The 115,343-nt window shown below is 73.0% G+C and carries 96 protein-coding genes and 3 tRNA genes (2 of these 99 running past the window's edge); 67 read left to right on the plus strand and 32 right to left on the minus strand.

Annotated elements, in window-relative coordinates:
- Window position 1, minus strand: partial view of a DUF4097 family beta strand repeat-containing protein gene (locus EI169_RS01050; RefSeq protein ID WP_125130185.1) — a 1-nt sliver only. It extends 851 nt beyond the left edge of the window; a 1-nt sliver of its 852-nt coding sequence is all that appears in the window; its start codon straddles the left edge of the window (only 1 of its three bases is visible, at window position 1); its stop codon lies beyond the left edge, outside the window.
- A gap of 68 nt (window positions 2–69) precedes the next feature.
- Here EI169_RS01050 and EI169_RS01055 point away from each other — a divergent pair, with 68 nt between their 5' ends.
- Complete coding sequence (locus EI169_RS01055) at window positions 70–705, plus strand: TipAS antibiotic-recognition domain-containing protein (protein ID WP_125130187.1); 636 nt, start codon at window positions 70–72, stop codon at window positions 703–705.
- A gap of 129 nt (window positions 706–834) precedes the next feature.
- Here the strand turns inward: EI169_RS01055 and EI169_RS16480 are convergent, their stop codons facing one another.
- A complete protein-coding gene (locus tag EI169_RS16480; RefSeq protein ID WP_164515398.1) occupies window positions 835–999 on the minus strand; it encodes a hypothetical protein in 165 nt (54 codons plus the stop codon).
- 225 nt (window positions 1,000–1,224) lie between these two features.
- On the opposite strand from EI169_RS16480, the gene EI169_RS01060 reads away from it, so the two are divergent.
- The 5 genes from EI169_RS01060 to EI169_RS01080 all read left to right on the plus strand — a co-directional run bounded on the left by EI169_RS01060 (window position 1,225) and on the right by EI169_RS01080 (window position 6,543).
- Window positions 1,225–1,491, plus strand: a complete 267-nt coding sequence (locus EI169_RS01060) for a Rho termination factor N-terminal domain-containing protein (protein WP_125130188.1) — start codon at window positions 1,225–1,227, stop codon at window positions 1,489–1,491.
- Between the two features lie 2 nt (window positions 1,492–1,493).
- Window positions 1,494–2,459 carry a DNA topoisomerase IB gene (locus EI169_RS01065; RefSeq protein WP_125130190.1) on the plus strand — a complete coding sequence of 322 codons (966 nt, stop codon included), beginning with the start codon at window positions 1,494–1,496 and terminating at the stop codon, window positions 2,457–2,459.
- Between the two features lie 36 nt (window positions 2,460–2,495).
- Window positions 2,496–2,870 (plus strand): CrcB family protein, encoded by a 375-nt coding sequence (locus EI169_RS01070; RefSeq protein ID WP_125130193.1) that lies wholly within the window; start codon window positions 2,496–2,498, stop codon window positions 2,868–2,870.
- Complete coding sequence (locus EI169_RS01075) at window positions 2,867–3,238, plus strand: CrcB family protein (RefSeq protein WP_125130195.1); 372 nt, start codon at window positions 2,867–2,869, stop codon at window positions 3,236–3,238. The genes EI169_RS01070 and EI169_RS01075 overlap by 4 nt, the downstream gene beginning before the upstream one ends.
- 98 nt (window positions 3,239–3,336) lie before the next feature.
- Entirely contained in the window at window positions 3,337–6,543 is a 3,207-nt protein-coding gene (locus EI169_RS01080; RefSeq protein ID WP_125130197.1) for an efflux RND transporter permease subunit, read from the plus strand.
- 989 nt (window positions 6,544–7,532) lie between these two features.
- Here the strand turns inward: EI169_RS01080 and EI169_RS01085 are convergent.
- The gene (locus EI169_RS01085) at window positions 7,533–8,447 is read right to left on the minus strand and encodes an aldose 1-epimerase family protein (protein WP_240640521.1); all 915 of its coding nucleotides are present in this window, start codon (window positions 8,445–8,447) and stop codon (window positions 7,533–7,535) included.
- A 235-nt stretch (window positions 8,448–8,682) separates the two neighbouring features.
- Here EI169_RS01085 and EI169_RS01090 point away from each other — a divergent pair, with 235 nt between their 5' ends.
- Window positions 8,683–10,719, plus strand: coding sequence for a DEAD/DEAH box helicase (locus EI169_RS01090; protein ID WP_125130201.1), 2,037 nt, complete (start codon window positions 8,683–8,685; stop codon window positions 10,717–10,719).
- An 87-nt stretch (window positions 10,720–10,806) separates the two neighbouring features.
- Here the strand turns inward: EI169_RS01090 and EI169_RS01095 are convergent, their stop codons facing one another.
- Entirely contained in the window at window positions 10,807–11,919 is a 1,113-nt protein-coding gene (locus tag EI169_RS01095) for an Rv2578c family radical SAM protein (protein WP_125130203.1), read from the minus strand.
- Window positions 11,920–12,026: 107 nt separating this feature from the next.
- On the opposite strand from EI169_RS01095, the gene EI169_RS01100 reads away from it, so the two are divergent.
- Both EI169_RS01100 and EI169_RS01105 read left to right on the plus strand, forming a co-directional pair.
- On the plus strand, window positions 12,027–13,076 hold the full coding sequence (locus EI169_RS01100) for a M15 family metallopeptidase (protein WP_240640522.1): 1,050 nt from the start codon (window positions 12,027–12,029) through the stop codon (window positions 13,074–13,076).
- Window positions 13,077–13,240: 164 nt separating this feature from the next.
- The gene (locus tag EI169_RS01105; protein ID WP_125130207.1) at window positions 13,241–14,404 is read left to right on the plus strand and encodes an acyl-CoA dehydrogenase family protein; all 1,164 of its coding nucleotides are present in this window, start codon (window positions 13,241–13,243) and stop codon (window positions 14,402–14,404) included.
- 76 nt (window positions 14,405–14,480) lie between these two features.
- On the opposite strand, the gene EI169_RS01110 is transcribed toward EI169_RS01105, so the two are convergent.
- From EI169_RS01110 to EI169_RS01125, 4 genes are all read right to left on the minus strand, one after another.
- Entirely contained in the window at window positions 14,481–15,719 is a 1,239-nt protein-coding gene (locus EI169_RS01110; RefSeq protein ID WP_125130209.1) for an LCP family protein, read from the minus strand.
- Window positions 15,720–15,806: 87 nt separating this feature from the next.
- The gene (locus tag EI169_RS01115) at window positions 15,807–16,583 is read right to left on the minus strand and encodes an energy-coupling factor transporter transmembrane component T (RefSeq protein ID WP_125130211.1); all 777 of its coding nucleotides are present in this window, start codon (window positions 16,581–16,583) and stop codon (window positions 15,807–15,809) included.
- On the minus strand, window positions 16,580–18,310 hold the full coding sequence (locus EI169_RS01120; RefSeq protein WP_125130213.1) for an ABC transporter ATP-binding protein: 1,731 nt from the start codon (window positions 18,308–18,310) through the stop codon (window positions 16,580–16,582). The genes EI169_RS01115 and EI169_RS01120 overlap by 4 nt, the downstream gene beginning before the upstream one ends.
- A gap of 35 nt (window positions 18,311–18,345) precedes the next feature.
- Complete coding sequence (locus EI169_RS01125; RefSeq protein ID WP_125130215.1) at window positions 18,346–18,900, minus strand: ECF transporter S component; 555 nt, start codon at window positions 18,898–18,900, stop codon at window positions 18,346–18,348.
- Window positions 18,901–19,070: 170 nt separating this feature from the next.
- On the opposite strand from EI169_RS01125, the gene EI169_RS01130 reads away from it, so the two are divergent.
- Complete coding sequence (locus tag EI169_RS01130) at window positions 19,071–22,646, plus strand: S8 family serine peptidase (protein ID WP_164515399.1); 3,576 nt, start codon at window positions 19,071–19,073, stop codon at window positions 22,644–22,646.
- 59 nt (window positions 22,647–22,705) lie between these two features.
- On the opposite strand, the gene EI169_RS01135 is transcribed toward EI169_RS01130, so the two are convergent.
- The gene (locus tag EI169_RS01135) at window positions 22,706–23,713 is read right to left on the minus strand and encodes a pirin family protein (protein ID WP_125130219.1); all 1,008 of its coding nucleotides are present in this window, start codon (window positions 23,711–23,713) and stop codon (window positions 22,706–22,708) included.
- Window positions 23,713–24,024 carry a GNAT family N-acetyltransferase gene (locus EI169_RS01140; RefSeq protein ID WP_125130221.1) on the minus strand — a complete coding sequence of 104 codons (312 nt, stop codon included), beginning with the start codon at window positions 24,022–24,024 and terminating at the stop codon, window positions 23,713–23,715. The genes EI169_RS01135 and EI169_RS01140 overlap by 1 nt, the downstream gene beginning before the upstream one ends.
- Before the next feature lie 95 nt (window positions 24,025–24,119).
- Here EI169_RS01140 and recQ point away from each other — a divergent pair, with 95 nt between their 5' ends.
- From recQ to EI169_RS01165, 5 genes are all read left to right on the plus strand, one after another.
- Window positions 24,120–26,120 carry a DNA helicase RecQ gene (gene recQ, locus EI169_RS01145; protein ID WP_240640523.1) on the plus strand — a complete coding sequence of 667 codons (2,001 nt, stop codon included), beginning with the start codon at window positions 24,120–24,122 and terminating at the stop codon, window positions 26,118–26,120.
- 124 nt (window positions 26,121–26,244) lie between these two features.
- Complete coding sequence (locus tag EI169_RS01150; protein ID WP_125130223.1) at window positions 26,245–26,541, plus strand: hypothetical protein; 297 nt, start codon at window positions 26,245–26,247, stop codon at window positions 26,539–26,541.
- Window positions 26,538–28,163: a hypothetical protein gene (locus EI169_RS01155; protein ID WP_125130225.1), complete on the plus strand. Its 1,626-nt coding sequence runs from the start codon at window positions 26,538–26,540 to the stop codon at window positions 28,161–28,163. The genes EI169_RS01150 and EI169_RS01155 overlap by 4 nt, the downstream gene beginning before the upstream one ends.
- A 3-nt stretch (window positions 28,164–28,166) precedes the next feature.
- Complete coding sequence (locus tag EI169_RS01160; RefSeq protein ID WP_125130227.1) at window positions 28,167–28,628, plus strand: hypothetical protein; 462 nt, start codon at window positions 28,167–28,169, stop codon at window positions 28,626–28,628.
- A complete protein-coding gene (locus EI169_RS01165; RefSeq protein WP_240640525.1) occupies window positions 28,625–29,278 on the plus strand; it encodes a hypothetical protein in 654 nt (217 codons plus the stop codon). Before EI169_RS01160 ends, EI169_RS01165 begins: the two co-directional genes overlap by 4 nt.
- A 73-nt stretch (window positions 29,279–29,351) precedes the next feature.
- Here the strand turns inward: EI169_RS01165 and EI169_RS01170 are convergent, their stop codons facing one another.
- Window positions 29,352–29,834 carry a DUF2000 domain-containing protein gene (locus EI169_RS01170; protein WP_125130229.1) on the minus strand — a complete coding sequence of 161 codons (483 nt, stop codon included), beginning with the start codon at window positions 29,832–29,834 and terminating at the stop codon, window positions 29,352–29,354.
- A gap of 49 nt (window positions 29,835–29,883) precedes the next feature.
- Between EI169_RS01170 and EI169_RS01175 the strand changes: the two genes are divergently transcribed.
- A complete protein-coding gene (locus tag EI169_RS01175) occupies window positions 29,884–30,660 on the plus strand; it encodes an AraC family transcriptional regulator (RefSeq protein ID WP_205783986.1) in 777 nt (258 codons plus the stop codon).
- 150 nt (window positions 30,661–30,810) lie between these two features.
- Complete coding sequence (locus EI169_RS01180; protein WP_125130231.1) at window positions 30,811–32,910, plus strand: acyl-CoA dehydrogenase; 2,100 nt, start codon at window positions 30,811–30,813, stop codon at window positions 32,908–32,910.
- A 28-nt stretch (window positions 32,911–32,938) separates the two neighbouring features.
- On the opposite strand, the gene EI169_RS01185 is transcribed toward EI169_RS01180, so the two are convergent.
- On the minus strand, window positions 32,939–33,139 hold the full coding sequence (locus tag EI169_RS01185) for a hypothetical protein (RefSeq protein WP_125130233.1): 201 nt from the start codon (window positions 33,137–33,139) through the stop codon (window positions 32,939–32,941).
- A 75-nt stretch (window positions 33,140–33,214) separates the two neighbouring features.
- Between EI169_RS01185 and EI169_RS01190 the strand changes: the two genes are divergently transcribed.
- From EI169_RS01190 to EI169_RS01275, 18 genes are all read left to right on the plus strand, one after another.
- Window positions 33,215–33,805 (plus strand): DNA-3-methyladenine glycosylase I, encoded by a 591-nt coding sequence (locus EI169_RS01190; protein WP_125130235.1) that lies wholly within the window; start codon window positions 33,215–33,217, stop codon window positions 33,803–33,805.
- A gap of 233 nt (window positions 33,806–34,038) precedes the next feature.
- Window positions 34,039–35,634: a DEAD/DEAH box helicase gene (locus tag EI169_RS01195; RefSeq protein WP_125130237.1), complete on the plus strand. Its 1,596-nt coding sequence runs from the start codon at window positions 34,039–34,041 to the stop codon at window positions 35,632–35,634.
- Window positions 35,635–35,816: 182 nt separating this feature from the next.
- Window positions 35,817–36,365 carry a helix-turn-helix domain-containing protein gene (locus EI169_RS01200; RefSeq protein WP_125130239.1) on the plus strand — a complete coding sequence of 183 codons (549 nt, stop codon included), beginning with the start codon at window positions 35,817–35,819 and terminating at the stop codon, window positions 36,363–36,365.
- Window positions 36,366–36,377: 12 nt separating this feature from the next.
- A complete protein-coding gene (locus EI169_RS01205) occupies window positions 36,378–38,621 on the plus strand; it encodes an LLM class flavin-dependent oxidoreductase (RefSeq protein WP_125130242.1) in 2,244 nt (747 codons plus the stop codon).
- An 84-nt stretch (window positions 38,622–38,705) separates the two neighbouring features.
- Entirely contained in the window at window positions 38,706–41,051 is a 2,346-nt protein-coding gene (locus tag EI169_RS01210; protein ID WP_125130244.1) for an excinuclease ABC subunit UvrA, read from the plus strand.
- 83 nt (window positions 41,052–41,134) lie between these two features.
- Window positions 41,135–41,761, plus strand: coding sequence for a hypothetical protein (locus EI169_RS01215; protein ID WP_125130246.1), 627 nt, complete (start codon window positions 41,135–41,137; stop codon window positions 41,759–41,761).
- 60 nt (window positions 41,762–41,821) lie between these two features.
- The gene (locus tag EI169_RS01220; RefSeq protein ID WP_125130248.1) at window positions 41,822–44,326 is read left to right on the plus strand and encodes an acyltransferase family protein; all 2,505 of its coding nucleotides are present in this window, start codon (window positions 41,822–41,824) and stop codon (window positions 44,324–44,326) included.
- Between the two features lie 141 nt (window positions 44,327–44,467).
- Window positions 44,468–50,533, plus strand: coding sequence for an Ig-like domain-containing protein (locus EI169_RS01225; protein ID WP_125130250.1), 6,066 nt, complete (start codon window positions 44,468–44,470; stop codon window positions 50,531–50,533).
- A gap of 36 nt (window positions 50,534–50,569) precedes the next feature.
- On the plus strand, window positions 50,570–51,541 hold the full coding sequence (locus tag EI169_RS01230; protein ID WP_125130252.1) for a MoxR family ATPase: 972 nt from the start codon (window positions 50,570–50,572) through the stop codon (window positions 51,539–51,541).
- Window positions 51,541–52,917 carry a DUF58 domain-containing protein gene (locus tag EI169_RS01235; RefSeq protein WP_125130254.1) on the plus strand — a complete coding sequence of 459 codons (1,377 nt, stop codon included), beginning with the start codon at window positions 51,541–51,543 and terminating at the stop codon, window positions 52,915–52,917. The genes EI169_RS01230 and EI169_RS01235 overlap by 1 nt, the downstream gene beginning before the upstream one ends.
- 23 nt (window positions 52,918–52,940) lie before the next feature.
- Window positions 52,941–55,481, plus strand: coding sequence for a transglutaminase domain-containing protein (locus tag EI169_RS01240; RefSeq protein ID WP_240640527.1), 2,541 nt, complete (start codon window positions 52,941–52,943; stop codon window positions 55,479–55,481).
- A complete protein-coding gene (locus EI169_RS01245) occupies window positions 55,478–55,801 on the plus strand; it encodes an FHA domain-containing protein (RefSeq protein WP_125130256.1) in 324 nt (107 codons plus the stop codon). Before EI169_RS01240 ends, EI169_RS01245 begins: the two co-directional genes overlap by 4 nt.
- Complete coding sequence (locus EI169_RS01250) at window positions 55,798–56,658, plus strand: protein phosphatase 2C domain-containing protein (protein ID WP_125130258.1); 861 nt, start codon at window positions 55,798–55,800, stop codon at window positions 56,656–56,658. The genes EI169_RS01245 and EI169_RS01250 overlap by 4 nt, the downstream gene beginning before the upstream one ends.
- Before the next feature lie 12 nt (window positions 56,659–56,670).
- Window positions 56,671–57,951: an FHA domain-containing protein gene (locus tag EI169_RS01255; RefSeq protein ID WP_125130260.1), complete on the plus strand. Its 1,281-nt coding sequence runs from the start codon at window positions 56,671–56,673 to the stop codon at window positions 57,949–57,951.
- On the plus strand, window positions 57,948–59,660 hold the full coding sequence (locus EI169_RS01260) for a serine/threonine-protein kinase (RefSeq protein WP_125130262.1): 1,713 nt from the start codon (window positions 57,948–57,950) through the stop codon (window positions 59,658–59,660). Before EI169_RS01255 ends, EI169_RS01260 begins: the two co-directional genes overlap by 4 nt.
- A 408-nt stretch (window positions 59,661–60,068) precedes the next feature.
- The gene (locus EI169_RS01265) at window positions 60,069–61,532 is read left to right on the plus strand and encodes a histidine kinase (RefSeq protein ID WP_240640528.1); all 1,464 of its coding nucleotides are present in this window, start codon (window positions 60,069–60,071) and stop codon (window positions 61,530–61,532) included.
- Entirely contained in the window at window positions 61,520–62,200 is a 681-nt protein-coding gene (locus tag EI169_RS01270) for a response regulator transcription factor (protein WP_125130264.1), read from the plus strand. The genes EI169_RS01265 and EI169_RS01270 overlap by 13 nt, the downstream gene beginning before the upstream one ends.
- On the plus strand, window positions 62,197–63,045 hold the full coding sequence (locus EI169_RS01275) for a hypothetical protein (protein WP_125130266.1): 849 nt from the start codon (window positions 62,197–62,199) through the stop codon (window positions 63,043–63,045). The genes EI169_RS01270 and EI169_RS01275 overlap by 4 nt, the downstream gene beginning before the upstream one ends.
- Before the next feature lie 81 nt (window positions 63,046–63,126).
- Here the strand turns inward: EI169_RS01275 and EI169_RS01280 are convergent, their stop codons facing one another.
- Window positions 63,127–63,603 (minus strand): dehydrogenase, encoded by a 477-nt coding sequence (locus tag EI169_RS01280; RefSeq protein ID WP_125130268.1) that lies wholly within the window; start codon window positions 63,601–63,603, stop codon window positions 63,127–63,129.
- Between the two features lie 37 nt (window positions 63,604–63,640).
- Window positions 63,641–65,395 carry a sodium:proton antiporter gene (locus EI169_RS01285; RefSeq protein WP_240640529.1) on the minus strand — a complete coding sequence of 585 codons (1,755 nt, stop codon included), beginning with the start codon at window positions 65,393–65,395 and terminating at the stop codon, window positions 63,641–63,643.
- 55 nt (window positions 65,396–65,450) lie between these two features.
- Here EI169_RS01285 and EI169_RS01290 point away from each other — a divergent pair, with 55 nt between their 5' ends.
- Window positions 65,451–66,320, plus strand: a complete 870-nt coding sequence (locus EI169_RS01290; RefSeq protein ID WP_125130272.1) for a neutral zinc metallopeptidase — start codon at window positions 65,451–65,453, stop codon at window positions 66,318–66,320.
- A gap of 5 nt (window positions 66,321–66,325) precedes the next feature.
- Window positions 66,326–67,291 (plus strand): prolyl aminopeptidase, encoded by a 966-nt coding sequence (pip, locus tag EI169_RS01295; RefSeq protein ID WP_125133269.1) that lies wholly within the window; start codon window positions 66,326–66,328, stop codon window positions 67,289–67,291.
- Window positions 67,292–67,387: 96 nt separating this feature from the next.
- Here pip and EI169_RS01300 read toward each other — a convergent pair whose 3' ends face one another.
- The 5 genes from EI169_RS01300 to EI169_RS01320 all read right to left on the minus strand — a co-directional run bounded on the left by EI169_RS01300 (window position 67,388) and on the right by EI169_RS01320 (window position 73,172).
- Window positions 67,388–69,040 carry an aldehyde dehydrogenase family protein gene (locus tag EI169_RS01300; protein WP_125130274.1) on the minus strand — a complete coding sequence of 551 codons (1,653 nt, stop codon included), beginning with the start codon at window positions 69,038–69,040 and terminating at the stop codon, window positions 67,388–67,390.
- 77 nt (window positions 69,041–69,117) lie between these two features.
- Window positions 69,118–70,341 carry an aminotransferase class V-fold PLP-dependent enzyme gene (locus tag EI169_RS01305; RefSeq protein ID WP_125130276.1) on the minus strand — a complete coding sequence of 408 codons (1,224 nt, stop codon included), beginning with the start codon at window positions 70,339–70,341 and terminating at the stop codon, window positions 69,118–69,120.
- A gap of 87 nt (window positions 70,342–70,428) precedes the next feature.
- Window positions 70,429–70,680, minus strand: coding sequence for a glutaredoxin domain-containing protein (locus EI169_RS01310; protein ID WP_125130278.1), 252 nt, complete (start codon window positions 70,678–70,680; stop codon window positions 70,429–70,431).
- A gap of 46 nt (window positions 70,681–70,726) precedes the next feature.
- Window positions 70,727–71,857, minus strand: coding sequence for a glycosyltransferase family 2 protein (locus EI169_RS01315; RefSeq protein ID WP_125130280.1), 1,131 nt, complete (start codon window positions 71,855–71,857; stop codon window positions 70,727–70,729).
- A 148-nt stretch (window positions 71,858–72,005) separates the two neighbouring features.
- Window positions 72,006–73,172 (minus strand): polysaccharide deacetylase family protein, encoded by a 1,167-nt coding sequence (locus EI169_RS01320; protein WP_240640532.1) that lies wholly within the window; start codon window positions 73,170–73,172, stop codon window positions 72,006–72,008.
- A 140-nt stretch (window positions 73,173–73,312) separates the two neighbouring features.
- Here EI169_RS01320 and EI169_RS01325 point away from each other — a divergent pair, with 140 nt between their 5' ends.
- Together EI169_RS01325 and EI169_RS01330 are read left to right on the plus strand one after the other, a co-directional pair.
- The gene (locus EI169_RS01325) at window positions 73,313–73,804 is read left to right on the plus strand and encodes a DUF2975 domain-containing protein (RefSeq protein ID WP_125130283.1); all 492 of its coding nucleotides are present in this window, start codon (window positions 73,313–73,315) and stop codon (window positions 73,802–73,804) included.
- Window positions 73,804–74,061 carry a helix-turn-helix transcriptional regulator gene (locus EI169_RS01330; RefSeq protein WP_125130285.1) on the plus strand — a complete coding sequence of 86 codons (258 nt, stop codon included), beginning with the start codon at window positions 73,804–73,806 and terminating at the stop codon, window positions 74,059–74,061. The genes EI169_RS01325 and EI169_RS01330 overlap by 1 nt, the downstream gene beginning before the upstream one ends.
- On the opposite strand, the gene EI169_RS01335 is transcribed toward EI169_RS01330, so the two are convergent.
- On the minus strand, window positions 74,027–74,206 hold the full coding sequence (locus tag EI169_RS01335; RefSeq protein ID WP_125130287.1) for a hypothetical protein: 180 nt from the start codon (window positions 74,204–74,206) through the stop codon (window positions 74,027–74,029). The two genes, EI169_RS01330 and EI169_RS01335, sit on opposite strands and share 35 nt — an antisense overlap.
- Before the next feature lie 244 nt (window positions 74,207–74,450).
- Here EI169_RS01335 and ctaD point away from each other — a divergent pair, with 244 nt between their 5' ends.
- Window positions 74,451–76,163 (plus strand): cytochrome c oxidase subunit I, encoded by a 1,713-nt coding sequence (gene ctaD / locus EI169_RS01340; RefSeq protein WP_240640533.1) that lies wholly within the window; start codon window positions 74,451–74,453, stop codon window positions 76,161–76,163.
- 20 nt (window positions 76,164–76,183) lie between these two features.
- Here the strand turns inward: ctaD and EI169_RS01345 are convergent, their stop codons facing one another.
- Genes EI169_RS01345 through EI169_RS01365 form a run of 5 tightly spaced genes read right to left on the minus strand, consistent with a single transcriptional unit; the run spans window position 76,184 to window position 80,991 of the window.
- Window positions 76,184–76,999 carry an SDR family oxidoreductase gene (locus EI169_RS01345; RefSeq protein WP_125130289.1) on the minus strand — a complete coding sequence of 272 codons (816 nt, stop codon included), beginning with the start codon at window positions 76,997–76,999 and terminating at the stop codon, window positions 76,184–76,186.
- Window positions 77,000–77,013: 14 nt separating this feature from the next.
- Entirely contained in the window at window positions 77,014–78,747 is a 1,734-nt protein-coding gene (gene poxB / locus EI169_RS01350; protein WP_125130291.1) for a ubiquinone-dependent pyruvate dehydrogenase, read from the minus strand.
- Window positions 78,748–78,777: 30 nt separating this feature from the next.
- On the minus strand, window positions 78,778–79,572 hold the full coding sequence (locus EI169_RS01355; protein ID WP_125130292.1) for a family 1 encapsulin nanocompartment shell protein: 795 nt from the start codon (window positions 79,570–79,572) through the stop codon (window positions 78,778–78,780).
- A complete protein-coding gene (locus tag EI169_RS01360; RefSeq protein ID WP_125130294.1) occupies window positions 79,569–80,639 on the minus strand; it encodes a Dyp-type peroxidase in 1,071 nt (356 codons plus the stop codon). Before EI169_RS01360 ends, EI169_RS01355 begins: the two co-directional genes overlap by 4 nt.
- Window positions 80,629–80,991: a UBP-type zinc finger domain-containing protein gene (locus tag EI169_RS01365; protein WP_125130296.1), complete on the minus strand. Its 363-nt coding sequence runs from the start codon at window positions 80,989–80,991 to the stop codon at window positions 80,629–80,631. The genes EI169_RS01360 and EI169_RS01365 overlap by 11 nt, the downstream gene beginning before the upstream one ends.
- Before the next feature lie 176 nt (window positions 80,992–81,167).
- Here EI169_RS01365 and EI169_RS01370 point away from each other — a divergent pair, with 176 nt between their 5' ends.
- Together EI169_RS01370 and EI169_RS01375 are read left to right on the plus strand one after the other, a co-directional pair.
- Window positions 81,168–83,279, plus strand: a complete 2,112-nt coding sequence (locus EI169_RS01370) for an alpha/beta fold hydrolase (RefSeq protein WP_125130298.1) — start codon at window positions 81,168–81,170, stop codon at window positions 83,277–83,279.
- A gap of 30 nt (window positions 83,280–83,309) precedes the next feature.
- Complete coding sequence (locus EI169_RS01375; protein WP_125130300.1) at window positions 83,310–83,930, plus strand: hypothetical protein; 621 nt, start codon at window positions 83,310–83,312, stop codon at window positions 83,928–83,930.
- Window positions 83,931–84,440: 510 nt separating this feature from the next.
- Here EI169_RS01375 and EI169_RS01380 read toward each other — a convergent pair.
- Window positions 84,441–84,722, minus strand: a complete 282-nt coding sequence (locus EI169_RS01380) for a hypothetical protein (protein ID WP_240640534.1) — start codon at window positions 84,720–84,722, stop codon at window positions 84,441–84,443.
- Between the two features lie 79 nt (window positions 84,723–84,801).
- Here EI169_RS01380 and EI169_RS01385 point away from each other — a divergent pair, with 79 nt between their 5' ends.
- Window positions 84,802–86,619, plus strand: a complete 1,818-nt coding sequence (locus EI169_RS01385; RefSeq protein WP_125130302.1) for a hypothetical protein — start codon at window positions 84,802–84,804, stop codon at window positions 86,617–86,619.
- A 9-nt stretch (window positions 86,620–86,628) separates the two neighbouring features.
- Here EI169_RS01385 and EI169_RS01390 read toward each other — a convergent pair whose 3' ends face one another.
- On the minus strand, window positions 86,629–88,671 hold the full coding sequence (locus EI169_RS01390; protein WP_125130304.1) for a heavy metal translocating P-type ATPase: 2,043 nt from the start codon (window positions 88,669–88,671) through the stop codon (window positions 86,629–86,631).
- 171 nt (window positions 88,672–88,842) lie between these two features.
- Between EI169_RS01390 and sigJ the strand changes: the two genes are divergently transcribed.
- The 4 genes from sigJ to EI169_RS01410 all read left to right on the plus strand — a co-directional run bounded on the left by sigJ (window position 88,843) and on the right by EI169_RS01410 (window position 92,418).
- The gene (sigJ, locus tag EI169_RS01395) at window positions 88,843–89,787 is read left to right on the plus strand and encodes an RNA polymerase sigma factor SigJ (protein WP_125130306.1); all 945 of its coding nucleotides are present in this window, start codon (window positions 88,843–88,845) and stop codon (window positions 89,785–89,787) included.
- A gap of 90 nt (window positions 89,788–89,877) precedes the next feature.
- Complete coding sequence (locus tag EI169_RS01400; protein ID WP_125130308.1) at window positions 89,878–90,639, plus strand: NAD(P)H-binding protein; 762 nt, start codon at window positions 89,878–89,880, stop codon at window positions 90,637–90,639.
- 121 nt (window positions 90,640–90,760) lie between these two features.
- Window positions 90,761–91,129, plus strand: coding sequence for a YciI family protein (locus EI169_RS01405; protein WP_125130310.1), 369 nt, complete (start codon window positions 90,761–90,763; stop codon window positions 91,127–91,129).
- On the plus strand, window positions 91,126–92,418 hold the full coding sequence (locus EI169_RS01410) for a DUF6596 domain-containing protein (RefSeq protein ID WP_240640536.1): 1,293 nt from the start codon (window positions 91,126–91,128) through the stop codon (window positions 92,416–92,418). Before EI169_RS01405 ends, EI169_RS01410 begins: the two co-directional genes overlap by 4 nt.
- A 193-nt stretch (window positions 92,419–92,611) precedes the next feature.
- Here EI169_RS01410 and EI169_RS01415 read toward each other — a convergent pair.
- The 3 genes from EI169_RS01415 to EI169_RS01425 form a co-directional block, all read right to left on the minus strand.
- Window positions 92,612–92,684 (minus strand) — tRNA-Phe (locus EI169_RS01415).
- A gap of 81 nt (window positions 92,685–92,765) precedes the next feature.
- Window positions 92,766–92,839: transfer RNA gene (locus EI169_RS01420), tRNA-Asp, on the minus strand.
- A gap of 29 nt (window positions 92,840–92,868) precedes the next feature.
- A tRNA-Glu gene (locus EI169_RS01425) sits at window positions 92,869–92,941 on the minus strand.
- A gap of 216 nt (window positions 92,942–93,157) precedes the next feature.
- On the opposite strand from EI169_RS01425, the gene EI169_RS01430 reads away from it, so the two are divergent.
- Window positions 93,158–94,555, plus strand: a complete 1,398-nt coding sequence (locus tag EI169_RS01430; protein ID WP_240640538.1) for a M23 family metallopeptidase — start codon at window positions 93,158–93,160, stop codon at window positions 94,553–94,555.
- A 63-nt stretch (window positions 94,556–94,618) separates the two neighbouring features.
- Here the strand turns inward: EI169_RS01430 and EI169_RS01435 are convergent, their stop codons facing one another.
- The gene (locus EI169_RS01435; RefSeq protein WP_125130314.1) at window positions 94,619–95,152 is read right to left on the minus strand and encodes an inorganic diphosphatase; all 534 of its coding nucleotides are present in this window, start codon (window positions 95,150–95,152) and stop codon (window positions 94,619–94,621) included.
- A gap of 224 nt (window positions 95,153–95,376) precedes the next feature.
- Here EI169_RS01435 and tilS point away from each other — a divergent pair, with 224 nt between their 5' ends.
- From tilS to lysS, 13 genes are all read left to right on the plus strand, one after another.
- Window positions 95,377–96,378 (plus strand): tRNA lysidine(34) synthetase TilS, encoded by a 1,002-nt coding sequence (gene tilS / locus EI169_RS01440; RefSeq protein ID WP_125130316.1) that lies wholly within the window; start codon window positions 95,377–95,379, stop codon window positions 96,376–96,378.
- 41 nt (window positions 96,379–96,419) lie between these two features.
- Window positions 96,420–96,971 carry a hypoxanthine phosphoribosyltransferase gene (gene hpt, locus EI169_RS01445; protein WP_125130318.1) on the plus strand — a complete coding sequence of 184 codons (552 nt, stop codon included), beginning with the start codon at window positions 96,420–96,422 and terminating at the stop codon, window positions 96,969–96,971.
- Window positions 96,972–97,082: 111 nt separating this feature from the next.
- The gene (gene ftsH / locus EI169_RS01450) at window positions 97,083–99,086 is read left to right on the plus strand and encodes an ATP-dependent zinc metalloprotease FtsH (RefSeq protein WP_125130320.1); all 2,004 of its coding nucleotides are present in this window, start codon (window positions 97,083–97,085) and stop codon (window positions 99,084–99,086) included.
- A 2-nt stretch (window positions 99,087–99,088) separates the two neighbouring features.
- Entirely contained in the window at window positions 99,089–99,676 is a 588-nt protein-coding gene (folE, locus tag EI169_RS01455) for a GTP cyclohydrolase I (protein WP_125130322.1), read from the plus strand.
- Complete coding sequence (folP, locus tag EI169_RS01460) at window positions 99,673–100,476, plus strand: dihydropteroate synthase (protein WP_125130323.1); 804 nt, start codon at window positions 99,673–99,675, stop codon at window positions 100,474–100,476. The genes folE and folP overlap by 4 nt, the downstream gene beginning before the upstream one ends.
- Entirely contained in the window at window positions 100,464–100,868 is a 405-nt protein-coding gene (gene folB, locus EI169_RS01465; protein WP_240640539.1) for a dihydroneopterin aldolase, read from the plus strand. The genes folP and folB overlap by 13 nt, the downstream gene beginning before the upstream one ends.
- Entirely contained in the window at window positions 100,865–101,347 is a 483-nt protein-coding gene (folK, locus tag EI169_RS01470; RefSeq protein WP_125130326.1) for a 2-amino-4-hydroxy-6-hydroxymethyldihydropteridine diphosphokinase, read from the plus strand. The genes folB and folK overlap by 4 nt, the downstream gene beginning before the upstream one ends.
- Window positions 101,344–101,835, plus strand: coding sequence for a DUF3180 family protein (locus tag EI169_RS01475; protein ID WP_125130328.1), 492 nt, complete (start codon window positions 101,344–101,346; stop codon window positions 101,833–101,835). Before folK ends, EI169_RS01475 begins: the two co-directional genes overlap by 4 nt.
- Window positions 101,783–102,373 (plus strand): PH domain-containing protein, encoded by a 591-nt coding sequence (locus tag EI169_RS01480; RefSeq protein ID WP_125130331.1) that lies wholly within the window; start codon window positions 101,783–101,785, stop codon window positions 102,371–102,373. The genes EI169_RS01475 and EI169_RS01480 overlap by 53 nt, the downstream gene beginning before the upstream one ends.
- Complete coding sequence (locus EI169_RS01485) at window positions 102,370–103,995, plus strand: PH domain-containing protein (protein WP_240640543.1); 1,626 nt, start codon at window positions 102,370–102,372, stop codon at window positions 103,993–103,995. The genes EI169_RS01480 and EI169_RS01485 overlap by 4 nt, the downstream gene beginning before the upstream one ends.
- Complete coding sequence (locus EI169_RS01490) at window positions 103,992–104,717, plus strand: DUF2520 domain-containing protein (protein ID WP_125130333.1); 726 nt, start codon at window positions 103,992–103,994, stop codon at window positions 104,715–104,717. Before EI169_RS01485 ends, EI169_RS01490 begins: the two co-directional genes overlap by 4 nt.
- Window positions 104,714–105,571: a pantoate--beta-alanine ligase gene (locus EI169_RS01495; protein ID WP_125130335.1), complete on the plus strand. Its 858-nt coding sequence runs from the start codon at window positions 104,714–104,716 to the stop codon at window positions 105,569–105,571. The genes EI169_RS01490 and EI169_RS01495 overlap by 4 nt, the downstream gene beginning before the upstream one ends.
- Window positions 105,572–105,632: 61 nt before the next feature.
- Window positions 105,633–107,174, plus strand: coding sequence for a lysine--tRNA ligase (gene lysS / locus EI169_RS01500; protein WP_125130337.1), 1,542 nt, complete (start codon window positions 105,633–105,635; stop codon window positions 107,172–107,174).
- On the opposite strand, the gene EI169_RS01505 is transcribed toward lysS, so the two are convergent.
- A complete protein-coding gene (locus EI169_RS01505) occupies window positions 107,167–108,324 on the minus strand; it encodes a DUF4192 family protein (protein WP_125130339.1) in 1,158 nt (385 codons plus the stop codon). The two genes, lysS and EI169_RS01505, sit on opposite strands and share 8 nt — an antisense overlap.
- A gap of 117 nt (window positions 108,325–108,441) precedes the next feature.
- Between EI169_RS01505 and EI169_RS01510 the strand changes: the two genes are divergently transcribed.
- The 6 genes from EI169_RS01510 to EI169_RS01535 form a co-directional block, all read left to right on the plus strand.
- Entirely contained in the window at window positions 108,442–108,633 is a 192-nt protein-coding gene (locus EI169_RS01510) for a hypothetical protein (protein ID WP_125130341.1), read from the plus strand.
- A gap of 77 nt (window positions 108,634–108,710) precedes the next feature.
- Complete coding sequence (gene cls / locus EI169_RS01515) at window positions 108,711–110,177, plus strand: cardiolipin synthase (protein ID WP_125130343.1); 1,467 nt, start codon at window positions 108,711–108,713, stop codon at window positions 110,175–110,177.
- Between the two features lie 118 nt (window positions 110,178–110,295).
- Window positions 110,296–111,036, plus strand: a complete 741-nt coding sequence (locus tag EI169_RS01520) for a hypothetical protein (protein WP_125130345.1) — start codon at window positions 110,296–110,298, stop codon at window positions 111,034–111,036.
- Window positions 111,037–111,221: 185 nt separating this feature from the next.
- Complete coding sequence (locus tag EI169_RS01525) at window positions 111,222–112,145, plus strand: DUF559 domain-containing protein (RefSeq protein ID WP_125130347.1); 924 nt, start codon at window positions 111,222–111,224, stop codon at window positions 112,143–112,145.
- A 162-nt stretch (window positions 112,146–112,307) separates the two neighbouring features.
- Complete coding sequence (locus tag EI169_RS01530; RefSeq protein WP_125130349.1) at window positions 112,308–113,102, plus strand: alpha/beta fold hydrolase; 795 nt, start codon at window positions 112,308–112,310, stop codon at window positions 113,100–113,102.
- A 111-nt stretch (window positions 113,103–113,213) separates the two neighbouring features.
- Window positions 113,214–115,343: the 5' portion of an ATP-dependent Clp protease ATP-binding subunit gene (locus EI169_RS01535; protein ID WP_125130351.1), read on the plus strand. Its footprint extends 396 nt past the window's final position; only the first 2,130 of its 2,526 coding nucleotides appear in the window; the start codon lies at window positions 113,214–113,216; its stop codon lies off the right edge, out of view.

A 115,343-nucleotide genomic window follows, 5' to 3' on the forward strand; every position in this document is an offset into this window, starting at 1 on the left:
TGGGAATCCTCCTCAGGTTCGCGATATATCGCGTTGACACGACGGTAACACGATATATCGCGTTCCGCCATGGTCACACGGCTGCAGCGCATCCTCCTGCTGCGGGCGCTCGGGCTCGGGCTCCCCGACATCGCGCGCGTTCTGCGTCGCGACCAGGACGAGCAGGCGGCGCTGACCGCGCACCTGGACGTCCTGCGCGACGAGCGCGCGCGCCTGGACCGCCGCATCACGGCGGTGGAGACCACGATCCGCAAGAGGAAGGGAGGTGAGACACCCATGGCAGAGGAGATGTTCGACGGCTTCGATCACACGGCCTACAAGGACGAGGTGACCGAGCGCTGGGGGGCGGACGCGTACGCACGCGGTGACGCGTGGTGGCGCGGCCTGAGCGCGGCGGAGCGCGATGCGTTCCAGCGGGAATCCACGACGCTCGCACAGGCCGGGGCGACGGCGGCGGAATCCGGCGCCGACCCGGCCGGCGTGGAGGCGGCGGCGCTCGCAGAGCGTCACGTCGCGTGGCTCCGGTCGATTCCGGGTACTCCCGCGAACGTATCCGGCGGGGTCGCCGGGTACCTTCGCGGTCTCGGCGACATGTACGTCGCCGATCCGCGCTTCGGCCGGCACTACGCCACGGCCGACGGCGGCGACGCCGGCGCGCGGTTCATCCGCGACGCGCTGCACGCGTGGGCCGATGCCCGGGAGTGAGACGCCGGCAGACAGAACGGATGCCACGTCCCGTTGGGGGAGGGGACGTGGCATCCGTATGTCGCGATCAGATCGCGAGGGGCGGTGGCGACGGCGTACCCGAAACACCGGGCGCCACCCTGGGGAGGCTCAGACGCTGCGGCGTCCGCTGATCACTCTGAACAGGAACGCGATGAGGGCGATGACGGCCACGATGAGGGCCACCCACAGCAGCCAGTTCAGGGCGGCGTTCAAGCCGCCGACGATCGCCAGCACGATGGCGACGACGATGATGATGATGAGGGCGATGTTCATGGCGAGTGCTCCTTTCGCCGGAGGCCGTCGGTGTGGACCCCCGGGCGCCGCGGACGGCACCCCTCAGCATGGATTCCAGGACGGAGGCGGGTCGCGCCCTTGACGACGTGGCGGCCGCGGTGGTAGCGGCGGGGTGTCGTGCGTCGGCCGCGGTCGCGTGTCAAGCCCTCCTTCGGGCGGCCCGCGATGCTCGTAGCGTCGGGTGCACCGACGAAGGGAGCCGCCATGCCCGGTGGACGGGGTGCGAACCTGAAGGACCGCGAGCTGTACGAAGAGCTGCGCAAGGACGGTGCCAGCAAGGAGAAGGCCGCGCGCATCTCCAACGCCGCCGCGGCGCAGGGTCGGTCGACGCTCGGGCGGCGCGGCGGTCACGCCGAGGACTACGAAGACCGCACGGTGCCGGAGCTGCGTCGCCGCGCGAAGGAGCTCGGACTGCGCGGCTACTCGGGCAAGAAGAAGGCGGAGCTCATCTCGATGCTCCGCAGCCACTGACGGTGGCGCGTCTGATCCGGGTCCGCCCGTACGAGGATCCGGGCTTCCGCCGCGTCCGCGCGGGGCAGGCGTTCCGCTACGTCGATCACACCGGGAAGGCGGTCGCCGAGGGCGATGCCGAGCGCGCCCACGCGCTCGTCATCCCGCCCGCGTGGCGGGAGGTGTGGATCTCGCGCGAGCCGCGGGGCCACATCCAGGCCGTCGGCACGGACGAGGCGGGCCGGCGCCAGTACCTGTACCACGCCGACTGGTCCAAGCGCCGCGACAAGGGCAAGTTCGCGCGCGCCCTCGCGCTCGCCGAGGCCCTGCCGCGTGCGCGCGGCCGCGTGACGCAGGCCCTCCGCCGCGAGGCGCTCGACCGCGAGCGCGTGCTGGCCGTCGCGTTCCGCCTGCTCGACCAGGTGGCCCCGCGCGTCGGCACCGCCCGGTACTTCGCGACCAACGGCAGCCGCGGCCTCACGACCCTGCAGCGGCGCGATGCGGAGATCGACGGCTCGCATGTGACGCTCTCCTTCCCCGCCAAGAGCGGCAAGCGCGCGTTCCTCCAGCTCGACGACGACCTCCTGGCCGCGACGCTCGAGCAGCTGCGCACCGGCCGCCCGCGCGCACCCCTGCTCGCGTACGTCCGCGGGCGGCGGCGCGTGCCCCTCACGCCCGGCGACGTCAACGCGTACGTGCGCAGCATCACGGGCGGCTCCTTCACGGCGAAGGACTTCCGGACGCTGCGCGGCACCATCCTCGCGGCGGAGGCGCTTGCGCGCATCGGCACGGTCGACACCAAGACCGACCTCAAGCGCGCGGAGCTGCTCGCGGTGCGCGCGACGGCCGAGAAGCTCGGGAACACGCCCGCCGTCGCACGGTCGAGCTACATCGACCCGCGCGTGTTCGCCCTGTACCGGCGCGGGAAGCTGATGGACCTGGAGGGCTCGCACGACAACGCCATCCGGCGCCTCATCCTCGGCGAGTGACGTAGCGCCGGCAGCGCTCGCGGATAGGGTGAGCGGGTGTTCTCGTGGGCGCATCTCGGACTGGTGATCCTGGGCGGCGCCCTCGGCACCGCGGCGCGCGCGGGGCTGCAGCTCGCGGTCGGGGACGCGCTCGGGGGGTGGTTCGTCCCGGTCGTCAACATCGTCGGCGCCTTCGCGCTGGGCGTCGTGACGGGCCTGCTCGCCCGTCGGATGCACGCGCCGCGCGGCCGCGTGATCCGCCACTTCGTGGGCACGGGTGTCTTGGGCGGGTTCACGACGTACAGCGCCCTCGCGGTCGAGGCGGCGCACAGCCCGGTCCTCCTCGCGGTCGGGATCGCGGGGGCCGCCCTCGGCACAGCGGCCGGTGCGATCGGCCTCGCCGTCACCGCACCGCGGCGGGCCGGCGCGTGACGCCGCTGCTGTTCCTCGGCGTCGCAGCCGCCGGCGGGGCGGGCGCGGCGCTGCGGTACCTCCTCGACCTCATGCTCACGCGGTGGTGGGGGTCGCGCGTGCCGTGGGGCATCCTCGCCGTGAACCTCACGGGCGCCTTCGCCCTCGGACTCCTCTCCGCGGGCCTCGCGGATGCCACGGGGCTGTGGCTCTGGGGCACGGGCCTCCTCGGCGGCTACACCACCTTCTCGTCGGTCGCCGTCAGCACGGCTCTGCTCGCGCGCGAGCGGCGGACGCGGGCATCCGTCGCCTACGGCGTCGGCACCTTCGCCGGCACCGTCGTCGCAGCGCTCGCGGGGCTCGCGATCGGCGCCGCGCTGCTCGGCTGAGCACCCTCCCGTCACCGCCGCGGGTCGCGCGGCCGCATGGAATACTGGCACCGATACATCTCTGTATCGATCGTCCGACCTCCTCACGAAGGACACCCGTGTCGAATCTGGCCGTGCTGAGCCTGAAGAACCGGGCGCTCATCGCGCTCGTCACGATCGTCGCGGCCGTGTTCGGCGGACTCGCGCTCGTGAGCCTGAAGCAGGAGCTCATCCCCTCGATCGAGTTCCCGCAGCTCGCCGTCGTCACGCAGTACCCCGGCGCGTCTCCCGAGGTGGTCGAGAACGACGTGTCCACGCCGATCGAGACCGCGATCCAGGGGGTCCCGGGTCTCGAGTCGACCACGGCGACGAGCACCACGAACGCCTCGATCATCTCCGCGTCGTTCACGTACGGCACCGATCTGGCCACCGCCGAGCAGAAGATCACGCAGGCGATCAACCGCATCTCGTCGCAGCTGCCCGAATCGGTCGAGCCGAACGTCCTCTCGGCGAGCATCGACGACTTCCCCGTCATTCAGGTCGCCGTCACCGGGTTCTCCGACGCCGGCGCCGCCCAGGCGCAGCTCGAGGCCACGGTCATCCCGGATCTCGAGGACGTCGCGGGCGTCAACGCGGCGCAGATCGTCGGGGGCCTCGGCCAGCGCGTCACCGTGACGCCCGACCCTGCGCGGTTGGCCGAGCGCGGCTTCACGCAGCAGGCCATCACGGATGCGCTCGACCAGAACGGCGTGCTCTTCCCCGGCGGCCGGATCACCGAGGGCGCGCAGAGCCTCACGGTGCAGACCGGCGCGAAGCTCACGTCCGTCGACGACCTCGCCGCCCTGCCGCTCGTCCCCACCAGCGTCCAGCAGGCCGCCGCCGGCCCCACGACGATCGGCGACGTGGCGACCGTGGCCGAGACGCCCGATCCGGTCACGACGATCTCGCGCGTCGACGGCGAATCCGCCCTCACGATCGCGGTGACGAAGCTGCCCGCCGCCAACACGGTCGACGTCTCGCGCGGCGTGCTGGCCGCGCTCCCCGGCCTCGAGGATCAGCTGGACGGCGCCACCTTCACGGTCGTCTTCGACCAGGCGCCGTACATCCAGCAGTCGATCGAGGCGCTCGCGCAGGAGGGCCTGCTCGGCCTCGCCTTCGCGGTCGTGGTGATCCTCGTCTTCCTCCTGTCGGTGCGCTCGACGCTCGTGACGGCGATCTCCATCCCGACGAGCGTGCTCATCACGTTCGTCGGCATCCAGGCCTTCGGCTACTCGCTGAACATCCTGACGCTCGGGGCGCTCACGATCGCGATCGGCCGCGTCGTGGACGACTCGATCGTCGTCATCGAGAACATCAAGCGGCACTACGTCGGCGACGCCGACAAGCTCGCCAGCATCCGGCTGGCCGTCCGCGAGGTGGCTGCCGCGATCACCGCGTCCACGATCACGACCGTCGCCGTGTTCCTGCCGATCGCCTTCGTCGGCGATGTCACCGGTGAGCTCTTCCGCCCCTTCGCGCTCACCGTCACGATCGCGATGGCCGCGTCCCTCCTCGTCGCGCTCACGATCGTGCCCGTGCTCGCCTACTGGTTCCTGCGGCCGGGCAGGCCGGTGACGGATGCGGCGGGCCGCGCCGTCGATCCGGAATCCCCCGAGGCGCCGCCCAGCCGGCTGCAGCGGGGCTACCTGCCGGTGCTGTCGTGGACGCTGCGGCACTCGACCGTGACGCTCTTGGCGGCCGTGCTCGTCCTCGCCGGCACCCTCGCCCTCGCGCCGCTCATGAAGACGAACTTCCTCGGCGACTCGGGCCAGAACACGTTCACAATGACGCAGGACATCGGCCCGGCGGCGAGCCTGGACGCCGAAGACGCCGCCGCGCAGCGCGTGGAGGAGGTCGTCCGCGGCATCGACGGCATCGAGACGGTGCAGGTGTCCATCGGATCGAGCGGGTCGGCCCTGCGCGACGCGTTCTCGGGCGGCGGCGCCGGCATCACCTACTCGATAACGACCGACCCCGACGCCGATCAGGTTCCGCTGCGCGAGCGCGTGCAGCAGGCCGTCGCCGACCTCGACGATGCCGGGACGATCACCGTCGCCTCCTCGGGCGGCGGCTTCGGCTCGTCCGACATCGACGTCGACATCACCGCTCCCGACGGCCAGAGCCTGCAGACCGCCACCGACGCGGTCGTGGCCTCCCTGCAGGATCGCGCCGGGCTCGCCCAGGTGACGAGCAACCTGTCCGCGTCGCTGCCCTACATCGCGGTGCGGGTCGACCGGGAGGCGGCAGCGCGGCTCGGCCTCTCGGAGGTCGCCGTCGGCGGCATCGTCTCGAACACGATGCAGCCCCGCCAGGCGGGGTCGGTCGAGATCGACGGACGCGCGCTCACGGTCTACCTCGCCGCATCCGCGGTGCCCGCGACGATAGACGAGCTGAAGGCGCTCGAGATCCCCTCGGCCACCGGCCCGGTGCGGCTCGACCAGGTCGCCACCGTCGAGCAGGCGCAGGGGCCCACCTCGATCACCACAGAACGCGGCCAGCGCACCGCGACGGTGACCGTGACGCCCTCGACCGACGACCTGAACGCCGCATCGGCGACGGTGCGCGAAGCGCTCGCCGACGCCGACCTCCCGCGCGGAGCCGACGCCTCGGTCGGCGGTGTGCTCTCGCAGCAGACCGACGCGTTCTCCCAGCTCGGTCTCGCTCTGCTCGCGGCGATCCTCATCGTGTACGTCGTGATGGTCGCGACCTTCAAGTCGCTGCGTCAGCCGCTCGAGCTGCTGGTGTCGGTGCCGTTCGCCGCGACCGGCGCGATCCTGCTGCAGATCGTCACGGGGGTGCCGCTCGGGGTCGCGTCGCTCATCGGCGTGCTCATGCTGATCGGCATCGTCGTCACGAACGCGATCGTCCTGGTCGACCTCGTGAACCAGTACCGCGAGAAGGGGCTATCGGTCCACGACGCCACCGTCGCCGGCGGCGCGCGGCGTCTGCGTCCCATCCTCATGACGGCGCTCGCCACGATCTTCGCGCTGACCCCGATGGCGCTGGGCATCACCGGTCACGGCGGGTTCATCTCCCAGCCGCTGGCGATCGTCGTCATCGGCGGACTGGTGTCGTCCACCGTCCTGACGCTGCTCGTGCTGCCGACGCTGTACAACCTCGTGGAAGGGGCGCGCGAGCGTCGCGCCGCGCGGCGGGGCGAGCGGCAGGGCTCGGCGCCGGAGCCCGTGCCGGCCGGCGGCGGGGAGTCGGGGCCGGATGCGTCGCCGACGCCGGCGCCGGCGTCGGCACCGTCGCGACGCGCGCTCCGGCGCAACGGGAGGCGCTGACCGTCGACGCGGGCACGCCGTCCTGGGGCTGGGGCTCAGCCTCGCCTCCGGCAGTGACGACGGGTGCGGCGGGAGGCGTGGAGCCGCCGCGCAGCGCGAGGCATCGCGTGAAGACGCCCGACCACGCGAACATCGCGCCGAACGCGATCACCTCGAACAGTGCCAGGTTGATCGTGGCGCTGACGAAGAGCCATGCGCCGGCGAACAGGCCGACGAAGATGACGGCCGACGAGACGTGCAGGCGACGCGGCATCCGGTGCAGGAGCACCGGAGAGGTCAAGAGCAGGGCGGCGAAGCCGAGCACCATGCCGGCGGCCACCTTGTCGTGCAGGCCCTTGTCCACGTTGAGCGGCACCCAGCCGACGAGCGCGAGGTTGACGCCGATCACCGTGAGGAACAGCTGCGCGGACGTCGCCGCCCCGCGCCGTGCGCCTCGACGTCCGACGCGCACGAGGTCGCGGCGGACGAGGAGCCCGTACACGACGACGAGCGCGCCGGAGATCTTGAGGGTGTTGTTGAACAGCGCGCCGGACAGGTCGTTGAACGTGCCGAGGCGGCTGAAGTGCAGCTGCCACCACAGCGGGTCGGTCGTCGTCGCGATGGACAGCAGCACGCCTCCGCTCAGCACGATCAGCACGGCGAGGGCGACGTGCATCGTGCTCACACGCGACACGAGACGACCCGGGAAGAGGGCGCGCGAAGCAGAGAGGAACGACGGACGAGTGACGGTGAGGACGGCGCTCATTCGGGTTGACTCCACCCATGGCGAACGGGGCGTTCCCTACCGTCGAGCTCCCCTGACCCCGTGCACTCCCCGGTCGCGAACGCCGGATGGGCTAAATCGGCTCCCCAGCGCGTGACGGCATGCCGTCACGGACATGGTATCGCCCGTTCCGCATGAATGCGCACGGCCATCAGGGCTTGACTTCCAAAGTTTACGTCGTCCGGTGTGCCGAAACCCGGCTGGGCGCGGTGTCGGCGCGCCGCGATCAGCGAGAGAAGCGGAAGCCCCACGAGCCCGTGAAGCCCTCGCCGGGGGCGAGCCAGCGCAGGTCGCGACCGGAGTTGAACGCCTCGGCGGGAGCCGTCAGCGGTTCGAGGGCCAGCGCCAGCGGATAGCCCGTGTACCGGTCGGTGGTGAAGACCTGCAGCCACCCGAACGCGGCGTCCTGCCACAGCACGAGCTCGGCGCCGTCGGGCGCCCGGAGAGTGGTGTGTGCGACGCCGCTGTCGTCCCGATCCAGTCCGACGTACGCGGTGTCGAGGTCGAGGTCGCCGACGATCCGGCCGCCGCGCAGGTCGGTGGCGTCGTCGACGGGCTCCTCGCCGACGGGAAGCTTCCGCTCGTCCAGGATGAGGCGGCGATCGCCGCTGGCGGTCAGCACGAGGTCGGCGACGTCGGCGGTGCCGATCATCACGAAGGGGTGCGCACCGACCGCGACCGGCGCGTCGTCCGCGCCGACGTTTCGCACGTCGTGGCTGACCGTCACGCCGTTCTCGGTCAGCACGTACGAGACGCGGTTCTCCAAGGAGAAGGGGTAGCCCGTCTGCGGGAACACGTCGGCGCGCAAGGTCACCGCATCCGGAAGCACCGTCTCGGCGACGTACGGCGCGAACCGCAGCAGGCCGTGGCTGGCGTTGCCGAGGGCCGGCTCGGTGATCGCGAGCTGCCGCTCCACGCCGCGCTGGGTCCACCGCCCGTCGCGGATGCGATTCGGCCATGGCACGAGCACGGTGCCCGACGCGGCGGGCGCCGGGGCGTCGTCGGGATAGCGCGGGACGAGTTCGACGCCGTCCACGGTGAGGGCGCGCAGCGCCGCGCCCACCTGCGCGATCTCGGCGGACACGCCGTCGCGCTCGAGGCGGAAGCGATGGCCGGTGGGGTCGGCGGGGGAGAAGCTCACCATTTCAGGCTAGCGGGGCGGGCTCTCAGGCTCGTGCGGTAGCGTCATGAGGTCGGCTCTGGACACCGCGCGGGTGCGCGGATGGGTTTGTGAGTCCAAGGGGCCGATGGGACGACCGCGATCGCGGTCTTCGACCATCACATTCAATGGCCCCCGGCCGACGACGTTCCGGGTTCGTTCCGCCTGTACCGCAGGCGGTGCCGCTGTTGCGCGAGAACAACCCAGGAAGATCACCATGCCCAAGAACAAGAAGCCCGCCGGCGGGCGCCCCGCCAAGAACTTCGAGCCGCGATACGGCCAGAAGGCGTCGTTCCAGGACCGCAAGCGCCGCACCGACGCTCCGGGCGCCGCGCGCCCCGCCGGCCCGGGCAGCCGCAGCCCGAAGCACCGCGGGTACCGTCCCGAGGAGGCTACCGAGCCCGCCCCGAAGCGCCGCTGGACCGCGCAGGAGCGCGCCGGACGCGACGAGGCGCGCAGCATCCGCACCCGCGCCGGCGACGACCGCCCCGCCCGTCGTTCGTTCGACGACCGTCCGGCCCATTCAAACGGCGACCGTCCGGCTCGTCGGTCGTTCGACGACCGTCCGGCCCGTTCGTTCGACGACCGTCCCCGTCGGTCGTTCGACGACCGTCCGGCCCGTTCGTATGGCGAAAGCGCTGCTCGCCGGGGCGACGTGCGGGGGTTCCGGGAGGATCGTCCGGCGCGTCGTGATTCCGGGCAGTCTTTCGGGGACCGGGGTCGCCGGTTCACAGAAGACCGCCCGGCCCGCTCGTTCGACGACCGCCCGGCCCGCGGCGACCGCCCGTCGTTCCGCGACGACCGTCCGGCTCGCTCGTTCGACGACCGGCCCCGTCGCTCGTTCGACGACCGGCCCGCCCGTGCCGAGCGCCCGGCGTTCCGCGACGACCGTCCGCGCCGCTCGTTCGATGACCGTCCGCGCCGCTCCTTCGACGACCGTCCGGCGCGCGGCGAGCGCCCGAACCGCTCCGATTGGCGCGCGGACGAGAAGGCGAAGGCCTTCGAGCAGCACGTCGACGTCGTGCACGAGAAGCTGCAGGCCGAGGCGGTGCAGGCCGAGGAGGTCTCCGATGCCACGTTCGCCAGCCTCGGGCTGGGCGACAACATCGTGCGCGCCCTCGCCGACCTCGGCGCGGCGTCGCCGTTCCCGATCCAGGCCGCGACGATCGCCCCGATCCTCGAGGGTCGCGACGTCCTCGCCCGCGGCCGCACCGGCTCCGGCAAGACCATCGCGTTCGGCGCGCCCCTGGTCGAGGCGATCCTCCGCAGCCAGGCGGGCAAGAAGCGCGAGTTCGGTCGCAGCCCGCGTGCGCTCGTGCTCGCCCCCACGCGCGAGCTCGCGCTGCAGATCGACCGCACGATCCAGCCCATCGCGCGCAGCGTGGGCCTGTTCACCACGCAGGTGTACGGCGGTGTGCCGCAGGCGCGCCAGGTGGGCGCGCTGAAGAAGGGCGTCGACATCGTCATCGGCACGCCCGGGCGCATCGAAGACCTGCAGAACCAGGGCAAGCTCGACCTGTCCGAGGTGAGCATCGTCGTGCTCGACGAGGCCGACCACATGAGCGAGCTCGGCTTCCTCGAGCCGATGCAGCGGATCCTCCGCCTCGTCGCCGACGGCGCGCAGAAGCTGCTCTTCTCCGCGACGCTCGACCGCGAGGTCGCCGCGCTCGTGGACGAGTTCCTCGTCGACCCGGCCGTCTACGAGGTCGCCGGCGAAGACCAGGACTCCGGCACGATCGACCACCGCGTGCTCGTCATCGACCACCGCGACAAGGCCGAGATCCTCACGTCGCTCGTCGACCGCGACGGTAAGACGCTCGTCTTCGCCCGCACCCGCGCGTACGCCGAGATGCTCGCCGAGCAGTTCGACGAGGCGGGCATCGCCGCCGTCGCCCTCCACGGCGACCTCAACCAGGGCAAGCGCACGCGCAACCTCGAGCGGCTCACGTCGGGGCGCGTGCACGTCCTCGTCGCGACCGACGTCGCGGCCCGCGGCATCCACGTCGACGACATCGACCTCGTGATCCAGGCGGATGCGCCGGACGAGTACAAGACGTACCTGCACCGGTCGGGTCGCACCGGCCGTGCCGGTCGCTCGGGCACGGTCGTGACGCTCATCACGCGGCAGCGTCGTCGTCGTATGACGGAGATGCTCGAGCGCGCCGAGATCGATGCGCCTTTCGACGAGGCCCGCGTCGGCGACGACGTGCTCGAGGAGCTCGCCGGCCGCCAGGCCGCCGACGTCGCCTCCTGACGCCCGCCCACCGCGAGAACCCTTCCGCGGCGCGAGAACACCGGCCTTCGCCGGGCTCTCGCGCCGCGGTTGTGCTTTCGCGGACGATCAGAACAGCGTCGGCTCCGAGCCCGGCGCTACGCGCGGCCGGGTCTGGCGCACCGGTCCGAGCCCGCGCAGCGCACCGGGTTCGGGGGCGGATGCGGCGGCGTCGCGCCGATCGGCGAGGCCGGGCGCGGGCGCACCGCGGGGGTGGTCGGCTTCGTCGTAGCCGTCGAGCCGGTGCATCCGCAACAGCGGCCGCACCCGCTTGCTGAGCCACGAGCGGTAGGCCTTCGGCGCGGTCGCCGCCACGCCCGGGTACAGGCCCCGGTACGACGAGACGAGGTCGGGGCGTTCGCGCTCGAGCCACGAGAAGAACCACTGTTTCGCGCCGGGACGCAGATGCAGCGCGCCGTACACGACGCGCGCCGCCCCGGCCTCGCGGATGCGGCGCAATGCATCGTCGATCGCCGCGACCGAGTCGGTGAGGTGCGGCAGCACCGGCATGAGGAACACCGTGACGCGGAACCCGGCGTCGGCGGCCGCGCGCACGGTGTCCAGGCGCGCCTGCGCGCTCGGCGTGCCCGGCTCGAGGGCGTGCTGCAGGGCGTCGTCGAACACGGCGATCGACATCGCGAGCGACACGCGCACCGATCGCGCCGCATCCGTCAGCAGCGGCAGGTCGCGCCGCAGCAGCGTCCCCTTCGTGAGGATCGAGAACGGCGTGCCCGATTCCGTCAGGGCGCCGACGATGTCGGGCATGAGCCTGTAGCGGCCCTCGGCGCGCTGGTACGGGTCGGTGTTCGTGCCGAGCATGACCGGCTCGCGCGTCCACGAGCCACGCCGCAGCTCGCCGCGCAGCACCTCCGCGACGTTCACCTTCACCACGATCTGGCTGTCGAAATCGCGTCCCGCGTCGAGATCGAGATACTCGTGCGTCTTCCGAGCGAAGCAGTAAGCGCACGCGTGGCTGCATCCTCGATACGGGTTCACCGTCCAGTCGAAGGGCATCGCGGATGCCCCGGGCACACGGTTCAACGCCGACTTGCACAGCACCTCGTGGAACGTCATGCCCGCGAACTCGGGGGTGGTGACCGAGCGGACGAGGCCGTCCATCCGCTCCATCCCGGGCAGGGCCGCGACGTCGTCGACTCCGAGCTGCTGTCCCTGCCACCGCATACGGATAGTCGAACAGAGATTCGAATCTGTGTCAATCACCGCATGCCGTTTGTCGAAGCGCCGCCAGCGGGCGGACCCGCGGCCGGGCCGTCGGGGACAATGGCAGGGTGACGGTTCCCGATCCGCACGCTCCCCTCACCCGCCGCGCGCTGCGCGAGGCGGCGCGCGGGGTGCCCGCATCCGACGCACCCCCCGCGCGGCATGCGCGTCGGCCGCGCCTGGGCGTGCGGGCGTGGATCGCTCTCGTCGGAGCGGTCGTGCTCGTCGCCGGCGGCACCACGGCGGTGACGGCGGCGCTCACGGCGACCGAGCCGCCCGCGGCGGCCGCGCGCGTCGGCGAGACGCCGGAGGAGTCGGTCGCCGTCCAGGTGGTGCCGCTGCCGCCGGAGGGGCTGCCCACCCCAGAGATCACGGCGGATGCGGCGGCGACGACCGCGCTGTGCGACGAGCCCGCACTCGTGCAGGCGCTGCAGGCGGGCGACGACGGCGCGACCATCGCGGCGGCCGGCGGTGCCGAGGCGTTCCGGCTCGCCGTCGCGGCGGGGACCGCGCCGTGCCTGCGGCTGGACGACCCCGCTCGCGAGTGGGCGGTCGTGAACAAGCTCCGCCCCCACGCGCCGATCGACTTCAGCCCGGGCGGCACCGTGCGCCCCGCGGGCGTGCGCGCGCTCGAGGACGCGACGCTGCGACCGCAGGCCGCGGCGGCGCTCACGGCGCTCGTGCGGGCCGCCGCCGACGCCGGCGCGGGCGAGATCGCGATGGAGAGCGCCTACCGCTCGTACACGACGCAGCAGCGCACGTACTCCGGGCACGTCTCCGACCGCGGCCGCGAGGGCGCCGACCTCGTGAGCGCGCGCCCGGGGTTCAGCGAGCACCAGTCGGGTCTCGCGGTCGACGTCCTCCCGTGCGACGGCTCGTGCCGCACGATCGACGACCTCGCCGCGTCGCCGCAGGGTGCGTGGGTCGCCGAGCACGGGTGGGAGTTCGGCTGGATCGTGCGCTACGAGAGCGGGCGCACGGATGTCACCGGCTACGACCCCGAGCCGTGGCACCTCCGCTACATCGGCCCCGAGCTCGCGACGGCCTACCACGACGGCGGCTTCACGACGCTCGAGGAGTTCTTCGCCCTCCCACCCGCGCCCGCGTACGCCGGCTGACGTCCTGCGGCTCGCGAGAGCGCACGGATGCACGCTTCCGCGGCCGGTTTCCGTGCATGGGCGTGTTCTCGCGAGACCCGCTGAACGGTGGGACTCCGTATCATGGATGCTGGCACTCAGGGTCGCGCGACGCGACCGCACCACTCGAAGCGGAGGGGCACGCGATGGACCGCGACATCTACGACGAAGACCACGAGGCGTTCCGGGACGTCGTGAAGGAGTTCGTCAAGCGCTACGTGACGAACGAGGCGCGTGAGCGCTGGGACGCGGCGGGCGAGATCGACCGCGAGACGATGCTCGCCGCGGGACAGTCCGGGCTCATCGGCCTGTCGGTGCCCGACGAGTTCGGCGGCGCGGGGATGCTGCAGGACTACCGCTTCCGTACGATCGTCATGGAAGAGGTCATCCGGGCCGGCGCCGGGTCGCTCGCGGGCGCCTTCGGCATCCAGGACGACCTCGCCGTGCCCTACCTCGCGCACTTCGGCACGCCCGCGCAGCAGGAGAAGTGGCTGCCCGGCATGGCCACGGGCGAGGTGATCGGCGCCCTCGCGATGACCGAGCCGGGCGCCGGCAGCGACCTGCGCGGTGCGTCGACGACGGCGAAGAAGGTCGACGGCGGCTACCTCGTGAACGGCGCGAAGACGTTCATCTCGAGCGGCAAGACCGCCGACCTCGTCGTCACCTTCGTCAAGACCGGCGAGGGCAACCGGGCGGACGCGTTCAGCCTGCTGCTGATCGAGAACGGCATGCCGGGCTTCGACCACGGCAAGACGCTCCACAAGATGGGCTTCCACGGCCACGACACGGCGGAGCTCTCGTTCACCGACGTGTTCGTGCCCGACGAGAACCTCATCGGCGGCGAGGAGGGGCATGGGTTCGTGCAGCTCATGCGCAACCTGCCGCTCGAGCGCCTCTCCATCGGCGTGGCCGCGGCGGCGGCCGCACAGGCCGGCTTCGAGTGGACGCTCGACTACGTCAAGAGCCGCGAGGCCTTCGGCACGCCCGTGATCGACTTCCAGAACACGCGCTTCCAGCTGGCCGACGTCGCCACGACCGTCGACGTCTTGTGGGCGTATGTCGACCGCGCGATCGAGCTGTATGGGGAGGGCGAGCTGACTCCCGAGGAGGCCGCGAAGGTCAAGTTCTGGACGACCGAGCGCGAGGGCGAGGTGCTCGACGCGTGCGTGCAGCTGCACGGCGGCTACGGCTACATCACGGAGTACCCGATCGCGCGGGCGTACCTCGATGCGCGTGTGCACCGCATCTACGGCGGCACGAACGAGATCATGCGGGAGATCGTCGGCCGTCAGCTCGCCGGCCGACGCTGACCACGGCCGGTCGGCCGTCCCGGCAGGTCGCGCCGGCCGGCGCTGACGTCGGCTGCTCGCCGGCGCGGGCCGAGGCTCAGCGCGAGAGGTTGCCGCTCGAGCACGTCTCCTGCGCCGCGGTCGAGCCGGTGATGCTCGGCGGCAGCGCGACGGCGGTCGGCGCATCCGTCGGCGTCGGCTCCGCGGATGCGGGGGGCTGCTCGCCGGGCGCGGGTGTCGGCGTCACCTCGACCGTGCCGCCGTTGGACGACACGCCGCCGGTGATGTCGATCGGCTGGTTCGCGGCGAGGGCGTCCCACAGCACCTGCGCGGCCGTCTGGTTGGGGACCACGCGGTTGGGATCGCCCGGGGCGGGGAGCGTCGGGTACTGCACGAACGCGATCTGGTCGAACGGCACGTCCTTGACGGCGAGGCCGATCTGCACCGCGGTAAGCGGGTTGGTCAGGCGGTCGTTGGGTGTGATGCTGTCGAGCGCGCCCGTGGCGAGCCGGTACAGGGTCGCCGGGTTGGAGAGCACCTCGTCGCTCGCGAGCTTGCGGGCCAGGCGCGACATGTACTGCTGCTGGTTGCTCACACGGGCAAGGTCGCTCTGGTCGCCCACGCCGTAGCGGGTGCGGAGGAACTGCAGCGCGTCGATCCCCGAGACCGTGCGCGGCCCGGCCGGCCAGTCGATGCCGGTGTTGCGGTCGCGGATGCCCTTGGCGAGGCACACCTCGACGCCGCCGACGGCGTTCGTGACCTCGATGACGCCGCCGAAGGTGACGGTCGCCGCGAACGGGATGTCCTGGCCGCTCATGCGTGAGACCGCCTTGGTCGCGCACGCGAGACCGCCGATCTCGAACAGCGCGTTGATCTGCGTCGTGCCGCCGCCCCATTCGCCGCCGTTGGTGCGCGTGCACCCGGGCGCCTGGATGATGAGGTCGCGGGGGAAGGAGACGACGGTCACGCGGCGCGGCGCATCCGAGATGTGCAGCAGGATGTTGACGTCGTTGAGCTTGTTCGACGCCTCGGCGCCCTTGCAGCGGTTGCCGAACAGGTGCGCGTACTCGTCCTCGCACTCGTCGATGCCGGTGAGGAAGAGGTTGACGCCGCCTTCGATCTGCCCGATGTCCGGCGGCACGACCAGGTCGTCGTCGAGCGCGACGGCGTCGTCGACGAGGCTCGCGTTGAGGTCGTAGAGCGCGTACGTGGCGGTGCCGAGGCTCGCGACGAGCACGACCGCGAGCGCCGCGCCGAGGACCGTCGCGATCTGCCGGCCGATGCCGGGGGAGCGCAGCCGCGCGTGGCGTGCCACCGTCCTGCGTCGCCGTGCCATGCCGCCCCCTCCGCGTCGACCCCTCGCGAGTCTAGGGGTGGCGCGCGCCGGAGCCGGGGATGCGCGGGCGGCCCGCGGTGCCGTGGCTCACGCGAGGCCCCACGGCCACGTCGCCCACAGCAGCGCCGCGGACAGCGTCCAGAACCCCGCCATGAACGCGAGGTCGCGGGCGCGGAACGGCACCACGTATCGCTCCGTGCGCGTGGGGTGCGCGCCGAACGCGCGCGCGTCCATCGCGAGGGCGACCCGCTCGGCGTGCCGGATGCCCCCGGCCAGGAGCGGCACGACGGAGCCCGCGCCGCGCGCGAGCGCCGCCAGCGGGCCGGGCCGGGCGCCGCGCACGCGGTGGGCCCGGCGGATCTGCTCGAGCTCGCGACCGAAGCGCGGGACGAACCGGATGCCCGCGAGCGCGGCGTATCCGATCCGGTACGGCACGCGCGCCTGCTGTACGAGCGAGCGGACGAGGTCGGCGCCGCTCGTCGTCAGGCCCCCGATGAGCGCGAGGGAGGCGATGGCGCCGAGCCGGGTCGCGGTGGCGTACCCGACCTCGAGCGCGCCCGCGGTCAGCGCGACCCCGCCGACATCGAGCACGACCGGCGACGGCGGCAGGCGCGCCGCATCCGCCCACAGTGCGAGGGCGGACCCCAGCACGCCCACGGCGACCGGCACCGCGACCAGCAGCACGAGCGCGAGCCGGCCCGACCAGCGCGCGCCGACCGCGAGCACCGCGTAGGCGAGCGCGGCGAACAGGAGCGGTGTGGTCAGGTCGCGCACGAACACGAGCACGAGCATCGCGGGGAGGGGCGCGGCGAGCTTGGCGAGCGGATTCAGCCCGCCCAGCGCGCCGCCGCGGGCCGGGGTCATCGCGCGTCTCCCGGCAGGTCGCGCAGCCGCACCACGTCGGACAGCTCCGGATGCGACGACAGCGCGCGCAGCGCGCGGGCGAGTGGCGGCGTCCGCAGGCCCGCCGAGCGCACGCGCGCCTCGTCGGCGAGCACCGCAGCGGCGTCGCCGGCGGCGACGACGCGACCGTCGGACAGGACGATCGCGGTGTCGGCGTGCTCGGCCACGAGCTGCATGTCGTGGGTGACGACGACGATCGTCGTCCCGGCGCGTCGCAGCTCCTCGAGCAGGTCGAGGAGCTCGTCGGCGCGGGCGCGGTCCTGCCCGAACGTGGGCTCGTCGAGGACGAGCACGGGGGCGCCCGCGACGAGCGCGGTGCCCACCGAGAGGCGGCGCTTCTGGCCGCCCGACAGCGTGAACGGATGGCGGTCGGCGTGGTCTGCGAGCCCGAAGCGATCGAGCAGCTCGTCGGTGCGCGCCGCGATGTCGGCGGCGGGGAGGCGCTGCATCCGCAGGCCGTGGGCGAGCTCCTCGCGGACGCTCGTCGCGAGGAACTGGTGCTCGGGGTTCTGGAAGACGAAGCCGACCGTGCGTGCGAGGGTGCGCGGGTCGGCGCGGGAGACGTCGACACCGCCCACGTGCACGGTGCCGCGGGGCGGGCGTTGCACGCCCGCGATCGCCTGCGCGAGCGTGCTCTTGCCGGCGCCGTTGCGCCCGACGATCGCGACGAAGGCGCCGCGGGGGACGTCGAGGTCAACGTCGGAGAGCACCGTCCGCCGCATCCGGCCGCGGCCGCGCGCGACCGTCAGGCCGCGGACGCGCACGACGGCGCCGCCGGTGAGTGCGGCGGCCGTCCCGGATGCGCGGGCCGATGCGCGGACCGCCGCGCGCCCGCCGGGCGACGGGATGCGCTCGAGCGCCGCGCGCAGCTCGGCGGGGGTCAGCGGCAGCGGGTCGAGCGCGTAGCCGGCGCGGCGCAGCCGCAGGGCGGCCAGCGTCGCGGTCGGCAGCCACACGCCGAGGGCCACGAGCTCGCCGGCGCGCCGGCGGAGCACGTCGTCGACGGGGCCGGCCATGACCGTTCGGCCGCCGGCGTCCAGCACCACGATGCGATTCACGATCTCGAGCGCATCGTCGAGGTCGTGCTCGATGAGCAGCACGGAGCGCTCGCCGCCCGACACGAGCTCGGCGAGGGCGCGGTAGACCTCCGTGATGCCCTCGGGGTCGAGGTTCGCCGTCGGCTCGTCGAGCACGAGCAGCCGGGGGCCGAGGGCGAGCGCCGCGGCGATCGCCAGGCGCTGCCTCCCGCCGCCGGAGAGCGCCTCGGGGTCGTCGTCGCGGCGGTGCCACAGGTCGACGCGCCGCAGCGCCGCCTCGGCGCGCGCGAGCACCTCGGTCACCGGCAGGCGCAGGTTCTCGGGCCCGAACGCCGCCTCGTCGAGAACGGATGCGGTGACGATCTGCGCGTCCGGATCCTGGAACACGACGCCCACGCGCTGGGCGAGGCGCGGGACCGGCGTCGTCGCCGCATCCGCGCCCGCCACGTGCACCGTCCCCGACACCTCCGCCGGCAGGGTCTGCGGGATCAGCCCGTTCGCCGCGAGGGCGAGCGTGGACTTGCCCGACCCGCTCGGGCCGAGCAGCAGCACCACCTCTCCCGGGGCGACCTCGAGCGTCGCCGACGACGGCGCCGCCCGGTCGGCGCCGTCGTGCGTCACGGCGAGGGCGCGCACGTCGAGCACCGGCATCGGCGGACCGGGAGCCGGTGCGGGCTCGGTCGCGCTCACCGCCGCGCGAGGCCGCGCGCCACGCCGGTGCGGCGGAGGGCCGTGCCCACCCACAGCCCGGCCGCCGTCCACGCGACCGGCCCGAGCACCGCGATCGCGAGGTAGCTCGCCTCGACGACGGGGGCGAAGGCGTCGAGGTCGACGGCGAACCACACGGCGACGGCCACGATCGCGCCGATGATCACCGCCGAGACGAAGAACCGCCACGCCTGCCACACGCGGTAGCGGGTGACGGCGGCCACGAGCTCCTGGATGCCGCCGAACAGGACGGCGGTGCCGAGGAATCGCAGCGTCCACTGCGGCGCGATGGCGCTGGAGGCCAGAGCGGCAAGCACGTGCGCGAGCAGCGCGGCCCACGGGCCGCGCACGACCTGCTGCGCGACGATGCCCGGCAGCACGTGCGAGCCGAGCACCAGCCCGTACGCCCACGGCGCCGCGACGAGCACCACGGGCGTGAGCCACCCCGCCACGCCGCCCACGACGCCGCACGCGATGCCGACCGCGGCGCACACCATCAGCACGCGGGTCGGAAGGCGGGATGCGGCGACCACGGATTCAGCGTATCCGCGCGGCACGACGCTCGAGCCCTGCCTCTCGTCGTCGAGTAATCCACAGGTGCCAACCCAGCATGGGCTGGGAAGGTCCTGTGAGCTATGTTTGTCGAACGCGCGCCGACGTCGTCGCGCAGATCGCTCACATCACCCCCCGTTTGGAGCGCAGTATGGGTCGTTCCCTGCGAACGATCGCGGCCGTCACCCTGGCCGCGTTGTTCACCGGCACCACAGCAACCGCCAGTTTCGGCGCGGTCGTCGCGGGGGAGGTGAACAGACCCGTTCCGATCGACGTCCCCAGCGGCCAGTACATCGTGCTCCTCGAGGACGCCCCCGCCGCCACCTACGACGGCGGCAAGGCCGACCTCCGTGCGACGCAGCCGGAGAAGGGCGACAAGCTCGATGCGCGCGCGCCCGAAGTGGAGGCGTACTCGGACTACCTCGAGAAGAAGCAGAAGGACGTCGCCGCCGAGGCCGGCGTCGACCCCGCCTACTCGTACACGCTCGCGCTGAACGGGTTCAGCGCGCGCCTGACGTCCGAGCAGGCGGCGAAGCTGTCCGTCACGAAGGGCGTCGAGGCGGTCGTCCCCGACGAGATCCGCCACCCCGTCGCCGTGCCCTCCACCGAGTTCCTCGGCCTCGAGGGCGAAGGCGGCGTGTGGGAGTCGGTGGGCGGCGTGAGCGAAGCCGGCAAGGGCACCGTCGTCGGTGTCATCGACACCGGCATCGCGCCGGAGAACCCCTCGTTCGCCGGCGACCCGCTCGGCACGACCCCCGGCGACGAGCCGTACCTCGAGGGCAACACGGTCGTCTTCGACAAGGCCGACGGCACGCAGTTCCGCAGCGACCGCGTCGAGGGCGAGGACTGGACGCTCGACGACTACTCCACGAAGCTCATCGGCGCCAAGTACTTCAGCGAGGGCGCGGCGGCCAACGGCTTCGACTTCGGGCCCGACTACCTCTCGCCGCGCGACGGCGACGCGCACGGCTCGCACACCGCGAGCACGGCCGCCGGCAACAACGGCGTCGCCGCGAGCGTCGAGGGCGTCGACTTCGGGCAGATCTCCGGCGTCGCGCCGGCGGCGAAGGTCGCCGCATACAAGGCGTGCTACGTCGGACCCGACCCGCTCGTGACCACCGACGACATCTGCGCCCTGAGCGACCTGCTGAGCGCGATCAACGCGGCGGTCGCCGACGGCGTCGACGTCATCAACTACTCGATCGGCGGTGGCGCGGCCACGACCACGCTCGCCACCGAGGACCGCGCGTTCTTCAACGCCGCGGCCGCGGGCATCTTCGTCGCCGCCTCGGCGGGCAACGACGGCCCCGGCGCCGCCACGGCCGACCACGCGTCGCCGTGGTACACCACGGTCGCCGCCTCGACGATCCCGACGTACGAGGGCACCGTGCAGCTGCCCAACGGCTTCGAGGCCGCCGGCGCGTCGGTGTCTGTGCCCTTCGGCGAGACGGTCGAGGGCCCGGTCGTGTACGCGGGCGACATCGCCGCCTCCGGCGCCGACCCGGCGCAGGCCGCGCTGTGCGTGCTCGGCACGCTCGACGCGACCAAGGCGGCCGGCAAGATCGTGGTCTGCGACCGCGGTCAGAACGCCCGCGTCGAGAAGTCGCAGGCCGTGGCGGAGGCCGGCGGCATCGGCATGATCCTCGTGAACGTCACGCCGGGCTCGCTCGACAACGACTTCCACTCCGTGCCGACCGTCCACATCGCCGACACGTATCGCACGGCGCTGCTGGACTACGTCCGCACCACCGCCGACGCGACGGCGAAGCTCGTCAGCGGCAACACGACCGGCGAGGAGACCCCGACCCCCGTCGTCGCGGGCTTCTCCAGCCGCGGCCCGATGCTCGCCGACGGCAGTGACATCCTCAAGCCCGACATCACGGCACCGGGTGTGGCGATCCTCGCCGCCGCCGCGAACGCGCCGGGCGCCGCGCCGACGTTCGAGTTCCTCTCGGGCACGTCGATGTCGTCGCCGCACATCGCGGGTCTGGCCGCGCTGTACCTCGGGGAGCGCCCGAACGCGACGCCCGCCGAGATCAAGTCGGCCATGATGACGACCGCGTACGACACCAAGAACGAGGACGGCTCGACCAACACCGATCCGTTCGCGCAGGGTGCCGGCCACGTCGACCCGACGCGGTTCTTCGACCCGGGTCTGCTGTACCTGAACGGTCCCGACGACTGGGCGGCGTACCTGCAGGGCAAGGGCCTGGCCGACTTCGGCGTCGAGCCGATCGACGGCAGCGACCTGAACCTCGCGTCGATCGCGATCGGCTCGCTCTCCAAGCCGCAGACCGTCACGCGCACGGTCACCTCGACGCAGGCGGGCACGTTCACCGCATCCGTCGACGTCCCGGGCCTGGACGCGGTCGTGGAGCCCGCGAGCCTGACGTTCGGCGCGGCCGGCGAGACGAGGGACTTCTCCGTCACGTTCACCCGCACCGACGCCCCGGCCGAGGAGTGGACGACCGGATCGCTCACGTGGACCAGCGGCGACACGACCGTCCGCTCGCCCATCGCGATCCAGCCCGTGACGGCGGATGCTCCGGCCGAGGTGTCGGGCACCGGCGTCCAGGGCAGCACCGACGTGCAGTTCACGCCCGGCGTGACCGGCGACCTCGCGCTGAACCTCGGCGGCCTGTCGCCGATGTCCCTGCTCGCCGACCCGGACAACCCCGTCGAGGGCCACTCCGGCAACGAGCAGTCCGGCGCCGAGACCGACGGCATCGTCAGCTGGATCGTCGACGTCCCCGAGGGCACGCAGCTGTCGCGGTTCACGCTCGACTCGTCCGACGACGAGGGCAGCGACCTCGACCTGTCGGTGTACCGCGTGGTCAGCCCCGACGACCTCCGCTACTACGAGGTGTGGCAGTCGGCGTCCGGATCGGCGGACGAGCAGGTGACCCTGCAGAACCCGACGGCCGGCACGTATCTCGTCGAGGCGAGCGTGTACTCCTTCACGGATCCCTTCACGTGGGACATGTGGGTCGGCAACGTCTCCGCCGGCGGCGAGGGCTCGCTCACCGCGACGCCCAACCCCGTCGCGGCGCAGCAGGGCGTGCCCACGTCGTACACGCTGTCGTGGTCGGGTCTGCAGCCGCAGACGCGCTACCTCGGTCTCGCGCAGTACGGCGACTCCGCGGTGCGCACGATCCTGACGGTCGACTCCGGCCAGGCGGCTCCGGTCGCCACGACCGCGCCGTCGATCTCGGGCGACCCGCGCGTCGGCAAGAAGCTCACCGCCGACCCCGGCGTGTGGGACCCGGCCGACGTGGCGATCACGTACCAGTGGCTGCGCGACGGCCAGCCGATCCAGGGCGCGACCGACCGCAAGTACAAGGTCACGAAGGCCGATGTCGGCACGACCCTCTCGGTGCGGGTGACCGCCACCGCCGAGGGCAACCCGACCGCGGGCACCGCCGACAGCGCGGGCGTGTTCGTGAAGTTCACGTCCAAGACCAAGGTCACGATGAACCGCTACCTGGGCACGTCGTCACAGGACTACGCGGTCACCGTGACGGTCGAGCCCTCGGGTGGACCGGCGGCGACGGGTGACGTGACGGTGCGGGTGAACCAGGCCACCTACACCGCGACGCTCGTCGACGGCACCGTCACCGTGCCGCTGCCCAAGCAGTCGAAGGGCGTCAAGGTCGTGATCGTCGAGTACGCCGGCAGCGACACCGTCGCCCCGTCCCTCGGCGCGAGCGGGTTCGTGGTCTACCGCTAACCGCTCCGCGAGAACACGCGAATGCACGGTCCGGGTCATCCGGACCGTGCATTCGTGCGTTATCGCGAGGTGCGCCGGCGCGGCGTGAGCCGCACGGCCGGCAGCGGCGGGGCGGGCACGCGCTCATCGCCGTGCCCGACGACGTGCCCGAAGCGCGCCGCATCCGTCTCCCACGCCTCGCGGGCCTGCACGATCTCGTCGTGGCTGCGCCCGACGAAGTTCCACCACATGACGATGTCGGCCTCGAACGGCTCACCGCCCAGCACGAACACGCGTGCGTCGCTCTGAGCCTCGAGCTCGATGCCGTCGCGCCCGCGGCCGAGGTACAGCAGATGCCCGTCGGCGACCGGTTGCGCACCCTCCCCCTCGCGCACCGCGACGTCGCCCTCGACGCCCGCGATCGCGTACTCCCATTCCGGATGCAGCGGCAGCCGCACGCGCGTGCCAGCGGGCACGCGCACCTCGGCGCCGGCGATCGGCGTGTGCACGGTGGCCGGCGATGTCGCGCCGGCGAACTCGCCGAGCACGACCGTGGCCTCCGCGACGTCGCCCGTCACGGCGGGAAGCGGAACGACCGGGAGCCGCTCGTGCCGCTCGAACGCCGGACCGCCGTGCCGGCGGGCGTCGGGCAGCGCGACCCACAGCTGCAGTGCGTCAAGAGGGACCGGACCCTCGCCGACCGAGTACTCCGAGTGCGCGATGCCCGCGCCGCTGGTCATGAGGTTCAGCTGGCCGGGGCGCAGCACGATGTCGCTGCCGAGGGTGTCGCGGTGGCGGATCTCGCCGACGAGCGGCCACGTGACCGTCTGCAGCCCGATGTGCGGGTGCGGCTCCACGCGCATCCGCGCGTCCTGCGGGCCGAACCGATCCAGGAAGCACCACGCCCCCACCATCGGCAGCTCGCGCTGCGGCAGGCTGCGCCGCACCGACATGGCCCGCACGCCCCCGAGGGGCACGTCCCGCGCCTCGAGCAGCAGCATCCGCGGTCCGTCGTCGGAGGCGTGCCCGTCGACGGCCTCATCGGGCAGCAGGCCGCCGCCCGCCGTCGGGTCGTCGAGGCGTGTCATCACTGCTCTTCGTCGTCGTCGGGCCAGTCCACGACGAGCCCGGGCACCTCGTGCTCGCGGAGGTACTTCGCCACGAAGGGGCAGCGCGGCACGACCGTGTCGCCGCGGGAGGCGAGGTCGGTCAGCGCGCTGTTCGCGAGCACGGAGCCGAGTCCGCGGCCCCCGAAGGCGGGATCGATGACCGTATGCGGCAGGACGACGCGGCCCGGCGACACCTCGCGGAACAGCAGTCGCCCGGCGACGGTGCCGTCCACCGTGATCTCGTACTGGCGCTCCGCGTCGTTGCGCGTGACCGTGACCTCGTCCGACATGCCGTTCCCTTCGCCGTGCGTCCCTCCACCGTACGGCCGCCGCGGCGCCGGCGCACCCGCGGCCGGGTGTCGGCGGGGCGGGTTACCGTGGACGGGTGAGCACGCCCGACATCGACGACCCGTACGCCGGGCTGTCGTGGGACCCCGATGCGGATGCTCCGCCCGCGGACCCGTACGAGGACGTGCCGTGGGACCTCGATGCCGTGCCGCCCGCCGACGACCGCGCCGCCGCGGCGGCGGTCGCCACAGCCGTGCCCGCACTCGCGGCCGAGGCGCGTGACTTCACCGGCCGCGATCCCCGCGACGTGCTGCACGAGGTGTACGGGTACGACGCGTTCCGCGGCGACCAGGGCGACATCGTGTCGCACGTGGTCTCGGGCGGCGACGCGGTCGTGCTCATGCCCACCGGCGGCGGCAAGAGCGTCACGTACCAGGTGCCCGCGCTCGTGCGACCCGGCACGGGCCTGGTGGTGTCGCCCCTCATCGCGCTCATGCACGACCAGGTCGACGCGCTGGTGGCCAACGGCGTGCGCGCCGCGTACCTCAACTCGACGCAGACGCCCGACGAGCGCCGCGCGGTCGAGCAGGCCTACCTCGCCGGCACCCTCGACCTCCTCTACATCGCGCCCGAGCGCCTCAACGGCGCGCAGACGCTCGCGTTCCTCGCGAAGGGGCGCCTGAGCGTCATCGCCATCGACGAGGCCCACTGCGTGTCGCAGTGGGGTCACGACTTCCGACCCGACTACCTGGCGCTCGGCGACCTCGCCGACCGCTTCCCGGGCGTGCCGCGGATGGCCCTCACCGCCACCGCGACCCCCGCCACGGCCGCCGAGATCGTGGAGCGGCTGCGCCTGCCGGGCGCCCGGGCGTTCGTCGCGAGCTTCGACCGGCCGAACATCCAGTACCGCATCGAGCCCAAGGTCGACTCGCGCCGGCAGCTCGTGTCGTTCATCCGGTCGCAGCCCGAGGGCGCCGCGGGGATCGTCTACGCGCTCAGCCGCAAGAGCGTGGAGCAGACCGCGCAATACCTCGCGGCGCAGGGCGTCGACGCCCTGCCCTACCACGCGGGGCTCGACTCCTCCGTGCGCGCGGCCAACCAGTCCCGCTTCCTCCGCGAGGACGGCGTCGTGATGGTCGCCACGATCGCGTTCGGCATGGGCATCGACAAGCCCGACGTGCGCTTCGTCGCGCACATCGATCTGCCCAAGTCGGTCGAGGGCTACTACCAGGAGACCGGGCGCGCGGGGCGCGACGGCGATCCGGCCGTCGCGTGGATGGCCTACGGCCTGGGCGACGTCGTGCAGCAGCGGCGCATGATCGACCAGTCGCCGGGCGACCGCACGTACCGGATGCGCCTCGGCCAGCACCTCGACGCGATGCTCGCGCTGTGCGAGACGGTCGAGTGCCGACGGCAGAACCTGCTGGCGTACTTCGGCGAGCCGTCGGAGCGCTGCGGCAACTGCGACACGTGCCTGGAGTCGCCGGAGACGTGGGACGGACTGGTCGCGGCGCAGAAGCTGCTGTCGACGATCGTCCGGCTCCAGCGCGAGCGCGGCCAGGCGTACGGCGCGGGGCACCTCGTCGACATCCTGCGCGGTGCAAAGACCGACCGCATCGCTCAGCAGGGGCACGACCGGCTCGCCACGTACGGCATCGGCGCCGACCTGTCCGACCAGGACTGGCGCAGCGTCATCCGCCAGCTCCTCGCGCGCGGTCTGCTCGTCGCGCGGGGCGAATACGGCACCCTCGCCCTCACCGATGCGAGCGCGGGCGTGCTGCGCGGCGAGACCGCCGTGCCGCTGCGCCGCGACACCCTCGGCCGCGCCGGAGGCGGCGCGCGCGTGCGCAAGGCGCCCGCGACGGATGCGGTGGCCGCGGAGGATCGCGACCTCTTCGAAGCGCTGCGCGGCTGGCGCGCCGAGAAGGCGCGGGAGCAGGGGGTGCCGGCGTACATCGTGTTCGGCGACGCCACCCTCCGGGCGCTCGCCGCGGCGCGTCCGACGAGCCTCGCCGACCTCGACGGGATCACCGGCATCGGCGCGAAGAAGCGCGAGGCCTACGGTGACCGCATCCTCGCGGTGGTCGCGCAGCACTGACGCCGCTCCCGGACAGTGCCGCCACCGGAGCGCGCCACTACCGGACGGGGAGTCCTGTGGGCAACGTCTGGGCCCGATCTCCGCGCGTCGATAGGCTCGGGGCGCCGGGTGAGAGAGGGCCGCGATGACCGACGTCGATCTGGATCTGACGACGCTGACCACCGCACGCACGCGCGTGGACCGCGCGCTGCGCACCTTCGCGGAGGCGGGGAGCACCGCCGACGGGCTGGCCGAGCACACCGGCGACCGCCGTCTCGCCGGTCGCGTGCGCGACTTCGCCGGCAACTGGGACGACAACCGCGGCAAGCTCGAGGAGCAGCTCACGGCGGTGCGCGATCGGCTCCAGGCGATCGTCGACACCTACAGCGAGCTCGACGCCTCGATGGCCGCCGGCGTGGATGAGACGGGCGCGACGCCGTGAGCTCGGGCCTGAGGGCGGAGTTCGACGACCTCTTCGCGGGCCGACCCGATGAGCTGTCCGCCGGCGCGGCGGCGCTCCAGCGGACGGCCGATGCGATCGAGCGCGCCGCCGAAGGCCTGCGCGACCTCGTCGACGACCAGAGATCGCGGGCGACGGATGCGGCGCGCGACTCCGCGGTCGAGGCCGAGGCCGGGCTGCGGCGGGCCCACCGCCGGTACGACGGGGTCGCGGGGGCCCTCACGACGTTCGCGGTCGGGCTGGACGCGGTGCAGCGCGAGGCGCGGGCGACCATCGAGGAGGCGGACGCGGCGGCGGATCGCAGCGCCCGTCTCGCGGGGGAGATGTCCGATCTGCAGAACGACATCGTGCGCGCCGAGGCCACCGGTGCATCCACCACGACCCTTTCGACCGAGCTGACCGCGACGTCGAACGGCATCGCGGCGGCCGACCGCGGCGTGTCGCAGGCGCGGCAGACGCTGTGGGCCCTGCGCACGCGCCTCGGCGACGCGGTCGAGCGCGCGGTGAACGCGATCGAGACCGCGAACGAGCACGGCGCCGATTCGTGGGGCGACAACTGGAACCAGTTCTGGGGCGGCGTCGGCGACTTCTTCGAGATGCTCGGCGAGTGGGCCTCGACGGTGCCCGACGCCGTCGTGGCATCCCTCAAGGAGGCGCTGAGCGCCCTCGTCTCGACGCTGGTCGTGGCGCTCCTGCTGCTGATCGCGGCCCTCGTGCTCGGCTGGGTGGTCGCGACCGTCGGACTGCTCGGGCTCCTCGTCGTCCTGGCGGGCGTCGGCATCCTGCTGCTGGCGATGCTGATCGGCGAGGTGCTCCGCGGTCCTCGCCGCATCGACGACGACCGCACCTCGACGGCGCCCACGGGCGATCCGGAGAGGGATGCGGCGGCCGACGAGCGCGAGGCGCGCGACTACCAGGACCTGATGAAGCTGCTGAGCGATCAGGACAGCGCGAGCAGCGGCGGGGCGCACACGCAGATCGCGGTGGTCGCCGTGCGCGACGCCGACGGGAACGTGATCTCGTGGCGCGTGCAGCTGCCGAGCACGCAGCAGTGGAGCCCTTTCAACACCGGCGGTGCGCTCAACGACCTCCGAACGGATGTGATGCTGTCGATATTCCCGGGAGTCCCCACCCAGTACGAGGAGGCGGTGTGGGACGCGATGACGGAGGCCGGGGTGTTCGAGTCGGACGCGCCGATCATGTTCACCGGCTGGTCGCTCGGCGGGATGATGGCCGGTGATCTGGCCGCCGACCCGCGGGTCGCCGATCGCGTGCAGTCGGTGGTCACTGCGGGATCGGCGATCGACAAGCACTACAGCGACATCCCCGACGGGGTGCGTGTGACGCAGTTCAACAACGGCATCGACCCCGTTCACACGCTGGAGTTCGCCGGGCTCGATCCGATCGATGCGCTGCACTCGTACGACCCCGATTGGCAGACGTACCGGCCGTTGACGTGGCCCATGCACGACGCGACGATGTACGGCGCGCAGGCCGAGCACTATCTGCCCGAGCCCCGACCCGGCGACGGCATCTTCTTCGCCGAGCCGGGCGCCGGCAGCTACGAGGACGTCTACTACGCCACCTATCAGAGAGGCTCCTGACGCATGCGATTCGCGCGCTCGATCGGCTCCATCTTCGTCGCGGCGGCGGCGGTCGCCCTGCTGAGTGGCTGCGCCGCCGCCGACCCCGACGTCTCCGGGCTCCAAGCCGAGCTGAACGGCCTGCCCGGCGTCAACGGCTCGCAGGTCGTCGTGGAGCATCCCGGAGCGCCGTGGAACACGCGCATCGTCGTGAACATGTATCTCGACGACCCGTCTCAGGCGACCGTGGTCTCGGTCGTCGAGGCAGCGGCGCCGGCGCTGGCCGACGACGAGGCAGTGCGGCAGCACCCGGTCTCGATCTTCTTCGTCGACGGGCAGGTCGGCGATTTCCCGGCGGGGCCGAAGCCGTCGCGCACCATTCCGCTCTCGAACGACACGTACGCGGCGTTGGGGCTCACCCCCGCGGCGGGCAGGTCGCTCGAGCTGACTCCTGACGACCTCCGACGCCTGGCGGGCCGCGGGTGAGGCGTGCGCGCGCCGTCGGCACCGTTCGCCCCGGCGCCGAGCGTGCGGTGCCGCGGCTGTCGTTCCAGCTGCCGGGCACGTGGCTGGCTCTCGATCCGCGATCGCCCGCCGCGGCCACCGAGGTCGAGCGCGTGGTGCGCGACATCATCGGAGCGGCGGACGATGCGGCTCTCGCACGGCGCCGTCTAGGGGACAGCCTCGAGCGCGCGGTCGCCGCCGCTCGCGACGCCGATGCGCACGGGTTCTTCGCGTGCCTGGAGATCGCGCCCGGCATCCGCGTGCCGGCGAGCCTGACCGTGCACGCGCCGGCGCTCCTGCGGATGACCCCTGCCATCGGGACCTCGCCGGATGCGGTGCTCGGGGCGCTGCGGGCGAGCTTCGCCGAGCTCGGGGTCGAGGGCGTGGAGACCGCGACGAGGCTCGAGGGGCCGCGTGCGAGCATCCTGCGGCTCGAGCGTCTCGTGGCGGACGACGTGGAAGAGGGCGGGGAGAGGGCGACCGTCACCCGCCTCGAGGTCGAGTACTGGTTCGCCGTGCCCAGCTCGAAGCAGGTCGTGCTCGCCCTGTTCGTCTCGCCGCTCGGCGAACTGCGCCACGCGCTGCGCAACCTGTTCGATGCGGTCGCCCTCGCCGCGTGGTTCGGCCCCTGACGGCCTCCGTTCCCCCGCGCCGATGCACCCCGGATCGACGCACGAAGGGGCGGATCGGTGCGGCGGAGCGGGATCAGGGATGCAGCCGTGCGGGCTTGAGCATGCGGTCGACGGCGTTGCGGGGGCCGCGCACCGCGACGCCGACGAGATCGAGGTCGGCGCCGGCGACCGCGCGCACGGCCGCGCGATTGGCCGCGTCGTGGCCGGTCGAGAACAGGTCGGCGGTATAGACGGCCGGGACGATGCCCCGCTCGACCGCCTTGGCCCGGACGGTCTGCAGCACCGTCGCATCCGCGAGGTGGACGAGCACCGGCTGCCGCAGCATCGGCAGGTACGTCTGCCCATCGGCGTCCTCGTAGGGCTCGCCGACGAGCCCGGGCTCGCTCGTGGCGATGCCCGACAGCAGGAAGGCGGTGACGTTGAGCTCCTGCCACGGCGCGAGCCCCTCGCGCAGCACCACGGCCACCTTGGTGTCGAAACGCACGGTGTCGGACGGTGCGGGCTCGGAGGGCGCGGGGTCGGATGCGGCGGATGCGGCGCCGGTCGTGTCGGTCATCGTCCGAGCATCCGCCCGGCGCCCGCGCGCGGTCTTGTACGTTTCTTGCGTGGTCGATCGTGCGCACGCCGCGACGGTCGCGGTGCCGGGCATCCGAGAGGTGCTGCACGCGACGTTCCGCGACCACGCCTATCCGGCGCACACCCACGACGCGTGGACGCTCCTGCTGATCGACCGCGGCGCGGTGCGCTACGCGCTCGACCGCGGCGAGCACATCGCGGCGCCGGCGAGCCTCAGCCTGCTGCCCCCGCACATCCCGCACGACGGCCGGTCGGCGGTGACCGGCACCCCGTTCCGCAAGCGCGTGCTGTACCTCGACCCCGCGTGGCTCCCGGGTGAGCTCGCCGGAGCCGCCGCGTCCCGTCCGGCGCTGGACGCCGACGCCGTGGCCGCGGCACGGCGCGTGCACGCCGCGCTCGCCGCTCCGGGCGACGAGTTCGCCGCCGAGTCGGAGCTCGTGATGCTGCGCGGGCGCGTGCGTGCCCACCTGCGCGCGGACGCGGTCGCCGCCCGCCGCGACGATCCGCTCGCGCGCCGCCTGCGCGCGGTGCTGGACGAGCGCTATGCGGAACGGCTCATCGTGGCCGAGCTCGCGGTCGAGCTCCACGCCCACCCGAGCCACCTCATCCGCGCGTTCTCGCGCGCGTACGGGATGCCGCCGCACCGCTACGTCACGGGCCGCCGCGTCGATCTCGCCCGGCGGCTGCTCGTGGCGGGATCGCGCCCCGCGGAGGCCGCCGCATCCGCCGGGTTCCACGACCAGGCGCATCTGACGCGGCACTTCCGCGCGTTCCTCGGGACGACACCCGCCGCCTTCGTCGCCTGACCGGGTCGCACGGCGGGATGTGCGGAACGCACAACGCGCGGGGCGCACGGAGAGCCGTGGGGTTGTGCGAAGGCTCCAGCGGCTTTGGACGCGCGTTGTGGGACACCTACGGTTTCATCGACTCCTTCTGCAACGTCGAAAGGTGCTGTCATGACCGACGCCGCCGTCCGTCCCACCACGCCCGCCGCCTCGCGCCGCACCCCGGCCGGAGGAGCGCCGACCGCCCCCCACACCGCCGCCGAGGCATCCGAGGCCCGCATCGACGTGCCCGCCGTCACCGATGCCCTGCTGGGCACGTGGGGCCACATCCGCCGGCAGGCGCGCGAGATGATCAAGGACCCCGCCTTCTGGCGCGTCGACGGGCTGTCGATGGACGAGCACCGCGAGCGCGTGCTCAGCCAGCTCCACCTGCTCGTCGACAACAAGGCCGTGCACCGCGCCTTCCCGAAGCGCTTCGGCGGCGCCGAGGACAACGGCGGCAACATCGCCGGGTTCGAGGAGCTCGTGGCGGCCGACCCGAGCCTGCAGATCAAGTCGGGCGTGCAGTGGGGCCTGTTCGGGGCCGCCGTGCTGCAGCTGGGCACCGAGGAGCACCACGAGAAGTGGCTGCCGGGCATCATGAGCCTCGAGATCCCCGGCGCGTTCGCGATGACCGAGACCGGGCACGGCTCGGATGTCGCCGCCATCGGCACGACCGCGACGTACGACCCCGAGACCGAGGAGTTCGTCATCCACACGCCCTTCCGCGGCGCATGGAAGGACTACCTCGGCAACGCCGCCGTCCACGGCATCGCCGCGACCGTGTTCGCGCAGCTCATCACCAACGGCGTCAACCACGGCGTGCACTGCTTCTACGTCCCGATCCGCGACGAGAACGGCCAGTTCCTCCCCGGTGTCGGCGGCGAGGACGACGGCCTCAAGGGCGGGCTGAACGGCATCGACAACGGCCGCCTGCACTTCGACCACGTCCGCATCCCGCGCACGAACCTGCTCAACCGCTACGGCGACGTCGCCCCCGACGGCACCTACTCGAGCGACATCGCGAGCCCCGGCCGCCGCTTCTTCACGATGCTCGGCACGCTCGTGCAGGGGCGCATCTCGCTCGACGGCGCCGCCTCGTGGGCGTCGGCGCTCGCGCTGAAGATCGCGGTGACCTACGGCAACCAGCGCCGCCAGTTCGACTCCGGCAACGGCACGCCCGAAGTGGTGCTGCTGGACTACGGCAAGCACCAGCGGCGCCTGCTGACCCGCCTGTCCACGACGTACGCGCAGATCTTCGCGCACGACGAGTTCCTGCAGAAGTTCGACGGCGTCTTCGGCGGCACCGCCGACACCGACGCCGACCGCGAAGACCTCGAGACGCTCGCGGCGGCTCTGAAGCCCCTCTCGACGTGGCACGCGCTGGACACGCTCCAGGAGGCGCGCGAGGCGTGCGGCGGCAACGGCTTCCTCTTCGAGAACCGCCTCGTGGGCCTGCGTCAGGACCTCGACATCTACGTCACGTTCGAGGGCGACAACAACGTGCTCCTGCAGCTGGTGGGCAAGCGCCTGCTCGCCGACTACGCGAAGCAGTTCACGGGCAAGGACGCCAAGGCGCTCGCCGCGTTCGCGGTCGGCCAGACCGCAGGCAAGGTCTTCCACGGCGCGGGGCTGCGACAGCTCGGACAGGCCGTCGGCGACCTCGGCTCCACCGCCCGCTCGGTCGAGCGAGGGCTGCGCGCCGACCAGCAGCACGAGCTTCTCGCCGGCCGCGTGCAGCAGACGGTCGCCGACATCGCCGGGCGCCTCCGCCCCGCGAGCAAGCTGCCCCGCGAGGAGGCTGCCGCGCTGTTCAACCAGAACCAGGCCGAGCTCATCGAGGCCGCCCGCGCGCACGGCGAGCTGCTGCAGTGGGAGGCGTTCACGGATGCGGTGAACCGCACGCAGGACGCGGGCACGAAGCGCGTCCTCACGTGGCTGCGTGACCTGTTCGGCCTGCAGCTGATCGAGAAGCACCTCGCGTGGCACTTGATCAACGGGCGCCTCTCGACGCAGCGGGCGGCTGCGGTCTCGAGCTACATCGACCGGCTGTGCGCGCGGCTGCGCCCCCACGCGCAGGACCTCGTCGACGCGTTCGGCTACGAGCCGGACCACCTGCGAGCCCCGATCGCCTCGGGCGCGGAGCAGGCTCGCCAGGACGAGGCGAAGGCCTACTACGCCGAGCTCGAGGCATCCGGGAACGCCCCGATCCCCGAGAAGAAGGCGAAGTAGGCCGTCGCCGCCGCGCTGCGGCGTCGCGTCAGCCGCGGCGCAGCAGCGCGAGGCGCACGATCGCCAGCGCGAGGATCAGCACGCCGAACACGAGGAAGAGCCAGCCGTACCAGGCGGGCCCGCCCACCGCGAGGGCGACGATGCCGACGACGATCATGACGACGGCGAGGACGAGACCGATCCACAGCGACGCGCGCATGCGCTTGGGACCCAACGGCACGGTATGCATGGCTGCACGGTATCGGTCGCCGGCCGCGCGCGCGGCCGTTCGGCGCGCGACACGCCCGCGCCGTAGGGTGGGCCCGTGACGACGGATGCCGCGACCCGCGATGTGCGCGTCGGCCCCGACGGCCTCCCTCGCTGCGCGTGGGTCGGCGACGATCCGGAGTACCGCCGCTACCACGACGAGGAGTGGGGACGCCCGCTCCACGGCGACCGTGCCCTGTTCGAGAAGATGAGCCTCGAGGGGTTCCAGGCCGGGCTGTCGTGGATCACGATCCTCCGCAAGCGCCCGCGCTTCCGCGAGGTGTTCGCCGGCTTCGAGCCCGACGCGGTGGCGGCCTTCGGTCCGGAGGACGTCGAGCGCCTCCTGGCCGACCCCGGCACCATCCGCAACCGCGCCAAGATCGAGGCGACGATCGGCAACGCCGCGCTCGTCGCGGTGATGGCCGAGGGCGAGCTCGACGCCCTGCTGTGGTCGTTCGCGCCCGACCCGCCGCAGCACCGGCCGACGACGTTCGCGGACGTGCCCGCGGTGACGGCGGAGTCCACCGCGATGAGCAAGACCCTCCGTGCGCGCGGCTTCCGCTTCGTCGGGCCGACGACGATGTACGCGCTCATGCAGTCCGCCGGCATGGTGGACGACCACGTGGTCGGCTGCTGGCGCGCCGCGTGAGCCGCCGCATCCGGTGGCCGCGGCGCGTGCGCCGGCTCGACCCGGCGGCACGGTAGGCTGGAAGCACTGCGGAGCGATCCTGCTCCCTGCGTCGTCGAACGCACCGGCCCGTGCGGCCCTGACTTCCACGGCGAACGGATGCGTCACCCGACGCCTTCGCCACCTCTCTGCGGCAGCGTCCCGCTCGCCGCGACCGACCGCCGTGCGCGCGTGCGCCGGCAGGAGCTTCCCCCATGTCTCAGACCTTCGCCGATCTCGGCGTCCCCACCGCCCTCGCCGACGTGCTCGCCGCGCAGGGCAAGACCGAGCCCTTCCCGATCCAGGCCGACACGCTGCCCGACACCCTCGCCGGGCGCGACGTGCTCGGTCGCGGCAAGACCGGCTCGGGCAAGACCCTCGCCTTCTCCCTCCCCCTCGTCGCGCGGCTGGGCGCCCAGCGCTCGCCGCGCCGTGGTCGCAAGCCCCGGGCGCTCGTGCTCGCCCCCACGCGTGAGCTGGCTAACCAGATCGAGGCCGTCATCCAGCCGCTCGCCGCGGCATTCGGCCTGGTCACCACGACCGTCTACGGCGGCGTCTCGCAGAAGCGGCAGGTCGACGCCCTCACCGCGGGCGTCGACATCCTCGTCGCGTGCCCGGGGCGACTCGAGGACCTGATCGGCCAGGGCTTCGCGAGCCTCGCCGAGGTCGAGATCACGGTGCTCGACGAGGCCGACCACATGGCCGACCTCGGCTTCCTGCCCGTCGTGACGCGCCTGCTCGCCCGCACGCCCGAGGGCGGGCAGCGCCTGCTTTTCTCCGCGACGCTCGACAACGGCGTGGACAAGCTCGTGCGCCGGTTCCTGCGCAACGAGGTGCTGCACTCCGTCGACGAGGCGACCTCGCACGTCGCCGCGATGACCCACCACGTCTTCGAGGTGGCGGATGCCGACGCCAAGAAGCGACTCGTGCAGACCCTCGCGTCGGGCACGGCTCGCCGCATCCTGTTCACGCGCACGAAGCACCAGGCCAAGAAGCTCGCGAAGGCCCTGACGGCCGCGGGCATCCCCTCGGTCGACCTGCACGGCAACCTGTCGCAGCCGCAGCGCGACCGCAACCTCGCCGCGTTCGGCGACGGCTCGGCGAAGGTGCTCGTCGCGACCGACGTCGCCGCCCGCGGCGTGCACGTCGACGACGTCGCCCTCGTCGTGCACGTCGACCCGCCCGTCGAGCACAAGGCGTACCTGCACCGCTCCGGCCGCACCGCGCGCGCCGGCAGCGCGGGCGACGTCGTGACGGTCATGCTCCCCGAGCAGCGCCGCGACACGCGCGACATCCTCCGCAAGGCCGCGATCACCGTCGCCCCGACCCCGGTCACCGCGACCTCGCCCGAGGTGGCGGCGCTCGTCGGCGAGGTCGCGCCGTACGTCGCGCCCGCGCCGGTCGTCGCGCCGCAGCGCGGGGGCGGCACGTCGCAGGGGGCGAACGCGCAGCGCAAGCGCGCGGCGCGTGCCGAGTCGGGCGCCGCCCCGTCGCGTCCGGCCGGCCAGGGCCAGGGCCGTCGCCCTGGCGGCCGCGGCCGAGGCGCCGCATCCGCCGTCCAGGCCGAGGCCCAGGGCGCGCCGCAGCGCGCCGCCCACAACCCGCACGGCGCGCAGGGTGCGGGTCGTGCCGAAGGCTCCGGTCGCTCGCAGGGCGCCGGTCGTGGGCAGGGCGGCGGTCGCTCGCAGGGCGCCGGCCGCGGGCAGGGCGCCGGCCGCATGCAGGGCGCCGGTCGCACGCAGGGAGGCGCGCCGACCACCGGCATGGTCGTCGGCCGCAGCGCCCGCACGAACCGCCGCGCGCAGGGCTGAGCCCGGCCCGCGTCCGCCCGCCCCGACCGCGAGAACCCTTAGGCGGCGCGAGAGCACAGCACCACGCTGCGCTCTCGCGCCGCCGTTGTGCTTTCGCGGGCACGGAGCGGGCACGGAGCGGGCACGGGCACGGGCACGGGCGGAAACGGATGAGGTATCCGGTTCGGGAGTACGATGACGGTGTGGGTGCGATACGGGCGGATGCAGCGCGCAGCCGCGCGCGCATCCTCGAGGTGGCCCGGCGGCACGATGCCACGCGGCTGCGCCTGAACGACGTCGCCCGCGAGGCGGGGCTCGGCGTAGGCACGGTGTACCGGCACTTCCCGACGGTTCGCAGCCTCGTGGAGGCGCTCAGCATCGACTCGCTGCGCCGCCTCGGCGCCGCAGCGCACGACGCCGCCGCCGAACCCGATCCACTCGTCGCCCTCCGGCGCTTCGTCGACGACGCGCTCGCGCTGCAGCTCGCCGACCCTGGCCTGCAGGCCGTCCTCGTCGAGCTCGAGCGGGCCGACCCCGCGGTGCATACCGAGTGCAGCGCGGCGCGGGCGCAGGTCAACGCGGGTTACGCCGCGGTGCTCGCCCGGGCGCAGGCGGCCGGCGCCGTCCGCCCCAACCTCACCGCGACGCAGCTGCAGCGGCTCGTGTGCGGCGTCGAGCACGCCGTGCGCCTCGGCACGCCCGACGACCGCCCCGTGCTCCTCGACATCCTCATCGCCGGCATCCGGGCCTGAAAGGACCGCATCATGGATTACGGACACGATCTGCGCTTCGGCGCGTTCATCACGCCCACGGCGGCCGACCCGCAAGTGCCCGTGACCCTCGCCCAGATCGCCGAAGCGGCGGATCTCGACCTCGTCACGTTCCAGGACCACCCGTACCAGCCGGCCTTCCTCGACACGTGGACGCTCATGTCGTACGTCGCCGCGGCCACCGAGCGCGTGCACATCGCGCCGAACGTCCTGAACGTGCCCCTGCGTCCGCCGGCCGTGCTCGCCGGCGCCGCTGCGAGCCTCGACCTCCTCTCCGGCGGGCGCCTCGACCTCGGGCTCGGCGCCGGAGGGTTCTGGGACGCGATCGAGGCGATGGGCACGCCGAAGCTCACACCCGGGCAGGCCGTCACCGCCCTCGCGGAGGCCATCGAGATCATCCGCGGCCGCTGGGACACCAGCCAGCGCGGCGGACTGTTCACCGACGGCACCGTCCACGCCGTGCACGGGGTCAAGCGCGGCCCGCGGCCCGGGCACGAGATCCCGATCTGGCTCGGCGCCCGTCGCCCCCGCATGCTCGCCCTCATCGGCCGCTCCGCCGACGGCTGGCTGCCCTCCCTCCCGTGGCTCGAGCCCGGCGACTACGCGCGCGGCAACGCGCGGATCGACGAGGCCGCCGAGGCGGCCGGCCGCGACCCGCGTGCGATCCGCCGCCTGCTCAACGTCGGCGCCTCCCCGAAGGAGGCACGCGCGTGGGCGGAGGAGCTCGCCGGCTACACGCTCGCGGACGGAGTCTCGACCTTCATCGCGATGGCCGACGACCCGCGCGCGATCCAGCGCTTCGGCACGGAGGTCGCGCCGGCGGTGCGCGAGCTCGTCGCCCGCGAACGCGCCGCGCGCGGCACGGCCCCCGCCCCCACGCGGTCGCGCATCGCGCTGTCGCAGCGCCGCCCCGGCATCGACTACGACGCCGTGCCGTCGGGCGTTCGCGCGATCGAACCGGGCGACTTCGACTACGCCGACGTCGCGAACACCTATATGCGCGGCGGCCGCCCGGGCCTGATCCTGCAGCCGACGGATGCAGCGGGCGTCTCGCGTGCGATCGGCTTCGCGGCGCAGCATCCCGACGTCCCGCTCTCGGTGCGCAGCGGCGGACACGGCATCTCCGGGCGCAGCACGAACGACGGCGGCATCGTGATCGACCTCCGCCGGCTGAACGCGATCGAGGTGCTCGACCCCGCGCGCCGGCTCGTGCGCATCGGCGCGGGCGCGCGGTGGGCGCAGGTCGCGGCGGCGCTCGGCGAGCACGGCTGGGCGCTCAGCTCCGGCGACTACGGCGGCGTCGGCGTGGGCGGCCTCGCCACGGCGGGCGGCATCGGCTGGCTCGCACGCGAGCACGGGCTGACGATCGACCACGTGCGCGCCGTCGAGGTCGCGCTCGCCGACGGGTCCATCCGGCGCGTGGACGCCGACCACGACCCCGACCTCTTCTGGGCGATGCGCGGAGCGGGCGCGAACATGGGCATCGCGGTGTCGTTCGACTTCCAGATCGACGAGGTCGGCGAGGTCGGCTGGGCGCAGCTCGTCTTCGACGCGAGCGACACCGCCGCGTTCCTCGAGGGCTGGGGCGCCGCCGTACAAGCGGCGCCGCGCGACCTCACGAGCTTCCTGATCCTGTCGCCGGCGCGGGGCGGTCAGCCGGTCGCCGCGTACGTGATGGCGATGATCGACTCCGACGACGCCGACACGATCATCGAGCGGCTGCAGCCGTTCGCGCAGCTCGCGCCGCTCGTGCAGCAGTCGGTGCAGCTGACGACCTACCCGCAGGTGATGGCGAACGCCGATCTCGGCCCGCAGCAGGGCGCGGGCGAGCCCGTGACGCGGTCGGCGCTCATCGACGACATCACGCCCGAGCTGGCCGCGGCCGTGGCGCAGCTGCTCGCCACCGGCGCAACGCACTTCTTCTCGATCCGTGCCGTGGGCGGCGCCGTAGCCGACGTGCCCGACGATGCCACGGCATATGCGCACCGTTCGGCGAGCTTCTCGGTCGCGACCTTCGGCGCCGACGAGGCGCGGCTCGCGGCGGCTTGGGCCGACATCGCGACCCACTCGCGGGGACTCTATCTGAGCTTCGAGACGTCGCTGCGCCCCGAGCGCATCGAGGAGGCCTACCCGCCCGCGACGCTCGAGCGGCTGCGCGCGGTCAAGGCGCGTGTCGATCCGGCCGGCCTCTTCCGCGACAACTTCGCGATCGGCGCCGCCCCCGCCGTCACCGGCTGACCGCCGCTGCGCCTCTCCCGGATGCGGGCACTCGCGGATGGGGGAGAGGTCGGGCATGCTGGGGGCGAGCACGCGAGGAGCACCATGGCCGACGTCCCGAACCCCGACGCGCACGACGTCATCCGGGTCGTCGGGGCGCGGGAGAACAACCTCAAGGGCGTCTCGGTCGAGATCCCCAAGCGGCGCCTGACCGTGTTCACCGGCGTCAGTGGATCGGGCAAGTCGTCGCTCGTGTTCGGCACGATCGCGGCGGAGTCGCGCCGGCTCATCAACGACACGTATCCGACCTTCGTACAGGCGTTCATGCCGCAACTCTCCCGCCCCGACGTCGACGCGCTCGAGAACATCAGCGCCGCGATCCTCGTCGACCAGGAGCGGATGGGCGCGAACGCCCGCTCCACCGTCGGCACCGCGACCGATGTGCACGTGATGCTGCGCATCCTGTTCTCGCGTCTCGGGCAGCCGCACGTGGGGTCGCCGCAGGCCTTCTCGTTCAACGTGCCCTCGGTGCGCGGCGCGGGCGCGGTCACGCTCCAGAAGGGCGGCGCGACCGTCAAGGAGCGTCGCTCGTTCGAGATCACCGGCGGCATGTGCCCGCGCTGCGAGGGTCTGGGCGAGGTGAGCGAGATCGATCTGGCCGAGCTGGTCGACGACTCGCTCTCGCTCGAGGAGGGCGCCATCCGCGTCCCCGGGTACACCGCCGACGGCTGGATGGTGAAGGTCTATTCGGAGTCGGGGTTCTTCCCCGGCGACGTTCCGGTGCGGGAGTTCACCGAGCAGCAGCGGCAGGACTTCTTCTACAAGGAGCAGACGAAGATCAAGATCGGCAGCATGAACATGACCTACGAGGGGCTCGTGCCCAAGGTCACGAAGTCGATGCTGCAGAAGGATCGCGAGTCGATGCAGCCGCAGGCGCGTGCGTTCGTCGAGCGCGCGGTCAAGTTCCAAGCGTGCCCCGACTGCGGCGGCACACGCCTCAACGAGGGCGCCCGCTCGTCGAAGATCGGCGGTGTGAGCATCGCGGATGCGGCGGCGATGCAGATCACCGACCTCGCCGCGTGGCTGCGCACCGTCGACGCCCCCGAGGTGGCGCCGCTCGTGAAGGGGCTCCGCGAGACGGTCGACTCGTTCGTCGACATCGGGCTCGGCTACCTCTCCCTCGACCGCGCGAGCGGCACGCTCTCCGGCGGCGAGGCGCAGCGGACGAAGATGATCAAGCACCTGCGCTCGAGCCTCACCGACATGACGTACGTCTTCGACGAGCCGACGGCGGGGCTGCATCCGCACGACATCCAGCGCATGAACCGGCTGCTGCAGCAGCTGCGCGACAAGGGCAACACCGTGCTCGTCGTCGAGCACAAGCCCGAGGTCATCGACATCGCCGACCACGTCGTCGACCTCGGCCCGGGCGCGGGGCGCGACGGCGGCACGATCCAGTTCGAGGGCGATGTCGCCGGGCTGCGGGCGTCGGGCACCCTCACCGGGCGCCATCTCGACCACCGCGCGAGGCTCAAGGAGACCGTGCGCACCGCGACCGCCTCCCTGCCGATCCGGGGCGCGACGCAGCACAACCTGCGGCACGTCGACGTCGACGTGCCGCTGGGCGTGCTGACGGTCGTGACCGGCGTCGCCGGCTCCGGCAAGTCGTCGCTCATCCACGGCAACCTTCCCGCGTTCGACGACGTGGTGGTCGTCGACCAGTCGCCCATCAAGGGCTCGCGGCGCTCGTCGCCGGCCACCTACACGGGCGTGCTCGACGCGATCCGCACCGCGTTCGCCAAGGCCAACGGCGTCAAGCCGAGCATGTTCAGCGCGAACTCCGAGGGGGCGTGCGAGGCGTGCAAAGGACTCGGCGTCATCATCACCGACCTCGGCTTCCAGTCCACCGTCGAGACCGAGTGCGAGGTGTGCGGCGGCACCGGCTTCTCCGACGCGGTGCTGGAGTACACGCTCGACGGCCGCAACATCTCCGAGGTGCTCGCGATGTCGGCGGCCGAGGCATCCGCGTTCTTCCCGAAGGGGCCGGCGCACACGACGCTCGCGCGCATGGTGGATGTAGGCCTGGGCTACCTGACGCTCGGGCAGGCGCTCAACACGCTCTCCGGCGGCGAGCGGCAGCGCTTGAAGCTCGCCATCTCGATGGCGAAGTCGGGCGCCGTGTACGTCCTCGACGAGCCGACGACCGGCCTTCACCTCGCCGACGTCGACAACCTGCTCGCGCTGCTGGACCGCCTCGTCGACGCCGGCAACAGCGTGATCGTCATCGAGCACCACCAGGCCGTGATGGCCCACGCCGACTGGATGATCGACCTCGGTCCCGGCGCCGGCCGCGACGGCGGGCGGGTCGTGTTCGAGGGGACTCCGGCCGACCTCGTGGCCGACGCATCCACCCTGACGGGCGAGCATCTCGCCCGCTACGTCGGGGGCTGACGCGGCGCGCGACACACCACGCGCGTGCCGAAACGACACGTGGTTTCTCGACACGCGCATGGTGTTTCGGCGAGGCTGAGCGGATGCGGATGCACGCGGTGGACGAGCGCGACGCGCGGTGGGAACGGGACGACGCGGCCTTCCGGCTGTACGTCTTCCGTGGCCCCGACGCGGCCACGTACACGTTCGACATCGAGGACGCGACGCTCACAGAGGCGCTCGACCACGCGCGGATGGCGTCGGAGGGCGACCGCAACCTGTGGGCACTCGCGCTCGTCTCGGACGATGACGTGCGCGGGCGCGGCCTCGTGTGGCTGTCGGGGATGGACTATCACGACGCGGCCGACACTCCCGCGCAGCGGGCCCGCCGGCGTGAGATGCAGGACCGCTACCTCGCGGCGCGATCGCGCGACGCTCTGCCCGTCGTGCTGCCCGACGGGCGGCGGCTGATCCGGATGTTCCCCGAATGGGGGGCCGGGCCGTTGTGGGAGAGCTTCACCGAGAACTACCCGCTCGACCCCGCGACCCTCGACCTGCCCGACGGCCTCGCCGACGCGCTCGTCGTGTGGAACGAGGAGTGGAACGCGCGGGCGCCCGACGAGCCGCTCCCCGATCCCGACGGCTTCCGCCGCCGCGGCGCCGCGCTCGCCGACGCGCTGGAGGAGGCGCTCGCGGGCCGGGCGGAGATCCGGCGCGAGTTCCTCGGCTGATCCGCGCCGGCCGGCCGCGTCACCGGGTGTGAAACCGCTCCCACTAGACTGAGCGCCGCCGTGACCACCGCACAGACCTCCACCGCACGCTCGACGACCCGCCGCGACATCCAGGGTCTGCGCGCGCTCGCCGTCGTCGGCGTGATCCTGTGTCACGTGCTGGGCTGGCCGACCGGCGGGTTCGCGGGCGTCGACGTGTTCTTCGTCATCTCCGGCTTCCTCATCACAGGCCTGCTGCTGCGCGAGGTGGCCGACACCGGGCGCATCTCCCTGCGCGGGTTCTACGCCCGCCGCATCCGCCGCATCCTGCCCGCAGCGGTGCTCGTGATCGCCGCCGTCGCGGTGGCGGGGTGGTTCCTCTTCAACCGCACGCGGGCCGATGCGACGCTGTGGGATGTGGCGGCCGCCCTCGGGCTCGTCGCGAACTGGCGCTTCGCCGCCGTCGGAACCGACTACTTCGCGCAGACCGACGCCGTCTCGCCGCTGCAGCACTTCTGGTCGCTGTCGGTGGAGGAGCAGTTCTACCTCATGTGGCCGGGCCTCCTGCTCCTGATGCTCGTGCTCCTCGTGCCCGCGGCCGCGCGGCGAGGTGCGCGCGTGCCCGTGGTGGTCGGCGGCATCGCGCTCGCGGTGTCGGCGGCGTCGCTCGCCGCGGCGGCCGCGCAGACGGCGTCGGAGCCGACGATCGCATACTTCTCGACCGCCACCCGCGTGTGGGAGCTCGGGGCGGGCGCGCTCCTCGCCGCCCTCGCGCCGCTGCTCGCGCGCGTGCCGCGTGTGCTCGGCGGCGCGGTGCAGTGGATCGGACTGGCCGGGATCGTCTGGGCGTTCGCATCGCTCGACGCCGACAACCCGTTCCCGTTCCCGGGGGCCCTCCTCCCGGTCGCCGCGACCGCGCTCGTCATCGCGGGCGGAGTCGCCGGAGACCCCCGGCAGCGACACCTCCTCCCGCTCTCCAACCCGGTGAGCGTCTTCATCGGCGACGCGTCCTACGCGCTGTATCTGTGGCATTTCCCGGCGCTCGTGTTCGCGGGCGTGCTCCTCCCCGCCGGCGATGCGACGACGGCGATCGTCCTCGCGGCCACCGCCGTCCTCGCGGTGTCGACCTACCTGGGCTGGGAGCAGCCGCTGCACCGCTCGCCGTGGCTGCGCCGGGTGTCGGCGAAGGGTCCGGATGCAGCACCCCACGGTGCGATCGCGGCTCCGGCCGTGCCTGATGCGGCGCCCGCGGCACGTGCGGAGCTCGTCCGGTTCGAGCCGTCGGCGCCGACCCCGCAGCGCGTCGGCGCGAGCCGCCCGGCCGGGTGGGCCCCGGGCCAGCGCTACTACCCCGGACGTTCGCCCCGCCCCGCCGCATCCGCGCCCGCCGCCTCCGCCGCATCCGCGCCCGCCGTACCCGCAGCCCGAACCGTGTCCCACAATCCGCGACCTCGCTCCGCCCATGACCGCACGACGTGGGACATGTCGCGCGAGGAGTGGGACACGGCCGCCGCCCCGAACCCGGCCGACGCCGCCACCCCAGAGGCCGCCCCGGACGCAGCCTCCGCGCCGTCGCGGTCGTGGGCGGCCTGGCGTGCGCGGTACGCCGGGCAGATGGCGCTCGCCGCCGCCACGCTCGGCATCGGCGCCGCGGCGATCGTGCTCGTGCTGCAGAGCACCTTCGGCGCGCCCGTGATGGGGCCCCTCACCCCTCCCGTCGCGGATGCCACGACCGCCCCCGCCGAAAACCCGACCGCGGCCGTGCAGGCGGCGCTCGCCGACGCCGTCTCGGCCACGAGCTGGCCGCAGCTGAGTCCGTCGCTCGACGAGGTCATCGCGGCGTCCAGCGCGCAGAACCCGGCGCACGACTGCTTCTCGCCCGACGTCGCGCTCGATGCGGGACGCTGCACATGGGGATCGTCGGCCGCGCCGCACCATCTCTATCTCGTGGGCGATTCGACGGCCATGGCCTATGCGCCGGCGTTCAAGAAGCTCGCGGAGGACAGCGGCGGGCAGTGGCGCGCCACGACGGTCGGGCTGTACGGATGCCGGTTCACCGACGTGCTCGTGCAGAACAGCGGCGCCGGCGTGATGGAGGCGTGCCCGCAGCGCAAGCAGGACGTCGGCGCACTCCTCGCAGCCGACCCCGCCGACCTCGTCGTCGTGTCCAATGCCTACACCCTGGGCCGCGGGGTCGACGGCCGGCCTCTGTCGGCGACCGACCTCGTGCAGGGTGCGCGCGCGGAGATGGCGGCCTTCGGCGTGACCGGTCGTGTCGTCTACCTCGCGCCGCCGCCGCTGGGCGGTGATCTCGGCGCGTGCTACTCGCCCGTGACGTCGCCCGCGAACTGCGTGACGGCGGTCGATCCGACGTGGCGGGAGATCGAGGTCGCGACCGAGAACGTCGCCGCCGCCGACGGCGACCACGCCCTCAGCTCGCTGCCGTTCACGTGCTGGGACGACGTGTGCCCCGCCTTCGCCGGGGGCGTGCCGCTGCGCTACGACCAGACGCATTTCACGGTCGCGTACGCCGAGCGCATCGCGCCGGTCCTGGCATGGGACCTGCGCGCCGCCGGCCTGCTGTGAGGTATCACACCGCCGTTTCCCACAGCAAGATCTGGCCCGGATTCGGACTCGCCGTCCATCCTGGTTAGGCTGTCAGCGGTTTTCCTAGCGCCCGTCCCCGGAGGACGCCGGCCTGTTTCCGCCCCGGGGAGGCATGCTCGCGTGAGGTCGTTCAGCTGGCTGCGCACACGCCGCCGGACCCTCGTGTCCGCCGGCATCGTCACCGTCTCGGCGCTCGCGGTCACGACGATGGCGATCGCGTACGAGGGCTTTCCGACGACCGAGGTCGACCTCCACGACGGCGGCGTGTGGATCACGAAGTCCTCGAGCCTGCTCGTCGGCCACTTCAACCACCAGTCCGAGGTGCTCGACGGCGGGCTGCGCTCCGGCAGCGACAAGTACGACATCCTGCAGGACGGCGGCACGGTCCTCCTCCACGACGAGACGGGCTCGACCGTTTCGACCGTCGACCCGGCGATGGTGATGCTCGGCGATGCGGCGGAGGTGCCGGCGGGCGCCAAGGTCGCGCTCGGCGGCCCCACGATGGCCGTCCTCGACCCGTCGTCGGGCGCCCTGTGGGTCGCGCCGGCGCAGGCGGCGTCGAGCTTCTCGCCCGAGGGCGCGGAGCCCACCGCCGAGCTCGGCGAGGGCGCCGATGTCGCCGTGGGCCGCGACGGCACCGTCTACGCGGTGTCGCCGGAGGAGAAGAAGCTCGTCACGGTGCCGCGCACCGTCGACGGCGAGACGGGCGAGCCCGCCGAACGCGGGATCGACGTCGCCGACGACGCCGAGCTGACCGTGACGGTCGTCGGCACCACCGCGGCCGTGCTCGATGCCGACACCGGCGTCGTCCAGACCAGCGGCGGGGTGCGCACCGAGATCCCGGATGCGACGGGCGCGGTGCTGCAGCAGCCGTCGGCCACGGGCGACGCGGTGCTCCTCGCGACGGCCGCCGATCTCGTGCGGGTTCCGCTGGACGGGTCGGCGCCGACCGAGACGTCGGCCGACGGCGAGGGGGCCCCGGCGGCGCCGGTGTTCCTGGGCGGCTGCGCGTACAGCGCCTGGTCGGGCAGCGGGGCCTTCATCCGCGACTGCTCGGGCGACTCCAACGACCTCACGGCGAAGCTCGACGACCTCGAGGCGGGCGCGCAGCTGCGGTTCCGCCAGAACCGCGACGTCGTCGTGCTCAACGACGTCATCGGCGGCGCGGCGTGGATGGCGACCGACGCGCTGCAGCGGGTCGACAACTGGGACGACATCATCCCGCCGGAGGGCGACGCCGAGGAGGACGAGGAGACCACCGAGGAGACCACCGAGACCACGCTCCCCGAGCGCACGGAGGTCAACACCCCGCCCATCGCGACCGACGACGACTTCGGTGTGCGCCCGGGTCGTACCGTGGTCCTGCCGGTGCTCGACAACGACACCGACGCCGACGGCGACGTCCTGACGATCACGCTGCCGGACGGGGATCCCGGTCTCGGACCGGTACAGGCCATCAACAACGGCTCGGCGCTGCAGATCGCGGTGCCGGAGAACGCGTCGGGCGGCGACGTCTTCCGGTACGAGGTCGACGACGGACGGGGCGGCACCGACACCGCGAGCGTGCGCCTGACGGTGCGGCCGTGGACGGGCAACGCCGCACCCACGCCGAAGCGCGTGACGACGGTCGTGGTGGAGGCGGGCAGCTCGATCACGTACAACGTGCTGCCGGACTGGATCGACCCGGACGGCGACGAGATCTTCCTCTCGGGCGTCACCCCCGCCGATGGCGACGAGGCCGACTTCACCTCCGACGGACGCATCACCTACCGGGCGATCGGCGGTACGCAGGGCCGGAAGGACGTGCCGATCATCATGTCGGACGGGTCGGACGTCACGGAGGGCATCGTGCGGTTCGACGTGCGCCCTCCCGGCTCTACGGTGCCCGTCACCAACGCCGACCACGTCGTGGTCCGCGCCGGCCAGACCGCGACGGTCGCGCCCCTCACGAACGACACGAGCTCGGGCCGCGAGACGCTGCGGCTCACGCGCGTCGACCAGCTGCCCGGCGCCGAGATCGTGCCCGACTACGCCAACAAGACCTTCACGTTCCGCTCGTCGCAGCCGGGCGTCTACTACGCGCAGTATCTCGTCGCGGCGGGGCCCAACGCGGTCCCGGGCCTCGTGCGCATCGACGTGCTGCCGGACGCCGACACCGATCTGCCGCCGGTCGCCGTGCGCGACGTGGCGCTCCTCCCGAGCGGCGGCGACGTGCTCGTGAACGTGCTCGCGAACGACAGCGACCCCTCCGGCGGCATCCTCGTCGTCCAGTCGGTCACGGTCGACCCCGCCAGCGGCATCTCGGTGGCCGTGCTCGGCCACGAGACGCTCCGCATCACCGACCAGGGCGCGCTCGACGAGCAGACGCGCCTCACCTATCGGATCTCCAACGGCCAGCAGAGCGCCGAGGGCGAGGTCGTCGTCCTGCCGGTGCCCGCTCCCGACCAGCTGCGCCCCCCCGTCGCCAACGACGACCAGGCGGTCGTGCGCGCGGGCGATGTCGTGACGATCCCCGTGCTCGAGAACGACTACCACCCCAACGACGACACGATGCACGTCGCCCCCGACCTCGTCGAGCCGCTGCCCGCGCCCGAGGACGGCCAGATCTTCGTGTCGCAGGACACGGTGCGGTTCAAGGCGGGCCCCGAGGCGAAGACCGTGTACGCGACGTACGAGGTCGTCGACTCGAGCGGCCAGAAGGACGCCGGCTACATCACGATCCAGGTGCTCCCCGTCGACGCCGACACCAACCAGGCGCCCCGGCCCAAGGACATCACCGCGCGCACGCTCAGCGGCGCGGAGGTGCGCGTGCCGATCCCGCTTGACGGCCTCGACCCCGACGGCGACTCGGTCGAGCTCATCGGCCTCGACTCGGCGCCCGAGAAGGGGCGCGTGACCGAGGTCGGGTCCAACTACCTCACCTATCAGGCGTTCGAGGGCGAGACCGGCGCGGATGCCTTCACCTACCGTATGCGCGACCGGCTCGGCGCCGAGGCAACCGCGGCGGTGCGGATCGGCATCGCGCCGACCGAGGCGGCCAACCAGGCGCCGTACGCGGTCAAGGACTCGGTCATCATGCGTCCGGGTCGCGAAGTGGCCGTGCCGGTGCTCGCGAACGACTCCGACCCCGAGGGCGACACGATCGGCCTCCTCAGCGACGGCCTGATCCTCCCCGACGTGCCGGGGCTCGACGCCCGGGTCGTCGGCGACCGCGTCGTCGTGACCTCCCCCGGCGAGCCGGTCGAGACGAGCCTGCAGTACACGATCCAGGATGCCCGCGGCGCGGAGGCGCGCGCGGTGCTCCAGGTGACCGTGGCCGAGGACGTGCCCCTGCAGCGACCGATCGCGCGCGACGACCGCGTGCGTCCGACGGACGTGCAGGAGGACAGCTACGCCGACATCGACGTGCTGAACAACGACGAGGACCCCGACGGCACGGTCGACGCGCTCGACATCGACGTCGACAGCGCGGGTGCGCGCGTCCTCGGCGACGGCGTCGTCCGCGTGCCGATCCTCGAGCAGGCGCAGCTGATCACCTACACGATCACCGACGACGACGACCTGTCGGCCTCGGCGTTCCTGTTCGTGCCGGCGCTCGGCGACCTGCCGCCCGTGCTCGACTCCGACGGCATCGAGGTCAAGAGCGGCGAGACGGTTCGCATCCCGCTCGCCGACCATGTCCGCGCCGTCGGCGGTCGCGACGTCGTGATCACCGAGGCCGCGAAGGTGTTCGCCGCGCACAACGACGGCGCCTCGCTCGTGGGCGACCAGCGCACGCTCGTCTACACGTCGGCGCAGGGCTACTTCGGTCAGGACGCCATCACGTTCGAGGTGACCGATGGCACCGGCCCCGACGATCCCGAGGGGCGCAAGGCCACGCTCGTGCTGCCGGTGACGGTGCTGCCCCCCGACAACCAGCCGCCGACCTTCGTCAACGGCCAGATGGACGTCGCGCCGGGCGAGGATGCGACCGGGCTCGACCTGCGCGCGCTCACCACCGACCCCGACGAAGGTGACCTCGACGACATGCGCTACCGGATCGACGGCAGCGTCCCGGGCGGGCTCGACGCGTCGATCGACGGTCAGACGCTGCGCGTGCGCGCCGACGCCGATGTGCGCAAGGGGACGACCGCCGAGATCGGCGTGCTCGTCGACGACGGCGAGGCCGATCCCGTCGCCGGCACCGTGACCGTGCGGATCACCGCATCCACGCGCCCGCTCCCGACCGCGAACGACGACGTCATCCCCGAGGCCGACCAGGGCAAGCAGATCTCGGTGCCCGTGCTCGCGAACGACTTCAACCCGTTCCCCGACCGGCCGCTGAAGGTCGTCGCCGCGGCCACCGAGACCGGTGACGGCCGCGCCGAGGTCAGCGGTGACCAGGTGTCGGTGACGCCGTCGGCGCGCTTCTTCGGCACGATGGTCGTGCGCTACCGCATCCAGGATGCGACCGGCGACCCCGACCGCGAGACCGAGGGCCGCATCCGGCTCACCGTGCAGGGCAAGCCGGATGCGCCGGGCACGCCGACGGTCTCGAGCGTGCAGGACCGGACCGTCGTGCTGGCGTGGACGCCGCCGCCGAACAACGGCGCCCCCATCACGGGGTACACGGTGCGCTCGACCGCGGGCTCGTACACGAAGCAGTGCGCCTCGACGACGTGCACGCTCGACGGCCTGACCAACAACGTCGAGTACAACTTCGTCGTCACGGCGACCAACCGGGTCGGCGAGTCCGACCCGTCGGCGCCGTCGGAGACCGCGCGCCCCGACGCGCGTCCCGACACCCCGGCCCCGCCGACGCTTCGATTCGGCGACAAGTCGCTCAACGTCGCGTGGACGACCCCGTCCACCCCCGGCTCGCCGGTCGAGTCGTACACACTCGAGATCTCGCCCGCGCCGCCCTCCGGGATCACGCAGAAGACCGGCGTGACCGGCAACTCGCTCGTGTGGGACGGCCTCGAGAACGGCACGGCCTATCAGGTGCGCGTGCAGGCCCACAACCGCGCGCCCGAGCCCTCGAGCTGGAGCGGCTACTCGGCGAGCGAGATCCCCGCCGGGCCCCCCGCCGCGCCCGCGGCGCCCACGACGACCCGCCTGGACCCGGTGGGCAGCCAGGCCCAGCTGCAGGTGAACTGGCAGGCGCCGAACAGCAACGGCGACGCGATCTCGGGCTACGAGCTCAAGGTGCTGCGCGGCGGTGCCGTGATCAACACGCTCTACCCGTCGGCCGGGCAGACCTCCCAGGCCGTGGTCGTCGACCCCAGCCGCGAGGACTACACGTTCACGGTGGCTGCGAAGAACAAGGCCGGCATGGGGCAGGCGAGCCCGCAGTCCGCCCCGCGTCGTGCCTTCACGCCGCCGGGAGCCCCGCAGGGCGTCAGCGCGTCGACGCCGCGCCCCGACAACTCGATCGTCGTGTCGTACCAGCCCGCGCCGACCAACGGCGCCGACCCGGGCTCGATCCGCTATGAGTACTCGCTCAACGGCGGCGGCTGGCGCAGCGACTGGGATCAGTCGCGCATCACGAACGGCATCTCCAACGGCACGTCCTACACCGTGACGCTCCGCGCGGTCACGAGCCAGGACGGCACGACCTACACCGGCCCGAATTCCAATACGAGCAACGCGGCCGTGCCGTACGGCCCCATCCGCAACCCGGGAGCCGACGCGCGCGCCAGCGGCACGCAGATCACGTTCTCGTGGTCGGCGCCCGCGCCCAACGGTCGTGCGATCACGTCGATGGAGATCCGCATCGACGGCGGCAGCTGGCAGGGCGTCGCCGCGAACGGTTCGACGACGCGCGACTACGGCTACTCGGAGAGGCACACGATCGACGTGCGGGCCACGGATGCCGCGAACCAGCAGTCGACCGCGAGCGCCGCCGCGACGACGGCGAACCCGCCGCAGCCGCGGGTCACGGTCAGCAAGGGCGGCAGTGCGCAGGGGCAGGACAACTGCTCGTCGTCGTCGTGTGCGTACCTCGTGGTGAACACGCAGGACTTCCCCGCCGGCAACTACCAGGTGTACTGCTACTCCAGCCGCGACGGCGAGTTCGCCGGCGGTCGGTCCTGGGACCTGCCGAGGAACGGTTCGACCCAGCTCGGCTGCTACTACGGCTACCCGGGCGACCAGGTGTGGGTCCGCATCCAGGGGTACGGCGAGTCCGAGAGATACACGTGGCGCTAGCCGCGACACAGCACGCACGATGAGAAGGATGACGCCATGACCATGACCCCCGACCAGGCCGCCTGGTTCGAGACGACTTTCTCGCGGCTCGTCGACAACGTCGACCGTGCGCTCATGGGCAAGCGCGACGTCGTCGGCCTCGTGCTCTCCGCCATGCTCGCGGAGGGCCACGTGCTCCTCGAGGACGCCCCCGGCACCGGCAAGACGAGCCTTGCGAAGGCGCTCGCCGCGACCGTGCAGGGCACGAGCGCGCGTATCCAGTTCACGCCCGACCTGCTGCCCTCCGACGTCACCGGCGTGACGATCTACGACCAGAACACACGCACGTTCGAGTTCCACCGCGGACCCGTGTTCGCGTCGATCCTGCTCGCCGACGAGATCAACCGGGCCTCGCCCAAGACGCAGTCGGCGCTCCTGGAGGTCATGGAGGAGTCACGCGTGACCGTCGACGGCGTCGCGCACGAGGTGGGTCGCCCCTTCCTCGTGATCGCGACGCAGAACCCGATCGAGCAGGCCGGCACCTACAAGCTGCCCGAGGCGCAGCTCGACCGCTTCCTCGTGAAGACCTCGATCGGCTACCCCGAGCTCGACGTCGCCGAGCGGATCCTCGCGGGCTCCGCCGACCGCAACCCGTCGGCCAACCTCCCCGCTCTGATCACGACCGGCGCCGTCGCCGACATGGCCGACCTCGCCGCGACCGTGCACGTCGAGCCGGCGGTGCTGCGCTACACGGCCGAACTCGCCGAGGCGACCCGCACGGATGAGGCGACCCGCCTGGGGGTGTCGGTGCGCGGTTCGCTCGCCATGGTGCGGATCGCGAAGGTGCGCGCGGCCTCGCAGGGCCGTCACTACGTCATCCCCGACGATGTGAAGGAGCTCGTCGCCCCGGTGTGGACGCACCGCCTCGTCATGGATCCCGAGGCCGAGTTCACCGGCGTCACGGCCGAGACGGTCATCGCGCGCACGATCGGCGCCGTCGCGGCACCGCAGGCGAGGTCGGCGGCCTGATGTCCGAGACGACGCTCGCCGACTCCCCCGCCGGGCCCGGCCCGGCGGGGGAGTCCGACGGGTCCGCGGCCGGCGCGATGCCGACCGGTCCCGGTGCGGCGACGGTCCGCACCGGGCACACCGGTGCGGCTGCGCACACCGTACCGCTCGGCAGCACGCGGTCGGCGCTGCGCGAGGTCGCGGCGCCCGCCGCGGCGCGCGTGTGGCGGCGGGTGCGCAGCATCCTGGTCGTCGTCCGGCCCCTCGGCTGGGTGCTCATCGCCGCGACGATCGTGCTGGGCGTGCTCGGACTCGCGCTCGGATGGCGCGAGCTCGTCGTGACGGCCACGGTGCTCGCGTTCACGGTCGCGCTGTGCGCGGTGTTCCTCATCGGACGCACCGACTACGACGTCGGCCTCGACCTCACGCGCACCCGCGTGGTCGTGGGGGAGCGCGCGGTCGGCGCGCTCACGCTCGCCAACGCCGGTTCGCGCGCGATCCTGCCGTCCCGCGTCGTGCTCCCCGTCGGTGCCGGTCGCGGCGAGTTCGCCGTCGGCCGCCTCGCTCCGGGCGCCTCGGCAGAGGAGCTCTTCGCGATCCCGACCCAGCGCCGTGCGGTGCTGCCGGTCGGCCCCGTCAGCGTCGTGCGCGGCGATCCCCTCGGCGTCTTCGAGCGCGTGCACCGGCGCGACGAGCCCGTCGACCTGTACGTGCACCCGCGCACCGTGCGCTTCGACGGCCAGTCGCTCGGCTTCCTCCGCGACCTCGAGGGCCTCCCCGCCACCGATCTCTCGCGCGACGACGTGTCCTTCCACGCGCTGCGCGAGTACCAGCCGGGCGATGACCGCCGCAACGTGCACTGGCGCTCGACCGCCCGCACGGGCACCCTGATGGTGCGTCAGTACGAGGAGACGCGCCGCTCGCACTTCGTGATCGGGCTGTCGACGCATCCGGCCGACTACGCCGAGCCCGACGAGCTCGAGCTCGCGATCTCGGCCGCCGGCTCGCTCGGCCTGCGCGCGCTGCAGGACTCGCAGCGCGTCGAGGTGCGCGTCCAGGGGGCGGAGCTCCCTTCCGCAACCGGCAAGCAGTTCCTCGACGGGCTGTCGGGCCTCGTCTTCTCCCGCCCCCGGCAGGGCGACATCGTCGACCTCGCCGGGCACGTCGCGGCGACCCTCCCGACCGCGAGCATCGTCGTGCTCGTGTGCGGCAGCGCCGTCGCGGCTGCGCGCCTGCGCGTCGCGTGCGGGCGGCTGCCGTTCGGCGCCCGCGTGCTCGCCGTCGTCGCCGACGGCACCGCGGATGCGCCGTCCCTGCGTCGCATCGCCGACGCCGACGTGCTCACCATCGGCGCGCTCGATCAGCTCCCCCCGGCCCTGCGGCGGGTGCTCGCGTGACTACACCTCGCGAGAACGCGCCCGTGCACGGTTCAAACCGGCTCGGACCGTTCACGAGCGTGCTCTCGCGACGCACCGCGCTTGATCTGGTCGCCGTGGCGGGCATGCTCGGGGTCGGGATCGCGGGCTTCGCGCCCACCTTCGGCACGCCGGCATACCTCGTCACGTCGATCGGCGGACTCGTGCTCGGGCTCGCGATCGCCGTGGTGTGCGCGTGGCGCCGGTGGGGCGTGCTCCCGATCGCCGGGCTTGTGATCGCCGCGTACTTCGCCTTCGGCACGCCGCTCGCGCTCCCCGCACGCGGCTTCCTCGCCGTCATCCCCACCTTCGACTCGCTCCGCGCGCTCGCCGTCGGCGTCATCACGTCGTGGAAGGAGCTGCTGACCACCGTCGCCCCGGTCGGCACGGGCGACAGCCACATGGTCGTGCCGTTCCTGCTGACCGTCGTGGCCGCGAGCGTCACGGCGAGTCTCGCGCTGCGGCTGCGTGCGGCCGGGTGGGCGCTGCTCCCCGCCGTCGCATTCCTGGTGGCGCAGATCGCGCTCGGGACGTCCGAGCCGGCCGCGCCGCTCGTGCAGGGCGTCGTGCTCGCCGTCATCGCCGCGGTGTGGCTCGCGATCCGCCAGGCCTGGCAGCCGGCGCCCGCCGTGCTGTCGATCGGCGAGGGCGGCGAGCCGAAGGGCATGCTCGCGCGCCGGCTCGTCACCGGCGCCGTCGTGCTCGCCGTCGCCGCGGGAGCGGGCGTGGCCACGACGGCCGCGGTCGGCACGACCGGGCCGCGCTACGTGCTGCGCGACGTCGTCATCCCGCCGTTCGACGTGCGCCAGTATCCGAGCCCGCTGCAGTCGTTCCGCAAGTACGTCCGCGACTACCCCGACGAGGCGCTCTTCACCGCCCAGGGCCTGCCCGAGGGCGCGCGCATCCGGCTGGCGACGATGGACGCCTACAACGGCACGGTCTACAACGTGGCGGAGGACGGCGCCGGCTCCTCTGGCGCCTTCTCCCCGATCCGCACCGAGATGTCGCCTGACGCCCGGGGCGACGAGGCGTCGGTCACGGTGTCGATCGCGGCCCTGCGCGGCGTGTGGCTCCCGGATGCCGGCGCCGTGAGATCGCTCGGCTTCTCCGGCGACCGCTCCGAAGATCTGCGCCGCTCCGCCTACTACAACGACGCCACCGGCACGGGCGTCGTGACCGCCGGGCTCAGCGCCGGGGACGCGTACACGATGGACACCGTGATCCCCGTGCAGCCGAGCGACGAGCGCCTCGCCGACGAGACGTTCGCGCCGCTGCGCATGCCGAAGCAGCAGGGCGTGCCGGTCGATCTCGCCGAGATCGCCTCCGACATCGTCGCCGACGCGGAGACGCCGATCGAGCAGGTGCGGGCGCTCGAGCAGACGCTGTCGCAGGACGGCTTCTTCAGCCACGGCCTCGAGGGCCAGGTGCTCTCGCGCGCCGGTCACGGCGCCGAGCGCATCCAGACCCTCCTCGGCGGAGACCAGTGGATCGGCGACGACGAGCAGTACGCCGTCGCGATGGCGCTCCTGGCCGGGCAGCTGGGCATCCCCGCCCGCGTCGTCATGGGCTTCTACCCCGACGACGATGCGCCGGAGTCGGACACCTTCACCGCGACCGGCGACACGCTGCACGCGTGGGTCGAGGTGGCGTTCTCGAAGTCGGGCTGGGTCGCGTTCGACCCGACCCCGCCCGAAGACCAGGTGCCCACCGACCAGACGACCAAGCCCAAGGCCGATCCCAAGCCGCAGGTGCTCCAGCCCCCGCCGCCCGAGCAGGCACCCGTCGACCTGCCGCCCACGGTGCCCGACGAGCGCGGCGAGGAGGATGAGGAGAACCCGCTGCCGGCCATCCTCGGCATCATCGCGCTGGTGCTCGGCGCCGTCGCGGCGTTCGTGGCGATCGTGCTCGCGCCCTTCCTCATCATCGGCGCGCTGAAGGGCGAACGACGCCGGCGCCGCCGCGAGGCCGAGCGCCCCGCCGACCGCATCAGCGGCGGCTGGGACGAGCTCGTCGACCGGGCCACCGATTTCGGCGCGCCCGTCCGCCGCGGCCGCACCCGCACCGAAGACGCCGGCGCCCTCGGCACGGCGCTCGAGGAGCCGGCCGTCACGACCCTCGCCCGTCGCGCGGACGCCGAGGTGTTCGGGCCGTCGGATCCCTCCCCGGAGGACATCGACGCCTTCTGGGCGGAGGTCGACGGCATCGTCGGGGGCATGCGGCAGCGCGCGGGTTTCTGGCGCGGCCTCGGCGCCCGCCTGAACCTGCGCTCGCTCCTGGCGGGCACGCGCTTCGCGCTGCCCGAACGGCGGACGACCCGGATGCTGCGCCCCGCCGCAGGCGACGCGCCGCGGCCCGCGCGCCTGCGCGCGGCCACCGCGGGCGCGGTCGCCGCGGTGCGCGGCCTCGTCCGCGCGCGGCGCCCGTCCGCCGCATCCGGCCACCGCGACAGCGCGCGCGGTGGCGATGCTCCTGCGACCGACGCGGCCGGCGCGCCGGGCGTCGAGCGCGCAGAGAGGGCCGGCGGACGTGAGGACGGTGCGTCGTGACCCCCGTCGTCGTGCTGACGTGGGACACCGGCGAGCAGGTCGCGGTGTACGGTCGCACCGTGTTCGGTCGTGATCCCTTCGGAGGTCCGTGCGCGACGGTGGTCGTGCGCGATGAGACGCTGTCGGTGTCGAAGACGCACTTCGAAGTCGGCGGCGATCGCGGCGGCGCGTGGGTGAGCGACCGCTGGTCGCGCAACGGCACCGTCGTGCTGCGCGGCGCCGACCGCCTTCCCGTCGCGCCCGGCGCGCGCGTGCCGCTGCGCGCGGGCGACCGCGTCGAGGTGGGCGACCGGCGTCTCACCGTGAGCGAGGCGCCGTGACCGCCGCATCCGCCGCCGCACCCGTCTCCGTCGCGTGGGGCGCCGCGACCGACGTCGGCCGCCGTCGCTCCCTCAACGAGGACTCCTACCTCGCCGCCCCGCCGCTGTTCCTCGTGGCCGACGGTATGGGCGGCCATCAAGCGGGCGAGGTCGCCAGCGCCACCGTCATCGAGGAGTTCGCGCGCCTCGCGGGACGCGCGAGCCTGAGCATCGCCGAGGTGCAGACGGCCCTGCGCGCCGCGCGTCATGCGGTCGAGACGCTCCCCGACGGCGGCGGCGCGGGTGCCGGCACGACGCTCGCGGGCGTCGCGATCGCCGACGTGGACGGCGAGGGGTACTGGCTCGCCGTCAACCTCGGCGACTCCCGCACCTACCGCCTCAGCGAGGGCGTGCTCGAGCAGATCAGCGTCGACCACTCGGTCGTGCAGGAGCTCATCGACGCCGGTCAGCTCGACGCCGCATCGGCGGCGCGCGACTCCCGCCGCAACGTCATCACGCGCGCGATCGGCGCCGGCAGCGACAGCGAGGCGGACTTCTGGATGCTCCCCGCCGAGACCGGCGACCGCGTGCTGGTGTGCTCCGACGGGCTGCCCACCGAGGTCGACGACGCCCTCATCGATACCATCCTGCGCGAGGAGCACCACCCGCAGGCGGCCGCCGAGCGCCTCGTGCGCGAAGCGGTGGCCGCCGGCGGCCGCGACAACGTCACCGTGGTCGTCGTCGACGCGCTCTCGGTGCAGACGCGCGCCGGCCGCGATCGCTTCGACACGATGCCCAGCGCCGCCGCCGCGCCCGACACCGCCGCGTTCGACGAGATCGACGGCGACACCCTGCCCCGAGCCCGGGCGCGGGCCTGAGAGAGGAATGCCATGAGCCTCGTGCGCTACGCCCCCGGGTCGTCCGTCGCCGTCGTCACGCCGCAGGGCGCCGCCCTGCTCGATGCGGCGACCCCGGCGTCGGTCGCGGAGGCCGTCTGGGAGCGCCTCGCCGACGACGGCGGCCTCGGCGGCCTCGTCGATGCGCTCGCCGCGGGCGGGCCCCCGTCGGCCGTGCCGCCGTTCGCCGTGGTGCTGGCGGAGGGCGAGGGGTGGCGCGTCGCCGTCCGCGGCGCGTTCGCGGTGACCGCCGGCGACGAGCGGATCGACGGCGCGGGCGCCTCGACGTGGACCGAGCGCACCGTGCGCGGGGCGGAGTCGGTGACACTCGCGAGCGCGGATGCGGCGCCGCATCCGCCCTCCGAGGGCCCGCGGCCGCTGCGCGACGGCATCGCCGGGGCGGCTTCGCTCGCGGTCGTGCGCGACGGCGCGTCGGCGGCGCCCGGCGCCGCGACGGCTGCCGAGCCGGCGCCGAGCCGCCCCGCGGCGGTGCCCGTCGAGCCGGTGCAGCCGCACAGCATCCGCGAGGTGCACGACCTGCCGGCCGAGCCCGCTCCCGCGCCGGCCGTCGCGGAGCCCGCCGCCCCCGCGCCGACGTCTTCGGATGCCGCAGACGCGCTCATCGACTCGGTGCCGATCGTGTCGGTGCCCGCCGCGCCCCGCCCCGTCGCGCCGGCGCCTCCCGCGGCCGTCGTCACGGGCGATCTGCCGCCCACGCAGGCGATGCCCGCGGTCGGGGCTGACGGCCGTGTGTCGGAGGGCCTCGACGCCGAGGTGGAGGCGACCGTCATCCGTGACGGCGCACCCGCCGCCCCGGCCGGCGACGCCCCCGAGGACGATGCCACGATCTCGCTCGCCGAGGCGCGCGCGATGCGCGCTTCGGGGGCGCTGCCGCCGGTCGCGCCGCCGCTGGCCCCCACCCCGCCCCCGGTCGCGGCCGGTGTGCTGCGGGTCTCGAGCGGGCAGAGCGTGCTGCTGGACCGCACCGTCATCGTCGGCCGGCGACCCCGGTCGACGCGGGCGAGCGGGGCCGATCTGCCGCACCTGGTCGCGGTCGACAGCCCGCAGCAGGACATCTCGCGCAACCACCTCGAAGTGCGCGTCGAAGGCGACACGATCCTCGCGACCGACCTGCAGACCACGAACGGCACGACGCTCCTGCGCCGGGGCGCGGAGCCGTCGCGCCTGCACCCGGGCGAGGCGACGGTCGTCGTGCCCGGCGACGTGCTCGACCTCGGCGACGGCATCACGATCGCCGTCGAGGCGGCGCCGTGAGCCGGCGCGCACCCCAGTCGCCGCCCGAGCTGCCCGGCTTCACGTACCTCGAGCTGCTCGGCTCGGGCGGGTTCGCCGACGTGTTCCTGTACGAGCAGCACCTCCCCAAGCGGCGCGTGGCCGTCAAGGTGCTGCTGACCGACCGCATGTCGAGCGGATCGGTCGCGGCGTTCACCGCCGAGGCGAACGTCATGGCGATGCTCTCAACCCATCCGGCCATCGTGACGATCCACCAGGCGGGGGTGGCCGGCGACGGCCGGCCGTACCTCGTCATGGAGTACTGCTCGAAGCCGAACCTGCAGGCCCGCTACCGGCGCGAGCCGTTCTCGGTGGCCGAGGCGCTGCGGGTGGGCGTGCAGGTCGCGGCGGCCGTGGAGACGGCGCACCGGGCGGGAGTGCTGCACCGCGACATCAAGCCCGCGAACATCCTCGTCACCGAGTACAACCGGCCGGCGCTCACCGACTTCGGCATCGCCTCCACGACGGGCGCCGGCGATGCCGGCGGGCTCTCGATCCCGTGGTCGCCGCCCGAGGCGCTCGCCGCCGTCCCGACGGGCGACCGCCGCTCCGACGTATGGTCGCTCGGTGCGACCGTGTACAGCCTCCTGGCCGGGCGCTCGCCGTTCGAGCTGTCTGGGCAGCGCAACTCCGGCGCCGAGCTGCTCGAGCGCATCGAGAAGCTGCCGTTGCCGCCCCTCGGCCGTCCCGACGCACCGCCGTCGCTGCAGCGCGTGCTCGAGCGCGCGATGGCGAAGGCGCCCGCCGACCGATACGACACCGCGCTCGCCTTCGCGCGGGCGCTGCAGAAGGTGCAGATCGAGCTCGCGCACGGCGTGACTCCGATCGACATCCTCGACGACGGCACACCCGACGGCGTCGTCGACGACGAGGACGACGGCCTCACGCGCGTGCGCGGCGTGGTGAGCATCGACCCCGAGACCGCGCCGGCCGCGGGCGCCACGCGGCCCGCCGCATCCGCGGCCGCCTCGGCGGCGGCGTGGGGCCCGACGACCGCGACCGGCGGCGGTGCTGACGCGGACGCGACCCACTTCCGCGGCCCGTCCGTGATCTCCCCCGGCCTCGACGACACGGTGGTCGCGGCCCGCCCGCCCGCGCGCGGTGCGAGCGCCGCGACGCCCGCCGCCGCGCCCGCGCCCGCGGTCGCCGCGACGCCCGCCGCCGCGCCCGCGCCCGCGGTCGCCGCGCCGCCGCTGCCACCGGTGCCCGCAGGCGTTCCCGTGCCCGGCGGGCCGGCCGCCGTGGGTCCGACCGACCCCGGCGCGACGCCGCGCGGGAGCCGACGCGCGTTGTGGCTGACGGCGGGCGCCGCCGCGTTCGTCGTCGTGATCGCGGTCATCCTGGCCCTCGCACTCCCGGCGGTCCTGGGCGGCGGAGCGACCCCGGAGCCCACGGCCGCGCCGTCCGACCAGCCCGTCGACGTGCTGCCGCAGGCGGCCCCGCGGCCGACCGACCTCGCCGGCACGGTCACCCCGGGCGGCGTCGTCTTCACGTGGACCAACCCCGATCCCGCCGACGGCGACACGTACCTGTGGGGGGTCGCGGTGCCCGGGGGCGAGCCGTCGCTGGAGAGCGTGACCGAGACCACCGTCACGGTGCCCGCCGACTCGTCGGGCCGCACGTGCATCGAGGTGCTCACGCGTCGCGCGAACGGCCAGGCGTCCCAGCCCGCGACCGCCTGCGCCCCCTGACCCCGCCACCCCTCCCCGCCCCGCCACCCGTCCCCGCCCCGCTTGCCCTTCCCCGCCCCTCCCCGCGCGCCCTCCCCACCCCTCCCCGCGCCCTTCCCCGCCCCTCCCCGCGCACGAATTCAGGCTGCGGATCGGCGCCCCTTCCGTCACGCCCCAGCAACCCCAGCACGAACTCAGGCTGCGGATCCTCCACGCCTCCCGCAGGCCGCGGCATACCGCGTCGACGGCTGGCTGTCGCCGCATCCGTGCCTGAGTACGTGTCGGGTCGTCGGCCGGAAGGCCGAGGGGGTCGACCCACGGCTGCCTGAGTTCGTGCAGGGCCAGACAACAGTCGGCTCGGGATAACCCGAAGAACGGCTCCGGATGCCTCGGGGGCGCCCGTACGGCGGCGGTCCTAGCGTGGACGACATGACCTCGCAGACCGCTGCCCCCGAACCCCCGGCGGGCGCCGCGCCCACGGCCGCCATGCCGCCCACGGCCGGCGCCGCGCCCACGGCCGCCATGCCGCCCACGGCCGGCGCCGCGCCCACGGCCGACGCCGCGCCCACGTCCGGCCCCGTGCCGCCCCCGGCCGCCGGCGCCCCCGCAGCCCCCGCACCCCCCGCACCGCCCACCCCGGCCCGTCGCGGGCGCAACGCCGCCACGGCGCCCCTGCACGTCCTCGGCGCGATCGCGCACCTCGCCGCGCTCGGGCTCGTCGGACCGATCGTGTTCGGCATCCTCTTCAGCCTCCTCGGCTTCGGCGTAGGGCTCGTCTTCGCGCTGCTCATCGGCGTGCTCGTGCTCATCGCGTTCGTCTACGCGCTGTGGGCGACAGCGTGGCTCGAGGCCGCGCGCATCGAGGGGCTCTACGGATTCGGCGTGCCGGCGCCGCGCCTGCGTCCTCAGCCGCGTCCCGGATTCGGCGGCGTGATGCTGATGTTCTGGCGCCAGGCGATAGACCCGGGCGTGTGGCGCGGCGTCGCGAACCTCGCCGTCGCGACGATCCTCGGCGTCGTGACGATCGTGCTGACGAGCCTCGTCGCCTCCGGCGCGGCGCTGACGTTCTCGCCGCTGTTCGCCGGGGCCGGGCGGGCGCGCCTGTGGGGCATCGGCCTCGATCTCCCGGGCGGGTGGGCGTTCGTCGTCGGGCCGCTCATGGTGCTCCTCGGCCTCGCCGCGATCGTCGGGCTCGCCGTGCTGCACGGCGTGCTCGCGCGCCTCATCCTCGTGCCGTCCCGGGAGGTCCAGCTCGCCGCGCAGGCGCGTCTGGCCGGCGAGCAGCGCGCGGGAGCCGTCCGGGCCGCCGATGTCGAGCGCACGCGCATCGAGCGCGACCTCCACGACGGCGTGCAGCCCCGGCTCGTGTCGGTCGGCATGACCCTCGGCCTCGCTCGTCAGAAGATCGACGACGACCCCGCCGCCGCGAAGGCGCTCATCGAGGAGGCGCACACCTCCACGAAGTCCGCGATCACCGAGCTCCGCCAGCTCGCGCGCGGCATCCACGCGTCGGTCCTCGACGACCGGGGGCTGGATGCGGCGCTGTCGGCGCTGGCCGCCCGCTCGCACGTGCCCGTGCAGCTGGACGTGCGCCTCGACGGACGCTGCGAGCGCAGCGCCGAGGCCGCGGTGTACTTCGCGATCGCCGAGTCGCTCACCAACGCCGCGAAGCACTCCCGCGCGTCGGGCGTGCGGGTCGCGGTGCGCCGCCGCGACGACGGCACGCTGTGGGCCCGCGTCGAGGACGACGGCATCGGCGGCGCCCGCATCCTCCCCGGCGGCGGCCTGGACGGCATCGCCAACCGCATCCTCGGCGCCGGCGGCACCTACCGCCTCGACAGCCCGAACGGCGGCCCCACCGCGCTGGAGGTGAGCGTCCCGTGCGCATCCTGATCTGTGAAGACAGCGTCCTGCTGCGCGAGGGGCTCGTGCGCCTCCTCGACGACGCCGGCCACACCGTCGTCGCGGCGCTCCCGGATGCGGCGGACCTCGACGCCACCGTCGCCGCCACCGCGCCCGACCTGTGCATCCTCGACGTGCGGCTGCCGCCGACGTTCACGGACGAGGGCATCCGCGCCGCCGTGCGGCTGCGGGCGCAGCATCCGGCTCTCCCGGTGCTCGTGCTCTCGCAGTACGTCGAGGAGCGGTACGCGAGCGACCTCATCTCGGGCGGCGGCGGTGCGCTCGGCTACCTGCTGAAGGACCGCGTCGCCGACGTGGCGGAGTTCCTCGAGTCGGTCGCCCGCATCGGCGAAGGGGCGACGGTGCTCGACCCGGAGGTCGTCGCGCAGCTCCTCAGCCGCCGCAGCCGCGACGAGCGGATGCAGCGCCTCACCGAGCGCGAGCGGCAGGTGCTCGCGCTCATCGCGGAGGGCAAGTCGAACCAGGCCATCGCGGCGACCCTGTTCGTCTCGGAGGCCAGCGTCGAGAAGCACATCACCGCGATCTTCCAGAAGCTCGGGCTCGAGCCCGACGAATCCGGCAACCGCCGCGTCCAGGCCGCGCTCGTCCATCTCGAGCACGGCGGCGGCAGCACCCCCCAGTCAGGAGCAGCACGATGAGCACGACCACCCCGCCGCCCGCCCCGGCGGCGACACCGCCCGCCTCCCCGGAGGCTCCCCGCCCGAATCGGTCCGCCGCCCGCGTCATCGCGATCCTCGTCGCCGCGCTCGGTGTGGCCGCGATCGTCGCGACCGTGTGGAGCGGCGCGCGCCCGACGCTCGCCGCGGCCGCCGGCCGCAGCGAGACGACCACGCAGACAGTGGGCGGGGTCGATGCGCTCGCCGTCGACATCTCGGCGGCACGGATGACGATCCGCTTCGACGACGCCGCGCGCGAGGCGACCCTCGACGTGCGGGACGTCGGCGGCGGCTCGTGGACACTCGACCGCGACGGCGACACGCTGCGCGTCACCGCGCCGCGGCTGCCGTTCGGCTCGTGGTTCGGTGGTGGCAACGGCCGCGCCGTCCTGACGCTTCCGACCGACCTCGCGGGCTCCGACGCCGACCTCGAGCTCGCGGGTGGCTCGCTGCGCGCAGACGGCGAGTTCGGCGCGGTGACGCTGCAGATGGGTGCGGGCGAGGCGACGCTCGCCGGCTCGGCCACGTCGCTGTCGGCGGACGTGAGCGCGGGCCGCGCGACGCTCGACCTCGCGGACGTGACCACCGCCGACCTGCAGCTGAGCGCCGGGGAGCTGCGCGGCGCCCTCACCGGCGAGACGCCGCAGGACGTGGGCGTCTTCGTGAGCGCCGGGTCGCTGGATCTGACCCTCCCCGACGACGCGTACGCCGTCACGTCGGACGTCTCGGCCGGCGGGTTCGACAACGGCCTGCGCACCGACGCCGCCGCATCCGCCACCGTCCGGGTGGAGGTCTCGGCGGGCAACGCCGCCCTGCGCTCCCGCTGACCCGCTGGCGTGAATCGGCGGCTGCCCTGACCGGGGTAGCCGCCGTTTCACGCAAGGGGGCGAGCGAGGTAGGCCGCGGGGTCAGCGGCCGGCGTCGTAGAGGTGCCGGCCGCCGTGGCCGAGCACCTTCACGACCACGCCGCGTCGGTGCAGATCCGCCACCGCGCGCGTCTCCTCCTCCAGCGTCGTGCCCAGGGCATGGACGTTCGCGACCACGAGCACGTCGCCGCGGCCGAGGGTGCGGAAGAAGCGCTCGAGGCGCTCCGACCAGTCCTCGAGCGTCTCGGGAGAGGGGTGGCGGAAGCCCTCGATCGGCACGCCGAAGCGCGTGAGGTCATCGCGCTGCTCGACGACCGACGGCATCCCGGGACGGGAGACGACGAGCCCGACGAGGCGGGACCCGGCGGGCCGGGCGAGCCACCAGTCGCGGTCGCGCTGCAGCTCGGTGAAGCACTTCGGGCACTCGGCGGCCGGATGCGGCAGATGCAGCGGGCTCGTGTCGACGCCTGGCGCGCGCTCGCGCACCCTCGCGTCCTCCGAGGGGATCGTCTCGGTCATCGGCAACCTCCGCCTCTCCATTGTGCCCGAGCGGAGGTCAGTCCTCGCCGTCGATGCGCAGCTCGAGACTGAGCTGGTCGGCGTCGAGCTCAGCGAGCGCGTGCCGCAGCGCCGCGGTGCTGTAGCGGCCGTCGCGCGACAGTTCGCCCAGACGCTCCCGCATGTGCGCGATGAGCACGAGCCGCAGCTCGAGGATCTCCCGCGCCCGCGCCGTCATGTCCTCGTCGGGCGGCTGGGTGAACCGCTCCCCGAGCCGTGCGACGAGCCCGTCGGAGAACTCCTCGCCGTCGCGTCGCACGACGCGGCCCTCTCGCACCGCCGACACCGCGGCGCTGCGCAGATCGTGGTCGAGCGCGTGCATCTCGGCGCGGTCGGGACCCTCGCCGCCGTCGCCGGCGAGCCCGAGCCACCGCACGAGCGGCGGCAGCGTCAGCCCCTGCAGGAGCAGGCTGAACACCGCGACGAGGAAGGCGACGAAGATGAGCAGCGGCCGCTCGACGGTGCTGTCGTCCTTGGGCAGCGTCTGGGCGGCGGCCAGGGTCACGACCCCCCGCATGCCCGCCCACACGATGACGGTGCCGTGGCGCCAGCCCAGCGGCGAGTCCCGGTAGTAGTCCAGGTCGGCGAGCGAGCGGCGGATGCGGCGCCGCATCCACGTGACGCGGCGCTCCACCCGATCGGGGTCGATCTCCCGGCCGCCGCGGCGGAAGCGCTCGGGCTGGGTCGCGATGACCTCCTCGAAGCGATCGAGGCGCTCGGTCGCCGCATCCGCCCGCTCCTGCCACCGTCCGTGGCGACGCGCGCGCCGGCCCTGCAGCCAGATGAGACCGGACACGTACACCGCGCGCACCGCCAGCACGATCCCGGGCGCCGACAGCGCGAGCCACGCGCCGTGCCACAGGCCCTGGTGCTCGGCGAGGTTCTGCTCGACGATCTTCTTCAGCTCGAGGCCGAACACGAGGAACACGCCGCCCTCGAGGATGACCTCGATCGTGCGCCAGTTGAGGTTGTCGCTCAACCGCTGCTCGGGGGTGAACCGCCGCGCGGCGCCCTGGCCGGTGACGATGCCCGCGACGACGGCGGCGACGAGGCCCGACCCGCCGAGGTGCTCCGTGGGCAGGTACGCGATGAAGGGGACCGTGAAGCTGAGGGCGGTGTTGGCGGCCGGATTCTGCACGTGCGTGCGCACGCGCAGGTTGAGCCACCCGACGATGGCGCCGAGGACGAGCGCGACACCGACGCCCCACAGGAACGCCGTCGCGGTCTGGCCGACCTCGAACCCGACGGCGACCGCGGCGACGGCCGTCCGCAGCAGCACGAGCGCGGTCGCGTCGTTGAGGAGGCTCTCGCCCTCGAGCATCGTCACGACGCGGGGGGCGATGCCCAGGCGCTTCGCGATCGAGGTGGCCACGGCGTCGGTGGGGCTGAGGATCGCACCGAGCGCGATGCCGAGCGCGAGTCCGAGGCCGGGGATGACGGCGTTGAAGAACAGTCCGAGGACGACCGCGCTCACGATCACGAGCAGGACCGACAGCCCCGCGATCGGCACGAAGTCGCGGCGGAACTCGATCGCCGGCAGCTGCACGGCGGCCGAGTACAGCAGTGGTGGGAGCACGCCCATGAGGATGACTTCGGGCGGCACCTCGAACGCCGGCACGAACGGCAGCAGGCTCACGCCCAGTCCGATCGCCATGAGCACGAGCGGCCCGGCGATGTTGAACCGCGGGGCGATGACGGTCACGAGCGCCACCACGATGACGCCCGCCACGACGATCAGCAGGGGGTCGACCACCTTCCGAGGGTAGCGGCGCACCGCGTCGGCGCGAGCGGGGCGGTACCGTGAGCCTGTGACCTTCAACGACGACGCCCGTGTGGGCGGGAACCGCGCCCGTCGCCGCGGAGCCGGCGCCGCGATCGCCGGCGGCGGCGTCGTCGGCATCGGTGCGATCGTCGTGCTGCTTCTGAACGCCTTCGGTGTCGTCGACCTGACGGGCCTCCTCGGCGCGGGCGGCGGCGGCGCGGCGCCGGAGTCGTCACCGATCGCGGGGTGCGAGACCGGGCAGGACGCCAACGAGAGCGACGACTGCCGGCTCGCGGCGGGCTCCCTCGCGCTCGACCAGTACTGGGGCGACCAGGTCGAGGGCTACCGCGGGCCGCAGCTCATCATCGTCGACGGATCGACCCCCACCGCGTGCGGCACCGCGTCCAACGCCGCCGGCCCGTTCTACTGCCCGCCCGAGGAGACGGTGTACGTCGACCCGACGTTCTTCTCCCTGCTGCGCGAGCAGTTCGGCGCCTCGGGTGGCGATCTCGCCCAGCTCTACGTCCTCGCCCACGAGTACGGCCATCACGTGCAGAACATCGCCGGCATCATGCAGCAGCACCCGGCCGACGGCACCGGCGCCGACAGCAATGGCGTGCGCACCGAGCTTCAGGCCGACTGCTTCGCCGGCGCGTGGGTCCGGGGCATGACCGAGGCCCGCGACGAGAGCGGCACGCCGTACCTGAAGGCGCCGACCCCCGCGCAGATCGCGGACGCGCTGAACGCCGCCGCATCCGTCGGCGACGACCACATCCAGCAGGAGTCCGGTGGGGTCGTGAACCCCGACACGTGGACGCACGGCTCGAGCGAGCAGCGGCAGCGCTGGTTCGACGAGGGCTACGACGGGGGACCCGACGCGTGCGACACGTTCGCGGTGCCCGGAGAGCAGCTGTGAGCGCCATCGGCCGCCTCGACGACGTGCTGTACCCGCCCATCGAGCCGTACGACACCGGCGTGCTCTTCGCCGGCGATGGCCAGCGCATCCACTACGAGCAGAGCGGCAACCCCGACGGCAAGCCCGTCGTGTACCTCCACGGCGGCCCGGGAGGCGGCACGAGCCCGTGGCAGCGCCGCTTCTTCGACCCCGAGAAGTACCGCATCATCCTGTTCGATCAGCGCGGATGCGGGCGCTCGACGCCGCACGCGAGCGACGCCGCGGCCGACCTGCGCTTCAACACGACGTGGCACCTCGTCGCCGACATGGAGCTGCTGCGCAAGAACCTCGGCATCCGGCAGTGGCAGGTGTTCGGCGGATCGTGGGGGAGCACGCTCGCACTGGCGTACGCCGAGACCCACCGCGACGCCGTCTCGGAGCTCATCCTCCGCGGCATCTTCACCCTCCGTCGGCACGAGCTCGAGTGGTTCTACGAGGGCGGCGCGTCGGCGCTCTTCCCCGACCTGTGGGAGGAGTACCTCGCGCCCATCCCCGTGCTCGAGCGCTCGCGGCTCATCGAGGCGTACCACCGCCGCTTGAGCGACCCCGATCCTGCCGTGCATGGGCCTGCCGCGCTCGCGTGGACCCGCTGGGAGGCGGCCACCGTGACGCTCGAGCCCGACGAGAAGTTCATCGGCGAGATGACCGAGGCCGCCCACGCGCTCGCGTTCGCGCGCATCGAGAACCACTACTTCGTCCACGGCGGCTGGCTGCGCGAAGGGCAGCTGATCGAGGACGCCCCGCGGCTGGCCGGCATCCCGACCGTCATCGTGCAGGGCCGCTACGACGTCTGCACGCCCATGATGACCGCGTGGGACCTGCATCGCGCGCTTCCCGAGGCGGAGTTCGTGGTCGTGCCCGACGCGGGCCACTCCGCGACCGAGCCGGGCATCGCCCGCGCGCTGCGCGCCGCCGCCGACCGCTTCGCCTGATCGCTCCGTCGCTCGCTCGCGATCGTTCGCTCGTCGTATCCGGCGGCGTGAGGGCGGGAATCGGCGCGATATACGCCGAGCGAACTGAGCGCGGCGCTAGGCGCCGAGCGCGCGGGTGAGGGTTGCGACGAGCGTCGGGATGCGGCGGCCCGCGTAGTAGCGCGTCAGGCCCTCGCTCACCGCGGCGCCCGTGCGCGACGAGACGAACCAGGGCGGCTTCGGGAGGATCGAGAAGCGCTGCCGCCGTCCCAGCGAGCGGGGGAAGGGGCGGAACGGCCCGCGCAGCACCGAGCGCTCGACGTCGTCGAGGAGCAGCGCGTTGTGCACGACGCCGATGCCGCTGCCGACGCCGGCGAGGGTGCCCCCGGGATACGCGCCCCACGACAGCGTCGGGATCGTGAACGATACGCCCGTCCACGCGTTGATCGCGATGCCGCCGTAGTGCAGGTCGGCGATCGCGCGCTCGAAGCCGTCGCCGAGCGCCCGCTCGGTGTCGGGGTCGATCAGCACGTTGGCGCCGAGGGACCCGGTGAGCCGCTCGTTCGCATGGGCGACGGCCGCGTCGAGGAACGTCTGTCCCTCGCCGGCCAGCGCGACGACGCCGAGCACGGGGGCGAAGTACTCCGTCGACTCGACGGGCGCGGCGGTCGCGGCATCCGCCGGCACCGTCACGACCGCGCGGGTGCCGTCGCCGATCCACGTCGCCTCGGGCGTGGCCTCGCGCACCCGGGCGAGCGTCGCCTCGGCGCCGGGGTACCACACGGGTCGCGCCGGCGCGGCGGCGTACGCGCGGCGCAGCTCGGACAGGAACGCGCCGCGCTGCGGCCAGTCGGCGCTCACGATGACGACTTGGCCCGCGATGCAGTTGTGCCCGCCGTTCTGCAGGCGCATCGTCGCGATGTGCTCGGCCTGGAAGCGGAGGTCGGCGGCCGTCCACCGGCCCGGCACCACGATCACGGGGGCGACGCCGCCGAGCTCGGCGGTGATCGGCACGCGCAGCTGCGGCTCCGCCGGCCGGGGCTGCTCCGTGCCCCACACGATCGCGTCGAACGTGCGGGCAGAGCCGGTGATGTGCACGTGCGAGAACTCCGGTCGCGCGACCAGCTCCGCCCCGACGGCGCCGTCGCCCGTGACGATGCGGAGGAACCCCGGCTCGATGAGCGGCGCGAGCGCGCGCTCGAACACCGGAACGAGCGCATCTTGCGTCGGGTTGAGCTTCAGCACCGACACGCGGTTGGCCGACAGCAGCTCGTACAGCACGTCGAGCACCGGGATCGCGGTGATGTTGCCGGCGCCGAGCACCAGGCCGACGCCGCCGGACTCCGTCGGGCGGCGCTGGGCGAGCCCCGCCGCCGCGCGAGCGTGGGCGCGTCCGGTCCCGGGTCGCAGCCACACCTCGCCTGTGAAGCCCGACAGCACGATGCGGTCGAGCCCCGTCGCGGGAAACACGCGAGCGCGCACGCGCCCGCCGGGCGCATCGTCGAGCCGCACGCCGTCGAGGGGGCTGGCGTCGCCGGCGAGCGTGCGCAGCGTGCGGGCGTACGCCTCGAGCGCGACGAGCGTCGCGTACGGACCGGTCAGCCACTCCTCGCCGCGCAGCGGATGCTGCGGCCCGAGGCCCTTCGCGTCGGCGGCCGTGTCGGCCCACTCCTCGGCGGCTGCGGCGACCGTGTCGTGCAGCCGGTCGAGCAGCCGCGCGCGCTGATCGAGCGTGAGCGTGGACCACAGTCGCGAACCCCGATCGAGCATGCGCCCATCCTCTCCCGCGAGAACGCTCTTGCGCACGGTTTCGGGCCGCAAGACCGTGCGTGCGCGTGTTCTCGCGATCAGCGGAGGGCGTCCGCGACCGCGCGCAGGCCGGTGAGCGTCTCGCGGAAGCTCGTCGACAGGGGCGAGAGGCCGATCCGCAGGCCGTCGGGGAAGCGGAAGTCGGGCAGCACGTCCTCGCGCCACAGCCGCGTCGTGACCTCGCGCATCGCCGGATGCGACAGCGTCACGTGACCGCCGCGGCGCTCGGGCTCGCGCGGCGTCGCGAGGCTCACGCCGAGCGGGGCGAGGAGGACATCCGACACCCGCACGGCGAACGCCGTCAGCGCCTCGGACTTCGCGCGGATCGCGGCGATCCCGGCGCGCTCGATCATGTCGAGCATGTCGCCGAGCGCGAGCATCCCCACGATCGGCGGCGTGCCGGAGAGGAACCGGCGCATCCCGGCGGCGGGCCGGTAGTCCGCGCCCATCGCGAAGACGTCGTCGGCGCTCATCCAGCCCGGGATCGGCTGATGCAGCGCCTCGTGATGCCGTGTCGCGACGTAGGCGAACGCGGGCGAGCCGGGCCCGCCGCCCAGGTACTTGTACGTGCAGCCCACCGCGATGTCGACGCCCCACGCGTCGAGCTCGGTGGGCACGACACCCGCCGAGTGGCACAGGTCCCACACCACGAGCGCGCCCGCTGCGTGCGCACGGCGCGTCAGCTCCGCCGCATCCGCGAGGTGCCCGGAGCGGTAGGCCACGTGGCTGAGCACGACGACCGCGGTCTCGGACCCGATCGCCGCCGACAGCTCGTCGGGCTCGACGCCCCCGGCGGGGTCGGGCGTCAGCCAGCGGACCGCGCCGCTGCGCTCACCGGCGATCGCCTCGACGATGTACCGGTCGGTGGGGAAGTTGTCGCGGTCGACCACGATCTCCCGCCGCGCCGGGTCGGCGGCGCGCTGCGCGTCGAACGCCGCGCGCACGAGCTTGTACAGCAGCACCGTCGTGGAGTCGCCGACGACGGTCTGCCCGGCGGCGGCGCCGAGCACACTCGCGCCCAGGCGGTCGCCGAGCGTGAAGGGCAGCTGCATCCACGATTCGTCCCACCCGCGGATGAGCCGGCCGCCCCACGCGTCGCGGACGAAATCGGACAGCGTGCCGGCGGTCGCGGCCAGCGGCCGGCCGAGCGAGTTGCCGTCGAAGTAGACCAGCTCGGTCTCGGCGCCCGCGAACAGGTCGCGGAACGACGCGAGCGGATCGGCCGCGTCGGCGTCGTGCGCCTCGCGATCCAGTTCCTTCACGCCCTCATCCTTTCGCGAGAACGCCCGTCTTCACGTTCGAGCGACCGAAAACCGTGCATCTGCGCGTTCTCGCGAGCGGCGAGGGCGTCAGATGAGGGCGAGCTCGCGCAGCTTCGCCTCGACGTCGGCGTTCGACGGCTCGACGTGGTGGGAGGCGTCGGGGTACACCACGACCGGGATGTTGGTGCGGCCCGAGATCTCGCGGGCGACATCGGCGGCGGCGGGGTCGGCCTCGAGGTCGATGTACTCGTAGGTGACGCCGAGCCCGTCGAGCTGGGCCTTCGTGCGGCGGCAGTCGCGGCACCACTCGGCGCCGAACATCTTCACGGGAGAAGTCATGCTTCCAGGCTAAGCGAGCCCGAGCGACCGGGCTCCGTGACCGGGCTCAGGCCGCGAGCTCGTCGCTCGCCGCGACGGCGGGCGCGAGCGCCGCCGCCTCGGCGCGACGCTTCTTGGGGGCGTAGACCACGAGCGCGTGGAAGACGAACCGGACGACGAACGCTGCGATCAGCGTGACGGCCGCCGCGATGACGCTCGGGATGTGCGCGCGCTCGACCAGCACCGCGATCAGCGGGATGCGCACGATCGCCTCGATGCCGTTGAACGTGAACGACTTCACGAACCGGTGCCACATGCGGCCCGAGTCCGCGCGCATGTCGGCGAAGACGAGGTACTCCAGAGCGAGGAAGTTCGCGACGATCGTGATGACGCTCGCGACGACGGCCGCCCACACGTACGGCATGTGCACCGCGACGAGCGCCCACATGATCGCGAGGTTCGCGAGGGCGCCGAGACCGCCGACGATCGCGAATGCCGACATCCGGCCGAAGCGAAGCATCGTCAGCTGCGTCAGGAACCGCATGCCCTGCGTGAACGACGCCTTCGACTCGCCCGCGAAGCGCGGCGCGAAGGCGAACGGCACCTCCGACACCCGCAGCTGCCGGCGCGCGAGGATCTCGAGGAGGATCTTGAAGCCGCGCGGCTGCAGGCTCTCCAGGTCGACCGTGGAGCGACGCAGCAGGAAGAACCCGGTCATGGGGTCGCTGCATCCGTTGAGCTTGCGCGGGAACATCGCCTTCGTGAGCAGCGTCGATGCGCGCGACACGGTCGTGCGCACGGCGTTGGCCAGCCCGTCGGACGTGCCCCCGTCGATGTAGCGCGACGCGACGACCACGTCGGTGTCGCCGCGGGCGGCTCGCGCGAGGAGCTGCGGGATGACCTCCGGCGGATGCTGCAGGTCGCCGTCCATGACGAGGCACCAGTCGTGCGACGCGGAACGGATGCCCTCGACGACCGCACCGCCGAGGCCGCCGACGGGGCGCTCGCGGTGGATGAGGCGCACCGGCGCGGCGCTGTCGACGGCGGCGGCGCGGATGATGTCGGGGGTGTCGTCGGTGGAGTCGTCGACGAAGACGACCTCGTACACCGTGCTGTCGAGGGTGTCGGCGAGGCGGCGCAGGAGCTCTCGGACGTTCGGCCCCTCGTTGAAGGTGGGGACGATCAGGGAGAGTTCCATGAAGACTCGCGATTTCCTCGATTTACCAGGCCTGCGTCAGCCTAGTGTGGCCTCCCTGTCCGTCTCCCCTCCATCACTTATGTGCGGGATGGGAGTTCATGTATCGTTCATCGGCCCGTCCGGCGGCCGTCGCCGCGGGGTCGCCCCGTCAGCCGATCGCGCTGCGCAGCGCGTCGACGCCCATGCCGTAGTTGATGCGGATGCAGGGGAGGGCGAGCTTGTCCGTCCCGATGCGCACATAGCCCTGTTCGATCGTGCGGGCGAGCTCGAAGCCGGCCTGCGCCACGCCCTGCTTCGCGGTGTCGTTGTAATGCCCGAAGGGGTAGGCGATGACCTCTTTCGCGCCGCGGATCTGCGCGGAGGTCTCCAGGTCGGCTGCAATCTGATCGGCCGTCCAGTTGACCATGCGGCCCTTGCCGTTCGCGCCCGCTTCGTGCATGTCCTGCGTGTGCGAGCGCTGCAGCACGTACGGGTTGGGGGAGGGCTCCGTCCGCCACTTCGTGATCACGAACGACGTCGTCATGAGGCCCTTGCCGTGCACGATGGGCGCGGCCAGCTCGAGCCATGTCGAGTCGGCGTCGTCGTCGGTGATGATCACGGAGTGCTTCGGCAGGAACAGGGCGCCGTCGATGAACGCGCTCAGCTCGTCCCACGTGGGCAGGTAGAAGCCGTTGTCCTTGATGTAGGTCATGTGCGCGTCGAAGTCGCCGATGAACGCGTAGTTCAGCCGGAGCGAGTTGCTCTCGCCCTCGGGCTTCGTCGTGAACTGGTGGTACATGAGGATCGGGATGCCGGCGTCCTCGGCGGCGTTCTCGGCCGGCGTCTTCCACGCGGCGTGCAGCGTGACGCGCCGGTCGACGCACTCGGCTAGCCGCGCGCCGTTGACGCGCCCCGGGATCGCGTAGACCGCCGCATCCGCCGCGGTCGCGTACCACCCGGCGAAGACGCGGCCGTCGGCGCGCGGGATCGGCAGGCCCGTGTAGAGCACCCCCTGCGTCTGCAGCTGCGGAGGCAGCGCGATGCCCTCGCCCGTGAACGACACCGCGCACGCGTTCGGGTCGGCGGTGGTCGCGAGGAGCTGCTCCTCGGGGGTCAGCGGCGTCGGAGAAGGGGTCGAGGGGCTCGGGCTGGGGCTCGGGCCCGAATCGGCGGACGTGACGGCGGGGGTGCGTGCGCCCGTGAGCGCGAGCGTGACGACGGTCGCGCCCACGGCCGCGACCACGGCCGCCGCGGCGACCGTGAGCGCGAGAGCGCGTCGGCGTCGGGTGCGCGCGCGCGCGTGCGCGCGACGGTGCGCGGCCGGTGTCCTGCTCACGTGCTCCCCCTGCAAGCGGCGCCCCCGCACCGCTCCGGGAAGCATAGCGGCGGCGTCGATCGCGGCCCCGTCTCAATCCTGCGATGTTGGCGAATCTATCGATTTACAATAGATTCCTCTCGAAACAAAGGAGATCACTCGTGCGATCCGTCACCATCACCGCGCTGCGCGTGGTCATCGCCCTGTCGTTGGCCGGCGCGATCGCCGTGCAGGCGGTCCTCCTCCCGCTGCTGTGGAACGACCTGGCGGATGCGGGCGTCGCCGTCGCCCTGCGGGTCACGGTCATCGCGATGGCCGCCGTCGGCGTCCTGTCGCTGCAGGTCTTCGCGGTGTGCGTGTGGCGTCTCCTCGGTCTCGTGCGCCGCGGGGCGGTGTTCACGCCCCGCGCCTTCCGCGACGTCGACGCCATCATCGGGGCGATCTCGGTGGCAGCGGCGCTCGTGTTCGGGTTCGCCGTGCTTCTCGCGCCCGGCGATGCGGCCCCCGGCATCGTCGGCCTCATCTGCGGCCTGGCGCTCGTCCTGGCCGGCATCGCTCTCCTGGTCGTCGTGCTGCGGATGCTGCTGCGTCAGGCCATCGCGCGGGAGGACGAGGCGCGAACGCTGCGCGCCGAGCTGGGCGAGGTGATCTGATGCCGATCGTCGTCGACATCGACGTCATGCTCGCGCGCCGCAAGATGAGCGTCGGAGCGCTCGCCGACGCCGTCGGCATCACCCCGGCCAATCTCGCCGTGCTCAAGAACGGCCGGGCGAAGGCCGTCCGCTTCACGACGCTCGAGGCGCTCTGCTCCGTGCTCGAGTGCCAGCCCGGCGACCTGCTCCGCTGGGAGCCCGTGGTCGACGACAAGCGGGAGGTCAGCGCTCTCGCCGAGGCTTCAGCCAGTCGCTGAGCCGTGTCCCGCGCCGCGGCGCGGCCTGCTGCGGCGCCCCGACGGTGTGGGTCGACGGCACGATGCCGTTGCCGAACGCGGCTCCGATCGCGCTCGCCCACACCGCGGCGTTCTCACGACCGCGGTCGTCCTCGATGCCTGCCATGTCCCCTCCTCCGGTGCCGTGCCCCCAGGCATAGAGGATGCTGCGCGCCGGTCGCGCACGGGTTGACGCCGCTCGCGAATCGTGCAGCGCGGGGTATACCGGTGAGCCCGAGGGTGTGCAACCCCGTGTCTGCGACCACGCAGCGCTTCCTACCGTTCGGCGGTCGGTGAGCGCCGATGTCCTGGAAGCGAGCGAGGTCAGCATGCCCGACGATCCGTCCCCGACAGCCACGGGGGATCGAACCATGCCCGCTCGCCAGGCGGAGCTGTTCTCACGCACGCGCACGGCGGCGAAGGGGAACATCGTCGTGTCCTGGATCACCTCGACCGACCACAAGACGATCGGGTTCATGTACATCATCGCGGCGATGATCTTCTTCCTCTTCGGAGGGGTGCTGGCCCTGATCATCCGGGCCGAGCTCTTCCAGCCGGGCATGCAGATCGTGCCGACGAAGGAGCAGTACAACCAGCTCTTCACGATGCACGGCACGATCATGCTGCTCATGTTCGCGACGCCGTTGTTCGCCGGTTTCGCCAACGCGATCATGCCGCTGCAGATCGGCGCGCCCGACGTGGCGTTTCCGCGCTTGAACGCGCTGTCGTTCTGGCTGTTCCTGTTCGGCTCGACCATCGTCGTGGCGGGATATCTCCTCCCCCAGGGGCCGGCGGGCTTCGGCTGGACGGCCTATCAGCCGCTGTCCAATGCCACCTTCAGTCCGGGCGTGGGCGGCAGCTTCTGGTTCCTCGGCCTCGGCATGAGCGGTTTCGGCACGATCCTCGGCGCCGTCAACTTCATCACCACGATCCTCACGATGCGCGCGCCCGGCATGACGATGTGGCGCATGTCCATCTTCACGTGGAACACCCTGATCACGAGCATCCTGGTCCTGCTGGCGTTCCCGGTGCTCGCGGCGGCGCTCTTCGCGGCGGCCTCGGACCGCGTGCTCGGCTCGCACATCTACGACCCCGAGCACGGCGGCGTGCTGCTGTGGCAGCACCTGTTCTGGTTCTTCGGCCACCCCGAGGTGTACATCATCGCGCTGCCGTTCTTCGGCATCGTGTCGGAGGTCTTCCCGGTCTTCAGCCGCAAGCCGATCTTCGGCTACAAGACGCTCGTGTACGCCACGATCGCGATCGCCGCGCTGTCGGTAGCCGTGTGGGCGCACCACATGTTCGCGACGGGCGCCGTCCTGCTGCCCTTCTTCTCCCTCCTGACCGTGCTCATCGCCGTGCCGACGGGCGTGAAGATCTTCAACTGGATCGGCACGATGTGGCGCGGCTCGGTGACCTTCGAGCCGCCCGTGGTGTTCGCGCTCGGCTTCCTCATCACCTTCGTCTTCGGCGGGCTCACCGGGGTCATCCTCGCCTCGCCGCCTCTGGATTTCCAGGTTCATGACACGTACTTCGTGGTCGCGCATTTCCATTACGTCGTCTTCGGCACGGTCGTGTTCGCGATGTTCGCCGGGTTCTACTTCTGGTGGCCCAAGTGGACCGGGAGGATGCTGAGCAGCGGGCTGGCGCACACCCACTTCTGGATGCTCTTCATCGGGTTCCACGTGACCTTCCTCATCCAGCACTGGCTGGGCGTCGAGGGGATGCCTCGCCGATACGCCGACTATTCCGACATGGACGGATTCACGTGGCAGAACCAGGTCTCCACGGTGGGTGCGATGATCCTCGGCGCCTCGATGATCCCGTTCCTGCTGAACGTATGGATCACGGCTCGGCGCGGGCCGCGGATCACCGTGGACGACCCGTGGGGCTACGGCGCCTCCCTCGAGTGGGCGACGTCGTGCCCGCCGCCGCGGCACAACTTCACGTCCATCCCGCGCATCCGCAGTGAGCGGCCCGCGTTCGACCGGCACCACCCGGAGGCGGGCTTGCCCGTGGGCGTGGGGCCGGCGAAGGATGCGCCCGAGACCCCGATCGTCGACGCGTCGGACGGGAATAAGAAGTAGGAGCCGTCCGGCGCCGCTCCTCAGGGGAGGATGGCGTCGACGTAGCCGCCGTCCACGCGCACCGCGCCGCCGGTCGTCGCCGATGCGAGGGGCGACGCGAGGTACGCGACCATGTTCGCGATCTCCTCCGGCTGGATGAGGCGGCCCAGGAGCGACTGCGGCCGAGCCGTGCGCATGAACTCCCGCTGCGCCTCGTCCCACGGCAGGCTCTCGTCCACCATCTGGTAGACGAAGCGCTCGGCCCCCTCGGTGTGCGTCGGCCCGGCGATGACCGCGTTGACCGTGACGCCCGTGCCCGCCGCGGTCTTCGCGAAGCCGCGGGACACCGCCAGGAGCGCGGTCTTGGACATGCCGTAGTGGATCATCTCGGCCGGGATGACGACGGCAGAGTCGCTCGCGATGTTGAGCACGCGGCCCCATCCGCGCGCGGCCATGCCGGGAAGCACGAGACGCGTGAGGCGGGTCGCGGCGAGCACGTTGAGCTCGAAGAAGCGCCGCCATTCGTCGTCGTCGATCTCGAGGGCCGGGCGCGCGTCGAAGATCGCCGCGTTGTTGACGAGCACGTCGATCTCGCCGGCGCCGGCCACGAGCGCCTCGGCGCCCTCCGCGGTGCCGATGTCGGCCGCCACCGCGCGCACGGGGCGCCCCGTCTCCTCGCTCAGCGCGCGGGCCGCCGCATCCGTCTTCGCCGCGTCGCGGCCGTTGACGACGACGGCGGCGCCGGCTTCGACCAGGCGGCGCGCGATCGCCCGGCCGATGCCCTGCGTCGAGCCGGTGACCACGGCGGTGCGGCCGGCGAGGTCGATCGCGAGGCCGGAAGGGCGGGCGTCGGACATGGGATCTCCTTCGCTCACGAGAACAGACGCCGGAACACGTTCGTGTCGGCGAGGTCGAGCAGCTCGTCGCCGCGCCCGGACATGACCGTGCGCAGCGCGTACAGCGCGAAGCCCTTCGCCTGCTCGAGCGTGATCGACGGCGGGATGCTGAGCTCCTGGCGCGCGACGACGACATCCAGCAGCACGGGGCCGGGCGCCGCGAGGGCCCGCTCGATCGCCGGCTTCACGTCGGCTCCGCGCTCGACGCGGATGCCGGTGATGCCGACCGACTCGGCGACCGCCGCGAAGTCGGGGTTCACGAGGTCGGTGCCGAAGTTCACGATGCCGGCGGCCTTCATCTCCACCTCGACGAAGTTCAGCGACGAGTTGTTGTAGACCACGATCGTGACGGGCAGGTCGTTCTGCCGGATCGACAGCAGGTCGCCCATGAGCATCGCGAGGCCGCCGTCGCCGGCGAGCGCGATGACCTGTCGGTCGCGGTCGACGGCCTTGGCCCCGAGGGCGTGGGGGAGGGCGTTGGCCATCGAGCCGTGCGAGAACGATCCGATGAGCCGGCGCTCGCGCGTCATGTGCAGGTAGCGCGCCGCCCAGATCACGGGGGAGCCGACATCGGCGGTGAACACCGCGTCGTCGGCGGCGAGCTCGTCGAGCACACGCGTGAGGTACTCGGGGTGGATCGGCTCCTTCCCGTCGTCGTTCGCGAGCCCGTCGAGCTCTGTGCGGGTCTTGGCGTAGTGCTCGAGGCTCGAGCGCAGGTGGTCGTCGCCACGGTCGGCCCGCAGCAGCGGCAGCAGCGCCCGCGCCGTCTCGCCGACGTCGCCGACGAGGCCGACGTCGATCGGCGTGCGGCGGCCGAGCTGCTCGCCGCGCACGTCGACCTGCACGATCTTCGCCTTCTCGGGGTAGAACTGCCGATACGGGAAGTCGCTGCCGAGCACCAGCAGCGCGTCGCAGTGCTCCATCGCGCGGTACCCCGACGCGAACCCGAGGAGCCCGGTCATCCCGACGTCGAACGGGTTGTCGTACTCGATGTGCTCCTTGCCGCGGAAGGCGTGCACGATCGGCGCCCGCAGCCGCTCGGCGAGCGCCATGACGTCGGCGTGCGCGCCGGCGACGCCCGCGCCGGCGAGGATCGTCACCTTCTTCGCGCCGTCGAGCACGTCGGCCGCGCGGGCCAGCTCCGGCTCGGACGGCACGATGCGCGGGCGCGCGGCGCGGATGGGCGCGGACGGCCGGCGCTTCGGCGCATCCGCGAAGAACACGTCGCCCGGCACCACCACGACCGCGACGCCCTGACGCTCGACCGCGGTGCGCATCGCGATCTCCAGCACCCACGGCATCTGCGCGGGGTCGCCCACGAGCTCGGTGTACACGCTGCACTCGCGGAAGAGCTCCTGCGGATGCGTCTCCTGGAAGTAGTTCGAGCCGATCTCCGCCGACGGGATGTGCGACGCGATCGCGAGCACCGGCACGCGGGTGCGCTGCGCGTCGAACAGGCCGTTGACGAAGTGCAGGTTGCCCGGCCCGCAGCTGCCCGCCACGACCGCGAGCTCGCCGGTGATCTGCGCCTCGCCGGCCGCTGCGAACGCGGCCGCCTCCTCGTGGCGCGTGTGCATCCACCGGATGCCGCCGTGGCGCCGCAGCGCGTCGGTGAAGGCGTTGAGGGAATCGCCCGGGAGCCCCCACACGCGCTCCACCCCCGCGAGGGCGAGGGTCTCGACGATCTGGTCGGCGATGGTGTGCGACATGGCGTCCTTTCGTGGTCGGTGCGGGTTCGGTCAGCGGAGCGCGATCGCGGCTTCGGGCGTGGCCACGCGGAAGCTGAACGACTCCTCGAGGTACAGCTCCACCGCATCCGCCGTGTGCGCCGCGTACCCGAGCGAGATGTCTTGGCCGGATTCGAAGAGGAAGTCGCCGCCGCGCCGGCTCACGACGACCGCGCCGCGGAGGCCCGGCGCCCACACCACCGGTCCGCCGAGCACGCGCTCGAGGTGGTGACGGAGCGGAGCACCGCCGTCGTCGCTGCCGCCGGATACCGCGATCCACGTCGGCGAGTCGAGCGCGATGCCGTACGGCCCGCCGACGCCGGCGCCGGCCAGCGTCTCGACCGCGGAGGCGACGACCGTCGCGAGTGCGCCGAGGTCGCCTGGCAGCGCGAGCGGTGCGTGCGGGGATGCCGCGGTGACCCCCGTGATGCCCGCCGCCTCCCATCCGTCGAGGACGGCGGTGTTCTCCCGGCGCGCGAGACGCGCGGCCGCGTCGTCGAGCGGGCCGAGGTCGGTGTCCGCCGCGCCGCGCGCGTCGGCGTCGAGCTCGTCGCGGGAGAGCGAGAACGCCGCGCGGGCCTCGACCAGGGGCAGGACGCGGCGGCTGCGACCGCGCACGCCGTCGGCGTCGAACGTCGGGCCTACCCGGCCGAGGCTCGTCCCGGAATGCTCCCAGCCGAGCGGGCCGGCGAAGTCGACGAGCGCCCGCGCACCCAGCGCAGGTGCGAGGCGCGTGCGGGCCTCGTGGTCGAGCGTCGCCCACGTGCGCTCCGTGATGGGGGCGAGATGGCGCAGGAGGTGGTTCATCGCGATCCTTTCGCGTCGGGACGGCCGCCGATGGCCAGCGACCCATCGGGAGGAGCGGACGCCGCGCCGTCACCGGATGCGGCGGGCGCGGTCGCCGCGGCCGGTGCGCCGTCGGCGGGCGCGGGCAGGTCGTCGAGGCCGTCGCCCGACGGCGCGAAGAACACCGATCCGGTCAGGGCCGTCGAGAAGTCGAGCAGCCGGTCGTGCAGACCCGGCGGATCGCCGATGAACATGCGCTCGAGCATGCGCTGGATGACCCACAGGTGCCGCGAGTAGCCGGCGAAGTATGTGCCGAACTCGCCGCGACCCGGGCTTCCGAAGGGCATGTTGTCGCGCAGGATCGAATGCTCCACGCCGTCGTCGTCGACGATCGTGGTGAGGGTCTTGTGCGAGCGCTGCCCGCTGTCGGCGTCGGGCAGCTCGATGTTCTCGGCCTTGGTCCGCCCGAGGATCGCCTCCTGCACCTCGGTCGGCAGCGCGCGCCACGCCGACAGCGGATGCACGTACTTCTGCACGACGACGTAGCTGCCGCCCGCGTGGTCGGCGTCCTCGTCCCCGACGAGCACGGCCTCGGGCACCGCCGGCCCGACGGGGTTCGCTGTGCCGTCGACGAAGCCGAGGAGGTCGCGGCGGTCGAACGAGCGGAAGCCGATCGTCTCGTCGACGACGCGCACCGCCGGCCCGAGCGCGTCGAGCAACTGACGTTCGAACTCGAAGACGATGTCCGCCCGTTCGGCGCGGATGTGGAAGAGGAGGTCGCCGGCGGTGGCCGGCGCGGTGTGGGCCGCGCCGACGACGGGCGAGAACGGGCGCAGTTCGCGGGGGAGCGACGCCGAGGTCAGGCGTGGCCATGCGGCCGCGCCGATGCCGACCGTGCACGTGAGGGTGCCGTCGGGGTCGCGGAAGGCGACCGCCTTGATCGATTCCGACAGGCTCGTGAGCACGTCGCGCACGGTGTCGACCGCGTCGGCACCGGCTGCGAGCTCCACGACGAGGAACGTCGCGTGCGAGGTCAGCGCGGCGGTCGGGCGCTGGACGGCGCCCGCCCCCTCATGATCAGCCGGCATCCGCGGCCCGCTCCAGCTCCCGCTCCCAGTCCGCGGGCACACGGCCCGCCGGCCCCGGCACCGGCTGATCGGCCGGATGACTCCGCGGCGGTGCGAGCTCGGGCCCGGCGAGCATCTCGTCGTCGCGGTAGCTGTAGAACCAGTCCTCGCCCGGTTCGAAGCTCTGGATGACGTCGTGGCCCGTGGCGCGGGCGTGCGCGGTCGCGTGGCGGTTCAGCGAGCTGTCGCAGCATCCGATGTGCCCGCATGTGGCGCAGCGGCGCAGATGGAACCACCACGACCCCATCGCGTCGCACTCGACGCATCCGGTGCCCGACGGCGGCACCTCGGGGCGGATGTCGGTCGCGCTCATGCGTGCTCCTTCCGGGTGGGCGGGGGTGCTTCCTGACTATCAGGTCGGGCGCCTCGGATGAAGGGGTGGCGGGTGGCCCCCTCAGGACCACACAGGCGGCGCGTAAGCGTCCCCCATGGATCTGACGCGCTCACGGGCGGATGAGGCGGCGCGCCCGCCGGGCTTAGCGTGGAGGCATGCCCCCTACCGCATTCGATTCGCTCGACGACTACATCGCCCTTCCCCGCATCGAGGCGCTCGCCCTCTCGCCCGACGGCGCGCGCGTCGTGCTGACCGTCGCGACCCTGACGAAGGACGCGACCGGGTACGAGAGGTCGCTGTGGGAGGTGGCTGTCGACGGCAGCGGAGCGCCGCGCCGGCTCACGCGCTCGGCGAAGGGCGAGTCGGGCGCCGCGTTCACCTCGACCGGGGATGTGCTCTTCGTCAGTGCGCGGCCCGATCCCGAGGCCGACGAGGAGGCCGGCCAGCTGTGGCTGCTCCCCGCCGCCGGCGGCGAGGCGCGTCCGGTCACGCGGCTCGCGGGCGGGGCCTCGGGGGTCGCGGCGGCGGCCGCCGCATCCGAGCGCGTCGTCATCACCGCCGACCTCCTGCCCTCGGCCGACACGCTGGAGCGCGACGCCCAGCTGCGCGCCGAGCGCACCACGCGGAAGGTCTCCGCGCTCCTGCACGACCGCTATCCGGTGCGCTATTGGGACCACGACCTCGGGCCGGGTGAGCCGCACCTGCTCGCGATCGATCTCGCGGGCCTCGCCGACACGCTGCCCGCGCTCGCCGCGGAACCGGATGCGGCGGCCGCCGACGAGGCGGAACCGGATGCGGCGGCAGCCGACGCGGACGCCCCCACGCCCTACCCGGCCACTCTGCCCAGGCCGCGCGATCTCACTCCGCGCCCCGGCCGCACCGCCGACACCGCGGGTGTCGCGCTGACACCCGACGGGCGGACGCTCGTGGCGTCGCTGCGCGTCCCTCAGGGCCGCGACGCCCGCTACGCGATCGTCGCGATCGACACCGATTCGGGCGAGCGCCGCACCCTCTTCGACGAGCCGAGCACGTACTTCGAGTCGCCGGCCGTCAGCCACGACGGCTCGCGCATCGCGTTCGTGCGCTCGGCGTTCGCGACGCCCGCGGGCCCCGCCGACCAGGAGCTGTGGGTCGCGGGCATCGACGGCTCCGCGCCGCGGCGCCTGGCCGAGGGGTGGGACCGCTGGCCGGGCTCGGTGCGCTTCGACCGCGACGATGCGGCGCTGCTCGTCACCGCCGACGACGACGGGCGCGGGCCGATCTTCCGGGTACCGCTCGACGGCGGCGCGGTCGAGAAGCTCACGCACGACGACTTCACCTACACGCACGTCGACGTCGACCGGCGCACCGGGGATCTCGTCGCGCTCCGCTCGTCATGGATGCAGCCGCCGCATGCGGTGCGGGTCGCACGCGACGGCGCCGTCACCCCGCTCGCCTCCCCCGCGGCGGTCCCCGACGTGCCCGCGCGCATGGTCGAGGTCGACACGACCGCCGAGGACGGCAGCCGCGTGCGCGCGTGGCTGCTGCTGCCGGCCGGCGCCGAGGCGGAGCATCCGGCCCCCCTGCTGCTGTGGATCCACGGCGGCCCCCTGAACAGCTGGAACGCGTGGAGCTGGCGCTGGAACCCGCAGCTCGCCGTAGCCCGCGGGCACGCGGTGCTGCTGCCCGACCCGGCCCTGTCCACCGGGTACGGCCTGGACTTCATCGCCCGCGGGTGGAACAGCTGGGGCGGCAAGCCCTACACCGACCTCCTCTCGATCACCGACGCCGTGGTGGCGCGCGACGACATCGACGAGACCCGCACGGCCGCGATGGGCGGGTCGTTCGGCGGGTACATGGCGAACTGGGTCGCGGGGCACACCGACCGCTTTCGCGCGATCGTGACGCACGCAAGCCTGTGGGCGATGGACCAGTTCGCCGGCACGACCGACCACTCGCCGTACTGGCAGAGCATCTTCACGCCCGAAGCCGCTCTGGAGAACTCCCCGCACCGGTTCGTGCGCGACATCCGCACACCGATGCTCGTGATCCACGGTGATCGGGACTATCGCGTGCCGATCGGGGAGGGGCTGCGCCTCTGGTCGGAGCTCAACGAGCACTTCGCGGCGGAGGACGGGGCGATCGTGCACCGGTTCCTCTACTTCCCCGACGAGAATCACTGGGTGCTGAAGCCGCAGCACGCCGTCGTCTGGTACGAGACGGTGTTCGCGTTCCTCGCGGAGCACGTGCGTGGTGAAGAGGCGTCGCGACCGGCGGTGCTGGGGTGATCCATCGCGCGCCGTGAGTAGTCTGAGCCGGTGCGGCGGATGCGGGCGACCTGGAACACGGGCGGGATCCTCCTCGTGCTGTGCGGCGTCTTCGCCCTCGTCACGCCGGGCGCGCTCGGCCCCGGTCTCGGCGTGGGTGTCGCGGGGGCGGGCGCCGTGCTGTACGCGGCGGCCGTGCTCGTGTTCGCGATCGGGTTCAGCCGGGCGGCGAGCGTCGTCCTGCGCCGCCCGCTCGGCCTGACCGCGATGGTGGTCGTCGCTGTGTGGCCGCTCGTCGCGCGGCCCGTCGGGGAAGCGCTCAGCGCGGGCGGCCCGGGCCCGTCCGTCGCGGCGCGCGCGTTTTGGGCGGTCGACCTCGTCGTATCGCTCGGCGCGGCGCTGATCGCCGCGGTCCGGATCGGCCGCACCGGCGTAATTCCGCGGCCGTGGGCGTGGGCGCCGCTGTGGGCGCTCGGCGTCTTCGTTGTGTGCGCGGTGGTCCCGCAGTTGGTCGCCGTCGGGGCGCCCAGCGCCGGTGTCGAGCTTGTGCCGCTCTTCTCCGTGCTCGGCGCGATCGGTTCCCTCGCGGGAACCCTCGGGCTCGGCATCCTCGCGCTCGTACTCGCCGCCCAGCTGCGGCCCGGCTCGGTCGAGATCCTCCGCACCCGCTGACCCCGCTGCGATCCGTCGCTAGCCGACGCTCGGCCGGCTCGTCCCGGTCCCGCTGCACGAATTCAGGCTGGGATGCAGAGTCGACGCCGCCGACACCGTGATTCCGCGGGCGGAGCCGCGCCCGCTCGGCCGCCGGCCTGAGTTCGTACCGCGGAAGCCGCATGCGGTGACGCAGCTCGCGACCCGTCGCTCGGCCGGCTCGTCCCGGTCCCGCTGCACGAATTCAGGCTGGGATGCGGGGCCGACGCCGCCGACACCGTGATTCCGCGGGCGGATCTTCGCCCGCTCGGCCGCCAGCCTGAATTCGTACCGCGGAAGCCGGATGCGGTGACGCAGCTCGCGACCCGTCGCTCGGCCGGCTCCCCGGTCCCGCTGCACGAATTCAGGCTGGGATGCGGGGCCGACGGCGGCAGCACCGTGATTCCGCGGGCGGATCCGCGCCCGCTCGGCGGCCAGCCTGAATTCGTGCCGCGGAAGCCGGATGCGGCGCGGGCGGCGCCGCCGATCGTGTCACGCGTACGTGCGGTGGACGTGCCAATGGCCGGCGTCGGCGTAGACGTCGAAGACGATGCTGTCGCCGCTCGGGTCGGTCGCCTGGAAGCGCCAGCCGATCGCCGCATCCGCGGGGGTGTGGGCGCCGTGCGCGCGTCCGTCCCGCAGCAGCACCGTGGGCATGTCGCTCACCGTCCAGCGGCGCCCGGCGTAGAACATCCGCGCCGACACCCCGTCTGCGAGCCACAGCGCCAGGTCGTGCCCGGCGCGCTCGCCGTCCCGCACCGCTTCCATCGCCATTCGTTCAGCGTAGAACATAGCTTCGAAACTCACCACTCCTCTGGACGGCCCGTCCGGAGCATCCGCTAGCGTGACGAGCGTGGCCGCCCCCACCGACATCGACGACGACGTCGATCCGCACGCCGCCGCGCTGCGGTCGGCGTACGGCCGCCAGATCCCGGTCGGCGTCGTCATCGGGGTGCTCGCCGGCACGATCGCGGGCGGGGCGAGCGGCTCGCCCGCGCCCGTCGTAATCGCCGTCGAGTACGGCGTCGTCGGCGTGCTCATCGCGGCGGCTGCCGGCGGCGCGGGTCTTCTCGCGCTGCTCGTCGCCCACGCGATCGCCCCGCGCCCCGCGGTGCGCATGGCCGCCGTGGCGCTGTCCGTCGGACTGGTCGTCGCGGCGGGCCTCCGGGTCGCGCTCGCCGCGTTGTGGTCGCCGCTGTCGGAGGGGGTGCCCTGGGCCGGCATCGCCGCTGCCGTGGTCGCCCTTGCGTGCGCGGCATGGGCCGAGCGTCGGGCCTCGCGCGTCGGCGCGCCGGCCGCGCGAGACATCAGCGCCACGACCAGCGCCGTGTGGCCGGTGATCGGCGGGCTCCTCGGGTTCGTCCTGGGGGCCTTCGCCGTGCTCCTGATCCGCGAGCAGCTTCACATCTCCTGCGCCTTCCTCGCCACGGGCGACGAGCCGGGCGGCTGGGTGTGCGCCGACGGCATCTCGTATCTCCTGCCCGCCCTCGCCTTCGGCGCCCTCGCGCTGACCACGACCGTCGCGGGCGCGCTCGTCGCCGGCCTCGTGCGGCGTGCGGCCGTCGCATCCGGGGTGCTCACGGCCATCGCGGGCCTCGCGGTCGCCGCGCTGCTGGCGCTCACGTGGTACGGCTCGGCGCAGTCCGTGCACAACGCGCCGGAGGGTGTCGTCTCCACCGACTACTGGTTCGCAGCGCTCGGGCCTGCGGCCGTCGTCGCGGGCCTCGCGACGGCCGCGGCCGCGGTCGCGGCGACCCTCCCGACCGTCGGGCGTGCCGGCTTCGTCGCCGGCGCCGGGCTCCTCGCGCTCGCCACCGTCGTGCAGCCGGGCCTCGCGCTGGTCACGATGCCGGCGGCCGGATGCCTCGTGGCCGCCGGTCAGCGCGCCGCGCCGTCGACAGTGCTGCGGCGCCGCTCCGCCGCGAGCGCCGACGCGGTACCCACGCGCGCGCGACGCCACCCGGTCACCGAGTGGGTGCGATCGGCGGAGCCGGTGCTGTGGGCGCTCGCGCCGATCATCGGCGTGGTGGCGTGGGCGTGGAACATCCCCCGGCTGCTCAACGTCGCCGGCTGCGAGGGCGACTGCATCATGGGCCTCGTCGAGCTGGGGGCGGGAGGTCTGCCCATCGCCGCCACCGTGTCGATCTCGCTCGCCGTGATCTTCGCGGCCGTGCTGCACATCACCGGTCGCACACGGGCGTGGGCGGCCGCGACCGCCGTCGTGCTCGTGGTCGCCTCGGTCGCCGCGTCCAGCGTCGCGATCGATGCGGGTTTCGCGCCGATGTTCGCGCGCAACGAGGCGATCGCGAACGGCGACCCGCCGCCTCCCGGCACGGGCCTCAGCGCCGACCCGCCCAGCGATCCCCTCCGGACGCCGCTTCCCGACCCGGTCGGGCAGTGGGGTGCGGCCGTGGCGGGCGAGCCCTTCATCCGGTTCGCCGCGGAGGGCACGTTCGCGATGAACGACGGCTGCAACGCCGCATCCGGCCGCTGGGTCACGCAGCCGGACGGGAGCATGCTGCTCGTCGACCTCGTGCTCCCCGTCTCGCCGTGCGCGGCCCCCGACGGCTGGCTCCTCGTCGCCCGCGGCGCCACGGCGTATCCGCGGTACGTCGAGTTCGTCGACGCGGACGGTGCCGCGATCGGCACGCTCGAGCGGTCGCCCGGATAGCCGCCGCCGTCAGGCGGGGACGACGGCGTCGGGGGAGAGGTCGAGGCGCCGCAGCAGCTGCGCGTTCAGCGCCACCACCACGGTCGACGCCGACATCAGGATCGCGCCAACCGACATCGGCAGGACGAACCCGATCGGCGCGAGGACGCCGGCCGCGAGCGGCACCGAGAGGAGGTTGTACCCGGCCGCCCACCACAGGTTCTGCGTCATCTTGCGATAGCTGGCACGCGAGAGCTCGATGACCGACACGACCGAGCGCGGGTCGTCGCTGGCGAGGATCACCCCGGCCGACGCGATGGCGACGTCGGTGCCGGCGCCGATCGCGATGCCGACGTCGGCGCGCGCGAGAGCGGGAGCGTCGTTCACGCCGTCGCCGACCATGGCGACCTGCCGTCCTTCCGCCTGCAGCTCGGCGACCTTCGCCGCCTTGTCCTCCGGGCGCACGCCGGCGAAGAACCGGTCGATTCCCAGCTCGTCGGCGACGGATGCGGCGACCTCACGCGCGTCGCCGGTGATCATGACGACGTCCACGCCGCGGGCGCGCAGAGCATCGACGGCGCGACGCGACTCCGGACGGATGCCGTCGGCGAGCCGCAGCGCGCCCGCGACGGCGCCGTCCACGATGACGTGCAGCACGATCGCGCCCTCCGCTCGCCACGGGCGGGCAGCGGCGAGCTCGTCGAGCTGCTCCTGCGCGAGGAGGTGCGGCCCACCGACCTGCACCGCGCTCTCGCGCACCCGCGCGCGCACGCCGACCGCAGGCGACGACGAGAAATCGGCCGCGCGCGGCACGTCCAGTCCGCGCTCCTGCGCCGCGCGGACGACGGCGCGGGCGAGCGGATGCTCCGAATCGGCCTCCGCCGCGGCGGCGAGCGCGAGCACGCGGTCGGCGTCGAATCCGCCCATCGACTCGATCGCGGTCACGGTGGGAGCGCCCTCGGTCAGTGTGCCGGTCTTGTCGAAGAGCACGGTATCGACCGTCCGCATGCTCTCCAGGGCCAGGCGGTCCTTCACGAGCACGCCGCCGCGCGCGGCGCGTTCGGTCGCGATCGACACGACGAGCGGGATCGCGAGGCCCAGCGCGTGCGGGCACGCGATGACGAGGACCGTGATGGTGCGCACGACCGCATCGTCGGGCAGTCCGACCAGGGTCCACGCGAGCGCGGTGAGGATGCCGGCGCCGAGCGCGAACCAGAACAGCCACCCCGCGGCGCGATCGGCGAGGCGCTGCGCCCGAGACGAGGAGTTCTGCGCGTCGGCGACGAGCCTCTGGATGCCCGCGAGCGCCGTGTCGGCGCCGACCGCGGTGACCTCGACGCGCACCCCGGAGTCGGTCGCGACGGTGCCGGCGACGACCGGGTCGCCCGTACCGCGACGCACCGGGCGCGATTCGCCCGTGATCATGGACTCGTCCATGCTCGCCGACCCCTGCACGACGCGGCCGTCGGCGGGGATGCGCCCGCCGGGGCGCACGACCACGACGTCGCCGACGGCGAGGTCGGCCGGATCGACCGTCACGGTCGCGTCGCCGACGACCTTCTCGGTTTCGTCGGGGAGCAGCGCCGCGAGCGAGTCGAGGGCCGAGGTGGTCTGCGCGAGCGAGCGCATCTCGATCCAGTGGCCGAGCAGCATGATGACGATCAAGAGCGCCAGCTCCCACCAGAAGTCGAGCTGGTGGTGCACGAGGCCGAGGCCGGCGCCCCACGAGGCGACGAACGCGACCGTGATCGCGAGGGCGATGAGGAGCATCATGCCGGGCGCGCGGGACCGCAGCTCCGCCACGGCGCCGGTCAGGAACGGAGCCCCGCCCCACGCGAACATGACCGTGCCCAGGACGGGGGACACCCACGCCACCCACGCCGCATCCGGCAGCGGAAAGCCGAGCAGCATCGCGAACATCGCGGAGAACCCGACGACGGGGGCCGCGAGGACGAGCATGATCCAGAACAGCCGGCGGAACCGCGCCACGTGGTCGCCGTGGCCGCCGTGGCCGGTGTGGCCGGCGTGGTCGGCATGCACCTCGGGCTGCGCGAGGGCGTGGTGATCGCTCATGATGGCCTCCGGTCGATCGCAAATACCCCTGGGGGGTATGCCGCACAACCCTCCCGACGTCCGCCGCATTCCCACTGCGTCGCCTCACGAATCGGCACAGCGCGTCGTCGAATGTGTGAGGGTGGGAAGCGGTCGCCGTCCGCCGCCGACGTCGAAGGGGGAGAACCGCGCATGACCCAGGTGCCGATCGTGCCGGGTGCCGACGACGCGCTCGCGGACGTCATCGGCGAGCGACGACGCCTCGTGGCGCTCGCCTACCGGATGACCGGCACCCTCGCCGACGCCGAGGACATCGTGCAGGAGACCTACATCCGCTGGTACCGCCTCGATGAGGCCGAGCGCGCCGAGATCCGCAATCCCGCGGCGTGGCTGACACGGGTCGCGAGCCGCGTCGCGCTCGACGTCCTCGGCTCGGCCCGGGTCCGCCGTGAGCAGCACGCCGGGCAGTGGCTTCCCGAGCCGGTGCCGGCCGATCTGTTCGCCGGGACGGCGCTGCCGCCCGCGTCGGCGGGTGCGCCGACGGAGGATCCGCTCGAGCGCGTGACCCTGGACGACGCGGTGAGCATGGCGCTGCTGGTCGTGTTGGAGTCGATGACGCCGGCCGAGCGGGTGGCTTTCGTGCTCCACGACGTCTTCGCGACGCCGTTCGATGAGATCGCCGGCCTCGTCGGCCGGTCGCCTGAGGCCGTGCGCCAGCTCGCGTCGTCGGCGCGGCGCCGCGTGCGCGAACGCCGGAGGGCCGTCGTGCCGCCGGGTGAGCACGACGGCGTCGTCCGCGCGTTCCTCGACGCGGCACGCGGTGGCGACCTGCAGCAGCTCGTGCGGACGCTCGCGCCCTCGGTGGAGCTGCGGTCGGATGGCGGCGGCGTCGTCAGCGCCGCGCCGAACGCCGTCGTGGGCGCCGACCGCGTCGCGCGCTTCCTCCTCGGCATCCTGCAGAAGCGGCCCGATCTCGCCTTCGAGGAGCGTCGGACTGCCGACGGCCTCGGCTTCGCCCTCACGCTCGACGGCCGGCTGTTCGCGATGGCGACCTTCCATGTCGAGGACGCGCGCATCACCGATGTGTGGCTCGTGCTCGATCCCGGCAAGCTGACCGAGTGGCGCGCGATTCCGTGACGCGCCTCACATTCCGTGCCGCTGCGTCGTCGGTGAGATGAGGGCGCGATGCCGGGGACGGACCCCGGCGGCCCGGAGAGGGAGTGCGTCATGCGCATTGCGATAGCCGGCGGCAGCGGAACGGTCGGTCGTCACGTCGTCGCCGCCGCGCGTCGACGGGGCCATGAGCCCGTCGTCCTGTCGCGCGGCAACGGTGTGGACGTCGTGCAGGGCCGGGGGATCGATGCGGCGATCGCGGGCGCCGACGCGGTGATCGACGTCGTGAACGCCACGACGCTGTCGACGCGCCGGGCCGTGGCGTTCTTCGAGACGGCGTCGCGGAACCTCCTCGACGCCGAGGCGCGGGCGGGCACGCCGCACCACGTCGCGCTCTCCATCGTCGGCATCGACGACATCGACACGTCGTACTACGCCGGAAAGCTCGCGCAGGAGCGCGCCGTGCGCGCGTCGGGCGTCCCGCACACGATCGCCCGGGTCGGGCAGTTCCACGAGTTCGCGGAGCAGATCGCGGCCCAGACGACGATCGGCCCGGTCACCCTCGCGCCGACGACGCTCACGCGCCCCGTCGCCGCGCGCGAGGTCGGCGAGCACCTCGTCCGGATCGCCGAGGGTGCGCCGGCCGGTCGGGTCGCCGATCTGGTCGGCCCGCGCGACGAGGTGCTCGCCGACATGATCCGACGGATGTACCGGCACGACGGCATCCGGCGTGCGGTGGTCCAGGTGCGGTTCCCGGGTGCCTACGGCCGGGGTCTCGCCTCCGGCGAGCTGCGTGGCGACGTGTCGCGGACCACGGCGACGACGACCTTCGAGCAGTGGCTCGCCGCCGACCACGTCCGCTCGTCCCACCGATGACTCGTCGCCGAGCAGACGGACGGTGGGCGTGCACTTTCCTGATCGATGATCGAGGTGTCGAAAACGCGCTTGTCCGTTCGCTGTGGGGGTGAAACGGTTCCATTGACGAAAGGACACGACCGTGAAGTACGTCATCATGTTCACCTTCGACCCCGAGCTCGACGCGCAGGTACCGGAGGAGCGGATGCAGGAGCTCTACGGGCGCGCGTACCAGTGGTACGGGGATAACGCGGCGCAGATCGCCGACGGGGGAGCGCAACTGCAGCCCGTCGAGACGGCCACCACGGTGAAGTACGGCGAGAGCGGCACGGTCGTGGCCGACGGGCCGTTCTCGGAGGCCAAGGAGGTCGTCGGCGGCTTCAGCATCATCGATGTGCCCGACATGGACGCGGCGATCGCGCTGGTCCGCACATGGCCGTACCTCGAACTCCCCGGCTGGGGCGTGGAGATCCGCCCGATCCTGACCGTCTCGGGCGAGTCGGGGGCGTGAGCGGTTCGGATGCCGCGGCCCGCCCCGACGCGGGCACGCGGCCGGGAACCGGCGGCGGGGTCGCGGCATCCGATCTCCTCCTCTCGAAAGTCGTGCGCGAGGAGTCGGGACGGATCGTGGCGGCACTGGCACGGTCCCTCGGCAGTCTGGACGTCGCCGAAGAGGCGGTGGCCGACGCCGTCGAGGAGGCACTCCGCGCATGGCGGAAGGGCGGAATCCCGCCCAACCCCGGCGCCTGGCTCACGCAGGCCGCCCGCCACGATGCGCTCGATCGCCTGCGCCGCGAGAAGAGGTACCGCGAGAAGCTGGCGGGCATGGTGCCCGGCAGCGACGCGACGTCCGCGGCGGCCGGAGACCACGGGTCCGCTTCGTCCGGCGACGCTGATGACCGGCTTCCGCTGCTGTTCGGGTGCTGCCACCCCGCACTGGCGCCGGAGGCGCAGCTCGCGCTCACGTTGCGAGCTGTGTGCGGCCTCACCACGGCGCAGATCGCGCGCGCCACGTTCAGCACCGAGTCGGCCACGGCGCAGCGGATCGTGCGCGCCAAGCGGAAGATCGGCGCGACCGGCATCCCCCTCCGGATCCCGGACGGGATCGACCGGGCGGGACGACTCGATATCGTCCTGACGATCGTCTCGGTCATGTACACCGAGGCGCACTTCGTCCCCGGCGGCGACGCCGCTGCGGACCGCGATCTCGCCGACGACGCGATCTGGCTCGCAGGTGTCATCGCGGCCGCGCTGCCGCGTGAACCTGAGGCCCACGGACTGCTCGCGCTGCTGCTGTTCCACCGGGCGCGCGAGTCGGCGCGGTCCGCGGGCGGCGACCTCGTCCTGCTCGTCGACCAGGACCGCTCCCGATGGGACGCTGGGCTCATTTCTCGGGCACGTGTGGAGCTGGAGCGAGCCGCGCGGCTGCGCCGCCCCGGCCGGTGGCAGCTGCAGGCGGCCATCGCCGCATGCCACGCGGATGCAGAGACCGCGGCCGCGACCGACTGGCCGCAGGTGCTCGTCCTGTACGACATGCTGCTCGGCTACGACGCGTCCCCTGTGGTGCGACTCAATCGCGCCGTCGCCTTGGATCGGGTCGGTGCGCCCGTCGCAGCGCTCGCCGAGGTGGACGCCCTGGCGGCCCGGCTCTCCGGGTCGCACCTCTGGCATGCCGTGCGGGCGCATCTGCTGCGCCGGCTCGGACACGACGATGAAGCGCTCGCCGCGGAGGTGCGCGCGGTGGAGCTGACAGCGAACCTCGCCGAGCGTCGACTCCTCGCCGCCCGCACCGGTCGGTGACGTTCGGCGTACGCGGCGTTCGCCGCCGTCAGCCGTCACAGTGACGCCCACTGTCGCGCGCAGATTGCTTCATCATCGGACCCGCACAGGCCGGTCGAGACCTCGACACCGCCCTCTCGCCAGGCAAAGGCAAAACCCCCGCGATGTAGAAGCTACGCGAGGGTTTCTGGGGTGATTGTAACGATCACCCTTGTGGCTCCGACCGGCATCGATCCGGTGACCTTTCGATTTTCAGTCGAACGCTCTACCAACTGAGCTACAGAGCCGCGCAGCATCCGTATCGCGAAGCGACGCGATGCCACGTCCTAGACGAAAGGCCTCCTCGAAAGAAGGCCCGTCGCTCGGAGCGACCCTGACGGGACTTGAACCCGCGACCTCCGCCGTGACAGGGCGGCACGCTAACCAACTGCGCTACAGGGCCATGCTTTTTGAATTGTGTGTCGGTGGAAGTGACCCCAACGGGATTCGAACCCGTGCTACCGCCGTGAAAGGGCGGCGTCCTAGGCCGCTAAACGATGGGGCCGGATGAGCCCCTTCGCCACGCGGCTCGGCGCTCACTTGCCGACGCCCAAGCATACGCAATCCCCGACGGATCCGCCAATCGAGGGCGCGCCTGCCCGCCACCGGGGTGTTCGCCGCTCAGCATGGACGACGGCTCCCTGCGCACAGGGGCTGTTGCTTCTGTGACTGGTGTTGTTACTGTGGATCGAGTTTCTGCCGTGAAGCGAAGGGTGCACGCGTGACGCTGGAACGACTGGACGAGGAGTGCGATTGCGCACCCAGTCCCCGTGAGCGTCGCGCGCTGTGGCCCTCGATGGACCGCCGCAGCGCGCTCGCCCTCGGCGCGATCGGCGCCGTCTCGCTCGGCGTCATCGGCGCGGCCGGCGGCCCGATCCTCTCGCCCGCCCGCGCGATCGAGGGCTACCCCTCGTGGCAGGACGTGCAGAACGCGCGGGCGAACGAGGCCGCGAAGGCCGCCGAGATCACGCGCATCCAGGGCCTCATCCAGGCCCTGGCGGCCGACGTGCAGCGCACGCAGGCCGAGGTCGTGGCGCGTTCGAACGAGTACTACAACGCCCAGCAGGCCTTCCTCGAGGCCGCGTACGAAGCCGACCAGCTGCAGGCCCAGGCCGACGCGAAGCAGGCCGAGGCGGCGGATGCGGCGCAGAAAGCCGGCCGGATCGCGGCGCAGCTGTACCGGAGCGGCGGTGACGACACTCCGCTCGAACTGTTCTTCGCGGGGTCCGCCGCATCCGCCGACGACCTGCTGGCCAAGCTCGGCACGATGGACAAGGTCATCGAGCGCAACCGAACCGTGTACGACCAGGCCGTGCAGGCCCGCAACTCGGCGCAGAGTCTCAGCGATCAGGCCGCCGTCAAGCGCGCCGAGCGCGACCGTCTGCAGCAGGAGGCCGAGGCCAAGCTCGCCGCGGCTCAGGCGGCGGCGCAGGCGGCGCAGGACGCGCTCACCGCGCAGCAGGCGAACCAGGTGACGCTCGAGGCTCAGCTCGCCGCCCTCAAGGACACCACCGCCAAGACGGTCGCCGACTACCAGGCGGGCGTCGAGGAGGAGCGGCGCCGCCGCGAGGAGCGCGAGCGTCGCGAGCGCGAAGAGGCCGATCGCCGTGCCCGTGAGGCCGCTGCGGCGGCTGCGGCGGCGGCCGCTGCCAACCAGGGCGGTGGCGGTGGCGGCGGTGGCGGTGGCGGTGGCGGCGGTGGCGGCGGCTCCGGGTGGGTGCGCCCCTCCTACGCGGGCGTGAGCTCGTGGTACGGCCCGCGGTCGAGCCAGTGCACGCCGAGCTACTGCGCGAGCAGCTTCCACCTGGGCATCGACTTCGGTGCCGGATGCGGCGCCGGCAATTACGCCGCAGCCGCGGGCACCGTCACCTACGCCGGCTGGAATGGCGGCTACGGCAACTACGTGCGCATCGACCACGGCGGCGGCATCGCGACCGGCTACGCCCACAACAGCCGGGTCGTCGTCAGCGTCGGCCAGCGAGTCGGCGCGGGGCAGCAGGTGGGTGTCGTGGGTCTCACCGGCAACGTGTTCGGCTGCCACCTGCACTTCGAGGTGTACCAGAACGGCAAGACCGTCGACCCGGCGCCGTTCCTGCGCGCGCGCGGCGTCGGCGTCTGAGTCGCGCCTCACGCAACGACGAAGCCCGGCCCTCGCGGGAGCCGGGCTTCGCTGCATCCGGTGTCAGAGCGTGTTGGGCGCTTCGCCCTCACCCTGCGTCTTGGTCTGGCCCTCGTGCTCGTCGAAGCGCTCGAACGCCTCGCCGACCAGGCGCTCCGCCTCGGCGGCGCCGGCCCACTCGTCCACCTTGACCCACTTGCCGGGCTCGAGGTCCTTGTAGTGCTCGAAGAAGTGCGCGATCTCCTTCTTGGTCCACTCGTCGATGTCGTCGACGTCCTGGATGTGGTCCCAGCGCGGGTCCTTCGCGAGCACCGCGACGACCTTGTCGTCGCCGCCGGCCTCATCGCTCATCTTCAGCACCGCGACGGGACGCACCTTGGCGAGGATGCCGGGGTAGAGGTCGCGGTCGAGCAGCACGAGCACGTCGAGCGGGTCGCCGTCCTCGCCGAGCGTGTTCTCGAAGAAGCCGTAGTTGGCGGGGTAGCCGAACACCGTGTAGAGGATGCGGTCGAGGAAGACCCGGCCGGTGCCGTGGTCGACCTCGTACTTCACGCGGCTGCCGCGCGGGATCTCGATGACGGCGTCGTACGCGCCCATACGTGTGCTCCTTCGATCAGGGAAATGCCGCGCCCAGCCTAGTGGGGCCGCTCGCTCTCCTCCGTGTCGGGGTCGGCCCTCCCGCTGCTGTCCGTTTCTCAGGAGATTTCACCGCCGGGGGTAAGCCGTGCGGCGGAAAGACGCGGATCCCTCCCCGAGCGACAACGAAATCTCCTGAGAAGCGAGCTGGGAGGGGCGGCACGGGCGCCCGGTAGCGTGGGCGCGTGTACCGCCGCCCGAGCCTCGACCCCGCCGTCGCCGAAGTGCGCCGCGCGGTCCGCGCCGCCCTCGAGCTGCTCCCCGTCGACGGCGACCCCGCCGTGATCGTGGCGCTCTCGGGCGGGGCCGACTCCCTCGCCCTCGCCGCGGCGACCGCGTTCGAGGCGCCCAAGCTCGGCTTCCGTCCCGTGGCGCTCGTCGTCGACCACGGCCTGCAGGCGGGATCGGACGCGGTCGCGGATGCAGCGGCCGCCGCCGCATCCGCCCTCGGTCTCGCCGCCCGGGTCGTGCGCGTCGCGGTCGACGGCGAGGGTGGGCCGGAGGCGGCGGCCCGCACCGCGCGTTACGCGGCGCTGGTGGACGCGGCACGCGCCGAGCGGGCGGCGGCGATCCTCACCGGGCACACGCTCGACGATCAGGCCGAGACGGTGCTCCTCGGACTCGCGCGCGGTTCGGGGGCGACGAGCCTGCAGGGCATGGCGGCCGTCGCGGAGATCGAGGGCGTGCCGCTCGTGCGTCCGCTCCTCGACGTCCGCCGCGCGACCACGCGCGCCGCGTGCGCAGCGGAGGGGCTCGCGCCGTGGGACGACCCGCACAACGCCGACGAGCGCTTCGCCCGGGTGCGCGTGCGGGAGCGCGTCCTGCCGGTGCTCGAGGCCGAGCTCGGCCCCGGCATCGCCGAGGCCCTCGCCCGCACGGCCGAGCAGCTGCGGGAGGACGCGTCCGCGTTCGCCGACATGATCGACGAGACCATCGAGGACATCGTCGAGCACGCCGAGGCGGGCATCTCGGTCTCGGTGCCCGCGCTCGCCGCGAATCCCGCGGCGCTGCGGCACCGCATCATCCGCCACGTGGTCGCGAGCGAGTTCGGCGAGAGCCTGACCCGCCGGCAGACGCTCGAAGTCGCCCGGCTCGTGACGGACTGGGCGGGGCAGGGGCCGATCGACCTGCCCGGATGCAGCGCCCGCCGCGTCGGCGCGCGCCTCGTCTTCACCGCCGCCGGCTGATCCCGCGGGCGCCGCCCGCCTCGATGCGTAGGATCGAACGCATGCGTGCGGCCGACATCCCCGACGACATCTCGCAGGTGCTCCTCACCGAAGAGCAGATCCAGGACAAGCTCGCGGAGCTCGCCGCCCGGGTCGCCGCCGACTACGCCGGCAAGGACCTGCTGCTGGTCGGCGTGCTCAAGGGCGCCGTCATGGTGATGGCCGACTTCGCGCGGCACCTGCCCATGCACATGGAGATGGACTGGATGGCGGTGTCGTCCTACGGCACCGGCACCCGGTCGAGCGGTGTCGTGCAGATCCGCAAAGACCTCGACACCGACCTCCACGGCCGCCACGTGCTGATCGTCGAGGACATCATCGACTCCGGCCTGACGCTCAGCTGGCTGCTGGAGAACTTCGCCTCACGCGGCGCCGAGTCGATCGAGATCCTCGCGCTCCTGCGCAAGCCCGACGCCATGAAGGTGGAGCTCGACTGCCGGTACGTCGGCTTCGACATCCCCAACGACTTCGTCATCGGCTACGGCCTGGACTACGCCGAGCGCTACCGCAACCTCCGCGACGTCGCGGTGCTCGCCCCCCACGTCTACAGCTGACGTACGCCCACGACGAACGCACAGGCCCGGCATAGTCGGCCCGCGTTACTCTGAGACGACCGCCTGAGCGGCGGACTCTCGGATGGAAGGGTCTTGGGCGACGCCCGAACCATGGACTTCAAGAAGCTGACGCGCAACCCGATCCTGTATGTCGTGCTCATCGGGATCCTCCTCATCGTCGGGTTCTCGCTGATCACGAACCTCAACGGGGCCAAGCAGATCTCGACCCAGCAGGGCCTCGAGCTGCTCCAGGGCGGCACGGTGACGGAGGTCACGAACACCGACGGCGACCAGCGCGTGGACATGACGCTGTCGTCGCCGTTCGAGGGTGCGACGCAGGTGCAGTTCTACTACGTGAGCGCGCGCGCCGACGAGGTCGTGCAGGCTATCGACACCGCGGCCCCCTCCGACGGCTACAACGACCTCGTCCCGAAGCCCTCGTGGTTCGACGGCTTCCTCTCCCTCCTGCTCCCGCTGCTGCTGCTCGGCGTGCTCTTCTGGTTCCTCCTCTCCAGCGCCCAGGGCGGCGGCAGCCGCGTGATGCAGTTCGGCAAGTCGCGCGCGAAGCTCGTGACGAAGGAGAGCCCGACGGTCACCTTCCAGGACGTCGCCGGCTCCGACGAGGCGATCGAGGAGCTCCAGGAGATCAAGGACTTCCTGAAGGACCCGGCGAAGTTCCAGGCCGTCGGCGCCCGCATCCCGAAGGGCGTGCTCCTGTACGGCCCTCCCGGAACCGGAAAGACGCTCCTCGCGCGCGCCGTCGCGGGCGAGGCGGGCGTGCCGTTCTACTCGATCTCCGGCTCCGACTTCGTCGAGATGTTCGTCGGCGTCGGCGCGAGCCGCGTGCGCGACCTGTTCAACCAGGCCAAGGAGAACGCCCCGGCCATCATCTTCATCGACGAGATCGACGCCGTCGGCCGTCACCGCGGCGCCGGCATGGGCGGCGGCCACGACGAGCGCGAGCAGACGCTGAACCAGATGCTCGTGGAGATGGACGGCTTCGACCCCAAGGCGAACGTCATCGTCATCGCGGCGACCAACCGCCCCGACATCCTCGACCCGGCGCTGCTGCGCCCCGGCCGCTTCGACCGCCAGATCGGCGTCGACGCACCCGACCTCAAGGGCCGCCAGCGCATCCTCGAGGTGCACGGGCGCGGCAAGCCGCTCGCCGACAGCGTCGACCTCGAGGTCGTCGCGCGGAAGACCCCCGGCTTCACGGGTGCCGACCTCGCGAACGTGCTCAACGAGGCCGCTCTCCTCACGGCGCGCTCGAACGCGCAGCTCATCGACAACCGCGCCCTCGACGAGGCGATCGACCGCGTCATCGCGGGTCCGCAGCGTCGTACGCGCGTGATGAAGGAGAAGGAGAAGCTCATCACGGCGTATCACGAGGGCGGCCACGCCCTCGCCGCGGCCGCGATGAACCACACCGACCCCGTCACGAAGGTCACGATCCTGCCGCGCGGCAAGGCGCTCGGCTACACGATGGTGCTGCCGCTCGACGACAAGTACTCCGTGACGCGCAACGAGCTGCAGGACCAGCTCACGTACGCCATGGGCGGCCGCGTGGCCGAGGAGATCGTCTTCCACGACCCCACCACCGGCGCCTCGAACGACATCGAGAAGGCCACGAGCATCGCCCGCAAGATGGTCACCGAGTACGGCATGACCACCGACGTCGGCCCGGTCAAGCTCGGGTCGTCCTCGGGCGAGGTGTTCATGGGCCGCGACATGGGCCACGGCCGCGACTTCAGCGAGCGCATCGCCGAGCGCGTCGACGCCCAGGTGCGCGCGCTCATCGAGCAGGCGCACAACGAGGCGTACCAGGTCATCAACGACAACCGCGACATCCTCGACAAGCTCGCGCTCGCGCTGCTGGAGAAGGAGACGCTCGACCACCTCGAGCTCGCCGAGATCTTCAAGGACGTCAAGCGCCTCCCGCCGCGTCCGCAGTGGCTCTCCTCGAGCGATCGTCCCGTGTCGCCGCTGCCGCCGGTGGAGGTGCCGCGTCGGTCCGAGCCCGCCGGCGTCGCCGCATCCGTCGAGGCGGAGCAGCGCACCGAGAAGGCCCCGCGCCGCCGCCCGAGCGGACAGGCGCGGCCGGCGACCGCGTAGGCGTGGCCGTCGACCGCGCCCGCGTCGCCGCGATCGTCCACGAGCTGCTCGAGGCGATCGGGGAGGACCCGGACCGTCCGGGCCTCCGCCAGACGCCCGAGCGCGTCGCCGCGGCCTACGAGGAGTTCTTCGCGGGTGTCGGCGCGGATGCGGCGGCCCCGCTCGCGCAGACGATCTCGGTCACGCGCGGTCCCGCCCCCGACACCCTCCCGTCGGGCGCGGTGATGGTGCGCGACATCGCGTTCCGCTCGATCTGCGAGCACCATCTGCTGCCCTTCCGCGGTCGCGCGCACATCGCGTACCTGCCGGGCGAGGAGGTCGTGGGGCTCGGCGCGCTCGCGCGAGTGACGGAGATCCTCTCGTCGCGGCCGCAGGTGCAGGAGCGGCTCGGCGAGCAGATCGCCGACGTGATCGACGACTCCCTGGACTGCCGCGGCGTGCTCGTCGTGCTCGACGCCGTCCACGAGTGCGTCACGATGCGCGGGCCGCGACAGACCGAGTCGTCGACCGTGACGATCGCCGCCCGCGGCGAGCTGGCAGAGCCGTTCGCACGTGCCGAGCTCGTCGCGCTCCTGGGGGCGCGGGCATGAGCGTGATCATGGGCATCGTCAACGCCACGCCCGACTCCTTCAGCGACGGCGGACGCTATCTCGACCCCGACGACGCGATCGCGCACGGCCGCCGCCTGCGCGCGGAGGGCGCCGGCATCGTCGACGTCGGCGGCGAGTCCACGCGCCCCGGCGCGGAGCGCGTCGACCCGCGCCTCGAACGCGAGCGGGTGCTCCCCGTGGTCACCGCGCTCGCGGGCGACGGCATCGTCGTCAGCATCGACACGATGAACGCCGAGACCGCCGTGGCCGCCGCGGCCGCCGGCGCGCGCTACGTCAACGACGTCTCCGGCGGGCTCGCCGACCCCGAGATTCTCGCCGCCGTCGCGGGCACCGACGCCGACATCGTGCTCGGCCACTGGCGCGGCCCCTCCGGCGACATGTACGCGACCGCCGTCTACGACGACGTCGCCCGCGAGGTCGCCGCCGAGCTGACCGGCCGCGTCGAGGCGGCCGCCGCCGCGGGCATCCCCCCGGCGCGCATCGTGCTCGACCCCGGCATCGGCTTCGGCAAGCGCGGTGCGCAGAACTGGCAGACGCTGCGCGCCCTGCCGCAGCTGACGAGTCTCGGACCGCGCGTGCTGATCGGCACGAGCCGCAAGCGCTTCCTCGCCGACGCGCTCGGCGACGACCCGTCCATCGAGCGACGAGACCTCGCGACGGCGGTGACGAGCGTGCTCGCCGCGCGCGCCGGCGTCTGGGGCGTGCGTGTGCACGATGTCGCCGCCACCCGCGACGCCCTGCGCGTCGCCGAACTGTGGGAGTCGCCGTGGACGTCGTAGACGAGATCACCATGACGGGGCTGCGCGTGTTCGGCCGCCACGGCGTGTTCGACCACGAGCGCCGCGACGGCCAGGAGTTCGTGATCGACCTCACCTTGGGCGTCGCGACCACCGCCGCCGCCGCATCCGACGACGTGGCCGACACCGTCCACTACGGCGAGCTCGCCGAGCGGGTCGCCGCGGTCGTCGCGGGCGAGCCCGTGAACCTCATCGAGACGCTCGCGCAGCGGATCGCCGACGCCGCGCTGAGCGACGAGCGCGTGCAGATCGTCACCGTCACCGTGCACAAGCCGTCCGCGCCGATCACGGTGCCCTTCGACGACGTGTCCGTCACGATCCGGCGATCGCGGCCGCTCTCCCGGCCGGCCGGATTCGCCGCGGGACCGCGATGAGCGCCCCCGTGGCCGTGGTCGCGGCGGGGTCGAACCTCGGCGATCGCGTCGAGACGCTCGAGTCGGCGTTCCGCGAGCTCGCCGCGCTCCCGCTCGTCGACCACGTGCGCGTCTCGCGCGCGCTGGAGACCGTCGCAGTGCGCCCCGACGGCGAGGACGCCGACGCGCCCCGCTACCTCAACGCCGTCGCGCTCGTGCGGACGCGCCTCGCGCCGAGCGTGCTCCTGCTCGAGCTGCACCGCATCGAGGCGCGGCACGGCCGGGAGCGGCGCGAGCGGTGGGGCGACCGCACGCTCGACCTCGACCTCGTCGCGTGGGGCGACGTGCGCTCCGACGACGCACGGCTCGTGCTGCCGCATCCGCGTGCCGCCGAGCGCCTCTTCGTGCTCGCACCGTGGCTCGAGCTCGACCCCGACGCGGTGCTGCCCCGCGCCGGCCGCGTCGCCGACCTCGTCGCGCGCCTCCGGGAGGACGGATGAAGCGCACCGGCGCCGGTGTCCTCCTCCTCGTCGCGGCGCTCGGCATCGCGGCCGGCTTCGCGCTCGACAACGTGCTGACCGCGATGGGGCGCCCGACGTTCACGCCCGCGGTGAGCCTGCCGATCCTGCTGCTGCTCCTCGGCGGCATCGTGCTGGCCCTCGCCATCCCGATCTTCCGCGCCACCCGCGGCCGGGCACCGGGGCCGGTCAACCCGTTCCGGGCCCTGCGCATCGCGATCCTCGCCAAGGCGTCCTCCATCGTCGGCGCGGTGACCGGGGGACTCGCCGTGGGGCTGCTCGCGTTCGTCCTGACTCGCCCGGCGACACCGTCGCTAGGCTCGTTGGGAACGGTCATCGCGACCGCGGTGTGCGCAGTGGTGCTCGTCGCGGCGGGGCTGATCGCCGAACAGCTGTGCACCCTGCGGAAGGACGACGATGACGACGAGCCCGGCGGGCCCTCCTCCGGAGTCGACGACGCCCTCCGCTGACGACGACGCGATCCTGGACCGCGCGACGTTCGAGCGCATCCGCGAACCCCGCGGTGCCGCGCGGCTGCCGCTCGGCGACGGCACGTGGCACCAGCTGGCGCGCGCGTATGTCACCGTGCGGCTGATCTCCACCGCCGCGCTGCTCGCGGTCGTGATCGCGGCCGGCTTCGCCGCGCAGACGTGGTCCGGCACGCCGTGGCCGTGGATCCCGGCAGGAGTCATCGCCGCCGGCTGCGTGTGGACCCTCGCGATCACGCCGCGCCAGGCGCGGTCGTACGGCTACCAGCTGCGCCGCGACGACCTCGTGTTCCGCCGCGGCATCCTGTGGCAGCGCATGGTGGCGGTGCCCTACGGGCGGATGCAGCTGATCGACATCACCCACGGACCGCTCGACCGCGGCTTCGGCATCGCGCAGGTGAAGCTCGTCACCGCCGCCGCGACGACCGGTGTCGTGATCCCCGGGCTCACGCAGGAGGCGGCCGAGCGCCTGCGCGACACCCTCATCGACGTGGCCGAGACCCGTCGGACCGGCCTGTGAGCGACGTCCCGCTCCCCGACGCGCCGCCGAGCTCGCCTGCCGCGCTGCCGAGCTCTCCTGCCGCGCCGCCCGCCGAGGATGTGCGCTCGCCGCTCAGCGACGGCGAGTGGCATCGGCTGCATCCGCTGTCACCGCTCCTGCGCGGCGGCCTGTTCCTCCTCGTCGTGATCGGCCTCGTCGTGGCGAACCTGCGCGAGCGCCTCGTCGAGTGGTTCCTGCCGGCGCTCCTGCCCGACGGCGGCGGGGAGGCGCCGCCCGATCCGGTCGACTACGTCCTCGACCACGGCCTGCTGCTGGTCGCGGGTCTCGTGGTGCTCGGCGCGCTGCTCGTGCTGCTGGGCATCTTCTGGCTCTCGTGGCGCTTCCACACCTTCCGGATCACCGGCGACGACGTCGAGGTGCGCTCGGGCGTGCTCTTCCGCACGCACCGGCGTGCGCCGCTCGATCGCGTGCAGGGCGTCAACCTCGTCCGACCGCTCGTCGCGCGGCTGCTGGGCCTGGCCAAGCTCGAGGTGGTCGGCGCCGGCACCGACGGCAACGTCAAGCTCGAGTACCTCTCCACCACGCACGCCGACACGGTGCGCGCCGACATCCTGCGGCTCGCGTCGGGGCGGCGCCTCGCCGAGGCGCGGTCGGCGTCGGCGGATGCGGCGGCACCCCGCGGCCGTGTGCAGCAGGCCGCGGGCGTGGTCGGCGCCGGCATCGCCGGCCTCATCGACGGCGAGGACACCGACGTCGCGCCCGAGTCGGTGGTGCGGATCCCGCCGGCGCGGCTCGCCGCCTCGCGCGTGCTCAGCGGCTCGGTGCTCGGGCTCGCCGTCATCGTCGCGGTCGTGGCCGCCGGCGCGATCTGGCAGGTGCCGTGGCTGCTCTTCACGTTCATCCCGGCCCTCCTCGGCTTCCTCGCCTACGCGGTCCGCTCGTTCGTGAAGGCGCTGCGGTACTCGATCGCCCCCACGTCCAGCGGCGTCCGGGTGACCTTCGGGCTGTTCACGACCGTCACCGAGATCCTCCCGCCCGGCCGTGTCCACGCGCTCGAGGTGCGCCAGTCGCTGTTGTGGCGCCCGTTCGGCTGGTGGACGATCACCGTCAACCGCATCTCCGGCCGCGCGTCGAGCGACACCTCCACCGAGCAGCTGACCACCGTGCTGCCCGTCGGCACCCGCGCCGACGTCGAGCGCGTGCTCGGGCTGCTGCTGCCCGACGTGAACGACGACGAGCGGCGCCTCGTGCTCGACAGCGGCATCGACGTCGGCATCGGCGGCCCGCGCGCCGACGACCCCTTCACGACGACGCCCCGGCGCGGCCGTGTGCTGCGGCCGCTGTCGTGGCGCCGCAACGGCATCGCGCTCGCCGACGACGTCCTCGTGATGCGCCGCGGCGTCGTGTGGCGCACGCTGACCGTGGTCCCCCTCGCGCGGATGCAGAGCATCGGCCTCGAGCAGGGTCCGCTCGCACGCGCGCTGCGGCTCGCGAGCCTCACGGCGCACGTCGTCGCCGGCAGCGCCACCACCTCGCTCGGCGCCCTCGACCGCGACGACGCCGTCGCGATGTTCGCGCGCACCGCCGAGGCCGCGGTCTCCGCCGCCGCATCCGACCGCACGCACCGGTGGGCGCGATGAGCCGCGTGCGCGACGGGCGGCTCGGCGTCGGCGTGATCGGCGGCGGGCGCGTGGGCACCGTCGTCGGAGCGGCCCTGCGCGGCGCCGGGCACGCGTTCATCGGCATCACCGCCGCATCCGACTCCGACCGCCTGGACGCGCTGCTGCCGGGAGTCGACGTCCTCCCCGCCGACGAGGTGGCGCGCCGCGCGGAGCTCGTCGTCGTCGCCGTGCCCCACGACATCCTCCCCGACGTCGTGGCCGGCCTCGCCGACGTCGGGGCGTGGCAGCCGGGGCAGCTCGTCATGCACGTCGACGCCGCATACGGATACGGCGTGCTGGAGCCGGCGCTGCGCAGCGGCGCGATCCCGCTCGCGGTGCACCCGGCGATCAGCTTCACCGGCACGTCGATCGATCTGCGCCAGCTCGCGCAGGGCTATGCCGCGGTCACCGCCCCGGCGCCGGTGCTGCCCATCGCGCAGGCGCTCGCCGTCGAGCTCGGCTGCGAGCCCGTCGTGATCGCCGAGGCCGACCGTCCCGCGTACGCCGAGGCGATCGCCACGGCCACCCAGTTCTCGCGGTCGATCGTGCAGCAGGCGGCGGGGCTGCTCGCGGGCGTGGGGGTGGCGAACCCGGGCGGCTACCTGTCGGCGCTCGTGCGTTCGACGGTCGATCAGGCGCTCGCCGAGAGCACGCCGGCCGGGCCGGACGCGCTGCCCCCGGACGCTACGATCGACGGATGATCAGCACCGTCGCGGGCTTGCGCGCCGCGCTCGCCGAGATCCGCGACGGTCGGTCCGCCGGCTCCGGCGCACCCGCGGTCGCGTTGCTGTCGACCCTCGGCGCCCTGCACGACGGGCACATCGACCTCGTCCGGCTCGCGCAGGAGAGCGCCGACGTCGTCGTGGTGTCGCGCTTCGTCAATCCGCTGCGCTTCCGCACCCGCGACGACGCCGCGGCGTACCCGCAGAGCCCGCGCGAGGACGACGAGCTGCTCGAGTCGCTCGAGGTGGACGTCGTGTTCGCGCCGACCGCGGACGAGCTCCTGCCCGCCGGGTTCGCGACCACGCGCGTGAGCGCGGGAGATCTGGGCCTGCGTCACGAGGGGCGCGCGCGGCCGTACTACTTCGAGGGCCTCCTCACCGTCGAGGCGATCCTGTTCCATCTCGTGCAGCCGCAGGTCGCCGTCTACGGAGAACGCGACCTGCAGCGCGTGTTCCTCGTGCGGCGGATGATCCGCGACCTGTTCTTCGACGTCCGGGTGGTCACGGGGCCGACCGTGCGCGCCGACGACGGCCTGCCGATCTCGTCGCGCATCGCCCTGCTGGACGCCGACGACCGCCGCGCCGCGGCCAAGCTCACGCAGGCGCTCGACGCCGCCGCATCCACCGCCGACCGCGGTGTCGACGCATGCATCGCGGCCGCGCAGTCCGCCCTCATGGGCGAGCCGCGCATCCGTCTGGAGTACCTCACCGTGGTCGACCCGGCGACCTTCCTCCCCGTCGACGAGGGCCATGCCGGGCGGGCGACCGCCCTCATCGCCGCGACGGTCGGTGGGCACCGCTTCATCGACAACACCGACATCTACGTGCACTGACGGCCCGCGGGCGGCGCCGCGGCCGCCGGTAGACTCGGAAGGACCCCGAGGAGAACTTCCGATGACCGACGCGCCCGCGAACGACGCCGCTGACGAGCCCTCCGAGGAGGACGTCTTCGAGCAGAAGGCCGTACGCCTGGCCAAGCGCGAGCGGCTGCTCGCGGAGCGGGCGGATGCGGCGGGCGGGCCGTACCCCGTGACGGTGCCGGTGACGGACACGATCGCCGACGTCCGCGCGCGCTACGGCGACCTCGAGGCCGGGGCCGAGACGGGCGTGACGGTCGGGGTCGCCGGCCGGGTCGTCTTCAGCCGGAACACCGGCAAGCTGTGCTTCGCGTCGCTGCAGGCCGGCGACGGCAGCCGCATCCAGGCGATGGTCTCGCTCGCGAACGTCGGCGAGGAGTCGCTCCAGCAGTGGAAGGAGCTCGTCGACCTCGGCGACCACGTGTTCGTCTCGGGTGAGGTGGTCTCCAGCCGTCGCGGAGAGCTGTCGATCATGGTGAGCGAGTGGGCGATCGCGGCGAAGGCCGTGCTGCCGCTGCCGAACATGTATGCGGAGCTGAGCGAGGAGAGCCGCGTGCGCAGCCGGTTCCTCGACCTCATCGTGCGCGACCGTGCGCGCGAGACGGTCGTCGCGCGCGCGAAGGTCAACGCGAGCCTGCGGCGCACGTTCGCCGAGCGTGACTTCCTCGAGGTCGAGACCCCGATGCTGCAGGTGCAGCCCGGCGGCGCGAGCGCGCGGCCGTTCGTGACGCACTCGAACGCGTTCGACGCGGAGCTGTATCTGCGCATCGCCCCCGAGCTGTACCTCAAGCGCGCCGTGGTCGGCGGCATCGAGCGCGTGTTCGAGATCAACCGCAACTTCCGCAACGAGGGCGCCGACTCCACGCACAGTCCCGAGTTCGCGATGCTCGAGGCCTACCAGGCGTACACGGACTACAACGGCATCGCCGACCTCACGCAGGCCCTCGTCCAGGACGCGGCGATCGCCGTGGCCGGCTCGACGACGGTGACGTGGGCCGACGGCACCGAGTACGACCTCGGCGGCGAGTGGGACCGCCTGTCCATGTACGACTCGCTCAACGACGCGCTCGCCCGGGAGCTCCCCGGCACTGCCCCTGTGACGCCGCAGACGGGGCTCGACGAGCTGCGCGCCATCGGCGCGGCGGCCGGCGCCGACGCACCCGCGCATGAGACCCACGGCAAGTGGGTCGAGGAGCTGTGGGAGCACTTCGTGAAGCCTGGGCTCACCCGCCCGACGTTCGTGATGGACTTCCCCCTCGACACGAGCCCGCTCGTCCGCGAGCACCGGTCGATCCCGGGCGTCGTGGAGAAGTGGGACCTGTATGTGCGCGGCTTCGAGCTCGCCACCGGATACTCCGAGCTCGTCGACCCGGTGATCCAGCGCGAGCGCTTCACCGAGCAGGCCAAGCTCGCCGCGCGCGGCGACGACGAGGCGATGCGCATCGACGAGGAGTTCCTGCGGGCCCTCGAGCACGGCATGCCGCCGAGCGGAGGCATGGGCATGGGGATCGATCGGCTGCTCATGGCCATCACGGGGCTCGGCATCCGCGAGACGATCCTCTTCCCGCTCGTCAAGTAGCCGACCGCTCGTAGACCCACTCCGGCAGGTGTGCGGCGTCGACCATCGCGTGCACGATCGCGGCGAGTCCGTGCGCCGGGTCGATCTCGAGCGCCCATGCCGCGTACTGCGCGGCGTGCGTCGAGCGGCCCACCGCCCACGCGAGCCACGCGCACGCCGACAGGGCGCCGGGGCGGAGGGCGCGGGGGGCGACGGCGGCGAGCCGGCGGGTCAGCGCGAGGGCACCGAGCAGGCGCACAGGGTCGGGCTGAGGGCCCTCGCCCCACATCGGAGCGGCGAGCTCTTCGGGGTACGGGGCGCCGTCGCTCCAGCGCATCTGCGCGTCGAACGCCGCGTCGCCGGCAGCCAGGTCGGCGAACCACTGCATGAGGGCCACGTCGCGCAGGCCCGGGCGGTCGAGGCACCACACGAGCGCGGCCGCGTCGTACGGATCGAGGCGGTCGGCGGCCTCGGCGAGCGCGTCTTCGAACAGCAGCGGCACGTCGTCGAGGCGGCACACGGTCGCGAGCGCCTGCGGTCGGATGCGCTCGCGCTCCCCACCGCCCGCTGTCTCCCCGTTCGGCCGTGCCGTGTCCGTTTCGTCGCCGAAGAGCGCCGTCATGGCGTGACCGATCTCGTCGAGCGCACGCGCCACCCGCTCCTTCGCCGCGAGGTCGGCCGGCGGCAGCTCCGCACCCGAGGCCTGATCGCCGCCGACCGGCGGAAGGCCCGTGGTCGCCGCGTCGGCGGCGCGGATCTCGGCCGCCGCGTGGATGCGCGCCGGCTCGGCGTACGCGACCCACGCGTCGTGGCCGACGCACAGCGCGTCGGTGATCCGCAGGCCGCACATGTCCGCGCGCTGGAGCACCTCCGCCACGAGCGCAGACGCGGGCACGGCCGCGCCGGCGGCGACGGGATCGTCGGTGTAGACGACGAGGGCGACGGCGTCGGCGTGGCGCACCTTGCACACCATGCCGATGGCCGTGGCGCTCATGCTCTCGCGCTCGAGCGGGGGCAGGTCGTCCGGAGGCAGGTCCAGGCGCAGCGCGCCGAGCGTGCGGCTGTCCTCGAACGGGATCAGCACGAGGCTGCGCACCGGGCGGTAGCCGATGAGGTGCGGCACGAGGGCCAGGAAGTCGGCGGCGCCGGCCGCCCGGATCACAGTGGTCATGGCGGCCAGCGTGCGCGGGGGACGGCGATCGAGCGGCGCCGGGTCGCCGCATCCGGGGACAACCGCGGCCGCGGGCGCGCGGGGGACGACGAGTCGGGACGGACGTATCCTGGAGGGGTGGATGCCTACTGGAGTGCCGTGATCTGGTCGCTGCTGCCGACCGTCGCGGTGTCGGTGCTGTTCTTCTTCATCCTCCGCGGGATCCTCCGCATGGACCGCACCGAGCGCAAGGCTTACGCGCGGGTCGAGGCCGAGGAGCGCGCCAAGCGCGGCCTGCCGCCGGTGGATTCCGCCGCCTCCGAGCGCTGACGCCGCGCGCGCGGCCCGTCTGAGCGGCCGCGTCCGCCCCGTTCGATACGCTGGGGGAGCTTCGGACGGGGGTGCAGGTGGTCGACGTCACCTTCGACGCCACATGGTGGGTCGTCGTACTCCTCATCGTGGATGTGACGATCCGCATCACCGCGCTCATCATCGTCCCGCGCAACCGCCGACCCACCGCCGCCATGGCGTGGCTGCTCGCCATCTACTTCATCCCGTACGTCGGCGTGCTGCTGTTCCTGCTGATCGGCAACCCCCGGCTGCCCCGCAAGCTCCGGCGCAAGCAGAGCGCGATCAACGACTACATCCGCGAGACGAGCGCGTCGCTCGAGTTCGGCACGCTGCGCCCGAACGCGCCGGCCTGGTTCCGCTCGCTCGTGCACCTCAACCGCAACCTCGGCGCGATGCCGATCGCCGGCGACAACGGCGCGACGCTCATCTCCGACTACGAGCGGAGCATCGCCGAGATGGCCGCCGCGATCCGACGCGCCGAGCGCTACGTGCACGTCGAGTTCTACATCCTGCAGTCGGATGCGACGACCGACGACTTCTTCCGCGCGCTCGAGGAGGTCGCCGCCCGCGGCGTCGTCGTGCGCGTGCTGCTGGACCACTGGGCCAACCGCGGCAAGCCGTACTACCGCAAGACGCTGCGGCGCCTGAGCGCGATGGGTGCGCACTGGCATCTGCTGCTCCCCGTGCAACCGCTCCGCGGCCGATACCAGCGACCCGACCTGCGCAATCACCGCAAGCTCCTCGTCGTCGACGGCGTCGTCGCGTACATGGGCTCGCAGAACGTCACGGATTCGACGTACAACCTCCGAAAGAACATCCGCCGCGGCCTGCACTGGGTCGACCTCATGGTGCGGGTCGAGGGGCCGGTCGTCGCGAGCATCAACGCCGTGTTCCTCTCGGACTGGTACAGCGAGACCGACGAGGTGCTCACCGACGAGATCGACCTGTTCTCCGTCCGGTCCGGCCCCGGCGACCTCGACTGCCAGATCGTGCCGTCCGGCCCCGGCTTCGACTTCCAGAACAACCTCAAGCTGTTCCTCGGGCTGCTCTTCGCCGCCCGCGAGCGCATCATCATCGTGAGCCCCTACTTCGTGCCCGACGAGGCTCTGCTGCTCGCCATCACGACCGCGTGCCAGCGCGGTGTGCACGTCGAGCTGTTCGTGTCGGAGGAGGGCGACCAGGCTCTCGTCTACCACGCGCAGCGCAGCTACTACGAGGCGCTGCTGCGTGCGGGCGTGCACATCTGGATGTATCCGAAGCCCTACATCCTGCACTCGAAGAGCCTCACGATCGACGACGAGGTGGGCGTCATCGGGTCGAGCAACATGGACATGCGCTCGTTCGGTCTGAACCTGGAGATCTCGATGCTCGTGCGCGGCGAGGAGTTCGTGCGCGACATGCGGGTCGTCGAGGGCCGGTACCGCGACCTCAGCCGCCGTCTCACCCTCGAGGAGTGGCTCAACCAGCCGCTGCGCTCGACGCTGCTCGACAACCTGGCGCGTCTCACCTCCGCCCTGCAGTGACCGGCGGATGCGGCGCCGCCGCCGCATCCGGAATCGTGACGTGCGCGTTACCGGATCCGTCGCCTCCACCCAGGTCGGCTCGCGAGGATGGAAGCCCGCGATTTCCCCCGGAGGTTCCATGTCCGTTCGCGCACGCATGCTCCCCGCCGCCCTGGTCGCGGGGCTCCTCGGTCTCGGCGCGCTCGCGGGCTGCGCGACCGGCGGCCCTGCCGGTCCCGTCGACGTGTCGCCCTCGAGGCCCGGGGCGTCGACACCGGCGGAGGTCGAGGTGTCGGCGGCCTGGCTGGACGGCGGCGACATGATCGGTGTGCTGCTGCGCGGCAGCTCCACGTGTCCGCCGCTCGCCGAGCAGGTCGAGGTGGAGGACGGTGTCGTGCAGGTGTCGCTCGTCGACCGCGACGGCGCGTGCACGCGCGATGCGGTGCTGCGCGGTATCGCCGTGCCGACACCCGAGGGCGTCGACACCGCCGCCGACGTGCCGATCGAGATCCGCGGCGACAGCTACACCGGCCGGACGACGCTCGCCGCGGCGCCCGGTCTCACGCCCGCCGGCGGCCTGGAGGCGGCGCAGCCGAGCGCCGGATGGGCCGGCGCCGACACGATCGCGCTCCTCACGTGGGGCTCATCGAGCTGCCCGCCCGCCATCGCGGATGCGGCGGTCTCGGCGCCCGGCGAGATCGCCGTCACGCTCGCGACCCCGCCCGCCGACCAGATCTGCACGGCCGACATGGCGCCGCGCGTGACGGTCGTGCCGATCGGGGGCGCCGAGCCCGGCACGGCCTACGACCTCGTGCTCACCGGCGGCGCCGCATCCGCCGCCCCCGCCCCGACCCGCATCGCCGTCGCCGGCACCCCGTAGCTCGCCCGCCGCGCACTCCTCCCTCCGTTCGCTCGTCGTATATCCGCGCCTCGACACGGTTTCGACGCGGATATACGCCGAGCGAGCGGTGGGCACCCCTCCTGCACAGCCGCGCGCGGCGAGGTGTGGTGCACGGGATCGGGGCGCCGCGCCCGTGAGGCGGGCGGCGGTGACACCGTCGGGGGATGCGCCGGCTCGACGATCTCCCCGACGCGTTCCCGGTGTCGGCGGGGCGCGCGGCGGGATGGGCGGCGTCGACGCTCGACTCGGCGCGCTTCGAGCGTCCGTTCCATGGCGTGCGCCAGGTGCCGAGCGACGAGCCGCTCAGCCCGCTCGAGGCGCACATCCGCCGCGTCGTCGCCTTCGCATCCGCCGCGAGCGCAGAGGAATTCGTCAGTCACATCAGCGCCGCGGCGGCGTGGGGAATGCCGCTGCCGCCCGGGCTTCCCGGCGACGACATCGACATCAGCGTGCTTCTGCCGCTGCGCAGCCCCCGCGGCCGCGGAGTCCGCGGTCACGCGGTCGCCGAGCATCTCGTGACGGTGGTGGAGCATCCGTCGCTCGCCCTGCGCATCGCCGACCCCGCGACGACGTGGGCGATGCTGGGCGCGCTGCTGTGGCACCCGTACGATCTCGTGGCCGCCGGCGACGCGATCGTGCGCGTGCCGCAGCATCCGCACGACCCCGCGGCGCTGACGACGATCGCGGCTCTCGAAGCGGCGGTGAGGGCCGGCCGGCGCGTCGGAGTGCACGCGCTGCGCGCCGCTCTGCCGCGCATCCGCACCGGGGCCTCGTCCCGGCCGGAGACCTGGGTGCGGCTTCTCCTCGTGGATACGGGGCTGCCCGAGCCGGTCGCGGCGCACGAGGTCTTCGACGGCGACGGCCGGTTCGTCGCGCGCCTGGACCTCGCGTACCCGCGCCGGCGCGTCGCCGTCGAGTACGAGGGCGAGCAGCACCTGACCGACCCGGCCCAATGGGCGCGAGACATCCGCCGCTACGAGGCGCTCGCCGCCCTCGGGTGGACCGTCATCCGCCTCACGCGCGAGGACCTGCACGGCGGATCGGCCGCCGCCCGCGTGCGCCGGGCGCTCGCCGCCGCCCGCGGCTGAGTTCACTCGGCGTATATCGCGGCTCTCGGGCGGATTTCCGCGCGATATACGACGAGCGAGCGGAGCAAACCGGGGGAGAAGCGGGCGAAACGATAAGAAGGCGGGAAGTTGCGGGGCGGACGCAGCCGGGTGCGGGCCCGCGGGTGCGGCACGATGAGAGCCATGGATGCTGCGATCCCGGCGCTGACCGAGGTCCCCCCGCCCCAGTACGTCATGGTCGGCGATGGCGTGCGCCTCGCCACCTACTCGTGGGGCGACGACGACGCGCCGCCCGTGCTGGCCGTGCACGGGTTCGGCTCGAGCACGCGCGACAACTGGGTGAACACGGGCTGGGTGCGGGAGCTCCTGCGCCGCGGGATGCGCGTGCTCGCCGTCGACCAGCGCGGGCACGGCGCGAGCGACAAGCCGCACGACCCGCAGTCCTACGTCATGTCGGCGCTCGTGCACGACCTCATCACGGTGCTCGACACATACCTGCTCGACAGCGTGCGCTACCTCGGCTACTCGCTCGGCGGGCGGGTCGGGTGGCAGTTCGCCGTCGACCATCCCGAGCACGTCGAGCGCGCGGTGTTGGGCGGCATCCCCGACGGCCGCCCGCTGTCGCGGCTCAAAGTCGATCAGGCGCGCGCGTTCGCCGAGCGCGGCGAGCCGGTCGAGGATGCGGTGACCCAGCGATACGTCATGCTCGCCGAGCGCGTGCCGGGCAACGACCTGCGCGCGCTCATCGCCGTGGCGGAGGGGATGCGTCTCGGCACGACCGACCCCGACCCCGCCCGCCCGCCGCTGCAGCCGGTCCTTTTCGCCACCGGCTCGGAGGATCCGATCCTCGAGCAGTCGCGCCGTCTGGCCGGCCTCACCCCCCACGGCGAGTTCTTCGAGATCCCCGGCCGGCACCACACGAACGCGCCCGGGTCGCGCGATTTCCGCACCGCCGGAGCCGACTACATCGCGGCCTGAGCGCGCCGGTATGCCCACGGCGAACACCGGCCCGCTGCATCCGACCGCTCGTTACTCTCGATGTACCGAGCGCGGAAGCGCGCCCGTCGAACCCATCTGGAGGGTTAGAGGATGTTCGAGAGATTCACCGACCGTGCCCGTCGTGTGGTTGTGCTCGCCCAGGAAGAGGCGAAGATGCTCAACCACAACTACATCGGCACCGAGCACATCCTGCTCGGGCTGATCCACGAGGGCGAGGGCGTCGCCGCGAAGGCGCTGGAGTCGCTCGGCATCTCGCTCGACGCCGTCCGCGAGCAGGTCCAGGACATCATCGGCCAGGGCCAGCAGCAGCCGACCGGCCACATCCCCTTCACGCCCCGTGCGAAGAAGGTGCTCGAGCTGTCGCTGCGCGAAGCGCTGCAGCTCGGCCACAACTACATCGGCACGGAGCACATCCTGCTCGGCCTCATCCGCGAGGGCGAGGGCGTCGCCGCCCAGGTGCTCGTCAAGCTCGGCGCCGACCTCAACAAGGTGCGTCAGCAGGTCATCCAGCTGCTCTCGGGCTACCAGGGCAAGGAGCCCGCGGGCGTCGCCACCGGCGCCGGCGAGCAGCAGACCGGCGGCGCGCAGGGCGGTTCGCAGGTGCTCGACCAGTTCGGTCGCAACCTCACGCAGGCCGCGCGCGACAACAAGCTCGACCCGGTCATCGGGCGCGAGAAGGAGATCGAGCGCGTGATGCAGATCCTCTCGCGCCGCTCGAAGAACAACCCCGTCCTCATCGGCGAGCCCGGCGTCGGCAAGACCGCCGTCGTCGAGGGCCTCGCGCAGGCGATCGTGAAGGGCGACGTGCCCGAGACGCTCAAGGACAAGCAGCTCTACTCGCTCGACCTCGGCTCGCTCATCGCCGGTTCCCGCTACCGCGGCGACTTCGAGGAGCGGCTGAAGAAGGTCACCAAGGAGATCCGCACGCGCGGCGACATCATCGTCTTCATCGACGAGATCCACACCCTCGTGGGTGCCGGTGCCGCCGAGGGCGCGATCGATGCGGCGAGCATCCTCAAGCCCCTCCTCGCCCGCGGCGAGCTCCAGACGATCGGCGCCACGACGCTCGACGAGTACCGCAAGCACTTCGAGAAGGATGCCGCGCTCGAGCGCCGCTTCCAGCCGATCCAGGTGGCCGAGCCGAGCCTGCCCCACGCGATCAACATCCTGAAGGGGCTGCGCGACCGCTACGAGGCGCACCACAAGGTGCAGATCACCGACGGCGCGATCGTCGCCGCCGCGAACCTCGCCGACCGCTACATCAGCGACCGGTTCCTCCCCGATAAGGCGATCGACCTGATCGACGAGGCCGGCGCTCGCCTGCGTCTGTCGATCCTGTCGAGCCCGCCGGAGCTGCGCGAGTTCGACGAGAAGATCGCCAAGGTCCGCGAGCAGAAGGAGCAGGCCTCCGAGGAGCAGGACTTCGAGAAGGCCGCGTCGCTGCGCGACGAGGAGAAGTCGCTGCTCGCCGAGCGTCTGCGCCTGGAGAAGCAGTGGCGCTCGGGCGACGTCGCGTCGCACGCGATCGTCGACGAGGGCCTGATCGCGGAGGTGCTCGCGCAGGCCACCGGCATCCCGGTGTTCAAGCTCACGGAGGAGGAGTCCAGCCGGCTCGTCTTCATGGAGAAGGCGCTGCACCAGCGCGTCATCGGTCAGGAGGAGGCGATCGCCGCCCTCTCCAAGACGATCCGTCGTCAGCGTGCCGGCCTGAAGGACCCCAAGCGCCCCTCGGGCTCGTTCATCTTCGCCGGCCCCACCGGCGTCGGGAAGACGGAGCTGGCCAAGGCGCTCGCCGAGTTCCTCTTCGACGACGAGGGCGCGCTGATCTCCCTCGACATGTCGGAGTTCGGTGAGAAGCACACCGTGTCGCGTCTGTTCGGCGCCCCTCCCGGATTCGTCGGATTCGAAGAGGGCGGCCAGCTGACGGAGAAGGTGCGCCGCAAGCCTTTCTCGGTCGTGCTGTTCGACGAGATCGAGAAGGCCCACCCCGACATCTTCAACTCGCTGCTGCAGATCCTCGAGGAGGGTCGCCTCACCGACGGTCAGGGCCGCGTCGTCGACTTCAAGAACACCGTCATCATCATGACGACCAACCTGGGTGCCCGCGACATCGCCGGCGGCCCGGTCGGGTTCCAGGTCGAGGGTGACAACGCCACGTCGTACGACCGCATGAAGGGCAAGGTCAACGAGGAGCTGAAGCGTCACTTCAAGCCCGAGTTC

Origin of the sequence: Microbacterium sp. 10M-3C3 (assembly GCF_003931875.1) — a bacterium.
GTDB lineage: Bacteria > Actinomycetota > Actinomycetes > Actinomycetales > Microbacteriaceae > Microbacterium.

Coding starts and splice junctions, on each gene's coding strand:
- EI169_RS01275 (WP_125130266.1), top strand. CDS start 62,197: ATGAGCACGACCACCCCGCCGCCCGCCCCGGCGGCGACACCGCCCGCC.
- EI169_RS01310 (WP_125130278.1), bottom strand. CDS start 70,680: ATGACTTCTCCCGTGAAGATGTTCGGCGCCGAGTGGTGCCGCGACTGC.
- EI169_RS01105 (WP_125130207.1), top strand. CDS start 13,241: ATGGACCGCGACATCTACGACGAAGACCACGAGGCGTTCCGGGACGTC.
- EI169_RS01205 (WP_125130242.1), top strand. CDS start 36,378: ATGGATTACGGACACGATCTGCGCTTCGGCGCGTTCATCACGCCCACG.
- EI169_RS16480 (WP_164515398.1), bottom strand. CDS start 999: ATGAACATCGCCCTCATCATCATCATCGTCGTCGCCATCGTGCTGGCG.
- EI169_RS01360 (WP_125130294.1), bottom strand. CDS start 80,639: ATGCCGGCTGATCATGAGGGGGCGGGCGCCGTCCAGCGCCCGACCGCC.
- EI169_RS01130 (WP_164515399.1), top strand. CDS start 19,071: ATGGGTCGTTCCCTGCGAACGATCGCGGCCGTCACCCTGGCCGCGTTG.
- EI169_RS01150 (WP_125130223.1), top strand. CDS start 26,245: ATGACCGACGTCGATCTGGATCTGACGACGCTGACCACCGCACGCACG.
- EI169_RS01180 (WP_125130231.1), top strand. CDS start 30,811: ATGACCGACGCCGCCGTCCGTCCCACCACGCCCGCCGCCTCGCGCCGC.
- EI169_RS01110 (WP_125130209.1), bottom strand. CDS start 15,719: ATGGCACGGCGACGCAGGACGGTGGCACGCCACGCGCGGCTGCGCTCC.
- EI169_RS01380 (WP_240640534.1), bottom strand. CDS start 84,722: ATGGCGATGGAAGCGGTGCGGGACGGCGAGCGCGCCGGGCACGACCTG.
- ctaD (WP_240640533.1), top strand. CDS start 74,451: ATGCCCGCTCGCCAGGCGGAGCTGTTCTCACGCACGCGCACGGCGGCG.
- EI169_RS01505 (WP_125130339.1), bottom strand. CDS start 108,324: ATGACCACTGTGATCCGGGCGGCCGGCGCCGCCGACTTCCTGGCCCTC.
- EI169_RS01355 (WP_125130292.1), bottom strand. CDS start 79,572: ATGAACCACCTCCTGCGCCATCTCGCCCCCATCACGGAGCGCACGTGG.
- poxB (WP_125130291.1), bottom strand. CDS start 78,747: ATGTCGCACACCATCGCCGACCAGATCGTCGAGACCCTCGCCCTCGCG.
- EI169_RS01055 (WP_125130187.1), top strand. CDS start 70: ATGGTCACACGGCTGCAGCGCATCCTCCTGCTGCGGGCGCTCGGGCTC.
- ftsH (WP_125130320.1), top strand. CDS start 97,083: ATGGACTTCAAGAAGCTGACGCGCAACCCGATCCTGTATGTCGTGCTC.
- EI169_RS01095 (WP_125130203.1), bottom strand. CDS start 11,919: ATGCGGTGGCAGGGACAGCAGCTCGGAGTCGACGACGTCGCGGCCCTG.
- EI169_RS01435 (WP_125130314.1), bottom strand. CDS start 95,152: ATGGGCGCGTACGACGCCGTCATCGAGATCCCGCGCGGCAGCCGCGTG.
- EI169_RS01520 (WP_125130345.1), top strand. CDS start 110,296: ATGTCCGTTCGCGCACGCATGCTCCCCGCCGCCCTGGTCGCGGGGCTC.
- EI169_RS01315 (WP_125130280.1), bottom strand. CDS start 71,857: ATGGAACTCTCCCTGATCGTCCCCACCTTCAACGAGGGGCCGAACGTC.
- EI169_RS01530 (WP_125130349.1), top strand. CDS start 112,308: ATGGATGCTGCGATCCCGGCGCTGACCGAGGTCCCCCCGCCCCAGTAC.
- EI169_RS01140 (WP_125130221.1), bottom strand. CDS start 24,024: ATGTCGGACGAGGTCACGGTCACGCGCAACGACGCGGAGCGCCAGTAC.
- EI169_RS01135 (WP_125130219.1), bottom strand. CDS start 23,713: ATGACACGCCTCGACGACCCGACGGCGGGCGGCGGCCTGCTGCCCGAT.
- EI169_RS01400 (WP_125130308.1), top strand. CDS start 89,878: ATGCGCATTGCGATAGCCGGCGGCAGCGGAACGGTCGGTCGTCACGTC.
- EI169_RS01060 (WP_125130188.1), top strand. CDS start 1,225: ATGCCCGGTGGACGGGGTGCGAACCTGAAGGACCGCGAGCTGTACGAA.
- EI169_RS01090 (WP_125130201.1), top strand. CDS start 8,683: ATGCCCAAGAACAAGAAGCCCGCCGGCGGGCGCCCCGCCAAGAACTTC.
- EI169_RS01210 (WP_125130244.1), top strand. CDS start 38,706: ATGGCCGACGTCCCGAACCCCGACGCGCACGACGTCATCCGGGTCGTC.
- EI169_RS01215 (WP_125130246.1), top strand. CDS start 41,135: ATGCGGATGCACGCGGTGGACGAGCGCGACGCGCGGTGGGAACGGGAC.
- EI169_RS01370 (WP_125130298.1), top strand. CDS start 81,168: ATGCCCCCTACCGCATTCGATTCGCTCGACGACTACATCGCCCTTCCC.
- folP (WP_125130323.1), top strand. CDS start 99,673: ATGAGCGTGATCATGGGCATCGTCAACGCCACGCCCGACTCCTTCAGC.
- EI169_RS01300 (WP_125130274.1), bottom strand. CDS start 69,040: ATGCTCGATCGGGGTTCGCGACTGTGGTCCACGCTCACGCTCGATCAG.
- EI169_RS01230 (WP_125130252.1), top strand. CDS start 50,570: ATGACCATGACCCCCGACCAGGCCGCCTGGTTCGAGACGACTTTCTCG.
- EI169_RS01330 (WP_125130285.1), top strand. CDS start 73,804: ATGCCGATCGTCGTCGACATCGACGTCATGCTCGCGCGCCGCAAGATG.
- EI169_RS01120 (WP_125130213.1), bottom strand. CDS start 18,310: ATGCCGGTGCTCGACGTGCGCGCCCTCGCCGTGACGCACGACGGCGCC.
- EI169_RS01490 (WP_125130333.1), top strand. CDS start 103,992: ATGAGCCGCGTGCGCGACGGGCGGCTCGGCGTCGGCGTGATCGGCGGC.
- EI169_RS01170 (WP_125130229.1), bottom strand. CDS start 29,834: ATGACCGACACGACCGGCGCCGCATCCGCCGCATCCGACCCCGCGCCC.
- EI169_RS01525 (WP_125130347.1), top strand. CDS start 111,222: ATGCGCCGGCTCGACGATCTCCCCGACGCGTTCCCGGTGTCGGCGGGG.
- EI169_RS01495 (WP_125130335.1), top strand. CDS start 104,714: ATGATCAGCACCGTCGCGGGCTTGCGCGCCGCGCTCGCCGAGATCCGC.
- EI169_RS01115 (WP_125130211.1), bottom strand. CDS start 16,583: ATGACCCCGGCCCGCGGCGGCGCGCTGGGCGGGCTGAATCCGCTCGCC.
- EI169_RS01480 (WP_125130331.1), top strand. CDS start 101,783: ATGACGACGAGCCCGGCGGGCCCTCCTCCGGAGTCGACGACGCCCTCC.
- folK (WP_125130326.1), top strand. CDS start 100,865: ATGAGCGCCCCCGTGGCCGTGGTCGCGGCGGGGTCGAACCTCGGCGAT.
- EI169_RS01335 (WP_125130287.1), bottom strand. CDS start 74,206: ATGGCAGGCATCGAGGACGACCGCGGTCGTGAGAACGCCGCGGTGTGG.
- lysS (WP_125130337.1), top strand. CDS start 105,633: ATGACCGACGCGCCCGCGAACGACGCCGCTGACGAGCCCTCCGAGGAG.
- sigJ (WP_125130306.1), top strand. CDS start 88,843: ATGACCCAGGTGCCGATCGTGCCGGGTGCCGACGACGCGCTCGCGGAC.
- EI169_RS01280 (WP_125130268.1), bottom strand. CDS start 63,603: ATGACCGAGACGATCCCCTCGGAGGACGCGAGGGTGCGCGAGCGCGCG.
- EI169_RS01255 (WP_125130260.1), top strand. CDS start 56,671: ATGAGCCTCGTGCGCTACGCCCCCGGGTCGTCCGTCGCCGTCGTCACG.
- EI169_RS01195 (WP_125130237.1), top strand. CDS start 34,039: ATGTCTCAGACCTTCGCCGATCTCGGCGTCCCCACCGCCCTCGCCGAC.
- EI169_RS01475 (WP_125130328.1), top strand. CDS start 101,344: ATGAAGCGCACCGGCGCCGGTGTCCTCCTCCTCGTCGCGGCGCTCGGC.
- EI169_RS01235 (WP_125130254.1), top strand. CDS start 51,541: ATGTCCGAGACGACGCTCGCCGACTCCCCCGCCGGGCCCGGCCCGGCG.
- EI169_RS01160 (WP_125130227.1), top strand. CDS start 28,167: ATGCGATTCGCGCGCTCGATCGGCTCCATCTTCGTCGCGGCGGCGGCG.
- EI169_RS01345 (WP_125130289.1), bottom strand. CDS start 76,999: ATGTCCGACGCCCGCCCTTCCGGCCTCGCGATCGACCTCGCCGGCCGC.
- EI169_RS01185 (WP_125130233.1), bottom strand. CDS start 33,139: ATGCATACCGTGCCGTTGGGTCCCAAGCGCATGCGCGCGTCGCTGTGG.
- EI169_RS01365 (WP_125130296.1), bottom strand. CDS start 80,991: ATGAGCGCGACCGACATCCGCCCCGAGGTGCCGCCGTCGGGCACCGGA.
- hpt (WP_125130318.1), top strand. CDS start 96,420: ATGCGTGCGGCCGACATCCCCGACGACATCTCGCAGGTGCTCCTCACC.
- EI169_RS01265 (WP_240640528.1), top strand. CDS start 60,069: ATGACCTCGCAGACCGCTGCCCCCGAACCCCCGGCGGGCGCCGCGCCC.
- EI169_RS01390 (WP_125130304.1), bottom strand. CDS start 88,671: ATGAGCGATCACCACGCCCTCGCGCAGCCCGAGGTGCATGCCGACCAC.